Source organism: Archangium sp. Cb G35 (assembly GCF_001896145.1).
Taxonomy (GTDB): domain Bacteria; phylum Myxococcota; class Myxococcia; order Myxococcales; family Myxococcaceae; genus Archangium; species Archangium violaceum.
On record NZ_MPOI01000005.1, the window covers coordinates 1 to 113,003 of the forward strand.

Here is a 113,003-nt window from a genome sequence, read left to right on the forward strand (position 1 = left end):
GGGCGGGGTGGACCCCAAGCGCTACCTGCGAGAGGCCGCGCTGGCGGCCCTGCGCGGGGAAGCGATTCCCCTGCCCAACCAGCTCGCGCAGTCCGCTGCGGGCTGACTCGCCACGGCACTCATTCCCACCTGTCTTGAGCTGACCGGGCGCCGCGCTGGCTGTCGCACCGCGGTGAGCGCTCCCTCATGCCCCGCGCTCGTCGTCAAGCTCCTCGACCACGGGGCTCGGCGAGCATTTACCCATTGTTCACCTGCACGCTTCCGGTGACGATCTGTTGAGTGATGCCGCCCGCATCCCGGAAGGGCCAGCCACTGCGGGCGCGCCGGAAGTTGAAGGTCAGGCAGTCGTGGTGTCGCAGCTCGTCTGGCGTCTTCGGCGTGCCCTTGCGCTGGAGGTAGGCGGGAGAGGCGCAGATGACGCGGCGGCTCTGCCCGAGCTTGTGCGCGAGCAGCGCGCTATCGGGCAGGTCGCCAATGCGAATGGCAACATCGGTCTTCTGCGCGAGCAGGTCGACCACGTCATCGGTCAAGCTGAGATCGACGATGACGTCGGGGTAGCGCGCGAGGAAGGCGGGAAGGGCGGGGACGACGAACTGGGAGCCAAAAGGAAGCGACGCGTTGACGCGCAGGCGGCCTCGTACCGCGCCCGCCGCAGCCGCCTGCTCGGCGTCGTTCAACTCCTGGAGGATGCGCTGTCCCGCCCGGTAGTAGGCCTCACCTTCCTCGGTGAGGCTCAGCGCGCGGGTCGTCCGCATGAAGAGACGGGCGCCAAGCCGGGTCTCCAGCCGGGTGATGAGCTTGCTGACCGCCGAGGGAGTGAGGCCCACGCTCCTGGCCGCCGCGGAGAATCCCCCCTCCTGCACCACCCGCAGGAAGACCTCCAGCTCGCCGGAGCGCTCCATGAGGATGCGCGCCATTCGTGAATCCCGTTCACAAGTATTGCAACCATCCTGTGAATGTTCAGCCCGGCACGCAAGGGTTATTCCAACCGCACGACGGCACGGCTCACGCCGCCCCTTTCTCAACCCCGACTGGGAGCTTTCATGGATCTGCAATTGAACAAGAAGACCGCGCTGGTCACTGGCGCCACGGCCGGCATCGGCCTCGAGATCGCGCGGACGCTGGCGGTCGAGGGCGCCGAGGTCCTCATCACCGGCCGCTCGCGGGCCAAACTCGAGCAGGCGGTGGAGGACATCCGAGCCTCCGGCGGCAAGCACATCCGCGGCGTGCTGGCGGATGCGGCGGCCGCCGAGGGCGCGGCCTTGATCCAGAAGGAGGCGAGCGACATCGACATCCTCGTCAACAACCTGGGCATCTACGAGAGCAAGCCCTTCGCCGAGATCACCGATGCCGACTGGCTTTCCTACATCAACGTCAATGTGATGAGCGGCGTGCGGCTGTCGCGGGCCTACTTCCCGGGCATGCTGAAGCGCAACTGGGGACGCATCATCTTCATCTCCAGTGAGTCCGCGCTCACCATTCCTCCGGACATGATCCACTACGCGACGACCAAGACGGCGCAGCTGTCCATCTCGCGAGGGCTCGCCAACCTGACGAAGGGCACGAAGGTGACGGTCAACTCGGTGCTGCCGGGACCCACGCACTCGGAGGGCATCGTCGACTTCCTGCGCAGCGTGTCAAGTGAGCCCGAGGCCCCGGCCGACAAGATCGTCGCCGAGTTCTTCGCCAGACACCGGTCGTCCTCGCTCCTTCAGCGGATGATCGAGCCGGGGGAGATCGCCAGCCTGGTCGCCTATCTGGCCAGCCCCCTGTCCGCCGCCACGAACGGCGCGGTGCTCCGCGCCGAAGGAGGCCTCGTCACCACCATCAGCTGAGAGGGCGCGGGGAAGCTCGGCCATGCGCCCTCGCAGCAAAACCTGATGCCCTGAAGCGTGGAGCGTGCGGACGCTCGGGCATCAGGACTTCAGGAAGGTGTTGTTCTCGCCGAACCGCTGATGGTGCCAGTAGGGGTAGGCGAGGGGCGTGCTGCTCGCCGCGTCGAGCTTCGCCACCTGCTTCGGGGTGAGGTTCCAGCCGATCGCGCCCAGGTTCTGGCGCAGTTGCTCCTCGGTGCGTGCGCCGATGATGACGTTGGCGACCGTCGGCCGCTGCAGCAGCCAGTTGATGGCCACCTGCGGCACCGTCTTGCCGGTCTCCGCCGCCACCTCGTCGAGCGCATCCACGACCCGGTAGAGGTACTCCTCGGGGATCTGGGGACCACCCGCGGCCGTCTGGGTGTTTTGGAGCCGGGTGCCCTCGGGCAGGGGCTGGCCGCGGCGGATCTTGCCCGTCAACCGGCCCCAACCCAGCGGGCTCCAGGCGAGCGCGCTGACCTTCTGGTCGAGCCCCAGGGGCATCAGCTCCCACTCGTAGTCGCGCCCGACGAGCGAGTAGTACGCCTGGTGGGCCACGTAGCGCGAGAGGTTGTGGCGCTCCGCCACGCCCAGCGACTTCATGAGGTGCCAGCCCGGGAAGTTCGAGCAGCCAAGGTAGCGGACCTTCCCGGCGCGCACGAGGTCGTCGAGCGTGTTGAGTGTCTCCTCGACGGGGGTGATGGGGTCGAAGCCGTGAAGCTGGAAGAGGTCGATGTAGTCGGTGCCCAGGCGGCGCAGGCTCCCCTCGACCGCGCGGGTCAGGTGGTAGCGAGACGAACCCGCGTCGTTGGGACCGGAGCCCGCGCGAAGGGTGGCCTTGGTGGAGATGATGGCCCGATCACGGCGGCCCTTGAGCGCCTGGCCGAGGATCTCCTCGGCCATTCCGCCCGAGTACACGTCGGCCGTGTCGAACATGTTCAGCCCGGAGTCGAGGGAGATGTCGACGAGCCGGGTGGCCTCCTTCACGTCGCTGCTGCCAAAGCCCTTGAAGAACTCGTTGCTGCCTCCGAACGTCCCCGTGCCGAGACTGAGGACGGGAACCTTGAATCCTGATGCGCCGAGCTGTCTGAATTCCATGGAGTAGACCTGCTGGTTGGGGGCCCGCGTTCGTGCGGAGCGGCTCCCAAGTTACCCAAACTGAGGAAAGAGTTGCTCCTCATGGAGGCGGCGGGATTCGAAGCTGCTAACGGCGGCTCCGCCCCCACTCGGAGCCAGAGGCACACTCCCCGTTTCCCCTCTGAAAATGGGGCGCCCATCTGTCCGGGCGAGTCCAGGCGCGTCCGTTCGATTTGGTCCTTTTATGGGCCCCTTGGGCACCTCGCCGGGCAGTGGGCCTGATCCGGCTCTGTGGACGGTGGATGTGTACCCGTCCGGCGGACGACGTGCTGCGGGTGCTTGAGGGCGGACGAGGGTCGTGCTCGGCGGCGGTCGCGAGCTGGCTGGAGGCGATGAGCAGGGCGAGCCGCGAGCGCGGGAGCGCTCAATGAGGAGCCCACGGCGCGCAGTCCTTCCGGTCCACCAATGATGGGAACGTCACGCCGCGAGAGAGTGTCAAAGAACTCAAGCGACACCACGAGATACGACACGCGGAGGGAAGGAGAAGAGAGGAAAGCTCGCCGAGAGGTCCCCTCTCCTCCACCGAGCCGCCAGACCCGATGCACCCCACGGGCCAGCCGTAAGTCCTCGGAAAGAATTGGGGACCGGGAGGTTCACCCGTCCATGCCAGGTCTCCTCCCTCGTCTCGAGTCCTTTGACACCGCCTCCGGTGCTCCTCGGCTCCTCCGCACCAGCCCTCATCTTCAACCGGCCTCCCATTTTTCCTATGCTCCGCGCAAACGCCGCGCTCCGCCGGGTTGAGAACGGAGTCCTCTTCCATGCAGCCTGCTCATCGCCATCGCGGCTCGCTGGCCCGATCGACGCTCATCAAGATGGGCGTGCGTGTCGCGGTGGTCATCGCCCTGGCCACCCTCTTTAGCTACTTCCACTTTCTGCACACCCTGCAAGGTGAAGCGCTCATGGACTTGGAGCGCTACGTCACCGAGCGTAGCCAGCAGGAAGAGGCCCTCTTCGTGCTAGCGGAGGACAATCACGCCATCCTCCAGAAAGCCATGGTGGAGAGGCTCCTCGTTCTTGAACAGGAGGACGTGAGCGCACGTTTTGACAGCCTCTTCGCGTTGATGCCCGACGGTACCATCCGCAACCGCCCTGAACGCTTCGACGGCACGAGGATGCCTTCCGTCTTCGTCTCCCGCGGCAGAGCGCTCGACGCGGAGGGGCGCCGACGCCTCCTCGCCGCGTATGACGTGATCGCCCAGTACGGACCCGCCCTGCATTCGCGCTTCACGAATACTTACGCCGCCCTTCCGGAGGATGCGTCCGTGCTGTACTGGCCGGAGCACCCTACGTGGAGTCAGGAGGTCAAGAGGTCCCTTTCGTTCGCCAAGGTCTACGAGCCGAGTCCGCCCGAGAAGAATCCTGCGCGGCGTACGGTCTGGTCCGGCATCTACTCGGATCCGGTCACCCACCAATGGATGGTCTCGGTTGTCACGCCACTGGACCTGGATGGCCACCACATCGCGAGCTTCGGCCACGACGTACTGCTCAATGAACTGATGGCCCGCACCATCCGGGACAGCCTACCTGGCGCCGACAACATGATCTTCCGCGACGATGGCCAGCTCCTCGCGTATTCCAAGATGCCAATGACGGGTACAACGCGCCCCTACAACATCCTGTACGGATCCTGGCCATCATCGGAGGCCCTCCTCGAGCAGGATGGCACCGTGCAGCAGCGATACCACCTGCGCGCCATCCTCAAGCGGGTGAAAAATCGCCTGCCCGGCCAGACCGTGTTGGAACTGCCGGAGTACGGCGAGTACGTCGCCGTGGCGCGGCTGAAGGGCCCGGACTGGAACTTCGCCACGATACTACCCAGGGACGTAGTATCCCTGGCCGCCTTCCAGGCGGCACGCTACATTCTGGTATTCGGTCTGGCGTCGCTCGTGATGGAATTGCTCATCATGTCCTGGGTGCTCCGGCAGCAGCTCACCCGCCCGTTGCAAGCTTTTACCCAGGCCACCGACCAAGTGGCGACCGGAGACTTCCAGGTCGCCCTTGCGAGTTCGCGCGACGATGAGCTGGGACGGCTGGCCCATGGCTTCGAGCTGATGGCCCAGGAGGTCCAGCGGCGAGAGACGGCCCTGCGTCAGGCCAACGAGGGACTGGAGAGCCGCATCCAGGAGAGGACTCGGGAATTGCAGGAGAAGAATCTTGAGCTCAAGGGAGCGCTGGTACAGCTGAAAGAGGCGCAGGAATTGCTGGTGCAGAAGGAGAAGCTGGCCTCGCTCGGAGCACTGACGGCGGGCATTGCCCACGAAATCAAGAACCCGCTCAATTTCGTGAACAACTTCGCCCAGCTCTCGGTGGGGCTCGTGGAGGACCTGCGCGAGGCGCTGGAGGCATCGCGGACGGGATTGGACGACTCCGAACGTGAGCGGATGCTCGAGTTGCTCGAGTGGCTGGAGCAGAACGTCCGGAAGATCGATGAGCACGGAAGGCGGGCCGACGGCATCGTGCGCAACATGCAGATGCACACGCGAGCGGGTGAGCGCATGCCCATGGACCTGAACGCACTGCTGGAAGAGAACCTGGGCCATGCCACCGGGAGCACGTGCTCCACCCATCCGGGACTGGAGCTGGCCCTGCGCAAGGACCTGGACCCCTCTGTGGGAAAGGTGGACGTGGTGCCCCAGGACTTCGGGCGGGCCATCCTGAACCTGCTCGACAACAGCCTGTACGCCGTTGTGCAGAAGAAGAAATCTACGGGCGAGGGTTTCACTCCGGAACTGAGCGTGAGGAGCCGGAGCACGAGCACGCAGGTGGAGATTCGCATCCGGGACAACGGCACCGGTATCCCGCGCAAGCACCAGGAAAAACTCTTCACGCCCTTCTTCACCACCAAGCCCGCGGGCTCGGGAACAGGACTGGGGCTGTCCATCGCCTACGACATCGTAGTCCGGCAGCACCGGGGCGAGCTGCGGATCGAATCTACGGAGGGCCAGTTCACCGAGTGCCTCATCGTGCTCCCCAAGTCCCCGGTGAGCGCCTGAGCCCCCCTCTGGTCCCCGCGCAAGAGTGGCAACACCATCGGCCTCTACACCACGTTCCCGTGGGAGTCCCTCTGCGCCGAGGTGGCGAAGCTCCAGGTGCAGCGCCACGAGCGCGGCCAGCTCGTCCGGCTGCCCCTCGCGGCCTCGGCCGAAAAAGAAAGCCCCGAAGCACCTGATGGCGCCCGGGGCGTTGCTACATCCCTTGCTACAGCCTCCCGGAAAGCTGAGTCCTTTCCAGGAGATACAGAGTGGAGGCGGCGAGAATCGAAGCCGCCAAGGGCGGATGGCGTGTGGTAGACCGCCCGGCAGCGAGGAGCGGGCAATGGACAAGGTGAAGAAAGAGGAAACGGTGGCAACCGGCACGATCCATGTGCGTGGCGCGCGGGTGAACAACCTCCAGAACATCTCGCTCGACCTGCCGAAGAAGAAGATCACCGTGTTCACCGGCGTGTCGGGCTCGGGCAAGTCGTCGCTCGTGTTCGATACCCTCGCCGCCGAGTCGCAGCGGCTGCTCAACGAGACGCTGCCAACCTTCGTGCAGACCTTCCTGCCGCGGCAGCCCCAGCCCGACGTCGACGCCCTCGAGAACCTCTCGGCGGCGATCATCGTCGACCAGTCGCGGATCGGCGGAAACAGCCGCTCCACCGTCGGCACCGTCAGCGACACCGCGGGCCTGTTGCGGCTGTTGTTCTCGCGCCTCGGCAAGCCGGCCGTGCCCCGCCCGAGCGCCCTGTCGTTCAATGATCCCCTGGGCCTGTGCAAGGCCTGCGACGGCATCGGCGTCGTCTCGTCCATCGACGTGAAGGGACTGGTCGACGAGAGCAAGAGCCTCCAGGAAGGGGCTTTGTTGTTCCCCGGGTTCGCCGTCGATTCCTGGTTCTACAACATCATCAGCGGCTCGGGCTTCTTCGACCTCAAGAAGAAGATCGCCGACTACTCCTCCGAGGAGCGGCACAAGCTGCTCCACGAGCCCGAGTGCAAGGTCAAGATCAAGGTGGGCACCAAGATGATGGGCTCCACCTATGAAGGGCTGATTCCCAAGATCCGCCGCCTCTATCTGTCGAAGAACCTCGACGACCTGCAGGCCAACCTCAGGAACGCGCTCGAGCCCATCCTCACCCGGGAGCCCTGCTCGGAATGTGGTGGCACCCGCCTGAACGCCGCGGCCCTCGCCTGCCGCGTCGACGACGGCGCGGGACACGCCCTCAACATCTCCGAGGCCACGGCGTTGCCGGTCGATGAGCTGCTGGAGCTGATCAACCGGAAGAAGAGCGGCTTCGACGATGCCGCCACCGCGCCGGTACGGGATGCCCTCGCCCGGCGCCTGCAGTCCCTCGCCGACATCGGCCTCGGCTACCTCTCGCTCGATCGCGAGAGCAGCACGCTCTCGGGGGGCGAGTCGCAACGGGTGAAGATGGTCCGGGCGCTCGGTTCGAGCCTCACCGATCTGACCTACATCTTCGACGAGCCGAGCATCGGCCTGCACCCCGCCGACCTGCACCGCCTCAACACCCTGCTCGTGCAGTTGCGCGACAAGGGAAACACGGTGCTCGTCGTCGAGCACAAGCCGGGGGTCATCGCCATCGCCGACCACATCGTCGACATCGGCCCTGGCGCTGGTGAGCACGGCGGCCGCGTCGTCTACGAAGGCGACGTCGAAGGCCTGAAGAACTCATCGTCGGTGACGGGGCAGGCGCTGAGTCAGAAGCCGGTGACGAAGTCGCAGACGCGAACGCCCACCGGGTGGATCGAGCTCCGCGATGTGACCCTGCACAACCTGAAGAACCTGAGCGTCCGCATCCCCAAGGGCGTCTTCGTCGTCGTCACCGGTGTCGCCGGCTCGGGTAAGAGCTCGCTCATCCGCCAGACACTTCCACAGCGCATCAAGGACGTCGTGGTCATCGACCAGAGCCTGGCCCGCGGTTCGAGCCGCTCGAACCTGGCGACGTGGACGGGAATCCTCGACGCCGTCCGCAAGCTGTTCGCGACGACGAACAAGGTCTCGGAGTCATTGTTCTCCGCGAACTCCAAGGGCGCCTGCCCCGAATGCCAGGGCCTGGGCGTCGTCTACACCGACCTCGCCCACCTGGACCCCGTCGCCATGCCCTGCGAGGCCTGCGGTGGCCGCCGCTTCACCGATGCCGTCTTGAAGCACAAGGTGCGTGGCCGCTCCATCGGCGATGTCTTCGACTTCTCGGTCGAGGACGCCGCCGCCTTCTTCGTCGAGCCCGCCATCCACGGACCGCTTCAGTCCCTTGTCGACGTCGGGCTCGGCTACGTGCGCCTCGGCCAACCGTTGAACACGCTGTCCGGCGGTGAGCGCCAGCGCATGAAGCTCGCGCGCAGCCTGCACGAGCCCACGCCCCTGGCGATCCTCGACGAGCCGACGACCGGACTGCACTTGAAGGACATCGACCGGCTGGTGGCGATGATCGATCGTCTCGTCGACACGGGCACGTCGGTCATCGTCATCGAGCACCATCCCCGGGTCATCCGCCGCGCCGACTGGATCATCGACATGGGACCGGGTGCCGGCCACGACGGCGGCCGCATCGTCTTCGAAGGACCCCCCGAGGGCCTGCTGAAGCACCCGGCCTCGTTGACCGGGAAGTGGTTGTCCCAGGAAGGCTGACCGCGTCCAGCCGCGACTCAGGCATCCCGCCCAGAAGGGCCTCCTCGCCACGCTTCTCCAGGTCCCGGGCAGGGGGGCTGATGGCGCACTCGTCGTCATCTCCTGCCATTCCTAACTTGAGACTGGGTCTGGTGCGCTCGCGCGGACGAGGCCCGGGGGGACATCAATGGGGTGCGCGAATCCCATGTGCGGCTTCTTCAGGGCCAGGGGAAGAAGCTTCAGGGGGCCGGCGAGCTGAGCGAGGGGTCGCTTCCCCTCGTGTTCGCCTTCCAGAGCGAAGGCCCCTTCCTGCTCCTCCAAGGAGGGTGACGGGATGGCTTTCGACAAATGGCTGGAGATCGTTCTCGAGCGCAACGAGGACGGGATGCGCGCCCTTGCCGTGGGCGGACGAGGAGAGCAACCCACCCCCGTCCTCCTCGGTCCCGGCTTCTCTCCCGAGTCGCTGAAACAGTTCTCGCAAGCGGTGAGGATCGCGGCCAGCAAGGGCCAGCAACTCGACGACGCATGGCGCGAGCGGGCCCAGGTGCTCCACCATGACCTCTTCCGGGAGGACATCCAGACGGTGTGGGCGCGGCTCCAGGAGGCGGCGGATGGTGGCCCGGTCCTGCTGCGGCTGATGCTCCACGCGGGGGAGCTCCAGTCCGTTCCCTGGGAGGCGCTGCGCGAGTCCGGGTCGGCCACGGGTTTCCTGGGGAGCTCGGCAGACGTGCTCCTGGCGCGGGGCGTGCGCTCGAATGAACCCTGGAGTCCCCGCCTGGTCTCTGGCGCGGTCCGGGTCCTCCCCGTTTCCCCCACGGACACGCAGGCCCTCCTGGTGCTCAAAGGCGCGCTCGCCGAGGGCATCGCGGCCGGCGAGATCGAATGGCTCGAGCCGCTCACGGGCCCGCACGCGAGCTGGGACTTCCTGTCCAACCGCCTGGGGCAGGAGCCCTTTCCCCATGTCATCCATTTCATCGGCCATGGCTGTGTCGACCAGGGCACGCCCAGGCTCTGCCTGGTGGACCTCGATGGGGAGCCCTCCTGGATAGACGTGGAGCTGCTGGGACAGCAAATCCAGGAGCGGTTGCGCAAGTTCCTGCGGTTGATCGTCCTCGACGCATGCGAGGGCGCCAATCCCGGGGCCCTGGCTTGTGCGGCGGAGTTGCTCGCGAGGGATGGAGCGGATGCCGTCGTTGCCCACCTCTGGCCCGTCCGGGCGGATGTGGCCCGGAAGTCCTCGGCGGCCTTCTACCGGAGTCTCACCGGCAAGGCCGTGCAGCGGGGCGACGTGGCGCGTGCCCTCAACCATGCCCGGAGGGCCGTGCTCTCCGGCTTCGATTGCAGCGCCGAGGCCTTTTCACCGGTGCTCTACCTGCGTGGACACGACCCCGTCCTGTTCGAGTTCCAGGGCCGGATGCTCTCTCCTCCTCGGCCCGTCTCCTCGAACGAGGGCGTGGGCCAGCCGCCTCCGGTCCTGCGGCAGCTGATGAAGGGGCCCTTCACCCTGCTGTTGGGGGACCAGTGGAGGGACGAGCGCCTCCTGCTGGAGGGCTTTCACGAGCGGTTGTGTGAGGAGCTCGCGAAGGATGACAGCGCCGAGCTCTCCAACCTGCCGTTGAGCGCCCTTTCCGAGCGGTATGAGCTGCGGTTCGGGGAGAGCAACCTGAATGACGAGCTCGAGCGGGTGTTCGAGAGCGCCGGGACCGCGTCGCCCTTCATCGCGAACCTGGCGCGGCGGCTCGAGCCCGGAGTCCACATCACGCTGCTGCGGCTCCCCGTGCTGGAGCTCGCCCTGGCCGAGCAGCGGCCGGAGCTCACGCTCTATGCCATCCAGCCACCGGAGCGGGGAGAGCGGGGGCCGAGCACGATGATGCGGCGCGAGGCCGGCGCGTCTGGCTGGGAGCGGCTCCTCAAACCCCCCCGGGTGTCCGAGCTGGAGCAGGGGCTCGTGGTGCTCCGGCTCTACCGGGGCTACCTGCCGACGAAGCGCTTCAAGCGGCCCCTCATCACCGAGGACGACTACCTCCTGGGCATCCAGGCGCTGAAGGATCTGCCGCCGATCGAGCTCTACGACTTCATCGCGGGCAACCTGCACACCCGGCCCGTCCTCCTGCTGGGAATGTCGATGCTGTCATGGCACCACCGCATGCTGCTCTACCGGCTCTTCGAGATGAGGCCCCTGCCGCGCGGAAGCATGGCGCTCCTCGAGCCGGAGGCGGGAAAGAAGGAGCGGACCCTGTGGGAGGACGGTCAGTGCCTGCCGGGAAAGGTCGGCGTGCAGGTCATTGAAGCGAGTGTCTCGGAGCAGGCGGTGCCACTCGACATGTTCGCGGAGGGGGGAGCGCCATGACGGGAGAAGAGCGGGTCAATCCCTTTCCGGGACCGAGGCCCTACCGGGCTCGGGAGCGGGAGCGTTTCCTGGGGCGGGAGGAAGCCACCCTGTTGCTGGCCAACAGAATCCTGGCCCACGCGTGTGTGATGCTCTTCGGCCCCTCGGGGTCGGGCAAGTCGTCGCTGATGCAGGCCGGAGTGGTGCCCATGCTGGAGAAGCGCCATGGCATCCGCACGGTGTCGGTGGATGCGTGGCTGACTGGAGAGGCGCCGCACGAGAGGCTGGTGCGGACGATGTACACCCGCTTCGCGCTGGGAGAGGTGCCGGAGGGAATGGGCATGTCCGAGGCGCTCGATGAGGCCATCCGGCTGGCGGAGCGTTATTCGGAGCAGCCCATCCTCATCTATCTGGATCAACTGGAGCAGTTGTTGCTGCCGCACAGGGCGCCGGGGGCGGTGGGCGAGCTGCTGGAGAGCCTGGAGGTCCTGGCGCGCAAGCCCATCCAGGGACTGCATCTGGTGCTGGTGCTGAGGGAGGACTACCTGGGGCGGTTCCGGGACAGGGCTCGCGAGCGGCGGGTGCTGTGGGATCAGGGCTTCCGGCTGGGACCGCTCACGGTGGGAGAGGCGGTGGAGGTGGCGTGTCAGCTGGCGGGAATGGGCGTGCCGGCACAGCAGTGGGACGAGAAGGAGAGCCGCAAGCTGATGCTGCAGGTGAGGGCGAGCGGACAGGCGGAGACGGACGAGGCGGAGGTGGAGGCGGCGTTCGCCCAGATTGTCTGCCGGGCGTTGTGGGAGGAGCGGGCGGAGAAGGGAGCGGTGGTGGGGGAAGTGGACGCGGAGCCCATCCTGCACAGGTACCTGGATGCGACGCTGGATGGGTTGGGGCCGCTGAATGCGGATGCCAGGATGCTACTGGAGGAGCACCTGGTGGCGAGCGACGGCACGCGGCGGCTGCTGATGGAGCAGGAGGCGCGGGATGCGCTGCCGCGGGGAGCAGCGGACAAGATCCTGACGAGCCTGGAGAAGGCGGCGGTGCTCCGGGCGGAGGAGCACCGGGGGAGCCGCTACTTCGAGCTGGGGCACGACTGGCTGGCCAGGAAGGTGCTGGAGCTCCGGCAGGAGCGGCTGACGGCGGAGCAGGAGCGGCTGAAGCGGGAAGAGGAGGAGCGGAGGCAACAACGGGAGCGGGCCAGCCGGCGCAGGCTGAAGCGCATCGCGGCGGTGTCCCTGGCGGTGGCGCTGCTGATGGGGGGCTTGTTGCTCTGGACGTTGCGCGCCAGGCGTCAGGCCGTGGTGCAAGCCGTGATGGCGACCGCTCAGCGGCAGATGGCGCGTGAGCAGCCCGATGTCTCGCTCGGGCTGCTCTCGGAGGTCCGGCATCCGGAGAAGGTGCGTGGGTGGGTGGAGCTGTCGCATCGGTCGCTGGCTTCGACCCGTCTGGTGGCGGAGCTCCCTGCGTCGGGCCGGATCTCAGCCGCCGCGTTCAGCCCGGATGGGACGCTCGTGGTGATGGCCTCCGATGACGGGACGGCGTGGGTGTGGCGGGCGGACGGGACGGGCGAGCCGGTGGTGTTGCTGGGACACACGGAGCCGCTCAGGAGCGCCGCGTTCAGCCCGGACGGTGAGCGGGTGGTGACGGCCTCCCGGGACGGGACGGCGCGGGTGTGGCGCGTGGACGGCACGGGCGAGCCGGTGGTGTTGCGCGGCCACGCGAAGCCGCTCACGGCCGCCACGTTCAGCCCGGACGGGAAGTGGGTGGTGACGGCCTCACGGGATGGGACGGCGCGGGTGTGGCGAGCGGACGGGACGGGATGGCCAGGGGTGTTGTCGGGGCACGAGGAGGAGCTCTCCTCGGCCACGTTCAGCCCGGACGGGAAGTGGGTGGTGACGACTTCCCTGGATGGGACGGCACGGGTGTGGCGAGCGGACGGGACGGGCGAGCCGGTGGTGCTGCGGGAGAACATGATGAGGATGCCCGAGTCCGCCGCGTTCAGCCCGGACGGGAAGTGGGTGGTGACGGCCTCCCGGGATGGGACGGCGCGGGTGTGGCGAGCGGACGGGAAGGGCGAGCCCGTGCTGTTGATCGGACACAAGGAGCCGCTCACGTCCGCCGCGTTCAGCCCGGACGGTGAGCGGGTGGTGACGGCCTCCCGGGACGGGACGGCGCGGGTGTGGCGAGCGGACGGGAAGGGCGAACCGGTGGTGGTGGAAAGGCACACGAAGCCGCTCACGTCCGCCGCGTTCAGCCCGGACGGCCAATGGGTGGTGACGGCTTCCGAGGACGGGACGGCGCGGGTGTGGCGAGCGGACGGAAATGGCCTGCTGGCGGTGCTTCGGGGACACAAGAATCCGCTCACGACCGCCTCGTTCAGCCCGGGTGGTGGGCGGGTGGTGACGGCCTCCAAGGACGGGACGGTGCGGGTGTGGCACGTGGCCGGGACGCGCGGGCCGGTGGTGTTGCAGGAGGACAAGAAGCCGCTCACGTCCGCCGCGTTCAGCCCGGATGGGAAGTGGGCGGTGACGGTTTCCCGGGACGGGACGGCGCGGGTGTGGCGAGCGGACGGGACGGGCGAGCCCGTGCCGCTGCAAGAGGACGGGGAGCGGGTCACGTCCGCCGCGTTCAGCCCGGATGGGAAGCGGGTGGTGACGGTTTCCCGGGACGGGACGGCGCGGGTATGGCGAGCGGACGGGACGGGCGAGCCCGTGGTGCTCAAGGGGCACACGGAGCCGCTCACGTCCGCCGCGTCCAGCCCGGAAGGGGAGCGGGTGGTGACGGCTTCCGAGGACGGGACGGCGCGGGTGTGGCGAGCGGACGGGATGGGCGCACCCGTGCCGCTGCGAGAGGACGGGGAGTGGGTCACGTCCGCCGCGTTCAGCCCGGATGGGAAGCGGGTGGTGACGGTTTCCCAGGACGGGACGGCGCGGGTATGGCGAGCGGACGGGACGGGTGCGCCGGTGGTGCTGCGGGAGGACGAGGAGCCGCTCACGTCCGCCGCGTTCAGCCCGGATGGGAAGCGGGTGGTGACGGTTTCCCAGGACGGGACGGTACGGGTATGGCGAGCGGACGGGACGGGCGCGCCGGTGGTGCTGAAGGGGCACGCGGGGTCGGTCACCTCCGCCACGTTCAGCCCGGATGGGAAGTGGGTGGTGACGGCGTCCCTGGACGGGACGGCGCGGGTATGGCGAGCGGATGGGACGGGCGAGCCGGTGGTGCTGCGGGAGGATGAGAAGCCGCTCACGACCGCTGCGTTCAGCCCGAAGGGGGATCGGGTGGTGACGGTTTCCATCGAGGGAGTCGCGAGAATCTGGCCCGTTTCCGTTGAAGCCATCAGGGAGTTGCTCGGGGAGTCCAGCACCCTCTGTCTCTCCCCCGATCAGCGCCGGACCTATCTCGAGGAGAGCAAGAGAGAGGCTTGGAAGAGATACGAGGCGTGCGAACGCTTTTTCGGCCGTACCCCGAGGCGTGCCACATCCAGCTGATCATCAAAGGAGAGCTCCATGCGAAAAGCCCATGTCTCGCTGATTGTCACGCTGAGCCTGCTCGCCGTCTCCGCCATGGCCGAGGAGTACACCCATCAGGAGAGTGGTCTGACATTCAATCTGCCCCGTGGGTGGCAGACCGGACAGGATGGCGACGTCCTCACCGTCATCAGTCCGGACCAGACGGTCGCCATGCTCTTCATGGTGACCGATATCGATAGGTCCGATGATCTGGTGGAGGCCGTCACCACGGAGGTCGAGAGCCTCCAGGATGTACAGCTGACCAGCGAGCCCGTCATCCAGCGAGTCAACGGCCTGATCCAGGTCCATGCCGAGGGCATCGGTACCTGCGAGAGTGGGGAGATATGTAATTGGGATCTCACCCTCGTGACAGGCGCCAGCAAGAACCTCCTTGTGGTGGCCCTGGGTGATATCGAAGGCCACCAGACAGCCATCAACCGCGTGTACACCTCCATCACGGCCGATTAGTGGAGCAAACGGGGCAACTCTGGCCGTTGGAATGCCGCCGCTTCATCGCCGGCCCGGTGGATGAGGCGGCCCGCTGCTGAGCCAATGGGGTTGTCGCGAGAAGCCGGTGGGAATCATCGCATTCTTGGAAAACGGCTCGCCCCGATTCGCAACGGACACGCTATTGAAATGCCGTTGCTGATGCATTGACGTTCCCTTCGGGAATGAAGGAACCTCTGGAACTCAACTGGAGGAACGCAATGCTGCGAGACATGTTGCTCAAGAGCCTGGGGTTCGTTGCGGTCATCGCGCTGGCGGGATGTGGCGCCTCGGTGGACAAGGCCACGGAGTCCCATCTGACCAGCCAGGAGCAGGAACTGCTGCCCATGTGCAAGGTGGATGATCCCAAGCCCTGTCCGGATGGGTACTACTGTGACGGCAAGACGTGCCGTCCGAGCCTCTGAGCTGAACCTACGGAGAGGAGGCGGCGGGAGTCGAACCCGCGGAGGCGCATCCCGCGGGTTCCTGGAGTCACCGTCCGTCAGGGCTTCAGGTACGGACCATCCGAGCCCACCTTGCCGGGAGCCGGGTTGCCGGGCAGGTCGAGCACATACACACGCAGGTTGCCCTTGCCCGAGACACTGGCCGTCAGCGAGCCGTTGCTCACGGTCTTCACATCACCGGTGATGGCGTCCTTGTAGGTTCCATTGGGGATGCCGCTGAAGGTGGCACCGCCGGAGATGGTGACGAGCACGAAGCTGTCCACGCCCTTGGACGCGTCGGTGAAACGCCGCTTGAAGGCCATGCCGCCCGTGACGCCCTCGGTCGAGTACTGGCCCTTCTGGAGCGCGGGAATCCCGCGGCGCAGCTGATTGAGTCGTTGCAGATGCTTGACCAGCGGCTTGTTGAGCGTCTCCGAGACCTTGCCGGAAGCGCTGCCCACCACACCGAATCCGGAGGCCGTGACGCTGCCCTCGAGGTTGTCGCCGTAGTACGCACGGCCGGTGGTGGCCAGCGCGCAGGTGGGGCCACAGTCGATCTGCCTGCCCGCCTGGAACTCGATCTCCGAGCCGTAATACAGCGTGGGGATGCCGCGGAAGGTCCACATCAGGCTCATGTTCTCGGCCCAGGCGTCGGTGCCTCCGGCGTAGCGGGTGCTGGACTTGTTGGGGCCGTAGTCGTGTGAATCCACGTACACCACGTTGTAGGTGGCGTCGTTGTAGCTGTCGTCCGAGTCCTTGCCGTTCCACCAGGCATTGCTGGCCTCGCCGAAGTTCATGTGCATGCGCATGTCGATGACGCTCATGCCGGAGAACTGGCTGTGATCCGGGGCGTGGTACAGGTTGCCCTGGAGGAAGGCATTGGTGGACGTGGGCTGGTTGGACGTGCCCTGGGTCTGCTCGTAGTTGTACTGCTCGAGCGCGGCCGCGGTGTCATCCGCGCTATAGGTCTTGCGCTCCTTCCACGTGAAGAACTGCGCCGAGTGGTTGGGCGAGCCACGGTTCCACTTGTCGTTCACGAACGAGCCGACCTCGCCGAACATGAAGAAGTCCCGGCCCTTGGCGCCGAACTTCTCCTCGGCGTGCTGGTGGGCCGCTGGCAGCAGGCGCCGGTTCCAGGTGACGCGCGGAATGTGGACCGCCGTGTCGATGCGGAAGCCGTCCACGCCCATGTCGATGTACTTGTTGTAGACGCCCACCAGGAACTGCTGCACCGGCGTGCTCTCGGTGTTGAAGTCCGCCAGGTCCTCGTGAATCCAGCAGCTGCGCGAGTCCTCGCCCTCCCAGTTCCCGATCCAGCACTGGTGGAAGTACTGCGAGGGGAACATGCCCGAGGTGGGGTTGGGCCACTGGCAGTTGTAGACCTTGTAGCCCTCGGCGCTGTAGCCCCCCGTGTGCACGCCCCAGTTGCGGCACGTGTTGCCCGCGGGCTCGGACGTCGACCACAGGTCCCCGTTGTAATAGGACTTTCCGCTGGTGGGCTCGACGGTGAGCCCGTCATAGGTGAAGCCGGAGACGGGCGCGTCGTAGTACCAGCTCCACTGGCTGTCGCGCACCCCGTAGACCTTGGCGTTCCACAGTCCCTTGGCGCCCCAGCGGCTGGAGTGGTTGTAGACCACGTCCTGGATGATCTTGATGCCCTTGGTGTGGGCCGCGTTGATGAGATCCTGGTAGGTGGCACCCGGAGACTCCAGGCGCGGATCCACCTTGTGGAAATCCCAGCCGTGATAGCCGTGGTAGTCGTAGTCCGAGCGGTTGAGCACCACGGGGGTGATCCAGATGGCGGAGAAGCCCAGGGCCTTGATGTAGTCGAGCTTCTGGATGAGGCCCTTGAAGTCACCGCGGAACATGGGGTCGTTGTTGGCGGCGTTGCCCGACTTGACGTGCATGCTGCCACCGCGGTTGTTGGACGAGTCGCCATCGTAGAAGCGCGCGGTGAGCACGAAGTAGATGGAGTCCTCGCGGATGTCTCCGCCCAGGGGTTCTCCCGGGGGAGGTGGAGGCGGCGCGCTGCCGGTGGTGGCCGACACGGAAGCGCTGGCGGAGGACTTGTTGCCGGCCGCGTCGAAGGCCTTCACGGTGTAGCTGTAGGCGGTCTGGGCCGTCAGGCCGGTGTCGCTGTAGCTGGTGAGTGACGTGGTCCAGGTCCTCGTGCCCTGGGTCCCCCCGGTGCGCACGAGCTCGTATCCCGTGACGCCCCGGTCATCGGTCGAGGCACTCCAGGAGAGGTTGATCTGCGTCCCCGAGGCCGTGGCGATGACGCCCGAGGGAATGGACGGCGCGGAGGTATCCGGGGGCAGCGTCACGCACGGAGTGGATGCGTTGGCGGTGACGACGCCATCCCTGACGGTGATCAACCCCGTGCCCAGGGAGTAGTCCGAGCCGTTGTTGTTGTCCCAGGTGGTGCCGTTGTTGAACGCCGCCTTCATGCCGGTGGCCGAGCCCAGGTCCACGGTCTTCTTCACCCAGCCGGTGCAGGCGGTCTCGTTCATGGCGGCGCCGGGCACGGCCGTCCACGAGCCGCCGGCCGGCGCGTAGTGGATGTTGGCGGAGGTCCAGGCGCGGGTGCGCGTGTAGTAATAGACCTCGGCCCTGTTGCCCGCGGGGGTGGTGATGGACAGGGCAGGGCTGGCGGCGGACACGTTGCCCGCCGCATCCACGGCCCTCACGGTATAGCTGTAGGCCGTGGAGGCGGTGCGTCCGGTATCGGTGTAGCTCGTGCTGGTGGCCGAGCCGATGAGCGTGCCCGCGCGGTAGACGTCGTAACGGACCACGCCCACGTTGTCGGTGGAGGCGCTCCACGAGAAGGCGATGGACGTGGACGTCACCGTGCCCGCCGTCAGCGCGCCAGGCGCGGTGGGGGCCTGGGTGTCGGCGGCACACGGCGAGCCCGCGTTGGCCAGGAGCTGGCCGTTCTTGACCTGGTGGGTGCCCGCCGTGGGGATGACGTAGTTGGCGCCCGACTGGTTGTTGAGGTTGTCCCAGCGGTTCTGGCCGTCGGTGAAGACCGCCTGGAAGGTGGTGGCCGTGCCCGTGGTGATGGTCTTCGTCACCCAGTTCGTGCAGGCCGCGCTCATCGCGTCGCCCGGCACGGCCGTCCAGGTGCCAGTGGCGTTGTGATGGATGGAGGCGGACGTCCAGGCCTTATAGGGCGTGTAGTAGTAGACCGTTGCCGTGCCGGCGAGCGCGGGCGCGCTCGAGAGCGCCAGGATCAACGCGCACAGCGCTGACCCTCTCGAGGGAAGCTTCATGGGATTCTTTCCTTGCGTATCGGGGGAAAACGCGGACAGCCCGGAAAGGTTGACCGAGCTCTGACCACTTGGAAAGCGGGAAGCAGACCACTTGGAAAGTGGGAAGCGGACCCCTGATCCAAGGAGGGCGTCACCGGCCCACCTGGGGGGTGCTTGACGGATTCGGTATTGCGAATTATTCTCAATTGCAACTTGGGGCCACGTGGTGTGGCCCTTCGTCGTGTGAGCCTCGAATGATCGTCTGCCTCTGCCATGTCGTCTCGGACCGAACCATCCGCGCCCGCATCTCGGAGGGTGCCCGGAGCGTGGAGGCCATTGGGGAGACCTGTGGGGCGGGGACGGGGTGCGGGGGTTGCCAGGAGCAGATCGCGGATCTGATCAAGGAGTGTCGTCAGGGAGCCAACGGACGTTCTGCCTGTCGGGACAGTTGTGCGGTCCCCGCGCTGCAACTAGCGTCCACGGCCCTATGAAAGGCCACCCCCAGATCATCGACCTTCTCAACGACATCCTCACCACCGAACTGACGGCCATCAACGAGTACTTTCTTCACGCGCGTATCGCGGAGAACTGGGGGTACGAGCGGCTGCAGAAGAAGATCTACGAGGAGTCCATCGGCGAGATGAAGCACGCCGACCGGCTCGTGCGGCGCATCCTCTTCCTGGGCGGTCTGCCCAACCTCCAGCGCCTGGGCAAGGTGAACGTGGGGGAGACGGTCCCCGAGATGCTCCGCCTGGACCTGGACCTGGAGCTCGGCTCGCAGAAGCGCCTCAACGAGGGCATCGAGCTGTGCCGCACGCTGGGGGATAACGGCAGCCGGGAGCTGCTGGACAGCATCCTCGAGGACACCGAGGAGCACATCGACTGGATCGAGGCCCAGCTCGAGCTGATGAAACAAGTGGGAGAGGCGCACTACCTCGCCCAGCAGATCAAGAAGGAGAGCTGAGCGCTCCCGGGATGCTCTCGTGTTGTGACGGAGTGGCACGGGGCGCTCGTGGAGAAGCCCCATGCACGCCGCAGAACGAACGAGCGAACGAACGTCCCGAAGAGGTCCCTTTCCCATCAAGGTCCGCGTCCTGGAGGTCCTCCGCACCCAACGGCTGTCGCCGGACATGGTGCGGGTGACGCTCGGGGGGCCGGAGCTGGAGGGTTTCCGGAGCGAGGGGGCGGACGATCACGTCCGTCTGTTCTTCGCCGCTCCGGGAGAGCGCAGGCCCGTGGTGCCCACGGGCATGGGGCCGCGAGGCCTCGAGTTCCCCCCGGACAAGCCCCGGCCCGCGCTGCGCGACTACACCCCCCGGCGGTTTGACGCGGCGGCGGGTGAGCTGGACATCGACTTCGTCATCCACGGCTCGGGGCCCGGCTCCACGTGGGCCTCCCAGGCCAGGCCGGGAGACCTGCTGGGCCTGGCGGGTCCTCGCGGCTCGCTGCTCGTCACCTACGACTTCGACGCCTACGTGCTCTTCGGGGACGAGACCGCGCTGCCGGCCCTCACCCGCAGGCTCGAGGAGCTGCCCGAGGGCGCGCGTGCCCTGGTCTTCGCCGAGGTGGCCAACGCCGAGGCGCGGGTGCCCGTGAGCACCCGGGCGAACCTGGAGTTGCACTGGCTCCACCGCGACGGGGCGCCTCCCGGCACGGCGAGCTTCCTGGAGCCGGCCATTCGCGGCCTCACGCTTCCTCCGGGCGACGTCTACGTCTGGGGCGCGGGCGAGTCCACCCTCATGCGCACCCTGCGCCTGCACCTGCTCAACGAGCGGGGTCTGCGCAAGGAGTGGGTGAACCTCACCGGCTACTGGAAGCGCGGTGTCGAGGATCACGACCACGACGAGGAGTGAGTTCCCGCCTGGGGGGGGCGGCGCGGTCCGCGTGCCTTCTAGTTGAGAACGATTCGCATTGTCATTTTCACCAAATCACGGTAGAGGGGGCGCAGATCCCCATGGAGAACCCCATGAGCAAGCACCCGTCACTGCCCCGTCCCAACGCGGGCGAATTGAAGCTCGAGAACTCCCAACGTCTGTTGGCCGAAGCCAGGCGGCTGGTGCCCGGCGTGACCATGACCATGATGAAGCGGCCGGAGATGTTCGCCCCGGGCGCCTTCCCGGTCTTCCTCGCGCGAGGGCAGGGGGCCCTGGTGGAGGACGTGGATGGGCAGCAGTACATCGACTACGTCTGTGGCCTGGGCGCCAACTCGCTGGGCCACAACCACCCCGCGGTCCTGGCGGCGATCCGCGAGCACCTGGAGGAGGGCCTGCTGCACTCGCTGCCCACCGCCGTGGAGGTGACGGCCTCGCGCGCCCTGGTGGAGGCCACCCCCGGCGCGGAGATGGTGCGCTTCTTCAAGACGGGCGCGGATGCGACCTCGGCCGCGGTGCGGCTGGCGCGCTTCATCACCCGCAAGGATCGCATCATCACGGTGGGCTACAACGGCTGGCACGACCACTTCATGTATGACACGCCGGGCGTCCCCTCCGCCGTGGCCGAGTACACGCGCCGCCTGCCGCTCTTCGAGGAGCCGGAGGAGGCCGCGCTGCTGGCCCGGGTGGAGCAGGACGCGGGGCAGCTGGCCGCGGTGCTGCTGTCCGTGCCCTTCAACCGCCCCCTGAACCGCGACTTCCTGCACCAGCTGCGCGCCGCGTGCACGAAGCACGGCGTGATGATGATCCTCGACGAGGTCATCACCGGCCTGCGGCTGGCGCGGGGCGGTGCCCAGGAGTTCTTCGACGTGAAGGCCGACTTCGTCTGTTTGTCCAAGGCCATCGCCGCGGGCATGCCCCTGTCGGCCGTGGCCGGCCCGGCCCAGTACCTCTCCAAGCTCTCCGAGCTCCAGGTGTCCACCACCTTCGGCGGTGAGATGCTGTCGCTGGCCGTCTGCGAGGCCGTCCTCCGCGAGTACCGCGAGAACGATCACATCACGCACATGATGTCCATGGGACGGCGGCTGCGCGAGGGCATCAACGCCCGGGCCGAGCGGCTCGGCTCGCAGCTGCGGGTGCTGGGTTACGACGGCATTCCGCTCTTCCGTTTCTCCAAGGACCTCGCCGAGAACGCGAAGCTCACGCAGCCCTTCCAGGCCGGCATGGCCCGCCGGGGCGTGCTGCTGCGCCGCGACCTCAACTTCCTCAGCCCGGCGCACACCGTGGAGCAGATCGACTACACCGTCGACATGGTGGAAGAGACGCTGCGCGAGAACGCCCAGCGCGCCGCCGGGGCGAACGCGGCCTGAGTCTCCCTCCCGCTCCCTTCCCCTCCACCGGTGGAGGGGAGGGGCGTCATTGTGAAGTTGCAAATCAAAATCAATATGTCATGCTGCCTCCATGGCATCGATCCACTCGGTCGAGGAACTGGAGCGCACGGTCGGCTCTCGTCCTGTCGGCGTCATGATGAAGTCGCTGGACGCCCTGGATGAGCACTGCGTCCGGCTGCTCGGCCTGTCGTCGTTCGCCGCCATCGGTTTCATCGACGGGGAGGGGAGGGCGCGGGTCACGACGGCAGGGGGCGCGCCGGGCTTTGCCCGGGTGGAGGACGCCACGCATGTGCGGCTCGAACTGCCCGGCCCCATCCCGCTCGATCCCTCGGTGGGATGCGGGCTCCTGTTCTTCATCCCCGGGCTCGGAGAGACGCTCCGGTTGAATGGGCGCGCGACGCTGGAGGGGCACTCCCTCCGCGTTACCGTGGAAGAAACGTTCGTGCACTGCGCGAAGGCGCTCCTGCGCTCGGCGTTCTGGAAGCCTCCGGTAGCGGTGGCTCCGGCTCAGTCCGGCAACGAGGCGCCGGGGCCCTGGAGCGATCCGGCCGTGCGGGACTGGCTCTCATGGACGCCCTTCGTCGTCGTGGCCTCGTGGGACGCTCAGGGCCACGCGGACATGAGCCCGAAGGGTGACCCCGCCGGTTTCCTGCGGCTCGACGGAACGCGGCTGGCGGTCGCGGATCGGCCCGGCAATCGCCGCACGGACACGTTCCACAATGTCCTCGAGCAGCCACGGGCCGCGCTGCTCGCGCTGATTCCCGGCGAGCCGCGCGAACTGGAAGTTTCCGGCGCCGCCTCGCTCACCACCGAGCCCTCGCTTCTGGCGTCGATGGCGGTCGCGGACAAGGTGCCGAAGCTGGCCTTGCTGCTCGAACCCCACGAGGTGCGCCTCCGCGCCAGCCCGGCCATCGTCGGCGCGGGGCTGTGGGACGGCACGCGCCATGTTCCCGCGGAGCAGCTGCCGAAGATGGCCGACGTGTTCATCGACCACGTCAGGCGCAACCCCCAGCGCGGCGTCGCCGCGGCGGCCGTGCGCGCCCTGGCTTCGAAACGGGTAATGGACTGGGCCCTGACCCAGGACTACAAGAAGAACCTTTATTAGAGATTCCGGATTAGGGATTCCGATGAAACATCCAGCCTACTTGTTGCTGCTCATGAGCGCCGTCATCGCGAGCCCCCTCGCCCAGGCGGCGCTGATCAAGGGAGTCGACGGACAGAGCGTCGACATCGCCCCGCCCAAGCGGGTGGTCGCGGTCAACTCCTCGCTGGTGGAGATCCTGTTCGGACTCGGGAAGGGTGAGACCATCGTCGGTACCGACATCGGTGGGACCTGGCCTCCCGAGCAGGCGAAGATCACCAAGGTCGGCCACCCCTACCATCCCAGCCTCGAGGGCATCATCAGCCTGAAGCCGGAGCTCGTCCTGGCGACGGAGGAGAACCTCACCCCCGCCACCGCCGGGCAGCTTCGCAGTGCCGGGATTCCCGTCCTGGTTCTCGAGAACTCCTCCAAGGATGGGATCGACGGCCTCAAGCGGCGCATCGGCATCGTCGCGCGGCTCCTCAACGTCCAGGACGCCGGGAAGCGGATGATCCAGGAGCTCGACAAGCAGCGCTCGGAGCTGGACAAGAAGATCGCGGCGCTCGGGAAGAAGCCCCGGATCCTCTTCCTCTATGCCCATGGGCCTGGAGAAGCCTTCGTCTACGGCAAGGACACGGGCGTCCACGTGCTCATCGAGCTGGCGGGAGGCCAGAACGCCGCGGACTTCACCTCGGGAACCAAGACGCTGACGGCGGAGGGGCTGGTGTTGGCCTCCCCCGATGCGATCCTCATGATGAACCGCGGCCTCGAGGCCGTGGGTGGAGTCGACGGAGCGTTGAAGCTCCCAGGCGTGGCGCTGACGCCCGCGGGCAAGAACAGGAAGATCATCACCGTGGACGACACCATCCGCTGGGTCGGTCCCCGCTTCCCCCAGTTCGCGGACACGATCTTCAAGGCCATCCATGCAAAGCCTTCCCGGTGAGCGCGCCTGGCCGGTGGGGGAGTACGTCCCGAAGGTCCAGAGCAAGAGGACCCAGGGCCTGCTCCTCCTCGTGCCGTTCCTGCTCATGTGCGCGGTGGCCTCGCTGGGGGCCGGGGCCGTGTCCATCAGCCCGCTCCAGGTGATCTCCATCCTCCTGTCCCACGTCGGACTGCCACCGCTCGCCGAGTTCTCGGAACAGCAGGCGGCCGTCCTCACCGTCATCCGCCTCCCGCGCGTCCTCCTGGGCGTCCTGGTCGGTGCCGCGCTCTCCGTTGCTGGCGTGGCCCTTCAGGGGCTCTTCCGCAATCCCCTCGCGGATCCCGGGCTCCTCGGCGTGTCGAGCGGCGCCTCGCTCGCCGTGTCCGCGGTCACGGTGCTCAAGATCCAGCTCTTCGGGTTCTACACCTTCCCACTGGCGGCGTTCGCCGGGAGCCTCGGGGCGATCCTCCTCATCTCCTCGCTCGCCCAGGAGAACGGGAAGACCCATGTGACGATGATGTTGCTGTGCGGAGTCGCCATCAACGCCCTCTGCATGGCCGGAACCGGCCTCTTCACCTATCTCTCGACCGACGACCAGTTGAGGACCCTCACCTTCTGGCAGCTCGGCTCGCTGGCGGGAGCGACGTGGCCGCTGGTCTCCACCATCGCGCCCCTGGTCATCCTGTGCTCCGTGGGAATGGTGTCCCTGGCGAACCCGCTCAATGCGCTCCTCCTGGGTGAGGCGAACGCGGGCCACCTGGGCATCTCGGTGGAGCGGACGAAGTGGATGCTCGTGGCGTTCGTCGCCCTGGGTGTGGGGGCCTCGGTGGCCGTGTCCGGAATGATTGGCTTCCTCGGGCTCGTCGTCCCCCACCTCGTCCGGCTCTGGCTGGGCCCCAACCACCGTGTCCTGCTGCCCCTGTCCGCGCTCCTGGGTGCGTCGCTGCTGTGCCTCGCGGATCTGACCGCCCGCACCGTCGTGATCCCCTCCGAGCTTCCCATCGGCATCGTGACCGCGCTCGCCGGCGCGCCCTTCTTCCTGTACCTGCTGCTGCGGCAGCGGAGGACCCACGCGTTATGACCGTGGCACTCGAAGTCCGGGACCTCCATTGCCGTCTCGGCGAGACGCAGCTGCTGTCCGGCATCCACCTGACCCTGAATCCTGGCGAGCTCACGGTGGTCATCGGCCGCAATGGCGCGGGAAAGAGCACGTTCTTCAAGCACCTGGCGGGAGAGCTGCCGTGCCAGCGTGGAGAGATCCGCGTCTTCGGCGCTCCCATCGGCAGCGGCTCGAAGCCCGAGCTCGCCCGGAGGAAGGCGGTACTGCCCCAGACCACGAACCTCCAGTTCGCCTACGAGGCCCTGGAGGTCGTGATGTTGGGGCGGCTCCCCCACCAGCAGAATCGCCCGGAGTCCCGGGAGGACGTGCGGATCGCCCGGGCCTGCCTGGAGCGGGTGGGGCTCGAGGGGTATGAAGGGCGCAACTACCTGACGCTCTCGGGAGGGGAGCAGCAGCGCGTCCACCTCGCGCGGGCGCTCGCGCAGATCCACGAGAACACCGGAAGCCGGCTGCTCCTGCTGGATGAGCCCACGAGCAGCCTGGACGTGGCCCATCAGCACAAGACCTTGCGGATCGTGAAGGAGCTGACCCGGGAAGGCGTCGCGGCGCTCCTCATCCTCCATGACCTGAACCTGGTCGCCCAGTACGCGGACAAGGTCCTGGTCCTCGCCGAGCGTCAGGCCATTGCCTGCGGCTCGCCGCACGAGGTCATGACGTCGGACATCCTGAGCCGGGCGTTCGGCTTCCCGATGACGACCGTGCCTCATCCCTGGCTGGACTGCCCGATGATCGTCTCGGGAGCGCGGCCGCGCGAGGCGCCCCTCGAGCAGCACCCCTCTTGATGTGCCGCCAGTTCGTGCTACTTACGCGTCCAGCCATTCGACGCTCCGATGGCGGTGCGACGGAAACGTCGTTGCCGTAGGGCGTCCTCGGATGGCGTTCCAGCTGTGTCGTCGTCCGAGTCTTGACCCCCTGACTGGAGGCAGACCGTGTCCGATGCCCAGCTCCCCGTCCTCGATTTCGTTCTCACGAACTACAAGAACTTCAATGCGCGCGCGACCCGCGACGCGCTCCTGTCCTACTGGCGCCACATCTCCTCGGGGGGCCGGATGTTCTGGGCCGTCGCTGGAGCCATGTCCTCCGCCCAGCTCGGGATCACGCTCGCCCCCGCCATCCGCGCGGGCCTGATCCACGGCCTGTCCGTCACCGGCGCCAACCTCGAGGAGTCCCTCTTCCGGCTCGTGGCCCACCACGGCTACAAGGACTTCCCCAACTACCGCTATCTCACCAAGAGCGACGACACGAAGATCCTCGCTGACCGGATGCGCCGGGTCACCGACACGAGCATTCCCGAGGACGAGGCGTTCCGTGCGGTCGAGAAGATCATCGTGCCCATGTGGCAGCGGGCCACGGCGAACGGCGAGCGCCGCTTCTGGCACGAGTACTTCTACGAGGTCATCCAGGCCATCGATCCGAAGGCGTACGAGGGGGATCCCGAGGCCTGCTGGCTTCTGGCGGCGGCGCGCGCGAAGCTGCCCATCGTCGTGCCGGGCTACGAGGACTCCACCTTCGGCAACATCTTCGCCTCGTACGTCAAGACGGGGGAGTGCGACGCCCGCATCGTGAAGTCCGGCATCGAGTACATGGCGGACTTCTACGGCCGGTACCAGGAGCTCTCGGCGGGCGAGGGCATCGGGTTCTTCCAGATTGGCGGCGGCATCGCCGGGGACTTCCCCATCTGTGTCGTGCCGTCGATCAAGTATGACCTCGCCCAGCCCGTGAAGCCGTGGGCGTACTTCTGTCAGATCAGCGACTCGACGACCTCGTACGGTTCGTACTCCGGCGCGACCCCCAACGAGAAGATCACCTGGGACAAGCTCACGGAGACGACGCCCATGTTCGTCATCGAGTCCGATGCGACCATCGTCGCGCCGCTCGTGCTCCGCGCGCTGCTCGAGTGCAAGCATCATCCCGCGGAGGCGGAAGCCCTCATCGCCCGGCACGGGATGTAGTTCCCCGCCCGGGTGTGAGCGCACCCGCGAGAGGGCCCGTCCACTCGGAGGACGGGCCCTCCTGGGAGCTCAGAACCCCTGCCAGATGAAGTCCAGCGTCGGCAGGAAGTCGTTGCTCCGGACGCGGACGCGCTCGCTGAAGCCATCGGCGCCCTCGACCAGACGCGTGGCACCCTGGTCCGCGTTGGCCCACAGGACGCCGGCGGTGATGCGGCTGTGCGCGGAGACGGCGATGTCCACGCCCATGTGGGCCGTGAGCACCAGCGGAGACACGGAGGCGATGGCCCCCACGTCCCGGCCCGAGACGATGAGGTTGCCCTGCGAGCCGGTGACATAGAGGTTCACCTCTCCGCGCAGGCGCAGACGATCGTTGAAGGCGTGGTCATAGGCGCCACCCACCCGCGAGCGGAAGCCCGTGAGCGGTGCCGCGAGCACGAGGTCCAACGGCGTGAGGAAGAAGTTGAGGGGCGTGGCGCTGTTGGGGCCGAGCGGAACCCGGAAGGTCGCATCCGCCCGGAGCGTCCACACGTCGTGCTCGAGCACGTTCCCCGAGAGCAACAGCCCCGCCCGGGGAATCAGCATCCAACCGATGTCGTTCTGGCTCGTGCCCCAACTGGGGAAGAGGTAGCCCTTCACCAGCCGCATGGCGAGCGTGGGCATGGACAGCCCGGCCTCGGCCGTCAGCCGCAGGGGCGAGCGCAGCAGCGCGACGCGGGCATCCACGTTGGGCGCCACGAAGAAGAGGAGCGGGTGGGTCTGGAGCTCGATGCTGTCGTGGACCGCGATGCGCAGCGGGTTGAACACGCCCACGCTCCAGGAGCCCCGGGGTCCCACGTCCGCGGTGTCCCAGGCCGGCAGCGGTTGAGCCGAGGCCGGGGTGCTGCTCATCAGGGCGCCGCTCAACAACACGGCCATCAACAGGGCTCTCATGGCAGCCTCCAGGTACCCACGACGGGGGCATGATCGGACAGACGGCTGGCATCGCTCTGGACCTCGAGACGCCCGGGTCCCTGGATGACGTCCGTGTCCGTCCACACCTCGCCCTTGCGGATGAAGAGATAGTCCAGCGTGCGGCTCCAGGCGCCAGGCAGGCCCTGGTCATTCATGCTGTCCGGTCCGAGCACCGAGTGCGTGAAGTAGCGCCGCTGGTTCTCATCGCCCACGCCGTAGCGGGCCAGGGAGATGGAGGGCTCGAAGTCGTCATAGAAGCGCTTCATCACGCTGGGCGTGTAGGGCGGCTGCTCGAACTCGGTGCCCTGGCTGCTCTCTCGCTCGTCCAGGAAGCCCGAGAGCCGCAGCTTGCCCTCACAGGACTCGGGGGTCCCCGCCGCCGCGCGCTCGTCGCAGACGGGCGGCAGCTCGTTGAAGTCTCCTCCAATCACCCAGGGCAGCGTCTCCGCCCGGAGGACTTCATGGATTTGTTGGATCTGCTTCTGCTTGGTCCCGTCCTGGTCATACGCCTCGGTGTGCACCACGTACGCGGCGATGGTCCGGCCGTTGCCCACGTCCACCTCGGCCCGGCCAATGGCCCGCTTGATGTAGAACGTCGACGTCAGCGGATCCTGATCCGTGCGGTCCTCCTGCCGGATGCGCTCGGCCTTGGTGATGGGGTAGCGCGAGAGGATGGCATTGCCCAGGTTGATGCGGCCCACGCCCTCGGACGGCACGAAGCGCGAGTTCCAGGTGGACATGTAGGCCGCGTAGCGGAGGTTCGTGTTCTCCAGCAGGAAGCGCACCTGGTCGATGTAGGCGCTGCGCTTGGAGTCGACCTCGATCTCCTCCGTCATGAGGATGTCCGGGTCATACTCGCGGATGAGCGCCGCCACCCGGGTGAGACAATCCGTCACCTCGGACTCGGACATCTGGACGCGGTCTCCCCAGAAGTCGAACCAGAAGTCGATGCGGCAGGCACCGTACTTCACGTTCCACGCCATCACCTTGAGCGAGGTGGGATTCGCTGCCGGTGCGGGATGCTCGGCCCGGGCCTTGAACCGGGGAACTTCTTCCCGGGTGAAGGAGAGCGGGTCGGCCACCCATTCGCAACTGGCCAGCAACAACGGGAGGAGGAGCAAGGGGAGGGTTCGTCTCATGCGAGGTGCGAGGGTACTCCGCATAAGATGGGGACCCAAGGAGTCGCTTCCATGCGTCCACCGCCTCGCCGCCCAGCCGGGCCCGGCCCACTGTCATGGCTACTCATCCTCGGGGTGCTCGGGGTGGCACTGGTGTTGCCACTTCTGGGCTCCTGGGTGGCATCCACGTTGGTGAGCCATCATGGCGCCTCCCCAGGTTGGGCGGCGGCCGCGGGCCTGGGATTGAGCCTGGGGCTCCCTCTGCTCTGGGAGCTCCTGAGCCTGCCCCGGCGGCAGGCCCGAGGGGTTCCTCCGAAGCGGTGGCTGCGGTTGCGAACCCGCCTGCTGCTGCGCATGTGGACGGTGAACCTGGTGTTCCTCGTGGGCGCGCTGTTTTTCTCGCCCCGAGGGGTCTTCACGGCGCTCTCCACCCGGGGGGACTGGATGCTGCCAGCCGCCGGACCTCCGCATGTGGAGACCGCCCGGCGGCTCGTCTTCGCCGCGGCGGATGGTGTCGAGTGGGCCTACGTCCTCGCCACGGACAACCCCTACCGCGATCAACTCATCGCCATCGCACCGCCCACGCCGGGCCAGCAGCTCCCTCCGCCTCGGGAGCCGCCCCCACCTCCGGTGCAGCCCACCGCCGAACCGCCTGTCACCGAGCAGCCTCCTCCCTCCGTCACGGAAGAGCCGCAAGAGCCCGAGGACGACAGCGAGTCGGACGTCTTCATTTCCTGGAAGCCGGAGCCTCGCCCTCCCGAACCCAAGCCCGAGCCCGAGCCCGTCCGGGCCGAACCGGTGGTGCTCGAGAAGAAGGTGCCGGACGCGCCGAGGGAGCGGGCGGACCGCCTGTCGTCAACGCCGCTCAATGCGGGTGGAACGGTCTTCTATCCACTCCCCGAGCAGCTCCATCCCCGGGTCGTCTCCATCCCCCGTAACCAGGAGACGGACCTGATCACCGTCGCGAAGTACCTCGTGCGCGACGAGAGGGATCCCTTCCAGCGCATCAAGGCGCTCCACGACTATGTGGCCAATCGCGTGGAATACGACGTGGCGGCGTACCGCTCGAGGAACTTCCCGCCGCAGACGCCCGAAGCCGTGTTCCAGAATCGCAGGGGGGTGTGCGCGGGCTATGCGAACCTCTTCGCCGCGATGGGGCAGGCCGCCGGAGAGGAGATCGTCACCCTCTCGGGTGATGTCCCCACGCCCGGCGAGAACTGGGAGTTCGAGGGCCACGCGTGGAACGCGGTACGCATCGAGGGCTCGTGGTACCTCGTGGATGTCACCTGGAACGCCGGTTACGTGAACGGGGACGTGTTCACGCGGAAGTACAGGACGGAATACCTCTTCATGCCGCCCCGGGAGTTCCTCCAGCGTCACCTGCCGGAAGAGCCCGCATGGCAGTTGCTGGAGAAGCCGCTCGATCGCGGCGAGGCCATGCGCCAGGCCCGCGCCCATATCCAGGAGCAATATGCCCACCTCCGCGATCCCCAGAAGCCTCGGACCGAGCGGCCGACGGGGGAGAAGCCCGTATGGGAGGGCATTCGCATTCTCGCGCCGTCGCGGCCGGGCACGGAGGTCCGGGGGCGCTTCACCGTCGAGATCGACAATCCCAAGGGGCTTCCGGCGGAGGTCTCCATCGTCAACCTCCAGGATTCCAGTCAGGAGTCCTGTCCCCCGGAGTACCGGGGCAGGAGGTACGCCTGCACGGTGCTGAGCCGGGGCGCTTTCCGCATCCAGGTCTTCTCCGATGACCAGCCGTCGTCCCAGCTCATGGCGCAGCTCGAGGTCACGGGGACCTGATTGTCGCGCCGCCTGCCCCCGGGCCAGGGACAGGCGGGCGCGTGGTGAGGCTCAGTACGTGAACGAGATACGCGTGCCCGTCCGGCTGTTGTTGTCCTCGATGAGCTCGGGGATGCCGTTCGGGAAGTCCGCGATGGCTCCCAGGTAGTAATCACCTGGTTCCGCCGGCCAGGTGTCCACCTCGACGGAGCTCGTCTGGCATTGGCCGGGGGCCAGGTTGTCGATGAAGGTCAGACCCGCGGGTCGGTCGGAAGGCACGCCTGGCGCCGTAGGGGGGGTGATGACCGTATCCTGGGACAGGAACAGCTCCACCATGGTGCTTCCAGGCTGCGTACCCTGGTTGCACACCTCGAGCGTGGCGGTGATGAATGCTCCCGGCCTGGCGCTCGTGGGGCCCGTCACCGACGCCACCACGAAATCCGGCCGGTTCCCCACGCCCAGCCTGCTGCCGGTATGGACGTTGTTGTCCTCGAAGAACTCGGGGAGGTGATTGGCCACGTCCACCGCGGCGCCCAGGTAGTTCGCCCCTTCCATGACGCCGTAGGTGGAGCCCTCGATGGAGAGCGTCTGGCACTCGTCCGGCGCGAGGATGTTCGTGAGTGCGTGATTCACGAACACGTCGGAGGAGGCCTGGGGCGGCACCTGGGGCGTGATGATGGCGTCCGAGGACACGTACAGGTCGACGTACGCTCGATCCGCCAGCGTCCCCCGATTGCAGACCTCGATGTTGGCGGACAGCGGCTGGTCCGGCTGGATGCTCGCAGGACCCGTCACCGACGTGATGACGAAGTCCGGCCGCCAGCCCACACCGACGTGGTTGCCCGTGCCGGCGTTGTTGTCCTCGACGAGCTCCGCCACGGCCAAGGCCGGGTCCACGCGGGCGCCGAGCGTGTACGTCCCTTCGTAGAGAGGGGGAGGCGACATGCCAGTGATGGAGGTGGTCTGACACGCATTCGGGGCCAGCCCATTCACGCTCGCCGTGCCCATGGGGATGCGGGTGGCCAGGGGGGAGACCAGGAACAGCTCCACCCCCGTGGCACCCGCCGAAGCGGTTCCCTGGTTGCAGATCCGCACGGCGGCGGTGAGTGGAGCTTCCGGCGCGACGCCCGTGGGGCCGCTGACGGACGACACGATGAGGTCTGGCCCCGTGCCGATCCCGAACCGGGGGCTCAGCTTCGTGTTGTTGTCCAGGATGAGTTCGCTGGGTTCGCGGAACGGGTTGACGATGGCGCCCAGCGCGTACGCACCTGCGGCGACACCCGCCGGTGTACCCGTGAAGGACAGTGTCCGGCACGAGCCGGGTTCGAGCTGGCCCGAGCTCTGCTCTCCCAGCAACACATCCGTGAGGGGATTGGGAGGCACGCGAGGCGTGACGATGTCATCCGCGGTCAGGTACAGATGTACCGGGGCGGCTCCCGGCTGTGTTCCCTGGTTGCACACCTGGACGCTGGCGGTGAGTGGCTGCCCGGGCAGCACGCTCGCGGGGCCCGTTACCGACGTCACCACGAAGTCCGGAGCGGCGCCCACGCCGATGCGGGTCGCCGCCAGCGTGTTGTTGTCCTCGATGAGCTCGGACACGTTGCGAGCCGGGTCCACGATGGCGCTCAGGTAATACGCGCCGTCACGGAGGACGGAGGCCGACACGTTCAGGGTCTCCGTCTGGCATTGGCCCGGCTCGAGCGTGTTCATCGAGCGTGTTCCCAGCAGGCGGTCCGAGGCGGGGGTGAGCGGCGAGGCCGGTGTGACGACCGTATCCGCCGACAGGTACAGCTCCACGTTGGGCGCGCCCGGCGCTGTCCCGGGGTTGCACACCGTCACGGTGGCGGGGAACGACTGGCCGTTCATGGCGCTCGTGGGGCCCGACACCGACGCCACCACGAAGTCCGGCCGGTTTCCGATCCCCATGGCGTTGCCTGTCTTCACATTGTTGGCCGTGTTGGGATCGAAGGAACCAGGCTCCGCGATGGCTCCCAGGAAGTACGTTCCTTGAATGGTCACGGAGGCTCGTCCGTTCACCGTCTCCGTCTTGCATTGGCCAGGCGCGAGCCCCGGCAGGTAGACCTGCTCCAGGCGGAGGTCCGACGCTGGTGTCAGAGGCTCGTCCGAGGTGATGACCGGGTCCGCCGATAAGAAGAGGCTCACGGCTGTATTACCTGGCGCATCGCCTTGATTGCAGACCGTCACGGCGGCGTTGAACCACTCACCTTCACGGACGCTCGCGGGGCCCGTGACCGAGGTTACGGCGAAGTCGGCCTCCGGGTACCCGGATTGCTGCAAAGTTTGCTCACGACTGTTTTCCCCGGCAGGGAGATGGGCGGCGCCGCCTGGATTGGGATTGTTGTTGTTTGAGAATTCGCTACACGCCGTGACCGTCAGCAACGTCGCGATTCCCGTGGCACATCGGATACGTCTCCTGCGTGCGTTCATGTTTGTCTCCACGCGAGGACCGCCGGCCTGGTCCATCCGAGACCCGACTGACGTGGAGATGTATTTGGAATTCAAATCGGCTTTGCTTCGAACAGGGACATGAGGCGGGCGGTGACCCGTTCTGCCTGCACGAGGGTGACGTCGTGCCCCGCTCCGGCAATCAACTCCGCCTCGATGCCGGGGGCCACGCGGCGCAAGCGCTCGAGCGCCGCCGGGGCGGAGAAGATGCGCTCGTTCTCTCCCACCAGGAAGAGCGTGGGTGAAGGCAGCGCGCGCAACTGCTCGTCACTCAGGACGGAGGGTTCGACCAGCCGGCGTGCCTTGTAGCTGCGAAGCGCGAGGTAGCCCTGTTCGACGCGCTCCTCGAGCAGCAACCGGCTCGCTTCATCTTTCTTCGCCGCCAGATCGTTGGCGAGCCAGGACATGAAGCGGCGGGTGAACCAGGGCGAAGGCAGCGCGCACGACACCGCCCGCAGCATGAAGCCCAGGCCCAGGGGCATCACCGTCCCGGCGGGGGCGATGAGTGCCAGGGCGGAGAGCCGCTCGGGATGCGCCAGCGCGTACTGGGCCGAGATCCACGCTCCATAGGAGACGCCCGCGAGGCCAAAGGGACGCCCGGGCGACAGCACCGTGGTGAGCTCGTCCAGCCAGGTCACGAAGTCCCGGGCCGTGAGCACCGGGCGAGTGGGCTCGCTGCGGCCGTAATCCGCGATGCTGTCCACCGCCCAGACGCGGTGATGAACGGCGAGCGCGGCGGCATTGGGGGCCCACATGAGCGAGGTGGCCCCGGCGCCCGGCAGCAGCACGAGGGGGGGCGCGCCCACCGGGCCCGAGCCCCGCACGAACGTCGCGCCGTAGGACGTCTGCACGAGTTGCGTGTCCGACGGCCCGGGCCACTTCTGGCTCCACCCGTCATAGGCGGCCAGATACCTGCTCCGAGCGGCTTCACTGCGAAAGGGGGAGGGGATCGACATTCCCCCCATGATGGTCCCAGAGGGAGGCGGGAGACAGGGTTCTCTTTGCTTCGCCATGCTCGCGCCCGCTGGGAGGAAGGCGATTTCTAGCGGTGCACGCCGGAGGCCTCGTGCACATTCCGATGACTCCGGTCCGCCCGCTCGCGGGCCTCGCGCTCCCGGCGCTCGCGCTCGGCCCGTTCCCGGCGCTCGTGCTCGGCCCGCTCCCGGCGCTCGCGCTCGGCCCGTTCCCGGCGCTCACGCTCTTCACGCTCCCGGCGCTCACGCTCGGCCCTCTCCCTGCGCTCGCGCTCGGCCCGTTCCCGGCGCTCGCGCTCGGCCCGCTCCCGCTCCTCGCGTTCCCGGCGCTCGCGGGCGTCGCGCTCATGGCGGTCCCGCTGGTGCACGGCGCTGGCGTCGTGGCTGGGCGAAGTGGTGCGGAAATCCTGCGCCAGCGCCGGAGTGCTCGAATACACAACGGCGGCAATCGACATCCACGTGAACAGGCGCTTCATGGCAGTGCTCCCTCGGTCAACGACCCGGTGAAGCGAGGCCCTTCTCGAACTTCGTGAAGAGGTCTCGCGTCGTGTTGTGCCAGGTCAGACCGCGAGAGCCAGGGCGCTATTTACGGCTTCTCGATTTCCAAATATTTCCGCCCAGGTTCCTGCCGCCCCCATCCATCCATGCGATGAGCGCCGTTATTCTGTACAATACGGTTCTGTCACGCTTTCCCATTCTAAAGGAGCCTTGACAATGAACCGATTTCCGAACCGATCCCTGCTCATTTCCCTCCTGTCGGGACTGCTGCTGGCGGGCTGTGGCGGCGGACTCGAGCCTGTCCCCATCGGGTCCGCGGAGCCCCTGGGCGTCCAGGAGTCCGAGCTGTGCTCCTCGCTGAGCGTCACGAGCCTGACCCTGACGGGCGCGAGCATCTTCGAGGGCGAGCTGGCCGGAAGTGGAAGCTGGACGGTGTCCACCTCCTCCAACGCGGTGCTGCTGGAGTACTACGTGGACAACGTCAAGGTCGCCTACGAGGAGCGGCCCGGCGCCTCCGGCACCTGGTACTTCAGCAACGGAGCAGTCAGTTGCGGCGTCGATCACACCTTCATGGTGAAGGCCTGGCCCATGGTCATCGACAGCTCTGGTGTCCGCACCACCTGCTTGAACGGCTCCAAGTCGGTCTCCAAGATCGTCGGCGAGCTCTGCGCCAGCTGCCTGGTGTGCCACAGCGGCTTCGCGCCTCCGCGGGACAACAAGGCGCGGTCCGCATATGCCGAGCCCTGCCCCCGGAGCACCATCGGCGGTGAGGAGCTGAAGCTGTTCGAGCGCATCCAGCACTGAGCTGGATGGCAGGTGGGCCCGGGATTGTCCCCGGGCCCGGTGTCCGGCGCGGGCTTCCTACTTCTTCGGGAAGCTCGGATCGGCCACTACCTCTTCAATCTGCGCGACGTGCCGTTTGGCATGCGCGGCCATGAAGAGCATCCACTGGTAGGCGTCCAGATCGCCGATGGGCGACGGACCGCTGACGTGGCTGCGCAGCTCGCTCTCCGGCGTCGTCTTGGCCAGGGCGATATTCGCGTCACGCCGGTCCTTGAATGCCTTGGCTGCGTCCTGGGCGGAAGCGAACTTGCTCGCGGGCTGGAGCTTCTCGGGCGCCTTGTGCTTGGTGGTCCGATCCGGAATGCCCTGGAGGATCTTGTCCTCCAGTCCCTGCGTTTTGGCCTTCTGCTCGGCGGTCGCGGCGGGCGTCTTGAGGACCTTGCCCGAGATGTTCTCGCCGAACATCTCCTCGGACAGGATGATGTGCTCGGCCACCTCCGCGACCGACCAGCGCTCGGGAGTGGGCTTGAACTTCCACTGCGCCTCCGAGAGCCCGTCGATGGACTTGAGGAAATCCTTCTGCGTCTGGGAGAGGTAGTCGACGAGGAACTTCGAGTCCTTGGGCTCGGACTTCGCGGGGGCGCTCTTCGAGTCCTTGGGCGCGGCCTTCGCGGGGGCATTCGCCTCGGCGGCGAGACCGAGGGTGGGGAGCAGCACGGCGAGGGCAAGCACGGTACGCTTCATGGTGTGATTCCTCCAAAGGGGAGGCTGCGGCATATAGCGCGGGGCTCTGACACGGCGTTGGGCGCCGGGCCTACCGCTCCGAGGGCGAGGGCACGGGCATCAGGTCGCCGGAGAAGGAGAATCCGAGGGCCAGGTACGGGAAGAACGCGGAGGAGTCCGCGCCCGTGCGGTAGCGGTGGGCGAGCCACCAGTTGACCATCAGCAGCACGGTGGGCGAGTTGAATTGCGCGCCGTCCCGCTCCGCGAAGGTGTAGGCCACCACGGGGCCCACGCGGTGGGTCGTGTTGGGATTCGACTGGAGCTCGCCGGGAGAGAAGTGGCTCGGACCGTAGAAGGCGTGCGAGGACGCCCACCGAAGCCCGATCGTGAGGCCACGCCCCGTCTGGTACAGCACGTCGGCGTCGTTGACGAAATACCAACCCTGATTGGGGGCGAGCACGTCGTAGTAGATGTCATAGAAGACGCGGTTCCCGTCGCGCAGGGACATGTCGGGGCGGACCATCCGGAAGAGACTGCGCGCCACCACCGGACCCACCTTGAACTGGAGCGTCGCGCCGAGCGTGACTTGCGAGCCCATGTTGGAATAGGGCCTCCGGGTGTCTCCTGAAGGGAGCCGGTCCAGGCCATCCAGCTCCGTGTCGCTGAAGTTCGAGAGCGCCGAGGGAAAGGATTGCAGCTGCCGGAAGGTGCCGAAGTTGCCAATGAACTCATACATGCCCCAGAGCTGGAGGATGCTGAGTGGCTGGAGCTCCACCACGATCCCGAGCCGTCCGAAGGCGGGGCTGAGCGCGGGCGCGAGGCCGACACTCACGAAGTTGTCGCGCAGCGCGGGTGACTCACTGCGGTAGAGCCGGTAGCGATAGTTGATCCGCGCTTCGTCCAGCAGGCCCAGGGGGTTGAGGCGGGCCACCATCAGGTTGCGGTACACGAGCCGGTGCTGCGGCGGTGGCCCTTCCTGGAGGGCTTGTGCCGAGGCGTTTGACGTTGCGAGGAAGGCCAACGCCGTGAGCACGGCGAGGCAGTGGGGGTGACGCGGCATCGATATCTCCGGGGGAAGGAGGACGACGATAACAGTTTATCGTGTCTGCTCATGCCCCCGGCGCATGGCCAGTTGCGTCATTCAGCGCGCACGTTCAGCGCTTGCCCTGGCCGCCCAGGTTGATGGGCCCGCCCCGCTGGATGGCACGCTGATAGGCGGGCCGGGCGTGCAACCGCTCGAGATAGGCGATGAGATTGGGAAAGGACTCCAGGGCGCCCGAGGACCGCGCCGCTTCCAGCACGAAGCTCATCTGGATGTCGGCGCCGCTGAAGCTGTTGCCCACCAGGTAGTCCCGCTGCCCGAGCGCTCCCGAGATGTAGCCGAGGTGGTTCCGTACCTCGCTGGAGATGCGCGGCTCGAGCGGCGCGCCCGCCTCGCCCAGACGTCCCATGTACACCCCGAGAATGAGGGGCAGCATGGCCGAGCCCTCGGCGTAGTGCAGCCAATGCACGTAGGTGTCGTACTCGGCCGAGTCCGGCGGGGGCGCGAGCCGGCCCTTGCCATGGCGGCGCAAGACGGTGTCGATGATGGCTCCGGACTCGGCGAGCACCCGCCCGTCGTCCTCGAGCAATGGGGACTTGCCGAGTGGATGGATGGCCTTGAGCTCGGGCGGCGCGAAGTTCGTCTTCGGGTCGCGCGGGTAGATGACGACCTCGTAGTCGAGCCCCAATTCCTCCAGAAGCCAGAGGATGCGCTGCGAACGGGAGCTCGCGAGGTGGTGCAGCTTGAGCACGGGGTGACTCCTTGACTGCAAGGCTGGAAAACGCAGTCAGGCTCAGGAGGGCAGGGTGAAGCGGTAGACGACCTCCTGGTCGCCCCGGCTGAAGCCCTTGAGCACCTCGTGTGAAACCTCCTTGCCGCTCAGGTAGCTGAGCCCGCCAGATGCGAAGCCCATCACCGACAGCTCGAAGTAGATGTGCGGCTGGGGCACGCCCGTGATGCGCAGCTCCGCCACGTCACCCTGGACTTGTGCCGCCAGCTCGCCCTGGGTGAAGTAACCCTTCCAGATGCCCGGGGTGTACAGCGCGAAGCGCCGGTGCTCCCCCTTGCTGAAGATGGGCTTGAGCTGGCCCTGGCCCAGTGCGTACTCCGCGGACTTGAGGCCGTATTTCCAGTAGGCCTGAGGATCCCCCGCGTAGAACAGCTGGGTCAGGGCGTCGTTGAGCCGCAAGAAGGCGTCCGCCGGGATGCGCGTTACCGGCATCACCGGCTGGGTGAAGATGGGGTCTCTCTTCGCCTGTTCGGAGAGGAAGGCGCGCCACCTCTCCGTGCCGAAGGTCTGCTCCGCATGGGCCTGCCGGGCCAGGAACGCAACGCCTTTGACTTCCATTCGTGTGCCTCCACGCCCGCCCGGCTGCCCCTGGTTTCAACGGACACGGACGGTTCACCTGTTATTCTGCGCGGGTTCGTGCCCGTGTGCGATACGCATCGCGACAATTCGGCCCTTTCTCGAGGCGTCGCCCGTGCAATCGCCGCGGTGCGGGTCCGTATCCCACGGACCTGTGAGGAGGACGAGATGCGTTGGATGAATGGGCGTGCCGTGAGCGCGCTGGTGGCCCTGGTGCTGGTGGCTCCGCTCGCGGAGGCGGCGCCGCGGAAGCAGGAGGTGGACCAATATGTCACCCGGTTCCATCAGTTACGCATGTTCAACGGGACGATTCTCGTGGCCGACGAGAAAGGCATCATCCTCAAGAAGGCCTACGGCTCCGCGAACTTCGAATGGAACGTGCCGAATACGCCCGACACGAAGTTCCGCATCGGCTCCATCACGAAGTCCTTCACGGCCATGGCCATCCTGCAGCTCGCCGCCGAGGGGAAGCTCGGGCTGGATGACCCTCTCTCCAAGCACCTGCCGGACTACCGGAAGGACACCGGAGACCGCGTCACCATCACCCACCTGCTGAACCACACTTCCGGCATCCCCAGCTTCACGTCGGCCAGGTCCTTCAAGGACGATGCACGCGACCCCTACGGCGTGCCGGAGTTCGTGCAGAAGGCCTGCAGCGGTGACCTGGAGTTCGAGCCCGGGACGAAGTACTCCTACAACAACTCCGGCTACTTCCTGCTGGGCGCCATCATCGAGCGGCTCACGGGGCAGACGTATGCGCAGGCCTTGCAGCAGCGCATCTTCGGGCCGCTGGGAATGAAGGACTCCGGCTTCGACGTGAGCGCGACGGTGCTTCCCAAGCGGGCCAGCGGCTACGAGCCCGTTCCGGGTGGATACGCCAACGCGCCCTACATCGACATGTCCCTGCCCTATGCCGCCGGCTCACTGTATTCGACGGTCGAGGACCTCTACCGCTGGGACCGGGCGCTCTACCTCGACACCCTGCTGCCCGCGCCGCTCAAGGAGAAGATGTTCACACCGGGCCTGGATCATTATGGCTTCGGCTGGTCCATCCACCCGCTCCGCCTGCATGACGGCAAGACGGTGACCCCGGGCATCTTCCATAGCGGTGGCATCAATGGGTTCAACACGCTCCTCGTCCGCGCGCCCGAGCGGAAGGAAGTCGTCATCCTCCTCGACAACACGTCGCGGGGCGGCAGCCTCCAGGAGATCGCGGGCGGCGTGCTGAGCATCCTCCATGGCGTGGCCCCCCGGCAGGCCCGGGCGCCCATCAGCGAGGTGGTGATGGAGACGCTCGAGAAGCGCTCCGCCGCCGAGGCCATCGCCACGTACCGCACGCTGAAGAAGACGAAGGAGGCCCAGTACGACTTCTCCGAAACGGAGCTGAACCGGGTGGGCTACAGGCTCATGCGCTCCGGGCGCGTTCCGGAGGCCATCGAGTTCTTCAAGCTCAACGTGGAGATGTTCCCCGCCGCCGCCAACTGCTACGACAGTCTCGGCGAGGCCTACGCGGCCAGGGGTGACAAGGAGCTGGCCATCCAGAACTACCGCCGCTCCCTGGAGCTGAACCCCAAGAACGAGAACGCGGTGACTGTCCTCAAGCGGCTCGAGGAAACCTCCGCCGCACGCTGAGCCGTGGAGGCAATGCTGGCGCCGGGCCCGTCGAGGCCACGGCGCCAGCGAACGGCACCCTTGCTACTGATGGAAGTAGAGGTTGTCGATGTACATCGTGCCGCCGTTGGGCGCGACCAGGACCATCTGGGCCAGGTGGCGCATGTTCGCCAGGCCCGTGAAGTCGCTGGCCAGCGTCAGCTCATAGGACAGCCAGGCCCCGTTGGCGAGCGGCGGCGTGGACTCGGCCGTGAGGGTGGCGGTTCCCTCGGTGTCGTCGCCGCCGCCATAGGCGCCGTCGGCTCCGAAGTCGACCAGCTTCACCTGGAAGTTGGTGGTGTTGTCCGGGGTCCACAGATCCAGGTGAAGTTTGGTGAGCCCCCGGCCCGCGGCGTCGATCTGGTTGGCACCGGTGAACTCGATGCCGATGAAGGTCGCCGAGTTGGTGAAGACGTACTTGCGGGGGGCGGCGCTGCCCGCGCTGGTGGTGATGGTGAACGGTTCGCCACCAGACCCGGCGCTCCAGTCCGTCCGCCACGTGTTGACCTTGGCGCTCTGGTCGGAGGCCGTGCCCGAGTAGCCGCCCGGCACCGAGCTGTAGAGCGAGTACACGGAGTCTCCAGCCGTATGGGTGGGCGCGGGAGGCAGGGTGGCCGGCAGGCCCAGCTCGCCGGTGACGGTGATGGCGAAGGAGCCGGTGGCCGCCACGCCACCCAACGTGGCGGAGATGGTCACAGGACCGCCAACGGCCACGCCGGTGATGACGCCGCTGCTGCTGACCGAGGCGACCGACGCGTTGGACGAGGTGAAGTCGAAGAAGGTGTTGGCCACCGGCTTCACGGTGACGGGGCTGCCCGGGTCGCCAGCGACGGTGAAGGTGACCTGGTTCTGGTCCGCGGGGATGTTGAAGGTTCCGGCCGTTGCCACCGACCCCGTGTTGGCGTTGCCGTTGCCGATGGAGGCCGTGCCCGCGCCGAGGGTCCCGCTGCCGAGGTTCTCGTAGATGATGTCGGCGAGATAGAGGGTGTAGTTGTCGGGTCCATCGGCGACGTGGAAGAGGCCTCCCACGTTCTTGTATTTGGCCGGGTTGGGGATGGGGATGGTGAACTTCTGCCACTCCGTGGTGAGCGCGAGCGCGGCCCGCTCGCTGCCGAAGCCGGTACCGGAGGTGGCGCCCGCGTCGTTGCCAATGCCCGTCACGTTGATCGTGTCGGCCTTGCTCGCCTTCGCCCAGAAGGTCAGCGCGTTGTAGGCGGAGAGGTCGCGGGGCGCCGAGGTGACCCAGGCGCCACCGGAGTACGAACCACTGCCAGTGACCTGGAAGTTGATGACCTTGCGGTCATTGAAGGTCTCGGTGGCGTCGACGGTGACGTTGTTGGCGGCGCCGCCGAAGTCCGCGAAGCTCACGTCCGCGCCATTGCCATCGTAGAAGACGATCTGGTTCGCGCCGGGCGGGGCCGGCGGCGCGGTGACCGACACCTCCAGCGTCGTGGTGAGATTTCCCGTCGAGGCGGTGATGGTGGCGCTGCCGATCGAAACGCCGGTGACGACACCGGAGGTGTTCACGGTGGCGGTGCCCTCCGCGGCGGAGCGAAAGGTCACGCCCGTGGTCAGCGGCCGGGTGGAGTTGTCGCTGTAGGTTCCCGTCACGGTGAGCTGGAGCGTGTTTCCCTGGGCCACCGAGGCCGGGTTCGGGCCGAGCGCGATGGACGAGAGCGTCGCCGACGAGGAACCGACTGTCACGCTGGTGGAAGCGCTCTTGCCGGAGACCGTGGCGGTAATCCGGGCCGTTCCGGCGGCGACGGCGGTGACCAGGCCTCCCGGGGTGCTCACCGTGGCGGTGGCGGGGGTATCGGAGGTGAAGGCCGCGTTCGTCGTGAGGCTCTTCGTCGAGCCATCGCTATAGGTACCGGTGACGGTGAGCTGCTGGGTGCCGCCGGTGGCGAGGGTGATGTTGGCCGGGGTCACGCTCACACCCGTCAGTGTGGCGGCGGCCGGGTCACAAGCCGTTTGTACGAGGACCGTTAGAAGCAACAGCGAGGACACGACCAGGCGATTCCGTGGGGTCATCACGTAATTCACGCTCCGGTGAGGGTGGGGTGCGGCGGAAGTTGCTGCGACGGGACGGGCTCCTTGTTCGGTGCTCCCAACGTCCCTCGAGCAACTTTGTTTTCTTCTCGAACAAAGTAACAACCAAAAAATCACCATGTCAAACATGTGCTTCTTCCTCGCGGCACGCGGGGCTCGACGCGGTTCGTCATGACGCGGAGCAGAAAGCGGCCTCTCCAGAATCGCTGGAAAGACGCCGCGCATTCGCGCGCGGAGTTAGGGTGCCACCGCCATGCACCACCCACTTCTCTCGCGGATGTCCCTGCTCACGCTCCTGCTCTTCGCCCTTTCTTGCGGCACGAACGCCTGCAAGAGCGCGGCGACCGTACGTCCGGAGCCTCGAGCTGCGTCGACTCCCGTGGAGCCCTGGCGTTACGCGCGGATGGACGTACGGGACAGCGAAGTCCCCGCCCGTTTCCAGGCACCCCTGCCGGATCTCAGCCGGGGAGAGGAGAACGCCTGGACATCGGAGCATCCCCCTCTCTCGTTCGTGACGGATGCACTGTGCGCGGGGGACCCCGACATGGGCGAGCGGTTGGTCGCATCAGTGGATCGCGCAGTGGCCTCGGGCACCAGCGCCTCGGAGGTCGTCAGGGCCTACGCGAACCTCTTCTACGATTGCGGTATGGGGCGCTGCGCGTGGGCGCGGGGCGTCGTGCTCGATGCGAAGCGCTCCGCCACCGCGCGCGAGGTGGTGTGGTTCGGGCTCGCCCGGTGCCAGGAGCCGGAGGTGGAGGCCCTCTTCGAGGAGCAGGAGGCCCCCGCCTTCGCCTATGTTTCCTACCTGGACAGACGGCGCTGGCGTGACTTCCGCTCCTCCACCCCCGTGCCGTTCTCGCCCAGGCTGGAGCGCGCGGCGTCCGAGGTGGTGCGCCGGGAGAAGGAGGCCCCGTTCCTCATCAACGCCCGGATGGCCGCCATGTTGCTCGGTGAGACGGATTCTCCGCGCGCGGCGGAAGCGCTCCTGAAGCTCCATGCCGGGGCGGCCGAGGCCTCGCTCCGAGACGACCTCGCGGCGGCGATGTACCGGCAGAGCCACCCCAAGGCACGCGCCCTCTTCCAGTCCCTGTGTGCCCAGGGTCGTGAGCCCCTGTGCGAACGCGGCGAGCTCTCGCGTCCGGAGGTCCCCACCGACCCGCGCGAGCAGTTTCGACAGGAACTGCTCTCTCCCGGCGAATTCGCACCGCGGGAGGATGTTCCGCGCGCCGAGCGCATCGAGTTGCTCGCCAGCCGCGCCAGCGCGCTCTCTGGAAAGGACTGGCACGCGGTCCGCTGCCTCGAAGCCCTCGCGACACTGTCGCGCGAGAAGGCCGTGGAAGTGGCGAAGGCGTGGGACTCCCGGACGTTGCCGGAGGAGATGCGGGACACGGTGCGCGCGCTCACGCGTTTTCCCGCCTCCGGGGCACTCGGGGCCTATCTGGATGGGCTCGGCCTGAGGGCTGTTCCGGGCAGGCTCATCGCCGAGGAGTCCGCTCTCACCGCCGAGGAGGTGCTCCTCTATCGAGGACGGGCCCTCGTCTTCGACGTGGAGACGGGCCAGTTCCCCAACGAGCACGACTCCCTGCTGCGAGAGCTGGCCGCGCTCGCTCCCGGCGCACTGTCGGGCGTCCTCTTCGAGGAGGTGCCTCCCATGTTCGAGGAGGAACAGGCTGGCACGGGCTCCTATCGGCTCATCGCCTGGGGCGGTGGCAAGCGCTACGAGGTCAAGGCTCAGTCGTACGGGGACTGGTACGACCTGGAGGCGGTGCTCACCTTCCTCAATGCCCTGGCACGGGCGCGGGGCAGTGACGTGCGTTGGATTTCATTGGCCACGACCGACCAGGTCGCGCATGTGGTGGCCGGGCCCTCCCAGGCACTCTCCAGTCTGCTGGATTCGGGCCTGGTGCGTACCGGCGACTCCGACGAAGCCCGGGGCGAGGGGCGCGAGTTCGAGGAAAAGGTCCTCCAACAGCTCCAGCAAGAGGGCGCCACGCTCGCCGAGTAACCGGGCGGGCGAGGGCTGGCCGGGCGGGCCATGCCTCCCCGGGCGTTGGGAGCTTCCCCACCCTCAGAAGGCGGAGGGATGGAATGGAAATGGACCCGGCGCCCGGTGTGCTCCCGTCAGAGGAACCCACACGACGCGAAACGCCTCACGAGGCGAAGGTCGAGCGGATTGCCCGGCAGTTGCGGCGGCGGACGAGCACGCGGCCCGTGTCCTTCAAGAAGAAGACGCCGCCGCATCAGGTGCCCAAGCGCTACGACCAGCGCCGTGGCGACGAGAAGATCGACCTGAGCGACCTCGACCAGATTCTCGAGATCGATCCCGTGGCGATGACGTGCACGGCCGAGCCCGCGGTCACCTTCGAGGAGGTGGTCCGCGCGACGTGGCGCCACGGACTCGTGCCCATCATCGTCCCCGAGCACAAGACCATCACCCTTGGCGGCGCCGTCGCGGGGTGCTCCATCGAGTCCATGTCCTTCCGCGAGGGGGGCTTCCACGACACGTGTCTGGAGTACGAGATCATCACCGCGAAGGGAGACGTGCTGCGCTGCTCTCCGCAGGAGAACCCGCTCGTCTTCCAGATGATCCACGGCTCGTTCGGGACGCTCGGCGTGCTCTCGAAGCTGAAGTTCAAGCTCATCCGCGCCGCGCCCTACGTGCACGTGACGTACGAGACGTACGCCACGCTCGAGGCCTTCCAGCAGGCCATCTGGCGCCACTTCACCGCCCAGGAGGTGGATTACCTCGACGGGCAGATCTTCTCTCCGGCCCAGCACGTGTTGTGCGTGGGCCGCTTCGCGGAGCGTGCCCCGTACGTGAGCCGCTATGACTGGCTCAAGGCGTATTGCGAGAGCATCCCTCGCCGGGCGGAGGATTACCTCACGCTCTACGACTACCTCTACCGCTACGACCGGGGCGTCACCCACGTTTCGCCCAGGAGCCTCGTGGGCCGGGCGTTGTTCGGCAAGCTGGTGCACTCGGACAGCGTGCTGAGGGCCGCGGAGCGCTTCCACCGCTTCCTGCCGAAGAAGAACCCGCCGGTCATCGTGGACGTGTTCATTCCATTCTCGCGCACGGCCGAGTTCATGGACTGGTACCACCGCGAGATGCACTTCTACCCGGTGTGGTGCGTGCCCTACCGGCGCATGCGGGACTACGAATGGCAGACGCCCCGCTGGTGGGCCGGTGTGAAGGATCCCCTGTTCCTGGACCTCGCGGTCTACGGGCTCGAGCAGCAGCCGGGCCGCAATGTCTACAAGGAATTCGAGGACGAGCTGCAGCGGGTCAACGGCACCAAGACGCTCATCTCCTACAACTACTACGACGAGCAGACCTTCTGGAGCATCTGGAACAAGGAGACCTGGCAGGCCGTGAAGCAACTGACGGACCCGGACAACATCTTCCGCGATCTCTACACGAAGACGTGCCGGGCGGCGCTCGGACCGCGGGAGCGGACGCCCGGCGCCGGGGCCTCGGTGCACTGAGGGACCCCGGCGAGCAGCTATCTGCCCACGACGAGCTGCTGAACGAGCTCCAGCCGCTGGTCGGCCGCCTCAAGCGTGGCCTTGACCGCGTCGCGCGGGCCATGGATGACGACGACCATCCGCTCCCTGGCGAGATCGGCGGCGGCCACCGCGGCGACCACATCCGGCGTCGTCACCGTGATCTCCGAGACCTGGGCGTCGAAGAATGACAGCGGCAGTGACATGGACACGGTTGCCTCGAGCTCATTGGCGAGGACGGTGGCCCCGGCGGAGTCAGCGAGCGCCCGTCCGAGCGCGCGACGCCGGGCGCGCACGAAGTCCTCGGTGAGCGTGCTGGCCCGTGTCTGCACGGCCACCAGTTCGTTGACGAGCGCGACCAGGGCCTTACCGGAGCGATCCCGCTCGAGGTCACTGGTGACGAGCAGTGCGCCACCGCCGATGCCGCCGATGTAGTCGACCGAGACGTTGTAGGTAGCGCCGAGCCCCTCGCGGACGACGCGCACGCGGTCCTCGAGTATCGCGCGGAGCACCTGGCGCGCGGCGACGTCGCGAATCGGATCCGAGGTGGTGGAGAACCCGATCTTGACGCTCACCTGGGTCGCGTCCTCGTCGAGGACAGCCACCCAGCCCGGTCCCTTCTCTGGCGCGCCCGGTGGCACCGTCACGGGCGGGGGCGGTGCCTCTCCGTCCCACGAACCAAAGAGCTCCTCGATCGTCCGCTTCATCACGGCGACGTCGAAGCCGCCCGAGACGATCAGCGTGGCACCGTTGGCGCGGTAGTAGCTCTCGCGGAACGCCTCGAGCTCGGGGATGGAGATACTCAACAGCTCCGCGGTGCCGGGAGCGCGTTGGGCGTACGGGTGGCCAGCGCCGAAGAGGCGAGCCCGGAGTGCCTCGTCGCCACGCGCATCCGCGTCTTCTTCCTCCTTGCCGTGGGATTCGCGGAGGCTCTTGTGGAACGCGGCGACCACGTCGTCCGGGAAGATGCCGGCATCGAGGAGCCAGAACAGGCGCCAGAGGTGCCAGTCGGCGAACGTCGCGACGCCGCGCGCCGTGAATACCGTGGCCCGCTCTCCGACGCCGGTGTCGAGCTGCGTGCCGAGCTCTCGCGCGAAGTCGATCCGCTCGGCGTCGACCCGCCGGTAGAGGCGGGCGGTATCATTCGCGAGCAGGTGCGCGGTCAGCTTCGCGAGTCCCCGCCGATCGACGGGCTCCGCCGCCGAGCCGTAGGGGAATACCACCCGGGCGTCGACGAGCGGGCTGTGGGGATCGTGCGCGAGCAGCACGCGCATCCCGTTGCGCAGCATCATCTCCTCCACCTTGTTGGCGACACGCGACACGCGCGTATCGAGCGGGCGGCTCGCCTCGGAGGGATCGACCGGTGTGCGCCAGGGCTGGAGGTCGTGCTCGCGGCGGCGCGTGGGGACCTCGGCGCGGGTCGTGAGCGCCTGCTTCCCGCTCGGCCGGACCAACGCGACGTGGCTGTGCGTGCGATCCAGCGTCGCGTTCGCATACATGGCGACCTCGACGAGCGTCGTGCGGTCCAGCGCCGCGAGCTCCTCGACGAAGAACCCATCATGGCTGCTGTACTGGGGAAAGTCGGCGATCCAGGAGCCGGCCCCCATGAATGCGTCGTAGGTGCTGACGAGGCGCGTGCGGAGCCGGGCCCGGGCGGGCTCGCTGACCTCCTTGCTCTCGTTGACGAGCGTCGCCGCGGCGGCGAACACCTTCTCCACCGCTTCGTTGAGCCGCGCCGGCTCCGACACCGAGACGACCGCGGTCAGCAGCGGCGCGCGCACCCCGCCGAATTGCATGACACCCGCGTCGGTGATCCACTCCTCACGTTCGTCCAGGGTGTACAGCTCGGTGCGGAGCATCGCCGAGAGGAGCTCGTGCTGCATCCACTGGCTCGTTCCCCACGACGGGGCGTTGAAGAAGATGAACGCGGTCGCCTCGTCGATGTCGGCGCTGTGCGTCGAGGTCTCGCCAATGAGAACCGCTGGCTCGACCGGAGTGCGCCCAGCGGTGGAGCGCCGCATGAGCTTGCCGAACGCCGCGGTCACCGCCTTCATCGCCGCCTCGGTGCGGAAGTTGCCGGTGATGACGAGGATGGACCGGTCGGGAGCGTAATGCGAGGCGATGAAGGCGCAGGCCTCCTCGCGCGTCGCCTGGGCGATCTCCTTCGAGCTCACCCGGTGCCCATAGGGGTGCTTCCTGCCCCACAGCGTGGCGATGAGCTCATCGTGCAGGGTCTCGTGACTCGTGTGGCGCCAGGTGTCCTCCGCGAGCACGACATCACGCTCACGTTCGAACGTCGCCGCGTCGATCTGGTCGCACGTCACCTGCATCCGGCGCGCTTCGATGGAGACGAGCTTCGCGAGCTGATCCTCGAACCCCATCGCCGTGTAGTGCGTTTCGTCGGAATTGGTCCACGCGTTGTGGGAGAGCGCGGTGTCGGAGAGCTCGTCCGAGATGGTCGGGCCACCGGGCTCGGCTCTCGCGGTGAACAGGAGGTGCTCGACGAGGTGGGCCATCCCGGTGCGCCCCGGTGGGTCCTCGGCGGCGCCGACGAGGTAGCGGACATCGACGCCGACGAGGTTGGTGCGCGTGTCCTGCATCAGCGCGATCCGCATCCCGTTCTTCGCGCGCATCAGCGCGATGCCGTGGTCGATCCCGTAGTCGCGCTTCCCCTGCTCCAAGGAGCCGAAGCGGGGCGACCGCACGGACCGCATGCCGGTGCACGAGGTAGCGAGACTGAGGACCACGGCCATCCAGACACATCGACTGAACGGGACACGCATCATGTGCGTGACTGTACGGCAGCGATGGCCGGGGGGCCAAATTCAGCTGGCGGGGTGTCCGGGGTGTTGTTGCTCGGAGACGAACACCCCGCCGGGTGTGTGCTCAGCCCTTCTTGGCCGGGCTCACGGGCACGGAGACCTGCGTGTTCTCCCAAGAGATGTTCAGCGCGCTGCCCTTCTCGTCGAAGGCGATGGTGAGGGCCTCGTGGGTGTCCGCGCTCTTGGTCACCGGCACGTCCACGCGCAGGACGTCATTGTCCTTGTTGTACTTGTAGGCGCCCCACTGGCCGACGTCCTTGTTGACGATGAGCGTCCACTTGTCCGCCTGGGGAATGGTGAAGAGCGAGTAGGTGCCCGCCGGCAGCTTCTTGCCCGCGAGCTCGATGTCGCTCGTCGCGGTCAGCTCCGTGGCGGCGTTCGCGCCCAGACGCCACACCTCGCCATAGGGCACCAGCTTGCCGAAGATGGCCCGCTTCTGGCCCGTCTTCGGATCCTGGATGCGGGGCGAGTGGTACGTCACCTTCACGTACGTGGTGTCATCCAGCTTCTTCGCCGCCATCTGCATGGGGCTGACGGGAGCCTTCGCGGGCGGAATGCTCTTCTGCGCCAGCGCGGGGGTCGCGGCCAGGAAGACGAGCGCGGCCAGGGTCGGGAGCGTGAGTCGGTTGTTCATCATGGGTGATGCCCTCTTGGGTGAAGAGACAGCGGAGAAAGCGCCCCCGGAACGCCGGACCGGGCCGCTCATTCCCTGGAACTACCGTGCGTCGTCACGCAGGCCCAGCACGACGACGGCCCACTCGTCCGTGGCGTCCCGGTAGGTCTTGATGGACTCGAAACCCGCGCGGAGGTGGGCTCGCATCGAGCGCGTGTTGCGCGTGGCCACCTCCGTCACCGTGCAGTCGAAGCGTGCCCCGTAGCTCGCGCGGTGCTCGCGGTAGAGCGCGTCGAACACGCCCTGGCCCCGGTATGCCTCGGACACGCACACCTGGCCCATGACGTAGTAGCGGTACTCGCGCAGCGGCCGTCCGCGCCAGCTCAGCGTCTCCAGGAGCTGGAACATGGGCTCCAGGATGGGGACGAAGGCGCGTGCTTCCACCGGCATCACCAGCGCATAGCCCACGAGCTTCTCGCCATCCTTCGCGATGACGCTCGGCGCGAGCGCGTGCATCCGCTCCAGCACGTCCAGCGTATGGGCCACGGTGAGGAAGCCCTGGCTCACGGCCTGCTCGGGTGAGACGTGGTCGCGCATGTTGACGGCCTGGAGTTGGAGGATCTGCTCCAGCTCCTCGCGGCGCGTGACGAGGCAGGTTCGTGGCGCGGTCGACGGCGTCATGGGGCCCGGTCTTTAATGCCGGAGTCCTCCCCATGTCACGCCCCGCGTGCGTGAAACCGTGAAAGGGAATTCATGTATCGGACCCTCCGCCAGAATCCGCTCCTGCTCGCCGCCCTCGCCGCCGCCTCGTCCGTGTTGCTCCCGGGATGTGGTCTCCTCGACGGCCTTCCCTCACGCGATGCGCGGTGTGAAATGCGGCCGGAGACGGCGCAGTGCACGGACCTGCGCGGCTTCAAGGGTCCGTCCTTCATCACCTTCGAGAACGTCTGCGACACCCTCGCGGCGGTCAACCAGGGCGGCGTCTTCGAGGAGGACGCACGGTGTGACGTGACCGGCTCCGTGGGGGGTTGTCAGGCCCTCCATGGTGACGGCTCCGAGCAGACCAACTGGTATTTCCCGCCGAAGTACACCTCCGAGGCCGACGTCAAGGAGGAGTGCGCGGGGGGGCAGAGCTTCGTGCCGCCCACGCCCTGAGCGTGCCTCTACCCGTCGAACGGGTTGCTCAGCCTCGGATCATTCACGAAGTCCATGTCCGTGAGGCTCTCCAGGAAGGCGATGAGGTCGGCGCGCTCCTGGGCGTCCAGCTCGAAGGGGCGCACCAGCGGGTTCTTCAGCGGGTTCGTCCGGCCATCGCCCACGTGCGGTCCGCTCGTCACCTCGCGGCCGCCGGCCATGTAGAAGTCCAGCACCTCCTCGAGGGTGGCGATGCTGCCGTCGTGCATGTAGGGCGCCGTCAGGGTCACGTTGCGCAACGGCGGTACCCGGAAGCGCCCCATGTCCTTGGGGTTGTTGGTGAACTCGAAGAGGCCGGTGTTGTTCACCGGGTAGGCGCCCAGGCCATCCACGTTGTAGAGGCCCGTGTTCTGGAAGTCCCGCTCGGACAGCTTCGTGTCCTTGGAGCGGAACGAGTTCGTCTGGTGGGGCCCGCTGTGGCAGTGGTAGCACTCGGCGCGCTCGCCGAAGAACAGCTCCATGCCCCGCTTGGCCGCCGCCGACAGGGCCGTGGAATCTCCCTGGAGGTACCGGTCGTAGGGCGAGTTGCCCGAGATCATCGTGCGCTGGAAGGACGCGAGCGCCTTCACGACGTTGTCCTCGTGGATGGGGTCCTTGTCTTCCGGGAAGGCCGCCAGGAACAGCTCCTTGTAACGAGCGTCCTCGCGGAGCCGTTGCAGCACCTCGTCCAGGCGCGTGCCCATGCCCAGCTCCAGGGGCGTCTCGGCGAAGAGCGGCACCAGCGCCTGCTTCTCCAGGGTGTCCAGCACGGGGTTGGCCCACGTGTACGTGGCGAGGTAGGCCACGTTGGCCAGTCCGGGCGAGTTGCGCGGGACGGCATGCCCCGTGGAGCCGCTGGGCGTCGCCTTGGCGTCACTGAAGGCCCGCTGCTGCTCGTGGCAGCCCGCGCAGGACATGGTGCCGTTGCCGGACAGGCGCTCGTCGTAGAAGAGGTGGCGGCCCAGCTCCACCTTCTCCTCGGACATGGGGTTGTCCGCGGGCACGAAGGGCTCGGGGAAGCCCGGTGGCAGCTGCCACGCATAGGGCTTCTTCTCCTCTTCACACGCGGTGAGCAACAGCACCGACAACACCGCGGTGCTCCACGACAACAGGGCTCGTGAGGTCATCCTGGAGGAACTCCTTTCACTCGAGGAACACGGGCAGGCGTCCCACGTGACACATGTTGCAGGCGCCCGAGGCCGTGGAGAAGGGCATGAAATTATAGGCCTCGGAGGTGGCGTTCATCACCTTCGGAAAGAGGGGCGTGTCCGGCAACGGTACCGGCTCCGTGGTGTAGAAGTTGCCGTTCGTGTCGGCCTCCAGCGTGAGCACGACGGTGCCTCCACCGTTGCGCTCCGTGGTCATGAGCAGGGTGGTGTTGGGGTTGGGCCGGCGTTCGCCCGTGACGGCCGTACCCGCCACGGTGAAGCGGCCCGGCCCCAGGCCGTTGGGCCCATGGCACGCCATGCAGTTCTCGCCCGCCCGGTGGCTGGTGCCGTTGCGCTGGCTCTTCATCGGGACGTCCAGGGAGGCCGGGCGCTCCACGGGGGCCGGTGGAGTGGGCGGATCGTCCCCGGGGTCACAGGCGGGCGTCAGGGCCGCCAGCGCGAGAAGGGATAGGGCGCTGGCGAGGGGACGGAGTGGGGCGTGCATGGCGTGCCTTCTCGCGGCTCAGCGGACGCGGATGAAGGAGGCGGGCACCTCCCGCGGCGAGCCATCCGCCGTCAGGCCCACCTGGGAGAAGAGCGCGGCGCACTCGGGATCGGAGAGGCTCGACATGCAGCCGGCGATGTTGTCCGTCTTGAAGTCCACGGAGTGGTCGAGGTCGGAGTCGGCGTAGAGGGCCGCGAGGTCGAGCACCACCTGATTGGCCTCGGGGTCGAAGCCGCTCAGGGCCACGGTCGACTGGTTGGTGGAGGCGCAGGTGTAGCCCTCGGCCGTGCTGCCGGTGCAGCCGGACGCGCCCAGGTGGAAGAACCAGGTGGCGTTCTTCGTGCTGCGCACCTCCAGGCGCACGAACTTGTAGCCGCCCTTCCAGCTCCACCACATGCCCGGGGCATTGAGTGGTGCGGGAGCGGTGGCGCCGTCCAGGTGGTTCTGCTCCTCGGGGAGCCCCACCTTGAACTCGAGGCCGGTGTAGTCATCGAAGTCCGGTGCGCGGCCCACCACTTCGAGGCGCGTCTCGGGGCTGCCGGTGTCACAGGTGCCGGTGCCGTCCTCGAAGTCGAGCAGGGCGATGGCGTCGCGCTGCCACGTGCCGTCCTGGTCCAGCTTCAGCGCGTGCTTCTCCCCGTTGGCGCGCACGAGCGTGACGTCCCGCACGTACATCTTGAACTCGAGCAGCTCGATGGTGGTGCCCGTCTTGCCGATGTTGGGGTAGCTGGCCGCGCAGCTCAGGGGCTGGGAGCCCACCTGGGGGCTGAAGCGCACGGAGAACTTCTTCTCCGCGGAGCCGTCGCCTCCACACGCCTGGAGGAAGGGGAGCGCGGACAGGAGGAACAGCGCCGGGAGGGGCCTCTTCAGGAGCTTCATCTTCCACCTCGGAATGCGCTGGGCGTGGCCAGCGGAGCAGGTGATGCCAGCCATAGCAGGGGCGGATCCACCCGCTCGTGCGGCATTGTGTCGCATCGTCCCATGGGGCCACCGCTCCCGAGGAGGGACTCCCGGAGTTGTTCACCTTCTTAAAGCCCGAGAGGCAGGGCTCGCTTCACGGAGGCACGGTGCTTGTGCGGGGTAGTACCTTGGAACCTCCTCCCCGACCGGGCCGGCGGGCCCTCGATTGTCCTGGAGCTTCGCTGTGCCTGCGTACCCACGCAGGAACAACCTCATGAGCACTGATTCATCGAGCGCATCCGGGAAGTTCGACCTGCGGACCACGCTCAGCGCGCTCGGAAGATTGGCGAAAGAAGAGGCTCGTACGTCCGAGGACCTCGCGGCCATCAAGTCCGCCGCGGCGGGGCTCCAATTCATTCAACTGAATGGAAGGTTGGATGACTTCCTGGATTATCTCCAGGACGTCGAGAAGGCCGCTGAACGCGTGACGAGCGTCGAGGCCTCCTTTGGAGACATGTCCGAGGCCATGAAGTGGCTATGTGCTCAGGCGGAGCCCCGTTTCGGGGCTCGTGTGGAGGTCGCTGGTAAGCCCCATCTCGTCGTTCGTCAGCGCAAGGAGATGTGGTTCCTGATTCCCGCGCCCCCGCTCCCATCCTTCGAGGAACTGACGGGGGAGTAACCCCCGCTTACGGGTAGCGGACGGGCGCGGGCTCCTCGGGCAGTGGGATGAACTCCGTCTCCTGGGGGACCCGGGCGAAGCGTCCGGCCTTCCAGTCCGCCTTCGCCTCCTCCAGCCGCTCCTTCGAGCTCGAGACGAAGTTCCAGAAGATGTAGCGCGGACCGTCCATCGGCTCACCTCCGAGGAAGGCCATCCGCACCGGCGAGGAAGCCCTCACCGCGATCTCACTCCCAGGACGGAACACGAGCAGCTCGCCCGCGTTGAACTCCGTCCCGTCGAGCTCCACCGTGCCCTCGGCGAGGTAGATGGCTCGCTCCTCATGCTCGGCCGGGAGCACCAGGCCCGCGCCTTCCTGCAGCGCCAGATCCGCGTAGAACATGTCCGAGAGCGTCTTCACCGGCGAGCGCTTGCCGTAGAGCGATCCCGCGATCAGGTGCATCCTCACACCCTCGCCCTCGTGGAAGGGCATCGTGTCGGCGGCGTGGTGGATGAAGGCGGGCTCCGTCTCCTCGTACTTCTTCGGGAGCGCCACCCACGCCTGCAGGCCGAAGAGCTTCCCTCCCGCGGCCCGCGTCTCGGGGCCCGTGCGCTCGGAGTGGACGATGCCTCGTCCCGCCGTCATCCAGTTCACCTCGCCGGGCCGGATGGGCTGCACCACCCCGAGACTGTCCCGGTGGAGGATCTCCCCATCGAAGAGATAGGTGACGGTGGCCAGGCCGATGTGCGGATGCGGCCTCACGTCCAACCCATGGCCCGAGCGGAACATCGCCGGCCCCATCTGGTCGAGGAAGATGAAGGGCCCCACCATCCGGCGCTGCGCCGAGGGCAGCGCCCGCCGCACCTCGAACCCGTCGCCCAGGTCCCGCGTGCGGGTGACGATGAGCGTCTCCAGCTCGGGGTGCTGCCTCGTGTCGCTCGTGTCTTCCCTGCTCATGTGTTGCTCCTCCTGACGACACCCATCCTGTGGCCATCGCCCGTTCCGCGTTAGCCGTCAATCATGGGACACATTGTTCCATGGGTGGAATCGGGGGCGCCGCCGTCACGGTGTTCCCGCCTGGTTCTCGGGCCAGCGCTCGCGCAGGAAGTCCACGAAGGCCATCACCTTGGGCGAGTGGTGCCGGGTGCTCGGATAGACGGCGTGCACCGGAGCGCCAGAGGAGCTCCAGTCCGGCAGCAGGCGGCGCAAGCGTCCCTGGGTGAGGTCCGCGTCGGAAGGTTGGGTGGGCAGGAGCGCGATCCCCGCGCCCGCCACCGCCACCGCGCGCAACATGTCCGGCTCGTTCACCACGAGTCGCGCCCGGACGGACACCTGGACCGACTTGTTCCCCGCGTGCAGGGTCCAGGTGTTCCCCTCCATCCCCGCGCCGAAGACGAGGCAGTCGTGCCGCTCGAGGTCCTTGGGGCTCTTGGGCACTCCCCGCTCCTGGAGGTAGCCCGGGGCCGCCACCACGACGCGCTCGACGTTTCCGAGCTTGCGGGCGATGAGCGAGGAGTCGGCCAGCCGTCCCGCGCGAACCGCCAGGTCGAATCCCTCCTGCACCAGGTCCACCGAGCGGTCCGTGCACACCAGCTCGACCTGCACCTCGGGGTAGCGCTTCAGGAACTCCGCGACGATCGGCCCCAGGAAGCTGAAGGTGAGCGGCGCCGTTACCCGGAGCAGTCCGTGCGGCGCGGACTGCATGCGCGTGACGGCCAGCTCGGCCTGCTCCGCCTCGGCCACGATGCGCGCGCAGTGCTCGTAGTAGGCCTGCCCCACGTCCGTGAGCCGCAGCTTGCGGGTCGTGCGCTGCAGCAGCTGCGCGCCTACCCGCTCCTCGAGCTCGGACACCTTCCGGCTGACGGTGGACTTGGGCATCCGCAGCCCACGCGCCGCCACCGTGAAGCTGCCGGCCTGCACCACCTTGGCGAAGACGAGGAGCTCGTTGAGGTCCATGTCGGGTCCCGTTCCCGTGTTTGTTCCATCGGTGGAACAGTTCTTCCAGTCCGCCCCATCTAATCAAGGCCACTGGCCACCGCTACCTTCTCCTCATCAATCAACGCCTCACCGGGAAGGAACACGAACATGGCCAACGCGACCTGGAACATCGACACCACCCACTCCGGCATCCACTTCTCCGTCCGCCACATGGTCATCTCCAAGGTGCGCGGCAGCTTCCGGAAGTTCAGCGGCACCGTGTCGCTGGACGAGCAGGACCCCACCGCCTCCTCGGTCTCCGTCCGCATCGACACGGCCAGCATCGACACCGGTGTCCAGCAGCGCGATGACCACCTGCGCTCGCCGGACTTCTTCGATGTGGAGAAGTTCCCCGTCATCTCCTTCGAGGGCACGAAGGTGGAGAAGTCCTCGGACAGCGGCCTCCGGGTGACCGGCAAGCTGACCATCCGGGACATCACCCGCGAGGTGGTGCTCGAGGCCGAGCAGCTCGGCGTCGGCAAGGATCCCTGGGGCAACATCAAGGCCGCCTTCGAGGCGAAGACCTCCATCGATCGCAGGGACTTCGGCCTGAAGTGGAACCAGGCGCTCGAGACCGGCGGCGTCCTCGTCGGCGAGAAGATCGAGATCGCCCTCGAGATCCAGGCGGTCAAGGCCCAGATCGCCGAGAAGGCGGCCTGAGCCGGCGTTAAGGTCCCGGAGCGCCAACCCTCATCAGGAGAAGGAGACACCATGTCCATCGATAGCCAGACCGAGCAGAGCGGCGCGTTTCGTCAGGTCATCCGCGTCGGCGAGCACACCTTCCACGCCGACGTCGCTCCCTCGCTCGGGGGCCAGGGCTCCGCTCCGGGACCCCATGACTACTTCGACGCCTCGCTCGCGGCCTGCAAGGCGCTGACGGCCCACTGGTACGCGAAGAAGCATGGGATCGCCCTGGAGCGCGTCGAGACCCACATCGAGCGCGACGACTCGAAGGAGCGGCAGGGCACCTACGTGCTCAAGGTGAAGCTCGCGTTCCATGGCGCGCTGTCCCAGCAGGACAAGCAGCGGCTTCATGTCGCGGTCGCCCAGTGCCCCGTCCACAAGCTCATGACCACGACCACCGTCGAGGTCGTGACGGAGCCCCTCGAGTCGTAGCCAGCTCCGAGCACGCCCACGTTGGCCTACATGTGGGGCTCCCTTCGCCCGGACCCGGCGGTGCGTGGGGGCTTCCGGGCGGGGGGAGTGGCCTGCCTCCGCCCGGAAAGGCCTTGTGTTCAAGCGGGGTTGGGTGTGCTGGGGCTGGCGGTCTACTAAGATGCCGGGCCGAATGGCCCCGTCCAACCGCCGTCCTTCCTCCAGGCCCCCCTCCGATCAGCCGATGCCGGCTGAGGACAGCACCCGCATCAAGTCCGCCAGCGCGGTGCGCCGCAATGCTCCCCGAGAGGAGGAGTACGGCGCCGCCGAGGACGAGGCGTACCCGCCCGACGATGACACGGGCGATCAGGGCTACGACGACGAGGGCACCCCGGCGCCCGGCGTGGAAGATGACGACAACCCGGACTCCACGCGCGCCGGCCCGCCCCTGACGCTGGAGATCCTCGAGGGTCCGGACCAGGGCCGGAAGAAGCGCTTCCGGAGCGTCCGCATGGTCATCGGACGGGGTCAGGACTGCGACCTCATGCTCCTGGACCAGTCCGTATCGCGCCGCCATGTGGAGCTGGTGTACGGCGGCGAGAGCGGCGTGATGCTGCGCGACCTGGTCAGCGGCAACGGCACCCGGGTGAACGACACGCGGGTGGACGAGTGCAAGCTCAAGCACCACGACGTCATCTCCATTGGCCGCACGAAGATCCGCCTCGTCGACGAGCAGGAGGCCATCCGGCAGATGCGCCTCGCCGCCGAGGAGGCCGAGCGCAAGGAGAAGGAAGAGGCCGAGCGCCAGGCGAAGGAAGAGGAGGAGGCCGCCAAGAAGGCCGCCGCGGCCGCGGCTGCGGGCGCCGCCGCTGATGCCGGTGCCACTCCCGAGGGAGGCGCGAATCCCGACCCCGAGCGGGACAAGGGGACGCAGATACGCGACATCCGGGACATCCCGCGCCGCAACCCGCCCCCGCGCAGCACCAACCTGGGGCTCCTGGCGGCCGCCGCGCTGGTGCTGCTGATCGCCCTCATCGGGGGTGGCGTGCTCTTCATCAAGCGGGGCCCGCCGCCCCCGCCGCCGCCCAACCCCAAGGAGGAACTGGCCCGCACGCAGATGCAGGAGGCGCGCGCCGCCTTCCGCAACGGCGACTACGCCCAGGCGGTGAAGCTGGCCGAGGAGGCCGAGGCCCTCTTCCCGGGGCTGCCCACGGACGGCTTCCTGCAGACGGCGCGCGCGGAGCTGGCCATCGTGCAGGCCTTCGAGCAGGTGCGCCAGCTGGCCGGCGAGAACAAGTTCGAGGAGGCGCGTGAGCTGCTCTCCAAGACGCCGCACGGCACCGTGAAGACAGAGGAGATGCGGGAGAAGCTCGACGCCGAGCTGGCCTCGGCGGAGGTCTCCTGGTGGGTGAAGCAGGTGGAGATGGCGCTGGATGCCCGGGACGTGGAAGGGGCCCGCTCGCTCATCCGGCAGCTTCCCCTCGAGCGCCAGCCGCTCTACCTGAGCAGGCTGGCGGAGCTGGAGGCGGAAATCGATCAGGAGGACCGGGACGCGGCCTCCCAGGATCGCGCCGCCCGGGCCGCCGCGGCCCGCAGGGCCAAGGAGCAGCGCGAGGCGTTCGTCGCCGCCGCCTTCTCCCCGGTGGAGCAGCGCTTCAACGCGGGGGATTACTCGCGCGCGGCGCTCGAGTGCGACCGGGTCATCGACGCCCACTCGGATGACAAGGAAATCCGCGACCGGGCGAAGCTGCTCAAGAAGCTCCTGCCCCAGTTCGCGCGCGTCTACCAGGACGCCCAGCGCAAGGTGCAGTCCAACGCCCTGGAGTCCGCGGCCCGCCCGCTGCGCTCGGCGGCCGAGCTGTACCGGCAGATCGGCTTCAAGGGAGGGCCCGTGGGCGACACGCTCAACAGCCAGCTCGCGGCCTCGGCCGTGGTCGCGGGCAAGGCCGCCCTGGCGCGCGGTGACCTGGTCAACGCCACCAGTTTCTTCAACGACGCCCTGCGCATGAGCCCGGAGGACGAGAAGGCCCAGGCGGGCCTGGCGTCCATCCAGGGCAAGCTGAACGATCTGTACAGGCAGGCCTACCTCATCAAGGACCGGGAGCCCGAGGAGGCCACGGAGAAGTTCCGGGTGGTCCTCCAACTCGCGGCCGAGGGCTCCGAGCTGAAGACGAAGGCGGAGACACAACTCCTGGCACTCGAACAGTAGGGATGGGGTAGGGTCGGCACCCATGGTTCGCGGAGAAGAAGGATGAACGAGTCATCATTGCGGGAACTGGGTCTGGACCTGCTGGAGGACCGCCAGTTCGAGCGGGCACTCGCGGTGTTCGCGGAGGCAGTGCGCCGGCTTCCGGCGGATCACCGCTCGCGGATGCTGGCGGCGCGGTGTCTGGCGGAACTGGGAGAGCGTGAGCGGGCCGTCACCGTCTACCACGCCTGCGCCGAGGGGCTGCTGCGGCGTGACTACCTGCTGTCGGCGATGGCCGCATGCAAGCTGGGGTTGGAGATGGCGCCCCAGGAGCGGCGGCTGAAGGACACGCTGGTGCGGCTGCACGCGCGCGCGGCACGCAATGTGACCGGACGCGCCTCGGTGCCCCCGCCGCTGCCGCCGGAGACGCTCTATGACGGCAAGGTGGACACCGACCTGATGGCGTTGTCCGGCGAGGAGCTGAGCGACCGGGCCATTGAGGTGCTCGCCGCGCCGGATCCGGGTGGCTCGGCCAACCCGAACGATCGGCCGCCCCTGCCGCTCTTCGCGGACCTGGAGCGTGACGCGTTCATCGACCTGGTGGGCCGCATGGGCTACCGCTCCATCAAGCCCGAGGAGGTGGTGAGCCGCGAGGGCGAGGCCACGGACCGGTTGCACGTCATCGTGGCCGGCAAGGCCGAGGTGACGCGGCGGGCCGAGGGCGAGGATCGGACGCTGGGCTTCCTCGGGGGCGGCTCCATCTTCGGAGAGCTGTCGCTGCTCACCGGCGCGCTGACCACGGCCAGCATCACCGCGGTGTCGGACATCGAGGTGTTCGAGATCCGCCGTGAGCACCTGAACGCGGTGGCCAAGAGCTTCCCGTCGATGCCTCAGGTGCTGGCCACCTTCGCGCAGAAGCGCATGGAGCGGAACCTGATGGCGACCTCGCCTCTGTTCCAGCCCATGCCCGAGTCCGATCGTGCCGCGCTCCTGCAGCGCTTCGCCTTCCGGGCCCTGCAACCCGGCGAGAAGGTGCTGGTGGAGGGCGAGCACTCGCCGGGCCTCTTCCTGGTGCTCGCGGGCGAGCTGGTGGTGCAGAAGGAGGATCCCGCCGGTGGCACGGTGCGCCTGGGCGTGCTGCGCGAGGGTGAAGTGGCGGGGGAGATCTCCCTGCTCACGGGCCTGCGCGCGACGGCCACGGTGGTGTCGGCGCGCAAGACGGCGACGTTCTTCCTCGAGCGCGCGGCCTTCCACGAGCTGGTGAAGGCCTATCCGCACATCAAGAAGTACCTGGAGCAGCTCTCGGATCGCCGGCTGAAGCAGATCGGCGAGGCGTTGCGGCCCGCGGAGATCATCGACGCGGATGAGCTGCTGACGGAGAGCGGCGGCGCATGATGACCCTGTCGCGAGGGCAGGTGCTGGGGGTGCTGCTGGCGCTGCTGGCGGCGGGCGCGGTGCTGGTCTTCTGGCCCCGGGAGGAGCCCGGGGTGAAGGAGGCCATCACGCGCAAGGTGGTGCAGATGACCGACGCCGCCGAGCGCAAGGACATGGCCGAGCTGATGGAGGGCGTGGCCGAGAACTTCCAGACGGGCGAGGGGTGGGACAAGCGTCAGGTGAAGGGCGTTCTGCTGAGCCAGGTGCTCCGGGGCAACTGGGTCCGCATCTTCGTGAAGGATTTGAACGTCACCGAGGTGAATCCGAGCCAGGGTGACGTGCAGATGAAGATCATCTTCGGCCGCTCGCAGACGGATCAGCTCGAGACGCTGGCGGAGGAGAGCGTGCTGAGCGCCTACCTGATCGAGGGCACGTTCGAGAAGCAGGAAGACGGAGAGTGGCGCATCGTGCAGGCGAAGCACCGCTCCCTGAGCCCCACCGAGCTGTTCTGACTACCCCATTCACTACCCGGTCCATGCAACGCGCGAATTGCTACCTGGCCCTGGGATCAGTGGTCCTCTTGGGGGTGCTCGTATCGGGCTGTGCATCCAGGCCGGACCACCAGGGTCCGGCCGACGATGCGAGCACGCACGAGTCCGTGGGGATGAGCCACGGCACTCTTTCTCCGGCCGTCGAAGAACTCGGCCAGTATGTGCTGGTCATCCAGGAGACCCCCAGCGGTCGCGTTACGCACAGTTGGCGCCCCGTCGAGGAGGTTGACCTCGCGCAATTCAGGCTCCAGTCCCGAGCCGGGAGCACCTACGGGCGTATCGTGCTCACTGCCGCCGCCAGCCGTCGAGACTGCGACGAAGAGAACCGTCAATGCATCAGTGAGTGCCTGAGCACCCCTCTCCCTCGTGGGTATGGGCACATAACGACTCCGGGGCGGAAGAAGGGTGGGAAGCATGAGTACTGTGAGCGCCGATGCATGCGTCCCTATATCGATTGCAAGAACGCGCAGGGCGAGCGGGTTCTGGAGTTTTCAGCCGCTGGCATGGCGGTCGATTGGTTGAAGCAATACCGGCAGGAGGTCCTGGTGGGGGGGATTGTAGTCATCGCGGGGGTTGCCTTTGTCTCGGTTGCCTCCGGTGGCGGCGCACTGGTCCTCGTTCCGGCTTTGTTGATGGCGGCATCGTGAGCACCGGGCGGGATACACATTTGGGCGGTGCGACCATGGCAATCGGAGATCAGATCAACGACGCGGTGGATCTCCTCGGACGTATCCACGAGAAGACCCAATCGCCGGAGGAGCAAGCGCTGCTTCATGCAGCCGCCGACGCGCTCAGATTTGTTTGGGCGATGGGTCTGACCTACGAGTTCGTGGACTATCGAGAGAGTCTCGAAGCCGAGTCGCCGGCCCCGGTGGTGGCTGCGTTCAAGACGCGTGAAGAGGCGGACTCCTGGCTGGTGAACAACGCCAGGCCACCGGCCATGGCCTATGTCCTGATCGCGGGCGAGTACCATGTGGTGGCGTATCGTCGCGAGAGCGATTGGCGCACCTTCCTCCCGCATCCGACGCTCGAGTTCTACCTTGAGGAGATGCTGAGGGAGGGCCTGCCTCCGGTAGTTGCCACCTTCAACACCCGTGACGAGGCAGAGGCCTGGTTCGACAGCCAGGCCCAACCCCCCGCTCAGTCCGTCATGGAGATTGGCGGCGAGCACTACCTGGCGGTGTATTACCGGAACATCCACCACCGCGCCCTGTTCCCTTTCTCTCTCGCCAAGAAGCTCCAGGAGCGGCGAAAGAGGAAGGAGTTGGACGAATCGGGAGCATAGACGCGGCTACGAGATGCGCTTGTCGCGGGGTTCAAGGGCGTGTCAAAGGTCCACGCGGACGAGTCCCTCGTTCCTACTGCAGCAGCGCGTCCGCCTCGGTCTTCCAGGCCTTGGCCATGGCGGGCTGACCCTCGGAGGCCAGGCGCTTCTCCACATCGGTGGCCTTGGTCTTCAGCGTCTCGACGGGCGTCCCGTTCAACTGGGCGCGGCTCAACCCGAAGAAGTAGTGCTGGCAGCCCTTGGCGAACTCTCCCTTGGCGAAGAGCAGCTCGCCCATGGCCTCATAGGCCTCGGGCATGGCGCCCATGCCGTTCTCCGGGGCCACCTCGGTGAGTAGCGGCCTGGCGGCGTCGTAGTCCTTGCGTGCCATCAGCAGCACGGCCTTGGCGTACTGCGCACGCGCCATGCCCACGCCCTTCACCGCCAGGGCCCGGTCGTACGCCGCCATCGCGTCATCCGAGCGCGCCAGCGCCTCCATCACATGGCCCCGCGCCAGCCAGTACCGCTCGTCCCGCTCCAGGGCACCCACCGTCTTCCCCTCGGGGGCAGGCACCTGCACGTCGCGGAAGACGGCCTCGTAACCGTCCAGCAGCGCCAGGGCGCCCTCGCCATCCCCCGCCTGCTGCAGCGCCTTCGCGCCATCCAGGTAGAGCAGGGTGGCCGTGCGCCGCTTCGTCACCGCCTCCTGGAAGGCCGGGCGCGCGCCCGCGTCCTTCTTCAGCGCCAGCGCCCGCGCGCGGATGAACAGCGCATGGTGCTCGTCCGGAGACGCGGCGAGTGCCTCCCCGGCCTCCTTCAGCGCCTCGTCCGTGTTCCCTTCCGCCAGCGCCAGCGCGGCCCTCACCGTCAGGGCCCGGGCCTTCAACGCCGGGGTGATTTCGGCCTCGCGCGCCAGCACGTCCGATACCGTCTTCGCAGCCTCCTCCCGCCCCACGCCCTGGTACAGCCGGGCGAGCGCCAGCGAGAGCCGCGCGCGCAGGTGCTCCGCGTTGGCGGCCGTGGCCTTCTTCAGCGCCTCGGCGGCCTGGCCGTACATGCCCTCGTCCAGCAACGCCTCTCCGTGGGCCACCGGGTAGCGCGGCTCGCGCCACGCCCCCTCACTGGCCTGGGCGAAGGCCTGCCGCGCGTCCGACAACCGCCCTCGTGCCAGCAGCGCCTGCGCCTCGGCCAGCGCCAGCTTGGGGCTCTTGGCGCCCTGCGTCTTCAAATCCTCCAGGTACTTCTCCGCCTCCGCCGCCTTGCCATCGGCCAGCAACACCATCGCCCGCGTGCCGTGGCGCTCGCCGGAGCGCGAGTCCAACGCCTCGGCGCGCGCCAGTTGCTCGCGGGCCTTCGCCTCGGCCTCCGGCTGGCGGTGCTCCAGCCACAGCCGCAGGTTCACGTCCGCCGCCAGCGCCCGGGCATCCTTCGCGTCCGCGTCCAGTTGGAACAGGGCGTCCAGCTCCTCCAGCGCCTTGCGCAGGTCCGCCGGGTTGTCTCGCTGGGCCTGCGTCCGCGCCGCCTTCATCCGCGCGTCCACCTGCTGGCGCACCTGTCCCCGGTGCACCACGTACGTCACCGCTCCCGCCAGCAGCACCGCCACCACGCCTAGCTGGATCAACGCGCTCGGCAGGCTCTCCCGCCTCCGCCCGTCCCGTTGTCCGTCGTGGCTTCCATTCGCCGGGGTCATGGGGGTGCCTCCCAACTGAAATTTGAATGGTTTCAGACGTTTATGGATGAGACGATGGGGTCGGCCGTAGATAGGCACGGCACCCCGAAGCGTCAACGCGGGGCACCCATCCGGGGCGGCGCGTGTGCCGCGGGGAGGACATCATGGCGCTCTACACCAACATCGACGCGGCGGCCTTCGACCGGCTGGCGGACGCCTACGGGCTGGGCCCGGTGCGTGAGTTCACCGGCATCCCCCAGGGCTCCATCAACTCCAACTACCGGCTGGTGACTGCCTCGGGCCGCTACTTCGTGCGGCACACCACGGTGCGCTCGGCGGAGGTGCTGCGCTTCGAGGCGGATCTGCTCGCGCTGCTCCACGAGTCTCACTGCCCCGCGCCGCGGCTCCTCCTCACGCGCGAGGGTGTCCCCTGCCTGGAGATGGAGGGCGGACGGGTGAGTGTCTTCGCGTGGCTGGCGGGCGAGGAGCTCACCCGCGCCCAGCTCACCCCGGAGCACCTGGAGTCCCTGGGCCTGGAACTGGGCAAGCTGCACCGTGTCACGCTGTCCTTCAGCGGCTCGCGCCCCAACCCCTACGGCCCGGAGGTGGTGGGCGGCTGGCTGGAAGAGCTCGCGCGCCACCCGGACGCGGAGCTGTCCTCCATCGCCGGAGAGCTTCAGGGCTGCCTGGCCCGGGCCGAGTCGGCGCGTGGAGGCCTGGAGCCGCGCGGCATCATCCACGCGGACCTCTTCATGGACAACGTGAAGTGGCTGGGGGACCGGGTGAGCGCCTTCTTCGACTTCGAGATGGCGTGCCGGGACTTCTACGCGCTGGACGTGGCCATCACCCTCAACGCGTGGTGCTTCGACAACGGCGCCTACCGGCCAGAGCTGTGCCGGGCGCTGCTGCGCGGCTACCAGGTGGAGCGCTCGCTGGTGCCGGTGGAGCGCGAGAGCCTCTTCGGCCACGCCCTCTTTGGAGCGGTGCGTTACACCGCCAGCCGCATCCGGGATTTCCACCTGTCCGGGCTGCCGCCTGACAAATTGTCACCCAAGGACTTCCGCACCTACCTGGCCCGGTCCCGGGCGCTGGCGCACATGGGGCCCGAGGGCCTGCGCGCGCTCGTGGGTGTCTGAGCGCGCGGGCCGGGTCTACCGGCTCAGAAGCCGGCGACGATGCGCCACTGCCCGTCCTCCTTCTGGAGGACCATCTGCTCCAGCTCGGCGTCGCGCTGGGGCTTGTCCAGCAGCCCCGGCGCCCGCCACGTGGCGTTCCAGTAGTAGATGACGGTGGCCACGCCGTTGTTCCTCACGTCCACCTTGCGGATGTCCATGGTGACGCGGGGCGAGTCGATGCGCGAGAAGAGGGCGGGGAGCGCCTCGGGAATGTTGTCGTAGGTGAGATCGTCCGCCGGGTCGTCGGTGCCAGCATTGTCCCGGAAGGACTTGGAGATGAGCCCCTGGAGGGCCTTGGCATCGCGGGCCTCGAGGGCGGCACGGTATTGCTCCATCACCTTGAGGATGGCGCGGGAGTCGTTGGTGTCGGCAATCTGCGTGCCCGGGATGTTGCGGGGGCCGCAGGCCGCGAGCACCAGGAGGGCACAGACAAACAAGGGACGGACGTTCATGGTCGTGGAGTCTCCGTGAGGGGCAACCGCGCACGGGAAGATGCATTCCCCGTGCCGGGAGCGGGGGATTCAACCCGGGTGGCTGGCGCGTCTATCGGAAAGCGTCGCGGGGCACCAGGGGGCCCCCGAAGTGGCGGTCCTCGAAGTCACACCGCTCGGCCCATTCGGAGGTGACGGCGCGGAAGGCGGGGCCGTAGTCGGGAAGGGCGCCCACCTCGTGGCGGACCGTGCCGCAGTCCCCCGCCAGGTAGGCCGCCTGCACCCGGAGTCGCAGGGCCTCGCGGCGCAGGGCGTCGGGCAGCTCGCCCTCCAGGGCCCGGGAGAGGTGGGGCAGGGCGTCGGCGGGGGCGTCCACCTGGAACAGGCGCCGGCCGAGCAGGTAGTTGAGGTAGGGGTCCTTGGGGGTGCCCTCCAGGGCGGTGGCGAGCCGCAACAGGCGCAGCTCCTCGTGCTTCTCCTGGAAGTAGGACTGGATGGGGCCGGCGCGGGCCTCGGACTCGAGCGCGGCGAGCTTCACCTGGGCGGTGCGCGTCACCTCCGGGCTGGGGGCGAGCGCGAGCACCCGCTCGAGGAAGGCGCGTGCCTGCTCCTTGTTCCCCCGCCGGGCCGCCGAGTCCGCCTGGGACAGGGCCACGTCCGCCTCCAACGAGGGCTGGCCCTTCACCTGCTCGGCGAGGGCGGCCAGTACCCGGGTGGCCTCGTCCGGCCGCTCCAGCCTGTCCAGCGCGGAGGCCTGGCCCAGCTGGAAGGCGGGCTCCTGGGGCTGGAGGCGGGAGGCGCGCTGGTAGAGCTCGAGGGCCTGCTGTGGCTCGCTGGCGAGGAAGTCCCGGGCCTCCTCCTGGAGCAGGGCCACCTCGCGGGCGCAGGCGCGGGAGAAGAGGCTGCCGGTGCGGAAGCGCTGGAAGGCGCGGCTCACCGTGGCCTCGTCCAGGGGCAGCGAGTCCAGGAATGTCTCCCACTCGGTGGCGAGCGCGTCCAGGGGGCGGCCGTAGGCGGCCTGGAAGTCGGCGTGGGCGTAGAGGGCGCGCAGCTTGTCCGGGCCGTAGGTGTCGGCGAGGTGGCGCAGGAAGGAACCCACCAGCGTGTACGCGCGGGCGGGGGCGGACTGGTAGAAGCCCTCGGGCCCCACCAGCTTGCGGATGTCCGGGGCCAGCTTCTGCCGGCGCATGCCCGCGGCCCACTGGTGCAGGGTGAGGTCTCCCTGGACGGCGTTGTCCGCGCCCACCGCCAGGCCCTCGATGACGCCCATGAGGGGCCACACGCCCAGCCGGGTGGTGACGCGGAAGGGCGCGCTGCCCGCAGGCGCCGCCATCACGTGCGCCAGCTCGTGCTTGAGGACGGAGTGGGGGAACTCGCGGCCGTTGATGTGCAGCTCCAGGAGCCAGGGCTTGGCGAACTGGGTGCGGCCGGCGCCCACCAGGGCCTGTTTCTCCTCGTCCGTGCGGTACAGCCACACGCGGATGCGGCCCTCGGGGACGGCGCCGAGGAAGCGCGCGAGCTGGGCGTAGCGGAACTCGAGGTCCCTCGCCATCCGCTCCACCTTTTCGCGGGGCAGGCCGCGGGGGTAGACGAGCTGGAAGTGCTCCGTGTCACGCACCCCGCCGAGCCGTGCCAGCAGGGCCTCGTCCGTCATCCGCAGGCCCAGGTCCGTGCCATGCGCCTCCAGGAGGAGGATGGGGACGAGCACCAGGCCGAGCAGGACGAGCGCTCCGGCGCGCACGCGGGGGCGGCGCAGGCGGGCCTCGGGCACGTCCAGGCACAGCACTGTGAGCGAGAGGACGGCGAGGGCGATGAGCAGCGTCTCCAGCCGGAACCAGAGGAGGGCGGAGGAGATGGAGAGCGCCTCGTCATAGAGGGGCCCCGGCATGTGCCCGAGGAAGTGGTTGAAGGCGTAGACCTGGGGCCCGAAGACGAGCGGCCAGGCGGTGGGCACCGCCGAGACGAGGAAGCACCCCAGGTAGAGCAGGACGGCGCGGCCCCAGCGGCGGGTGGCGAAGCCGCAGAAGACGCCCACGACGGCGGACAGCACCGCCGAGGGGAGGGTGAGCAGGGGGTAGAAACCCACCAGGGAGAAGGGGTCGCACCGGGTGCCGACCAGGGCGTACAGGGTGGCCGCGAGGAAGGGGGGCACCAGGACGGCCAGGTTCAGGAGGAGCGCGGGGGCCAGGGCCCTCCAGGCCATGCGGCCCGGGCTGTCCTCGCGAGGGGCTTCTGGAGCCTGCCCGGGAGCCTGTCCGGCGAGCAGGCGGCGCTCCTGGTGCACCGCGGCGATGCCCACTCCGCCCCCGAGCAGGCCCACGGCGATGGAGAGGGTGAGACCCAGCTCGAAACCGGGCACCCCGAAGAGGGGGAGGAAGACGAGCGCCGAGCCGCCAGCCGCCAGGGCCCCGGCGAGCACCAGCACCGGGGGGCGCCGGAGGAGCTCTTTGGCACGGAAGAGGACTTGCCGCATGGCCTTCTCCTATACTCCCCCCAGCATGGCCGAACAGAAGACAAGCGCCGAAATCCGCCAACATACTCGAGCGCCCATCGAGTTGAAGGTGGACTACAAGAAGCTCAACTCGTTCTTCGCGGACTACACGAAGAACATCTCGAAGGGTGGCACCTTCATCAAGACGAAGAAGCCGCTGCCCATCGGGACGCGCTTCCTCTTCAAGCTCACCGTGCCCCAGCGCGAGGCCCCCTTCGAGCTGCTCGGCGAGGTCGTCTGGTCCAAGGGCGACGTCGAGGAGCCCGGCATGGGCATCCGCTTCATCTACAACGACGACCGCCAGCGCGGCGAGTTCGAGGGCGTGGTGGAGCGGTTGATGGCGGACAGCCTCGGCACGCAGCTCACGGAGAAGCTGCTCAACAAGCAGCTCCACCCGGGTTGAGCCGGCGCTGGCCGCGCGGGCTGTGCGCCGTGCTGCTGCTGATGGCCTGGGAGGCTCCCGAGGCCAGGGACAAGCCATCCCCGCCAGTGGGTAGGGGCCGGAAGGTGATGGACGTGGATGCGAAGGAATACGTAGGAACCACGTTGCCGAGGGCGCGGGTGCTGCTCGAGGACGCCTCGGGCGGTGTGCACCGGGTGGACGTGGAGGTGGCCGCCACGCCGGAGGCGCGCACGCGCGGGCTGATGTGGCGCCAGGAGCTGCCCGCCGGCCAGGGCATGCTCTTCATCTTCCCGGAGGAAGAGGTGCAGAGCTTCTGGATGCGCAACACGCTCATCCCGCTGGACATGCTCTTCATCGACTCGGCGGGGAAGATCGTCGGCATCGTCGAGAACGCCCAGCCGCGCACGCTCACCTCGCGCTCGGTGGGATTGCCTGGACGTTACGTGCTGGAGGTTCCCGGCGGTTGGTCCAGGGCTACAGGCATCGCGCGCGGCGGCACCGTGCGCTTCCAGGGCCTGGAGGGCATTCCGGTCGTGCCGTGATGAAGATGTGACCACCTTCTCAATGGAACGCCATACGGCGCTCGCAGGATGCGCGCGCCCGTGCCCGAACCGCGGGCGTTTCCACGACTCCGAGGAAGGTTTCACTCATGTCTTCTCGTTTTCTGGGGCTCGCCACGAGCGCGCTCCTGCTGGGGAGTGCCCTGGCTGGGGTTGGCTGCCAGGGGGTGCAGGGCCCGCCGGGCGCCGATGGCAAGGATGGAGTCAACGGCTCCAACGGTAGGGATGGCACCGACGGCGCTCCGGGTGCGAACGGCGCGGATGGTGCGCCGGGCACTCCAGGAGCGGACGGTGCGCCGGGCACTCCGGGTGCGGATGGTGCGCCGGGCTCCCAGGGTCCCACGGGTCCCGACGGGCGTACGCCGTTGGATCCCACCACGCCGCTGTCGTCCATGGTGGCCGTCAACTTCGCGGGTGCGGATGGCGCGGCCAATCTGGTGGACCTGGTGAAGCGCCGCGTGGCCCTGCAGGCCCGAGGGACGCCCACGGAGGGCTTCCCGCTGACGGCCGCCGCCACGGATACCGTGCGCACCGTGCAGGGGCTGAGCTCCAACGTGGTGGTGCGCTGGCTGGAACCCCTCTCCTTCAAGAGTTACGACGCGAAGACGTCGCCGCGCTTCGGAGCCAACGCGGACTACATCGCCTACTTCGGTGACGGCTGGCAGGAGGCGGGCGCGCCCCAGTTCAACGGCAGCGGTGGTGCGGGCTGGGTGTGGGTGAACCACGAGTACATCTCCAACAGCCGCCCCACGCTGAGCACCGGCGCGTCGGGCCAGCACCACGTCCTGGCGCGCTTCATGCGCTACGTGGGCGTGTTCAACAACGACGTCAACGCCTCCAGGTGGCCGGACGCGGACCTGCAGTCCTACACGCACCAGTACAAGCGCCAGGTGGGCGGCTCCTGGTTCCGGATCGTGAAGGACTACGCCACCAATCAGTGGTTGGTGGACCGGGGCGCGGCGGCGAAGCGCTTCGACGCCACGAGCGGCACGCTGCTCAAGGTGGTGGGCCAGCCGCTGTCCAGCCTGGACCACAAGGACGACGGCACCGAGCTGCCGGAGGGCGTGGTCACGGGAACCCAGGCCAACTGCTCCGGTGGCCAGACGCCGTGGGGCACCGTCTTCACCGCCGAGGAGAACGTCCAGGACTACTACGGTGACCTGGAGTCGGGCTGGAGCGGCCAGAACTTCCGGCCCCGGACGACGGATCCGGTGACCACCAACCCCTTCGCGGCGGGCGCCAACGTGTCGCCTCTCTTCGCCGCGGAGAAGTCGGGCCAGTTCAGCCCGACTCCCAACGAGGACACGGCCTCGAAGAACGCGCGCCACGCACGTGACATGTACGGCTACCTGGCGGAGATCGATCCCGAGGCGGCCCCGGACGAGTATTACGGGAAGAGCACGGCGGGCGTGGGTCACCGCAAGCTGGGCGGCATGGGCCGAGCGCACTGGGAGAACGCCGCCTTCGTGGTGGGCGCGGACTGGAAGCTGCTCCCCGGCGAGCCCATCGTCGTCTACGGCGGCGATGACCGGCGCAGCGGCGGCATCTACAAGTTCGTCACCAAGGGCGTCTACACCGTGGGCATGACGCGCGCGGAGATCCGCCAGTTGCTGGATGAGGGCACGCTCTACGTGGCCCACTTCGCCAACCTGGACAACGTGAGTGGCATCGACACCGTGGGCGGCGCGCCGGGCGAGGGCAGGTGGATCCGCCTGTCGGTGGACAACGACGAGGACAAGGCGCCCAACGCCGGCCAGGCGATGCCGTACGCGGGCAACGCGGAGGAGTTCACCCTGCCGGACCTGACGGTGGGCCAGGCGCTGCGCGACGTGAGCTACAACGGCATCGGAGGCTTCCCCTCGGACGTGGACGTCCGGCGCGCGCTCTTCACCGCCACCGTGAAGCTTGGCGTGATGGAGCTCAACCGGCCCGAGGACCTCGACTGGAACCCGAAGGACCCGAGCGGCACGCCGACGCTCTACGTGGCCTTCACGCAGCACGGCCAGCAGACGGCGCTGCGTCAGAACGGCACCCTCCTCACGGCCGCGCTGGACAAGGCCACCAACACGTGGGTGGCGCGTGCTCGCACCACGTACAAGGGCGTGGACGAGGCCAGGTCGCGCACGGACACCACGGGCGCCATCTTCGCCATCCGCGAGGGAGACGTGGCCCACCCGGGCGCCTCGAAGACGTTCAGCTTCGAGCGTGTGTGGAAGGGCTCGAAGGTGACGCCGGGCATGGACCAGACGTACGTGGCCGCCAACCCGGACAACCTCGCCATCGACCGCGAGGGCGGCGTGTGGTTCGGCACGGACGGCAACTACGGCTCCAGCGGCAACAGCTCCGCGGACGCGCTCTACTACCTGGACCTGGATCCGGCCCACAAGGCGGGCGTCGACGGCGTCGTCGCTCCGACCTTCGGCAAGGCCTTCCGCGTGGTGGCGACGCCCAGTGACGCCGAGGCCACGGGCCCCGCGTTCAGCTCGGACATGAAGACGCTGTTCTTCAGCGTCCAGCACCCGGGCGAGGACACCTTCAGCAGCTGGCCGGCGAAGTAGGGCGTTGACGCAGTCACGCAGCAGGGAGCTCGCTTCGGATGGTCCGTCTTTTCGTGAAGAGAGGCGCGCGAGGGGCCGTCATCGCCCTCGCGCTTCTGGCGGTGCTGGCGGCCGTGGCCCTCGTGTGGCGGAGGCCGGCGTACGATCCGCTCGCCCAGGCGCGGGCGGCGGGGATGCGCATCGAGAACCGGGAGGCTCCGATTCCCTCGATGTGCTACACGAAGACGGACGGCGTGGCGAACCCCTGCTGGACGTGTCACACGGGCGGCGTCGGCCTCAACGGCATGGACGATGCCGCCCTGCAGTCCGAGTACGCTTTCTCGGACGTGGGGATGACGAACCACTGGACGAACCTCTTCGCCGGCCGCTCGGCGGCGGTGGCGCGCATCTCGGACGAGGAGGTGCTCGCGTACATCCGCGAGGACAACTACACGCCGCTGCGCGAGGCGTTGGAGGGGTTGGAGGGCTACCCCGGCTACACGCCGGACCTGGATTTCGCGAAGGGCTTCGACGAGGACGGCTTCGCCCGCGATGGCAGCGGCTGGCGGGCGTTGCGTTACAAGCCCTTCCTGGGCACCTTCTGGCCCACCAACGGCAGCACCGATGACGTCTTCATCCGCCTGCCACCGGCCTTCCAGCGGGACGCGGCGGGCAAGCCGTCGCGGGATGTGTACCGCATCAACCTGTCCATCCTCGAGGCGGCGATGACGGCCGAGCCCACCGAGTCGCGGCCGGAGAAGCTGCGCCGCACGGTGGAGCCGCTGGACGAGCGCCTGGCCGGAGTGGACCTGAACCGGGACCGGCAGCTCTCCGAGGGAGTGACGGAGCTGCTCGGCCTGCCGGCGACGTACGTGGGAGGCGCGAGGGCGGAACCGGTGGCCACCAACGTGTACCCGGGCGGCACCGAGTTCCTCCACTCGGTGCGCTACGTGGATCCGGACGAGCCCACGCTGCTGGCCACGCGCATGAAGGAGCTGCGCTACATGCGGAAGGTGCAGGGCTCGGACACCTGGCGCACGCTGAACGTGTACGAGCAGGAGAAGGACAAGAAGATGCGCGGCCTGCTGCCGGTGTATGCGGGCACGCCGGACGTGGGGCTGCTCAATGACTTCGGCTGGCAGCTCCAGGGCTTCATCGAGGACGCCGAGGGCCGGTTGCGCCTGCAGACGATGGAGGAGCACCTGCACTGCATGGGCTGCCACGGCAACCTGGGGGTGACGGTGGACCAGACGTTCGCCTTCGTGCGCAAGGTGCCGGGCCGGGAGGGCTGGAGGTATCAGGACCTGCGCGGGATGAAGGACGTGCCGCAGCGGGGCCACTCGAACCCCGAGGTGCTGACGTACTTCCAGCGCGTGAAGGGCGGCGACGAGTTCCGCGCCAACGAGGAGATCCTCACGCGCTTCTTCCCGGGCGGGGTGCTGGACGAGGCCACGGTGCGGCGGGCGGCGAAGGGAGGAGACAAGGACCTGGCCTTCCTGGTGAGCCCCTCGCGCGAGCGGACGTTGGCGTTGGACAAGGCGTACCTCGCGCTGGTGCGGGAGCAGTCCTTCATCAAGGGCAGGGACACGCTGCTGGCGCCCCCGAGGAACGTGCACCAGACGCTGGAGAACGGCTCCACCGGCCTGGAGGACGCGGGCCGCATCTACACGGACGGGCGGCTGCACCTGGACTGGTAGAGTGGACGCCGTCATGAAGACGGTCATCTTCGCCTGTGTCCACAACGCCGGCCGCTCGCAGATGGCGGCGGCCTTCTTCAACGCGCTGGCTGATCCCCAGAAGGCCCGAGGCGTGTCCGCTGGCACTCAGCCTGGCGAGCGTGTGCACCCGGAGGTCCAGGCTGCCATGGCCGAGCTGGGCATCGACCTGTCGGGAGCGAAGCCCCAGCGGCTCACGGACGGGCTGGCCCGGGATGCGCAGTGGCTCATCACCATGGGTTGCGGCGAGGCCTGCCCGCACGTACCCGGGTTGAAGCGCGATGACTGGCCACTGGAGGATCCCAAGGGCAAGCCAGTGGAGCGGGTGCGCCAGATTCGCGACGAGGTGCGTGCGCGTGTGTCTGCCTTCCTGGCCCGGGAGGGTTGGCTCGGGCAGGGCTGACGGCTACCACGTCCTTTCAATTGAACCCTTTCCGGGTTTTGCCAGAATCCGCTGATGGACCTGGATCCACGCTACCTGGAGGTCTTCTTCACCGTCTGCAGGGAGGGCGGCTTTGGCCGTGCCGCGGCGGCGATGCATCGGACACAGCCCGCCATCAGCTACCAGATCCGGATGCTGGAGCGGCAATTGGAGACGCAGCTCGTCGAGCGAGGCCAGCGCCGGCTCCTGCTGACGCCGGAGGGGAAGCGGCTGCGCGAGTTCTGTGAGCGCTTCTTCGGGGAGTTCGGCAGGCTGGCCACGTCGTTCGCGGAGGGCGTCCCCACGAGCGAGGAGCCGCTCCACATCGCGGCCGTGAGTGGTTTCGGCCGCTACGTCCTGTTCCCGCTCCTGAGCGAGCCACGGTTCTCGAGGATGCGTTACTCGCTGCGTTTCCCGACGGTCGAGGAGGTCTTCCAGTCCCTGGAGACGGGCAGGTGTGACCTGGGTGTGGTCTACGTCCCCCGCGTCTCGCGGCTGCTGCGCGTGGAGCCCCTGCGGCGGGAGGAACTGGTGCTCATCGTCCCGCCCGGGTTCGATACCGCGGCGCACGCGCTGCAGTCGGTGAAGGCCTATGAGTCACTGCCCTTCGTCACATATGACGAGTGCGAATACGTCTTCGGCAAGTGGTTCGACGTGATGTTCGGGAAGCAGCCTGCAACGCTGCGCGACGTGTGTCACTTCGAGGAGCTGGAAGAGGTCCTGAGCACGGTCGCGCTTGGGCGCGGCGTGTCGGTGGTTCCGGACCATGTAGCGGACCAGGTGGTCCAGCAGGGCCGTGTGAAGGTGCTGCGCCCCACGTCGCGCAGGGTCAGCAACGCCATCTATGGGGTGATGCGAGCCGGTGCTGCTCAACACCCGGGAGCGGAGCAGATCATTGAAGCGCTCCGGGAGCGGCGTGCCCCCGCGCGCGCCGTCCGGACCCGGCGTTCATGATGAGCGCGGCAGGCCGTCTGGTCTGCGTCCGAGGACAGCGAGCGCTGCTCGAATAAATGGGTCGGTAGCCCGCTGTGGGCTCGACCGGCGCGCGGTGTCACCTGTCGTGAAGGTGCACATCGTCGCGACATGCGAGCTCTTACCTATGAAGGACCGTATCGAGTCTCCGTACGCAACAAACCCGAGCCGAAGATCGAGCATCCCCAGGACGGCATCGTCCGGGTGACGAGCGCGGCCATCTGCGGCTCCGATCTCCACCTGCTGCACGGGCTCGTTCCGGACACCCGCATCGGGTTCACGTTCGGCCACGAGTTCACGGGCATCGTGGAGGAGGTGGGCCCGGGGGCCCAGGGCATCAAGAAGGGCGACCGGGTGATGTTGCCGTTCCAGATCTTCTGTGGCGGCTGTTACTACTGCACCCGCGGGCTAACGGCGTGCTGCGAGAACACCAACCCGGCCACCGACGCGGGCACCGGTATCTACGGCTACTCGCACACCATGGGCGGCTACGACGGTGGCCAGGCCGAGTATGTCCGCGTGCCCTTCATCGGCGTGGACGCCGAGAAGATCCCCGAGGAAGTCGAGGATCTGGACGCCCTGCCCATCACGGACGCGTTCACCACCGGCTATCAGGCCGCCGAGATGTGCGATCTCAAGGGCGGTGAGACGGTCCTGGTGCTCGGGTGCGGCCCGGTGGGCCTGTTCGCGATGTGGTCGGCCTGGGCCATGGGCGCGGGCCGGGTCATCGCCGTCGACCATGTCGACTACCGCCTCGAGTTCGCCCGGAGCTGGCTGGGGGTCGAGACGCTCAACTTCAAGGACCTCGACCTCGTCACCACGGTGAAGGGGATGACGGAAGGCCGCGGGGCGGATGCCACCATCGACGCGGTGGGCTGCGAGGCGGCGGGCGGGCCGATGCATCGCGCGCTGGGCATCTACATGAAGCTGGAAGCGGGTTCGCCGCAGGCCATCAATTTCGCCATCCACGCGACGCGCAAGGGTGGAGTCATCTCCCTCATCGGTGCGTACGGCCCTCCGTCGCTGGGCGTGGACATCGGCACCTTCATGAACAAGGCGCAGACGATGCGCACCGGCCAGGCCAGCGTGAAGCGCTACATGCCGCACCTGCTCGAGCACGTCCGGGCCGGGCGGATCAAGCCGAGCAAGGTCTTCACGCACCGGCTGCCGCTCGAACAGGCGTCGCACGGCTACCACACGTTCGCCCAGAAGCGGGACGGGTGCATCAAGGTGGCGCTCTTCCCCAACGGAACCATTCACTAGGACGGAGACCCCATGGATCCCACGCCAGAGCTATCGACCCCGGAGACCATCCAGCAGCGCTCCGGGTACCAATCCCTGCAGCCCGTGAAACGGCCCGAGTACTGGGGCGTCGACCTCGACCCCTCGCGCCGGCCGGGTGTCCCGATGGAGCGCGAGCCCCAACCGTTCCCCAACACGCGCTACCCACCAGAACGCCAGCCCGGGAAGCCGGCGGTCCCGATGCACGGCCGCTCCAACAAGGAGATGCCTCCGGTCTTCGGCACCGCCACCCCACTGAAGGGGCTTTCCGGGATGATCCGCAGGTACGCCTACCAGTTGCCGGACCACTACCCGAGCCACTGGCTCCTGAAGATGCTCGGAGACCGGGTCGACTCCTGGAGCTACCACACCCGCCGCGCGCTGCCGGTGTTGATACCGGCCGTGGTGATTGGCTACCTCGGCGCCCGCGGACGCCACTGAGCCACTCTCCCACCTCCTCCCTCTCCCTCTGGGAGAGGGCCGGGGTGAGGGTCTACGCCTGGGAGGAGCGGCCCGCTCAGAAGTCCTGGTTCGCGATGCTGGCCAGGGTCTCGATGAGCGTCTCCATCTCCCAATCGACCGCGAGCGAGACCGCCTGCACACGCGCGGGGGCTGGCTTGTCGCTGGCGAGCAGGCTCTTCGCGCGGCGAAGGGCCGCCGCGAGCGCATCGGCGTCGAGCAACCGGATGGTCCCCTCGAGCTCCTGACACAGGTGCTCGAGCTTGCTGGCAGCACCCTCCACGATCGCGGACCGGAGCTCCGGCCTGATTTGCTCGAGCTCATGGAGCGTGAGGCGGGCCAGTGCCACGCGGACTTGCGGATCGCCAGCCGCTCGTTGCTCCAGCCTGACGAGGCTGAAGTCGGGTGGCGGGGCGGCGGAGGTCGCGAGCGGCTCAGGGGGCTGGTGGGCTGGCTCTTGTTCCAGGTGCTCGGGCGGATTCGGCGGAGTGCGCGACGTATGCAGCGCCATCATGCGAAACAGCACATCCGTGTCGAAGGGTTTGCTGATGAAGTCGGTGAAGCCGGATGTCTTGACGCTGCTCTGCTGCCAGATTTGGACGGATGCAGAGATGGCGATGATGGGAAGCTGTCGAAGCCGCTCGTCTGGCAGTTGCCGGATGAGCCGCACTGCCTCGTATCCGTTGAGCTCCGGCATGTGCAGGTCCATGAGCACGAGGTCGTAGCCGCCCTCGCGAACCCGCTCCACCGCCAGCCGCCCGTTCTGGACCGTGTCGAACGCAATGCCCCAACGTTCGAGCCAGCGGGTGAGGACATAGGTATTGACCTCGCTATCGTCGGCGAGGAGCACGCGCAGCCCTCGCAGCGTCTGCTCGGGGGCCGCGCTCCTGGGCTCGTCGAGGGGGATGTTCTCCCCGGTCTTCAAGCGCAGCTCGAAGGAGAAGCTGGAGCCCTTTCCCTCCACGCTCTCGACGGACATCTTGCTGCCATGCAGCTCGAGCAGCTTGCGGCTGATGGAGAGGCCAAGGCCCGTGCCTCCGTACTTCATCCCGATGTCGTAGCTCGCCTGGGTGTACTCCTCGAAGATGGCGGATATCTGGTCCGGAGCGATTCCGATCCCGGTATCGCTCACCCGGAAGTCCACGATGCACTCGTCGGCGTTCTGTGCGCGGACGGCCAACGTGAGGGTGACCGAGCCGCGCTCCGTGAACTTGAGCGCGTTGCTCGCGAGGTTGGTGAGGATCTGACCGAGCTTGACCGGGTCGCCCAGAAGATGGCCCGGCAGCCGATCGTCGAGGTGGGCGCGGAGCAGGAGCTTCTTCTCCTCGGCTCGGGCAGCCAGACCGTTCACGATGCCGCTGAGCAGCTCACGCGGATCGAACGGACGCTGTTCCAGTGAGAGCTTGCCCGCTTCGATCTTGCTCCAATCGAGGATGTCGTTGACCAGTTCGAGCAGGCTGCTCGAGGACGTCACGAGGACTCGAAGGTACTGCTCCTGCTTCGGGGAGAGTGCTGTCATCCCCAGCAGCCGGGTGGCGGCGGTGAGCGCGTTGAGGGGATTGCGGATCTCGTGGCTGATCGTCGCCAGGAGGGTGGCCTTGCTCTGGGCCAACTGCTCGGCCTTCCTGCGCGCCAGCAGCAGCTCACGCTCATAGCGCTTGCGATCCGTCGCGTTGAAGATCGTCGTCCGGTGATAGAGGGCCGTGCCCGCGGCATCCTTCTTCTGCACGGTGTTGAGCAGAATGGGGAGCGTCCGGCGGTCGGCACACACCAGCTCGAGCGAGATCTCCCGGACGAAGCCCTGCATCAGCAGGAGCGGTGCGTAGTGCGTCTCGTGGTAGATGCGTCCGGCCATCGTGAGCAGCTCGTAGAACCGCTTGCGGCCGAGCAGCTCCTCGCGCTGATAACCGGTCCAGGTCAGGAAGGTCTGGTTGACCTTGACGATCAGTCCGTCCGGACGCGTCGAGATGTATCCACACGGAGCATGTTCGTAGAGCTCCTCCGCGGACTCCTCGAGCTGCCCCTCATCGAGGGCGGTGCCCTCCTCGTCAGCTCGCGACACGGTTTGCCCGGTCTCCCAGGAACGTCTTCATCGCGGCGATGGTCTCCGCGGGGGCGCTCAGGTTCGGGCAGTGCCCGGTCGCCTTCATGAGCACCAGCTCGCTGCCAGCCAGGTGGCGGTGCACGTATTCACCCACCGCCTGGGCCGCGATGGGATCGTTCGAGCACTGGAGCACCAGGGAAGGCGTCCTGACCTTTGGCAGGTCGGCCCGGTTGTCGGAGAGGAAGGTGACGCGTGCGAAGTGCTTCGCGATCTCGGGATGCGTACGGCAGAAGCTGTTGGTGAGCTCCGCTCCGAGCTCGGGCTGGTCCGGATTGCCCATGATCACGGGCGCCATCGTGCTGGACCAGCCCAGATAGTTGTCGTCGAGCGACTCCAGCATCTGCTCGATGTCCATGTGGGAAAAGCCACCGGGATATTCCCCATCGTTGATGTAACAGGGCGACGGTCCAACGAGCACGAGCCTGGCGAAACGTTCCGGCTCCTGGATCGCCGCCAGCACTCCGATCATCGCACTCACGGAATGGCCGACGAAAACCACCTGCTCGAGGGACAGCTCGCGGCAGATCTCCAGGACGTCGTCGGCGTAACCCTGGAGCGTCCCGTACTTCTTGCGGTCGTATGCGGAAAGCTCCGAACCGCCAGCACCCACGTGATCGAACAGGACGTTGCGGTAGTCGTTCGCGAAGGCGGGCACGATGAAGCGCCACATGTTCTGATCGCAACCGAAGCCGTGCGCGAAGAGCATGGGCTGAGCGTCCTGGCCCAGCACCTTGACATTGTTCCTGGTGAGGACACCCATTCGTTGCTCCGTCGATGAGGTGGGGCGGACAGCAGTGTCTGAGGATGGCACGCCGGCCGTTCGCTCTCGAAGGAGAACCAGGAACACGAGCCATTGCTCGACAGTGCGAGGTTACTCTCATGGCAAGTTTCCAGCACGGCGCTGTGGGCTGCTCGAGGGGTGTGGCTGCTACCCCTGGGGCTTGTCGCGCGAGATGGGCCCCACCTTGCCCTTGGTGACGCGCAGATAATCCGCGGGAGCGAGCACGAGCTGCGTGCCCCGCACGCCCGCGGACACGGCGATGACATCGAAGAGCTCGAGCGTTTCATCCACGAACACGGGGTAGTCCTTCTTGCCCCCAATGGCCGTGCAGCCGCCACGGATGTACCCGGTGAGCGGCTGGAGCTCCTTGAGCGGCACGGTGTCCACCTTGCGGTCCCCACTCAGCCGCGCGAGCGCCTTGAGGTCCAGCTCGCCATTGCCCGGCACCACGGCCATGAGCACGCCGGTGCGGTCTCCGCGGGCCACGAGCGTCTTGAAGACCTGCTCCGGAGGCATGCCCACCTTGGCGGCCACGGTCTCGGCGGAAAGGTCCTCCGGGTCCACGTCGTAGTCGCGCAGCTCGTAGCGGATGCCGAGCGAGTCCAGCAGCCGTGCCGCGTTCGTCTTCACGGTGTCACGCTCCCAGCGCCTGGCGGGCGGCCTTGATGCGGGCGAGCGCTTCCTCGGGCGTGGTGCCCACGGCGGACAGGTGCCCCATCTTCCGGCCCTTGCGTGCCTCGCGCTTGCCATACAGGTGCAGGCGCACGCCCGGCATGGCCAGCACGGACTCGAAACGGGGCCCACCCTCGCGCAGCCACAGGTCGCCCAGCAGGTTGACGATGGCCGCGTGCCGCACCACCTCCACGGAGCCCAGCGGCAGGTTGCACACCGCGCGCACCGCCTGCTCGAACTGGCTGGTGAGGCAGGCCACCTCCGTGGCGTGGAAGCTGTTGTGCGGGCGGGGCGCCAGCTCGTTCACCAGCAGCCGGCCGTCCTTCAGGAGGAACATCTCCACCACCAGCAGGCCCTCGACCTCGAGCGCAGTAGCCATGGCCCGGGCGATCTCCGTGGCCTGGGTGCTCACCTGGGGCGGCACCTGTCCCGGCAGCAGGGACCAGTCGAGGATGCGCTCCTCGTGGTGGTTGTAGGCCGGCGGGTACACCACCACCTCGCCGTTGGGCGAGCGCGCCACCAGCACGGACAGCTCGGCCTCCAGGTCCAGCGCGGCCTCCACCACCACCGGGCGCTGGCCCAGCTCGCGCCAGGCCTCGGGGGCCTCGGCGGCGGACTTCACCTGGTACTGGCCCCGGCCGTCATAGCCGCCCTCGCAGGACTTCACGAAGCAGCGCCCACCCAGCTCGGTGGCCGCCGTGGCCAGGGACTCCTGCAGGTCCGCCTGCTTCCACGGGCCCTGGGGGAAGCCGTGCTTCGCCAGCCAGGCCCGCTGCCGCCCGCGGTTCTGCACCACGTCCAGCACCCCGGGGCCCGGCCTCATCGGCGCGTGCTGGGCCACGGCGCGCAGGGTGTCCATGGGGATCTTCTCGATCTCCAGCGTCACCACGTCGCACGCGCGGGCCATCCGGGTGGCGTCCCCCACGTTGGAGAAGTCGGCCGTGTAGCACTGGTCCACCACGAAGCGCGCCGAGCACGCCGGGTCCGGATCCAACGACTGCACCTGATAGCCGAGGGTGCGCGCGGACAGCGCCATCATCCGGCCCAGCTGCCCACCCCCGAGGATGCCGAGCGTGCCGCCCGGCAGAATGGTCCTCTTGTTCATGAGATCTCCCTGTCCCGGAGCACCTCGTCGGTGCGGGCCTGCCGCCAGGCGGCGAGCTTCGCACGGAGCTCCGGGTACTTGAGCGACAGGATGGAGGCGGCGTACAGCGCGGCGTTGATGGCGCCCGGCTTGCCAATGGCCATGGTCCCCACCGGCACGCCCTTGGGCATCTGCACGATGGACATCAACGCGTCGAAGCCGTTGAGCACGGTGGCGGGGATGGGCACGCCGAGCACGGGCAGCAGCGTCTTGCTCGCCACCATGCCCGGCAGGTGGGCCGCGCCTCCGGCCGCCGCGATGATGACGGACAGGCCGCGGCTCTCGGCCGTCTCCGAGTACTGAATCATCCAGTCCGGCGTGCGGTGGGCCGACACCACCCGCACCTCATGCGGGATGCCCAGCTCCTTCAGCACGTCGATGCCGGGACGCAGATGCTCCAGGTCGCTCTTGCCCCCCATGATGACGCCCACCCACGGTGTGTCCGCGCTCACGCTCTCGCCTCCGGTGCGCCCTCCTGGTGATGCCCAGGAGGTGCGGGGAACGCGGAGATAGGGTGGGGCGATTCCGCAGGTCAACCGGAAGCGTATGGCCGGACGGTGAAATCCGGGGGGGAGGGGGGCTCAGTAGGTGGAGCCGAGCTTGCCGAAGCTCTTCATCGCCTTGGACTTCGTGCGCTTGACCGCCGCCCCCACGGACTCATCGTCGGACGCCTGCTCGTACTCCTGGAGTACCGCCCGCTGCTCCGCCAGGTCCGCCGCCACCGCCGCCGGGCTCGCCACCGCCCCGGCCTCGTTGAAGAGCGCCTCGTTCTGCATCACGTAGCCCTTCGCCTCCTCCTTGCGCCCTTCCCTCAGGGCCTGCGCCGCCATCTTCAGGTTCTTCGCGCTCAGGGCCCGCGTCGCGAACACCGTGGCGTCCTTGTCCTGGCGTGCGAGCACCTCTTCCCGCCGCTCCGTCACCATCGCGGACAGGCTCGCCGCGCTCTCCACCCCCGCGCTCTTCAGCAGATCCGTGTACGCCAGCTTCAGCCCGGTGACGTCCACCGCGCTTCCCGCCCGCGTGCCCACCACCGTCACCCTCGCCACCACGCGCTCCACCTGGCCCGAGGAGAAGTCCGGCAGCGGCACCCGCACCGTGCGCCCCTCCTGGTACGAGCGGTAACCCAGCACTTCACCCAGGTTCACCCCCTCGGGCAGCTGGAAGCGCAGTTCCACGCCTCGCGCCACGCTCGTGGACGCCTGCTGCAAGTCCTTCTGGAAGAGCGAGGCCAGCTGCCCCGCGTCCTCCAGGAATCCGTACGCGCCCGCCCCGTACTCGGCGAAGCCCTGCATCAGGTCCTCGTTGAAGTCCGTGCCCACGCCGATGGAGCTCACCGTCACCCCCTGGGCGCGGATGCTCTTCACGATCTCCGTCAGGCTCGCGTCGTCGGTGATGCCCTCGGTGGCCTGGCCATCGCTCAGCAGGATGATGCGGTTGACGGTGTAGTCGCCCCGGAGGGCCGCCACGTGCGATTGGCCCGCGTGCAACCCCGCGCCGATGTTGGTGCCTCCGTCGTCCCAGATGCCCTCGATGTACTGGAGCATCCGCTCGCGGTTGGCGGGCGTGGCCGGCAGGCTCGGCAGGCTCTTCACGTCCGAGCCGTAGTGCACGATGGCCAGCCGGTCCGCCGGGCCCAGCAGCCCCACGAGGTGCCGCGCGGCCTGCTTGGCCTGTTGCAGCTTGTAGCCGCTCATGGAGCCCGAGCGGTCGATGACCACCGCCAGGTTCACCGGCGTGCGCTTGGAGCCCGGTACCTCCACGCCGGTGATGTCCACCGTGACGAAGAGGTCCGCGCTTCCCGGGGTGATGTAGGGGTGGGACAGGCGGCTCGTCATGGTCAACGAGCCGTTGGAGGCGGTAGCGGGCCGGGGCGGCTCCACCGGGGTGGCCGGGTGGGGCGGCGCCACGTGGGGCAGCCCCAGCACCAGGGCGGTGAGGGCGAGTCCGGCGGCCAGGGAGACGAAGGCGACCGTCTTGTTCATGACAGAGGGCTCCTTACGGCGAGGGCCCCGCTGTCCACGTACCGCGCGCGGAAAAGTTCTACGCCGTTTTCACGGCGTGATGGGATTGCCCGCGCAGAAGTAGGGCGAGTTGTTGTCGCCGAACGTGTTGCTGTACGTCTCCGGGTCGTTCTGGCGCAGGTCGTCCAGCGCCTGCTGATCCAGCAGCAGGGCGCGGCAGCTCATGCGGTCCTTCACCGACTCGAGCGCCTCCGGGTCGGTGACGCCGCACGGGTCCACCAGCTCGTTCTGCACGCAGGCCTTGCTGCAGTAGCCGAAGACCTGCCCGTTGTCGGCCAGCTCGATGGGCATGTCCGCGTCCTTCACGCAGATCAGATCCTCACAATCCAGCGAACCGAAGGAGATGAAGTCCTGGCCCGCGGACAGGTCGGACTCCACGACGGGGTCCGATTCCCGGCTCGGGTCCGTGCTCTTCTTCACCAACAGGCACCGCTTCCCAATATCGGAATTGACCTTGCACCCGCCGCACAGCAGCACGGCGCTCACCAGCAGGGCCAGACGCGAAGACATCGACGTGCACCTCATGAGGCTCATGTGGGCCACCACCGTAGCACAGTGCCTCCCCATGCCAATCGCACCTTGGTCGCATGGATGCTCCCTCTGCGAGGGCACCGGACACTCCCCCTGCAACAATACCGAGTGGATACACAAAGCGGCCTGGGGGTGTTACCCGGGCGCATACAGGGGGAGCAGGCGAGCGGAGTTCGGTTGATGGGTTGTGAGCGTGACGGATAGGATGCCTCTGCCTCAGCCTCCGATTTCGAAGGTGTATCGGCGGGTGGACGCCCCCATGACACGGAGCTCCCGGAAGTGAATCGCCTCCAGGCCATCGTGCTCGCGCTGTGCATCGCGCCAGCCTCAGCAGTTGCCCAGAACCAGGAAGACACGGGGCTCGGACTCGATCTGAGCAGCGGTGAGCAGAAGCCCCAGGAAGAAACCGACACCAGCGCCGAGACGCCCACGGAGGAGCCGCCACCGCTGCCCTCCACCGTGGCCGAGGCGCCCCCGGCCGAGCCGCTCTCGCCGGCGGAGCGCGATGTCACGCTCGACGACCGCGTCAAGAGCGTGCAGCGCAAGGTGTACCTGAAGAAGGGCCGCTTCGAGCTGGCGCCCTCCGTCACCTTGTCGGTGAACGATCCGTACTACACCAAGTTCGGCGCGGCGCTGCGCGGGGCCTACTACCTGGCGGATACGCTGGCCGTGGCCGGGCGCTTCTCCGCGATGCAGGTGCTGCCCGAGGATGACGTGCGCATCGCCAAGCGCACCTTCGACAGCCGCATCTTCTACTCGGTGCCCCAGTGGTCGGCCATGGCCGACGTGGAGTGGAGCCCGCTCTACGGCAAGGTGGCCTTCCTCAACGACATCCTCCACTTCGATGCCTACCTCCTGGGCGGCCTCGGCGTGGTGAACACCGAGACCTCCACCGTGCTGATGACCACCGGAGCTCCCCGCGGCCCCAGCTTCGCCGCGGACCTCGGCCTGGGTCTGCGCTTCGTGGCCCGTGACTACCTCGCGGTGAACGTGGCGCTCATCAACACGTCCTATGTGGATCAGCCCCTCAACACGAGCAAGGGCGCCACCCAGAACCTCATGACCCTCAATGCCGGCATCTCCTTCTTCTTCCCGATGAAGTCGACCGGTCGGGAGTCCGAATGAAGACCGCTACCCGTCTGCTGATCGCGCTCTGTCTGGCGCCCGTGCCCGCCCTGGCCCAGGACGCGGCACCCGCGCCCGCTGCTCCGGCGCCCGCCGCCCCGGCCAGGCCCGCCCCGTCCTCGTCCGCCTCCTCCGAGCAGGAAGCCGGCGACGTGTCCGAGGTGGACAAGGATCGTCTCGGCCCCCTGCGCGAGCGCGTCCGTCCCGTCTCCGGCCACCTCTTCCTCAAGAAGGGCCGTTTCGAGTTCAGCCCCTCGGCCACGCTGTCCATCAAGGATGCCTTCTTCTCGAAGTACATCCTGGGCGGCACGCTCACCTACCACCCCACCGAGACGCTGGGGTTGAGCCTGCGCGCCGGCTACTCCATCAACACGGTGGCCAGCGCGGCGCAGATCTGCACCTTTGGTGCGGACGGCACCCGCGGCTGCCGCCAGCCCACCTACGCGGATCTGGATGGCGAGGCTCCCGGGCAGATGACCCTGATGGGCGGCGTGGACGTCCAGTGGGCCCCCATCTACGGGAAGATCTCCCTGCTGGCCGAGCAGTTCCTCCACTTCGACCTGTACGGCGTGGCGGGTGCCACCGCGGTGCAGTACCGCGGGCCCGCCAAGACGGCGGAGCTCACCGGTGGCGGCAACATCGGCGTCGGCATGCGCTTCTTCCTCAACCGCTGGGTGACGGTGCGCACCGAGTTCCGTGACCTGATCTACGTCGAGAAGGCCCTCAACCCGGCCACCACGCTGCGCAACCAGCTGCTCTTCGAGCTGGGTGTGTCCCTCTTCTTCCCCTCCGCCCATCCCGAGTCATGAAACGTCTGCTCCGGCCCCTCTGTCTCGCTACCCTCGGGCTCTCGCTGGCGTGGGCGACGCCCTCGCCCGCCCAGAGCTTCGAGGGATTGGATCTCTCCCAGCCGTCCAAGAAGAAGAAGAAGACCCGCAAGCCGCCGCGGGGCAAGAAGCCCGCGGCCACCCAGGCCTCGGAGGACGACTCGGACTCGGATTCGGACGCGTCCGACACCTCGGCGGCCACCACCACCCCGGCCGACACGGGCACGGCGACGTCCGCTCCCGCGGCTCCCGCGGCGCAGGACTCCTCCGCCAACCAGGGCGGCATGGGGTTGGACCTGACGGCGGAGACGCCCAGCCAGCCCAAGGCCGCGCCCACCATGTCCTTCGACGCGGTGGACGTGTCCGGCAAGAGCGGTGACCGTCAGCGCCTGGACGTGGCCATCGCGCTCTTCAAGAACGAGGAGTACGAGAAGGCGGCGATGAGCTCCTTCGAGATGCTCCAGGACGCCAAGCTCGCCGGCCTCCACATGGAGGCGCGCTACGTGATGGCCAAGGCCCTCTACCGCATGGGCCTGTACCACTCGTCGCTGGGCGAGTTCTCGAAGATCCTCGCCGTCGGTCCCGAGACGAAGTTCTTCCGCACCAGCCTGGAGTGGCTCTTCTTCATCAGCCGCAAGACGAAGAACGAGACCGTCATCCTGGATGAGATCGCCAAGTACGCCAACCAGGAGTTCCCCGAGCGCTTCCGCACCGAGTTCCACTACCTGCTGGCCCGCTACCACTTCGTTCGTGGCCGGGCGTTGGATCAGGTGGGCCGTGCCGAGGACGCGGACAAGAGCTTCAACGAGGTGAAGCGGCTCACGCTGCTCATCCCCAAGACGGACGCCTTCTACCCGCGCGCCAAGTACCTCGAGGGCCTGGCCTTCTTCCGCTTCGGCAACCGGGCCACCAGCGCGGCCGCCAAGCGCACGGACATCAACACCGTGGGCGCCATCGAGGCCATGAAGGAGATCATCCGCGTCACCCGCTCCAGCGCCGGCCTGGACGCGGAGCAGGCCGCGGCCAACCAGAAGCTGCGCGAGCTGGCCTTCATGCAGCTGGGCCGTACCCACTACGGCATGCAGCAGAACCGCTACGCCCTCTTCTATTTCAACAAGGTGGAGCGCGGCACGTCGCAGTGGCTCGAGTCCATGTTCGAGTCCAGCTGGGCCAACTACCGCGTGGGCCAGTACGAGCAGGCCCTCGGTAACCTCATCACCCTGTCCTCGCCCTTCTTCCGCGAGGAGTACTTCCCCGAGGCGATGATCCTCAAGGCGGTCATCTATTACGAGAACTGCCGCTACCGGGAATCCAGCCTCATCCTCCAGGACTTCGAGCGCACCTACCTGCCGGTGCATGATCAGCTGGAGCTGATCACCAAGAAGCAGCTGGAGGCCAGCGAGTACTACGGCGTGCTCTCCGACGTGCAGAAGAAGAACAAGGAGGGGCTGGAGAAGGGTGAGACGGACGCCATCCTCGAGCGCATCCTCCGGCTGGCCCTCACGGACCAGGATCTGAAGAAGACGAACGAGTCCATCCTCGAGCTGGAGACGGAGATGGACACCTTCGGCGAGAAGGGCGACACCTTCCGCTACTCCGAGCTGTCCAAGCAGCTGCTCGAGGGCCTGAAGACGCAGCGCACCAGCCTCATCGAGAAGGCCGGCATCATGGCCAAGGGCAAGCTGGAGACGGAGCTGGTGGCGCTCAAGCAGCTGCTGGCCAACGGTCTGCGCATCAAGTTCGAGACCGTCACCAAGGAGAAGGAGTTCCTGGAGGAGCAGCTCAAGGCCGGTGGCAAGACGGCCATCGTCAAGAAGTACAGGTACTCGGTGGCAGTGGCGGACGACCAGCTCTACTGGCCGTACGAGGGCGAGTACTGGCGCGACGAGCTGGGCACCTTCCAGTACACCATGACGAAGGGCTGCATCCAGCGCGACACCGCCAACCGGACCATCCAGGCCAGCGAGAGCAACTGAGCCCGGACTCCCAGTAACTCAGGGGCTGGATCCGAGTGGATCCGGCCCCTTTTCGTTTGCCACGAACGTGTAAGATGGCGCCGTCATGGCCACCAAGCTCATCACCATTGCGTTCGACGTGATGGGGAGCGACCACGGCCCCGCGGAGGTAGTCAGGGGCGCCGCGCAGCTCTCGCTGGAGTCACCACACATCCACGCCTTGTTGGTGGGGGACCGCGCCCTCATCGACGACGCGCTCGCCGAGACCCGGCACAGTGGCGAGCGCATCTCGGTGCAGCACGCCTCCGAGCACATCGGCATGGACGAGAAGCCCGGCGAGGCGCTGGCGCGCAAGCCGGACGCGTCCGTGTCCGTGGCGGCGCGGCTGGTGGCCGAGGGCGAGGCGGATGCGCTCGTGTCCGCCGGCAACACGGGGGCTTGCGTGCTCTCGTGCGCCCGTCACTTCCAGCTGCTGCCCGGGGTGCGGCGCGCGGCGCTGGCGGCCGTGTACCCCACCCGCGACAGGCGCGGCGAGAAGGAGGATCCGTTCTCGCTCATCCTGGACGTGGGAGCCACGGTGGAAGCCACCGCCGAGGACCTGGTGACGTTCGCGGTGATGGGGGCGGCGTACGCTCGCATCATCTCACGCAACGAGAATCCTAGGGTGGCCCTGCTGTCCAACGGCACCGAGCCCAACAAGGGCCCGCGCCAGGTGGTGGAGGCGCACGCGGCGCTCTCGGCCATGGCGGGGCTGAAGTTCATCGGGAACGTGGAGGGCGTGGACATCCCCAAGGGCACCGCGGACGTGGTGGTGACGGACGGCTTCGTGGGCAACGTGTGCCTGAAGATGCTCGAGGGCGTGCACGATACGGTGGTGGAACTGGCCCAATACGCCTACAAGGAGAGCCTGCGCTGGCGTGCGGGCCTGGCCATGCTGTCCGGGGGCATCCAGCGCATCAAGGACATCACCGACTGGGAACAGTACGGGGGCGCACCGGTGCTCGGGTTCGATCGCATCTTCATCAAGGCGCACGGCCGTTCGAAGGCCCGGGCCATCTCCAACGCCGGCAAGGTGGCCGCCAAGGCGGTGGCCCATGAGCTGGGCAAGGCCATCCAGCAGGGTCTGGCGCGGTGAGCCTTCCGGACCGTATCGATCCCAGGCCTCCGCGGCGCATCTACCGCTGGGACCTGGACAAGACGTACCTGCAGACGGAGTTCGACTCGCTCCGGGATCTGCTGCGCACCGCCTTCCAGAAGGCTCACGAGAAGCAGGCCGTGCCGGGTGCGTCCGCGCTCATCCGCGAGCTGGCCTCCAACGGGGACTCGCGGCTGTGCATCGTCTCCGGAAGCCCCAAGCAGCTGCGCTCGGTGCTGGAGGAGAAGCTCAAGCTGGACGGGGTGGTGTGGGACGAGTTCATCCTCAAGGACAACGTGGGCAACCTGATGCGCGGGCGCTTCCGGGCCCTGCGCGGGCAGGTGGGCTACAAGCTGCCCGCCATCCTGGAGAGCCGCGCCAACGCGCCCGTGGAGGCCGAGGAGGTGCTCTTCGGCGATGACGCCGAGGCGGATGCCTTCATCTACTCGCTCTACGCGGACATGATCGCCGGGCGCGTGGACGAGCGGGTGCTGCAGCAGATTCTCGAGGCGGCCGCGGTGTACCCGGACGAGGCGAAGCGGGTGCTCACCGCGTGGAAGAAGACGCCGGTGGCGGACCCCGTGCGGCGCATCTTCATCCACCTGGACCGGCTGACGCCGCCCGCGCACTTCGCCAACTACGGCCCGCGCGTGGTGCCCGTCTTCAACTACTTCCAGGCCGCGCTCGTGCTGCTGGCGGACGGGCACCTGACGGCCCCGCAGGTCATCAAGATCGCCGTGGAGATGGTGCAGTCGGCGGGGCACAACATCATCACCCTGTCCAACTCGTTCCAGGATCTGCTGCGCCGGGGCCTGCCGTTGCAGCAGGCGGCGGCGGCGCTGGTGCAGGCGCTGGAGGGGCCCAACGCGCTCATCCAGGCGCTGCGGCCGATGCCGGACATCATCTCCGCCTTCAGCAAGCGGCTGGCCGCGCTGGGCACGCCGCCCCCGCCGCCCCCGGCCCAGGCGGTGGACTACCTGGAGCTCATCCACCACGCGCTGCCGCGGACGCACAAGGGGCGCAAGACGCAATGAGGGCCCTCGTCACGGGTGCCAATGGCACCGTCGGCTCACGGCTGTGCGAGGACCTGCGGCGCCACGGTGTCGAGGTGTTCGGCTGGGACCGGGACAGCGTCCCGGTGGACGACTACTGGGCCATGGAGCGCTACGTGCGCTCGGTGGCGCCGGACGTGCTCTTCCACCTGGCCACGGCCTCGCGGCTCACGGGACGGGCCAACGAGTCGTGGCTCATCAACTACGAGTGGACGAGCGAGCTGGCGTGGCTCACCCGGCAGCTCGGCGTGCGCTTCGTGTTCTCCAGCACGGCGATGGTGTTCTCGGACCACGCGCGCGGGCCCTTCACGGTGGACTCGGAGCCGGAGGCCCCCGAGGGCTACGGGTACGAGAAGCGGCGCGCCGAGACGCGGGCCTTCGAGCAGAACCCCGAGGCCCGGGTGGTGCGGCTGGGGTGGCAGATCGACGAGCGGCCCTCGGGCAACAACATGGTGGCCTCGCTGGAGGCGCAGATGCGCGAGCGGGGCAGGGTGGAGGCGAGCACGCGGTGGTTTCCCGCATGCTCCTTCCTGGATGACACCGTGAGGGCGCTCCAGGCGCTCGCGTGGGCCGAGCCGGGGCTCTACCTGCTCGACGCGAACGAGCGGTGGACGTACCACGAGATCGTCCTCGCGCTGAACGAGCGGCTCGGAGGCCGGTGGCGGGTGGAGCCCACCGGGCACTTCGTCTTCGACCAGCGGATGATGGACGACCGGGTGGTACTGCCCTCGCTCAAGTCCCGGCTGCCGGGCCTGCGCTGAGGCCCGGCCTTCCTGATGTGACGAGCGTGACCGGGGAGCTCGTGGCTCAGGTCCCGGTGTGGGGCAGGGAGGCGATGTTGGAGGCGCGGCTGAGCTGCGGCTGGGGCCGGCCCTGGGCCTCCATCATCAGATGCTTGACGATGTTGCAGACGCGGCGGCCCTCCTGCTCGTTGATGTTCTGGCCCTCGATGACCGAGCGCTTGAACTCGATGCCACTGAGCACGCCGGAATTCTCGATGATGCCGAGGCTGAGCGTCTTGTTCAGGAAGTAGTAGAGCAGACCGAGAACGATGCCCAGGCCGAAGAACCCGCCGAGCGCCACGCCGATCGCCACCGCGACCTGCCACGGCTTGGCGTAGCCGAAGTACGCGGAGCTCAGGTTGGCCAGCGGAATCACCCGCTGCTGGAAGCCCGCCAGCGAGCCCGCCTCGAAATAGACCGTGTCACGATCGACCCGCAGCGTCGTGGTCGCGTCGATGCCCAGTACCGACAGCAGCCAGGAGAAGAAGCCCTCCTGCCGCCCCACGATGGAAACGTAGATGCCATCCGCGCCCGGCGTCTCGGTCGCGGTCCACGACTTGATTACAAGTGCCATGAAGTCCCCCTCACCGCTCACGTGGAACGTGAACGTGGGCCCTCCCATAGCCGCCCGGTTCTCCGCGTGTCAAATCCCCAACGGGTTTCTCACGCCGGCAGCGCGTTCCCCGGCCCGGGAGTGCCCGAGGAGGCTCGCGGGATGGGCAGGGTGATGCGGAAAGTACTGCCCCGTCCCACTTCGCTCTCCACCGTGATGTCGCCCCCCATGCCCGTCACGATGCCATGGCAGATGGAGAGCCCCAGCCCCGTTCCCGTCCCCACCGGCTTGGTGGTGAAGAAGGGATCGAAGATGCGGTCGCGGAGCTCGGGGGCGATGCCACACCCGGTGTCCTGGACCTCGATGACGACCCGCCCGGCGATGGCGCGCAGCCGCACGCGCACCTCGTTCTCGCCGGGCAGCCCGTCGGGGACCGCCTGGGCGGCGTTGATGAGCAGGTTGAGCAGCACCTGCCCCAGCCGCCCCTCGCTCGCGCGCACCAGCGGCACCGGCTCGAAGTCCTTCACCAGGCGCGCGCGGTGGCGCAGCTCGTTGCGCACCAGCCCCAGGCTCGATTCGATCACCGCTCGCACGTCCACGTCGGAGAGCTGCTCGCCCTCGTCGCGTGAGAGCGTCCGCAGGTCGCGCACGATGTGCCGCACCCGCTCCGCTCCCTGCTTCGTCTCGCGCAGCACGTCCTCCAGCTCCGCCAGCCGATCCTCCGGGAGCAGATCCCCGAGCAGCTGGCACTCCTCCTCGAGGAAGCCGAGGTTGGAGAGCACGAAGGCGAGCGGGTTGTTGATTTCATGCGCCACGCCCGCGGCCAGGGTGCCCACGCTCGCCAGCCGGTCCGCGAGCAGCAGGCGCGCCTGCATCTGCTTGCGCTCGGTGATGTTGCGCGCGCTCACCACCGTGGCGGGCTCGCCGTCGAAGAGCAGCCGCATGGCACTCAGCTCCGCCGTCATCACCTGGCCGCCCGTCCGGAGGAAGCGCACCTCGCGAATGGTCGCGGGTCCCTGCTCGAGCGAGCCCTCGAGCACGTTGGCCGCCGCGCCCCGGTCATCCGGGTGGATGAGCTCCAGCAGGGACCGCCCGGAGAGCTCCTCCAGCGAGCGCTGATCCAGGAAGGAGAGCCCCGCGGGGTTGATGTAGAGCAGGTTGCCCTCGCGGTGCGCGAAGATGGCCTCGGGCAGTCCCTCGATGAGCGCGCGGAAGCTCTCCTCGGAGCGGCGCAGCGCCTTCTCGGCATGCTTGCGCGCGGTGATGTCGATGGACACGCCCCCCACCAGCCGGCGGCCGTTCGCATCGCGCAGGGTGAATTTGTGGCTGAGCCAGTGGTACTGCGTCCCATCCGGCGAGGGCACCACCTGCTCGGACTGGAGGGGCTGCCCGCTGGTGAGCACGGTCTGGTCCTCCCGCTTCAGCCGCGCGGCCGCCGTGGGAGGCAGCAGCTCGGAGTCCTCCATTCCCCGCATCGACTCCGCGTCGCGTTGGTAGAAGCGGGCACAGGGCTCGTTCACCCACACCCGCCGGCCCTCCTCGTCCTTCATGTAGGCCAGCACCGGGCTGTGGTTCATGAAGGAGTGGAAGAGATCCTGGCTCTGCTGGAGCGCGGCGAGCGTGGCGGCGAGCTCGTCCACCAGGGACTGCTTGGCCTCGAACTCGGCGGCGTTGCTCATCGCGGCGCCCAGCAGCCGGCCCATCATCTCGAGCGTCCGGACGTCGAGGTCATCGTAGGCGTTGGGCTCGGGGTAGCTGACGTTGATGGCTCCCACGGTGCTGCCCACCCGGCGCAGCGGGACGATGATCATCGAGCGGATGCCCGTGGTGCGCGTGGCGGACACGTTCACCCGGGGGTCGTTCTCGGTGTCCCGGGTGTGGAGCACCTCGCCGCGCAGGATGCTCATCCCCGTGATGCTCTGGGCGAGCTTCAGCCGGAAGCCTCGATGCGGCATCGAGTTGCCGTGCGTCACCTGGTAGACGAGCTCGTCGCCCTCGGCCAGGGCCACCGCCGTTCCGGACGCGCCACACAGCCGCATGGCGCGCTCGGCGATGAGCGACATCACCTTCTCCAGCTCGAGGCCGGCGTTCGCGATCTCGGTCTGCGTCTGGATGATGGCCGAGAGCCGGTCGTGCACGTCCCGGGAGTGGGGATCCTCCAGGGGGGCCTGCATTCCGATCCGCCTGCGCCGGGCGAGCCACTCGAGCCGGGTCTGGAGCTGGGCGGGCTCGAAGGGCATGAGCAGGAAGTCATCCACCGCCGCGGCGAGCAGCGCGTCCAGCGGCACCTGCTCCGCCGAGGCGGTGACGAGTGCCAGGAGGAAGGGCCGGGGCCGCATCTCCGAGGTGCGCAGGCGGGCCATCTCCTCGGCCAATGCGAGGCCCGTGCCCACCACCAGCACCCCTTCCACGCCCTGGAGCCGCGGGTCCGCCTGCTCGACCGACGTGGCATGGCGCACCCCGTATCCCCAGTCCGAGAGGAGCTGGCCCACGGAGCACCCGGGGTGCGGACTGACGAGGAGCAATTCCATGTGCTCGCGATGGGCAGGCATCCAAGCAGTCCAGGTCCGCGAAGGCGGGCGGTGCCAGGCGGGTATCATTCTAGCTCCTGGGCCCCAGGAGGAATAGGGCTTCCCTCGAGACCCGCGAGGGCGGGCATGCGAGCAACCGGCCCGTTCGCTTACGCCGCCTGCTGGGCGTTCTTGCGGTGCTCCTCCATGGTCTTGTGGCGTCCCAGGTAGTGCCCGAACGCCTGGAGCATCCCGTCCCCGTCCTGCAGCTTGCTCAGGCAGATGGAGCGCTTGCCCTTGAACACGCCTCCTCCCTCGAGCTGCAGGTCCAGGTACTTCTTGAACAGGCGCTCCTCGGTGGTGGCGGACTTCACCTGCTCGAGGCGGACGGGCTCCTCCCACTCCGTGCAGCTCACCTGCGCGTAGTCCAGGCGGACCTCCAGCCCGGCTTCTTTTCCTTGGAAGGTGAGGGGAGGGAAGTGCTTCTCCACATGCTGCCGCTCCTCCTCGGTGGACGGCACGTACCGGTAGGCGAGCACCATGTCGTGCGCCTTGGAGAAGCGCTCCTCGTACGCGCCCCACAGCCGGGCCTCGATGGCCTCCGCCTCCAGGATGGCGCTCACCCAGGAAACGCTGGTGGGCTCGAGCAGCACCTTCACCACGTCGTCCTGGGAGAGCGTCTCCCCCACGTTCTCCAGGCGCGCGGCGAGCGGAGGGTGGGAGTCGAAGGGGTGCGGCGTCACCGAGCCGTGCAGATCGCCGTGCACGGACTCGGAGCTGGCGTACTGCGCGAAGCCGTGCGCGACCCGCTGCGCGATGGCCACGGTGTGCTGCTGCTCGCCGCGGGCGAAGAGGTCCGTCTCCACGCGGTCACGGAAGCTCGCGTACGCGCCCACCTTCACGAGCGAACGCGCGATGTCCCGGCCCGACGTGACACCCGCGGCGAGCCGGTCCGCGGCCAGCTCGCTCGCGCGCCGGCTGCGTCCGAGCGACAGCTCGAAGAGCCCGCGGTAGGCCACCATGAAGTGGAAGATGGGCCGCGTGAGCAGGCCCTCGTGCAGCGCCTGGAGGTAGTTGCCGAAGCGCCCGAGCATGGGCGCGAGCCGCTTGCTGTGGCCCGTGTCCCCTCCGAGCAGGTGCCCCATTTCGTGCGCCAGCACCGCGTCCGCCTCGGACTTCTCGAGCAGGCGCAGCAGGGACAGGCTCACGTAGAGCGTCCGGCCGGTGAGCTTCCGCTCTCCGGCCTGCACCTCGCTCTCGGTGACGAAGAAGTTGGTGTCGATGCCGGCGAGGATGTGGTCCGGCGGCTGCGTCTTCAGCTTCTCGCACAGCTGGCGCACGTGGGCCCAGAGCTCCGGCGCGTGCGACGGCTCGATCACCTCCGCCTCCACCTCGAAGTCCATGGCGGGGCGGCGGAAGATGGCGGCCACCACCTGGAAGAGGGCGAAGGCCGCCAGCAGGCCGATGATGCCGATGAGCTTCGGGTAGTAGCGGTTGAACCACACCGCCGTCACCCAATAGGACAGCCACACGGCCAGGGCTCCCTGGGCGAGCGCCTGCAAGGCTCCGGTGACCCGGAGCACGTTCCAGCCCACCACGAAGCTGCCGTACTGGAAGGGCCGCGAGATGAACGCCGCCAGGGCGCACAGCAGGGCGAGCACCCCGGAGGCGAGTCCCAGCAACGCCGAGCCCAGTGCCAGGAGGCCCATCAAATCGAACTGCTCCAGGTCCGAACACACCTCACCGAGGCTGTCACGGAACCCCGCCAGCTCCTCCGCCGTGGAGAGGCAGGCCACCGAGGCCGGGACGGTGCGGAAGAACTCCAGCAGCTCCTGGCGCCGCGCTTCGTCGAGCGTGGCGTCCTGGGAGATTTGTCCCTCGATGCCGGTGAGGATCGTCTGGTCGAAGCTCGAGGTGGCGTGGCCGGAGAACCAGAGACCGAAGAGAGGGAGCGCGAAGAGCCAGAGGGCGGGCAGCGCGTAGACGCGGAGGAAGCCGGGAAGGTTCATGGCGGGGCGCGAGGCGGGCGGAGGACTGGAAGAATCTCCGACCCTACCGCGTGGACTGGCGCCCTGGGGAGCCCCCCTGCCTCCGGCCTACTTGTGCTCGGGCTCTGGATCGGACCCGGAGCCTGGCTCGGACATCAGCCGGTGCATCTGGACCTTGGCGGGATCCGGAAGCACCCGGGCCACGGCGGCCTGGAGCCGCGTCTTGACCGAGCCGGCGAAGACCTTCTGCTCGCCAGCCATCATCGCCTTGAAGCCCTGGCGCGCGACCTGGGCCGGATCGTCCTTCTTCTGCTGGCCGACCCGGGTGTCATCCATGCCCGCGCGGTGGAAGAAGTTTGTCTCCGTGGGGCCCGGCAGGAGCGCGGTGACACTGACGCCCGCGTCGGCGAGCTCGTTGCGCAACGCTTCCGAGAACGACAGCAGGAAGGCCTTGGAAGCGCCGTACACCGCCTCGAAGGGCGCGGGCATGATGGCCGCGATGGACGAGGTGAAGAGGATCCGGCCGCTGCCTCGCTTCACCATGTCCCGGGCCACCCGCTTGGCCAGGTGGACCGCCGAGGTGACGTTCAACTGGATGAGGTTGAGCTCGTCCTCCAGCTTCGTCTCCGTGAACTCGCCGCCCACGCCAACGCCCGCGTTGATGGCGATGGCATCCACGGGGCGGCCGAGCGACTGGATCTTCGCGTAGAGCCGCTCGACACCGTCGTAGGTCGCGAGGTCGGCCTTCAGGCTCTCGATGTGGGCGCCATTCGCGAGGCTCCGCGCGGCCTCCGTGATGCCGTCGTCCTCGGCGGCGATCAGCACGTCGAAGCCGTTCTGGGCGAACTGTCTGGCCAGCTCGTAGCCGATGCCGCTGGATGCTCCGGTCACGACGGCGAACTGTCTGGGGTTTCCCTGTGTCGACGAAGCCATCAGCCCTCTCCGGGTGTGGAGGCAAAGACGCTTCGCTCAATGTTCGGCGGGCCCCTCCAGCTGGCCACGTCCGGCCGTGCCCGCCACGCTGGTGGGCGGACAGACGAACGAGGGGTTCCCTGTCAGTGTGTCTCGTCTCGCCGCTCAGGGACGGTGGCGCGAGAGCGTGATGGTGAAGGTGTAGTCCACATCGAGCGGCTGCCCCTGCCAGGTGATGGGGGTGTAGCGCTGCTCGTAGAGGGCACTGAGGATGACCGCATCCATGTGACGCCAGACGGCGGGCTGATAGCGCTGCTCTTCCTGTGCGCGGGTGGCGGCCGGCTCCGCTTGCGCGAGGGGTTTGACGACGCAGCAACCCTCCGTCTCTCCCTCGCGGGTGATGATGCACCGGGCGATGAACGTTCCCTCGACACGCTGCTGGAGCGCTTCCTGGGTGTACCGGGGGATGGGCCCCGAGAGCAGCCGGGGCTTTTCCATGAGGCCCTCCTGGAAGAGCACGACGTCCCCGGGCCGGTCCATGGCCTGTAGAAGACCGGCGTCCTGGCCTGGGGAACTGGAGTCGACAGCCGCGCAGCGGGGCAGCTCGAGGCCGGCCGTACCGGTCGTGCTGGCGGTGGCCAGGGCACATGCGGGGAGTGCCGCGAGAGACAACATCGGAAGCCAGGGGAGGTGACGGCTCATGGCGCCGCCCATAGCACACCCGGCGACGGGCTCGTCCCTGGCTTCCGGGACCGGCTGAGGTCCCCCGGATGTGCCCACGGGTTCAGCGTTCCACCACCGAGTCGATGAGCCCGTAGGCGATCGCGCCCTCGGGTGTGAACTCGCGCCCGTGTGTCAGGTTCTCCCGTACTGTCTCCCGTGTCTGTCCGGTGCGCTCGGCGAACAGCTCGATGATGCTGTTGATGGTATGGCGGGTCCGGGAGTCATCCTCCATGCCCGCTTTCACCTCGAAGGGAACGAGGCGGATACGTCCCTGGGGCAGGGAGAAACGCTGGCCCCGGGTTCCGCAGGCCAGCAGCAGCGCGGCCGTGCCATGGCACTGACTCACGCAAATCGTGGTGATGGGCAGCTGCACGTACTCCATCGTGTCGCGGATGGCGAGCGACGCGGGGACGGAGCCCCCTGGCGAGTTGATGTACAGGGAGATGCCCGCCTTGGAATCCTCGCTCTGGAGGAAGAGGAGCTGCGCGACGACGACGTTGGCCACATCGTCGTTGATGGGTGTGCCGATCATGATGATGCGATCGCGCAACAGCCGCTCGGCTTCCTTGCTGTGAGCCCAGCCCGGAAGGGAGGCGACCTCCAGCTCCTGGGATGTTCTGGGAGGCCGCGGAGTCTGGGGGCGGTCCGGTGGCTTCACTGGCTCCGGGGGCTTCTGGGGCTTCGGTTCCTGGCCCCACAGGCGTTGCCACCAGCGTGTCGGGCTCATGGTCGAGGCCTTTCTCCAGCGGGACTTCCAGCGAGGATAGCCCGGCTCAGGGGTCCACGCAGGTGAAGCTCTCCGCGCGTGTCTCGTCTCCAGAGCCGTTGTAGCGCGGATAGCGCGGGTACTTGCACACGGGCCGTGACAGGACGGATTCCCCCGTGGCGCTCCGCTTGTGGGCCACCAGCTTCGCCTGGGAGGGAGGCACTCCACGCTCCACCCAGCCCTCCAGCGCGGAGAGGAGATCCACCTGGGACGGTCCGGCGCCTCCGCTGCAGTGATTGACGCCCGGGGCGGGGAAGTACTCGACGAAGGTGTCCGCGGCTTCCTGTCCTCCCGCCGCGCGGACCAGTGCCTCGTAGTACGCGGCCGTGCCCCGCCAGGTGATGATTCCGTCCGAGCCGCCATGCCGGAGGATGAGCTTGCCGCCGCGCGCCCGGAAACGGCTCAAGTCCGTGTCGTTGGCGGAGACCCGTGCCGTCACCGCGTCGATGCGGGCACGCCACTCGGAGGGCTTGAAGGTCAGCGCGTCGAAGGACGCATCCTGGGTGAGGAAGTAGCGGATCATGTCCTGGGAGAAGCGGTGGCCCGCGGAGCGCTCGAGGTTCCAGTCCGCGGAGAGCCAGGGGGCCCAGCCGCCGGGGTCCACCGCGTCGCCCGGGCCCCAGCCCAGGTGCAGTGTCTTGCCGTCGACCACGTAGGGCGCGGCGAGCGCGCGGGCCGAGGCCACCTGGGCGGGCGTGAGGCAGTTGTCGCCGCTGGCGCCCTGGCACTGGAGGACGGCCGGATCGAACTGGCAGGCGGACGGGTGGGAGATGACGCCGTCGGCGAGGCCATCCTTCGCGTCACACGCCGCGAGCAGCGCCCGGCCCAGGGTCGCGAGCTGTGCGCGCGAGGGCATGGCGCCGGGCTGGACGAGCCGCTGGGTGTGGTGGTTGAAAGCGAGCATCATTTCCACGAAGTCGTAGGCCGGGGCGTGGACGATGATTCCGTCGAAGTCCTCGGGCCAGCGCTGCGCGGCGATCAGCCCCTCGCGTCCTCCATTGGAGCAGCCCTCGAACCACGTTTTCGTGGCGTCGCGGCCGTAGTGCTCGCGGATGAGCGCCCGGGCCACGGGCAGCACGCGGTGGACGGACAGGAAGGCGAAGTCGTCGAGTCTGGCGGGGTCCACCGCGAACGAGCCATCCAACGCGCCTCCGGTATGGCCCCCATCCGAGGCGACAGAGGCATAGCCCCTGGCGATGTACTCATCTCCGGGGATGATGAAGCCGTCATAGCCACCACCCCCGTTGTAGACCGTGCGGCCATTCCACGCGGTGGGCAGCCGCACCTCGAAGTGGAGCGAGGGCGGCAGCATGCCCTTCACCTCGCAATACTCCGGCAAGGCACTGGTCGCGGCCTTGAGGGTGGCGCCGGTGAGCGTTGCCCCCTCCACGGTCCTGACACGAAGGCCCTCGCAAAGCGGCCGCTGGGACACCGCGGGAGGAGGCGGATGCGTGCACGTGGCCGCGCTCAGCAGGAGGAGGACGAGTGCGGGCGGGAGGGTCCGGGGGCTCTGTCGCATGCCCCGAGCCTACGCCTGGGGCGAGCGTCAATAGAATGGGCTGGCGCGCTGGTACTCCTCGGCGCTCCGCAAGTACTCTCGCTTGTCCGCCAGCCGCAAGAGGTCTCCCATCCGTCTGATTCGTGTCCCTTGTTTCAAGAGCATGCTCCTGACCGTCTGGGCATTGGGTTGCGCCGGAAGTCAGGCCGTGCCCGTTGCTGCCCCTGCTCCTGCTGCTGCCCCTGCTCCCGTTGCTGCCCCATCCCCTGCCGCTCCTGTTCCACGTCGGCACTACAATTCCAGCGAACTGAGCGCCGAAGCAGGCGAGGCGATCCTGATGACCGTGGACTCCGATGGGGATGGCATCAAGAACTTTTCGGACAATTGTACCGGGGTCGCCAATCCGGACCAGATTGACACGGATGGGAATGGCTTTGGAGATGCGTGCGAAGGCCCCTTGATCTACGTGGACCTCGTGACGACGCTCTCCTTCTCCGCGAATCCGGCTCGAGTCAATCGGGCGATGACACTGCGGGTGAGTGTCAGCAACAAGGGCGAGACCGCCTCGGGCCCCACGACCCTGGATTTCCTAATCCCCGAAGAGGTGCGATTGCTGGCGGTGGTCTCCAGCGGCCCATGGACGTGTGCGGTCGAATCCGAGGGCAACACGAGGGTTGACTGCACTGTCGACAATCTGGAACCAGGCGCCACGAAGACCGTCTTGCTGCGTGTGAAACCCTTGCAGGTGGGGACCTTTGGCTTCTGGGCCCGGGCCGATTCGGAGCACATCGAGTACGAGGATGAACCCGAGAACAATGAAGTGATTTTGGAGCTGGCCGTCGTTTTGTAACGGCTGGAGGGCGGAACGCCGCGGTCATCCTGGCTGCTCTTGAATGACTTTCAGGAAGGAGCGCACGGCTGGAGCCTTCTCGTTGCGGCGGTACGCGACGGACATCTCCATCAACCCGGTCACGCCGGTGAGGGGGCGGTAGACGACGTTGCCCCCGATGTTGAGTGACACGATGGACGAGGGGACAATCGCCACGCCGAGGCCCGCGGCCACCAGGCTGATGACCGCCATGATGTTGGTGCTCTGGTAGCGGATTCGGGGAACGAAGCCCCCAATCCGTTGCATGGCGGGAAGTCCTTGCTCCCCCTTCGAGCCGGTGTAGTCGACGAAAGACTCCTCCACCAGCAGGTCGACCGGGACGCGGGTTCGTGCGCACAGTGGGTGGCCGGAGGGCAGGGCCACCATCAACGGCCAGGCCCCCACCTGCACTGTCACCAGCTCGGGAGGAATCGGGAGGGAGGGGGCCGTGAGGAAGCCGAGCTGGATGCGTCCCTCCATCAGCGCCTCGAGCTGGTCGAATGGGTGCAACTCGTGGAGCAGCAGCTCGATGTCCGGCGCACGTTGGCGGAAGGCCTTGAGTGTTCTGGCCAGCACGCCCGAGTAGGCGGCATTGATGGAGTACCCGATCCCGAGCCGCCCCAGCTCTCCCTGGCCCGCCCGTTTCGCGACCTGAGCCGCCCGCTCCGCTTGCTCCAGGGTCCGGCGTGCCTCTTCCAGGAAGAGCCTGCCCGCCTCGGTGAGCTCGACATGGCGCCGGGTGCGTTCCAGGAGCCGAGTCCCCAGCTCCTCCTCGAGTGACTTGATCTGCATGCTCAGGGCGGGCTGCACGATGCTCAGCCTTTTGGCCGCGCGAGCGAAGTGCAGCTCCTCGGCCACGGCGACGAAGTAGCGGAGATGGCGCAGCTCCATTCATCACTCCCGATGATTAAAAGCCGATTTTCAATCTATTGGATTTCTCAAGCCATCCCAAACATCTTCATCCGCGAACGCAAAGGCGGAATCGAATGAGACACGCATCGACGAAGAGGATGGCCGCGCTGGGTGCGGCACTGGGGATGTTCGTTCTTGGCTCGGGCCAGGGCGCCCTGGCGCAGGAACTGCCAAAGGCAGACAACGGCATCGACATCCAGAAGGTCACCCCGGAAGGCAAGCTGCCAGGCAGGGCCGTGCCCTATTACATCCGGAATGGCGAGGGCGAGCGGTACCTCGTGGGAGGGTTCGTCGCGGACCTGGTCGCGAGAGGAGAAGACACCCAGGAGTTGTTCGAGACCGCCGTGCTGACAGGAGGCCGGGACGCGAACCTTCCGCTGCACACCCACGCGCGTTCGCACGAGGCCTTCCTCGTCCTCGAGGGGGAGGTCGAACTCTGGCTCGGGAAGGAGCACTACCTGCTGATCCGGGGCGATTTCGCGAGCATTCCGGAAGGGACCCCGCATGCCTTGAAGATGCGGAGCCACCGGACCCAGTTGCTTTCGTGGTCCACGGGCAAGGAGATCAGCCCGATCTACAAGGCGCTCGGCCAGCCGTACGCGGGCCATGTGCAGCCGCCGGAGGTCAACCCCGAACTCTCAGCGGAGCTGCTGAAGAAGGCGGAAGCCAGCGCCGATGTCCGTTTCGAGCGCAAGACCCCGGGCAGGAGCGCGCTCCAGCGGGTGAGCAATGGAAAGCTCCCCGGCACGAAGGTTCCCTACGTCCTCGCCTCCGGTGAAGGCGAGCGGCTGGTCGCGGGTGAGCAGCTCTTCTCCTTCCTCGCGGATCAACAGACCACGGGTGGCGAATTTCTCATCGTCATGAACGAGGGCCCCGCGGGAGAGATGATCCCGGCCCACTTCCACGAGAAGCACACGGAGACCTTCTTCTGCCTCGATGGCTCCATGAACATGCGGGTCAATGGCGAGCTGTTGACGCTGTCTCCGGGAGATTTCGTCCACGCGCCGGCACGGACGATTCACGCCTACCAGCTCAAGAGCCATTACACGCGCATGGTCGGCTTGCTGACCCCGGGGCTCTTCGAGCCGTTCTTCCGCTCCCTGGGAGACCCCTACGCCGGGTACGTGTATCCCCAGACACCTCCGCCCTTCAGGTTCGATCGGGTCCTCTCGAAGCTGAACGAGCTGGATTTGAAGCTCGTTGGAGCGCCCCCCGCGAAATGAACGAGCCTGCCCCCGGTGTGGAGGGCAGGCTCGGGGTTGCGCCGCGGGAGGGAATTACTTGCTGCAGCCGCACCAGTCCGAGGACTGCTGCCGGGCGGCCTGCTCACCCCAGTACGCCGCGCTGTAGCGGGCAACGGAGAAGCCGCTCAACAGGCTCTGGCGCTCCTGCTCCGTCAGTCCCTTGTCCTCCAACGTCTTCGCCTCGAAGGACTTCGTGGTCTCGATCATCTTGTCGGTGTCGAGCGGCGCGACGGCGTTGAAGTAGCTGATGAGCCGCTCACCCACGGGCGGCGTCAGCATTCCGCTCTTCACGCCATTCGCGATGGCGACCTCGATCTCCTCCGTCTGCTCGACGGAGGCGACGAAGTCGAGCGACTTGTTCCAGGCCGCCTCGAGCTCGGGCGCCTTCATGAGCTCCGGCGGGGCGTTCAGCGTCCTGAGGGAGAAATCCCAGATGGGGCCCTTGGTGCGATCACGCGGGAAGGGGAACGGGAAGGGGTTGGGGATGCAGCCCCCCGGGCCGATGATGCCCACCTGGCCGTCCAGCACCTCGTTGTGGTGCCGCCCGATGTGATCGAACGAGTTGCGGGCGTTGGACGGATCGACCGACGACCTGCTGCCCGCGATCACGCCCGAGGTGGTGGTCTGCCGGGTGGCGGCTTCGGCGGAGGCCTGGGCTCCAGAGATGACTCCACCCACGATCCCTCCGATGACAGCGCCCTCGGAACCGAGGATGCGCTCGCCAATCTCGGCGCCCTGCTTCGCTCCCGACACGGCACCTACCACGTCGGCGGCGACGATCCGGATCCACCTCGGCCATCGAATGGACTGGGTATGGGTTCCCTGGGGCGACGGGGTCTGGGGCGCCTCCGCGCTGGGGCCACAACCCGACGCGAGGACGCAGGCGAGAAGAAGGGAGGGACGGAACAAGGTGCGAAGCATGGGGGGTCCTCTCTTGCTGGGGGGACCGTGAAGCCGGAGCGTCACGGTGGCTCCGCGAGCTATCGGAGCGTGTCCCTCCCCAAGAGCAGGAACCGGGCCAGACATGCTTTCCTCTGGGAAGAGTGGAGACCGGCCTTCCCTTGTTGCCGTAGGCGCTACAAGTGGATGGCGGGGATGTTGTTTTCCGATTCACGGGTGGGGTGGGGCGCGGCGTGCGAGGCCGCGAGCTGGCCGCTCAGCACGGGCAGCGCCACCTTCACCGCCACGGTCAGCACCATCAGCCCGAAGGCCCAGATGCCGGCGGTGATCTTCCACTCGGTAAGGGTAGGTACGTACTCCACCACCTCGTGCAGGGTGCTGGGGACGAAGCCGGGGATGATGAGGCCCATGCCCTTTTCAATCCACACACCCGCGAAGGCCAGCGCACACGCCAGGTTGAGCAGCCCCACGTGCCTCCGCGTGGCGGGCAGGTGCACCAGCACCGCCGAGGCGATGTTGAGCGCCACCGCCGTCCAGATCCACGGCACCAGCGCGTGGTGCCCGTGCGATCCGAAGAACAGGTAGCGCACCGCCGTGGCGTGCGAGCCGCCCGTGTAGAAGGCGGTGAACAGCTCCGAGCCCAGCATGAACAGGTTGAGGAGCACCGTCACCCGCATCACCGATGTCAGCGTGCGCAGCGGGCCCTCGCCGATGGGCAGTCCCGTGAAGCGGCGGATGACCTGGAGCAGCACGATGACGAACGCCGGGCCGGTGATGAACGCGGACGCGATGAACCGTGGCGCCAGCAGCGCCGAGTTCCAGAACGGCCGCCCCCCGAGCCCGCTGTAGAGGAACGCCGTCACGCTGTGGATGCTGATGGCCCAGAAGATGGAGAGGAAGACGAAGGGCAGGTACCACTGTTTGCGCGGCTTGCGGCCGAGGAAGCGCATGTAGAGCAGATAGCCGCAGATGTGCAGGTTGATGAGCAGGTAGCCGTTGAGCACCACCACGTCCCAGGTGAGCATGGACACCGGCCAGTTGAACCGGCCAATCCCTGGCAACAGGTGCCACGCCCGTTCCGGGTGCCCCATGTCCACCACGATGAACAGCAGACAGATGGCGATCGCCGCGATCGCGAGCAGCTCGCCAATCAGCGTGACGTCGTGCATCTCGTGGTCGTGGTACAGGTACGCGGGGATGACCATCATCACCGCGCCCGCCGCCAGTCCCACCCCGAAGGTGAAGTTGGCGATGTACAGGCCCCACGAGACATGGTCACTCATCCCCGTGAGGGCCATGCCCTCGGCCAGTTGGTGCGCCCAGGCATTGGCACCCACCAGCGCGATGGCCGTGAGCACCGTCATCCACGTGTAGAAACGCCAGCTCCCGTCCGTGCTCATCCACAGGAGCCGGCCCAGGAACCGCGGGTAGTCGAGCAGGTGACGGGTCGCGCTCATGGCTCACTTGTCGAAGAAGTAGAAGAAGCGGGGGCGCGTCCCGAGCTCTTCCTTGAGCACGAAGACGCGCTTGTTCTCGAGCACCCAGCGGATGGGGCTCTTCGGGTCCAACAGGTTGCCGAACACCCGTGCCCCCGTGGGACACGCCTCCAGGCACGCCGGCAGCCGGCCCGCCCGCGTGCGGTGCAGGCAGAAGGTGCATTTCTCCACCACACCCTGCGGACGCACGCGGTTGGAGAGGTAGCCCTGGTCCGGGTTGATCTCCTCGGGCGGAATCTCCGGCTTCGTCCAGTTGAAGCGCCGCGCGTGGTAGGGGCACGCCGCCTCGCAGTACCGGCAGCCGATGCACCAGTTGTAGTCCACCACCACGATGCCGTCCGGCTCCTTCCACGTCGCCTGCACCGGGCACACCTTCACGCACGGAGCGTTGTCGCACTGGTGGCACTGCACCGGCAGGTAGTACTTCCCCTCGGCTGGCACCGGGTGGTCGTAGTTCGCGTTGCCGTGCTCCAGGTCCAGGCTGCCCTGCTGCATTTCCAGCACCTGGATGTACGAGTTGCCCGTGCGCCTGTCGTGGTTGTTCTCCTGGTGGCACGCCTCGGCGCACCGGCGGCAGCCGATGCACACGCTCAGGTTCAGCGCGTAGCCGAACGACACGCCCTCCTGTGGTGGCAGGTCCCGGATGTCCACGTCCCGGCCGTACTTCTGTTTCGCCTCGGCCTTCAGGTGGACGAGGATCCGGGCCATCTCGTCGCGCGTCAGCTCCTTGTAGTGCTTCTGGAGGAACTCATCGACGGTCAGGTCCTTCGACCACTCGGTGATCGGCGCCATCGCGTGCGCGAAGGCCGCGGCCCCGAGCGTGGCCCCGGCGCCCTTCATCACGGTACGGCGGGAGAGGATGTCACTCATGGTGCTGGGCCTCCTTCGTGTCAGGCCCGCCCTGGGTGGACGGGTGGCGAGGAGGCATCACCGGATGCCCACCCACGTACTTTGGCGAGTGCGGATCGTGGCAGCTCACGCAGTGGTTCCGCGTGCGGTCTCCCCGCGACAGGTCCCAGTAGCCCGTCATGCCGCCGTGCGCCCCCGCCTTGAAGTCCCGGTACTGCGGCCCGTGGCACTGCGCGCACAGCGTCAGCGCCTCCGTCATCGGCAGCGGCTCGCCCGTGGCCAGGTGCAGCGAGCGCGGCTGGTTGGCCTGGTGGCACGAGGTGCAGGCGAGCTCACCATGGCGGAACTGGAGGCCCTGGTGGAACTCCTTCAGCTCCTCGGGCCGCGAGGGCATGGGCTTCGTCTCACGCAGCGAGTGGCAGCTCTCGCATGACACGCGAAGCGGCCGGCCCAGCGCGTCCTTCTGGCCGCTCTCCACCGAGGTGAGCTTCGCCGGCTGGTGGAGTGTCTCCTCGCCGGTGGGCGCCCCCGGAGGCGGTTGGAATCGAGCGGGCTGATCCTTCCCGCAGCCGCCGAGCGCGAGCAGTCCGGCGACGAGCGCCGGGCGCATCCATCTGTCGAGAGGGGTCTCCACGGGCATTTGCGTAAAGCAGCGTCCGTGCCAGCACGGCCCGTCCCCATGGGCCCGCCTCGAAGAGGTCCCGGTCCGCTCGCCTGCCCGCGAAAACCCTGCATCGTTGAAGCAGCTTTGGGCGCAGGCTTTGCGTCACCTCCGCCGTCTTCTCTCTCGGGCCGGGGTGGTCCGCCTCTTGCTCATGGAGCCTGTATGCCCATCAGCAGCCTGGTGCTCACCCTCGATGACTCTCCCGAACTGAGGGCGAGCGCGCTTCGTGAAGTCGCTCGCGACCCGCGCATCACCCTGGGGCCGCCCCTGGAGGAGCGCTGGCTGCCGGTGGTGACGGAGACCGGCAGCCTTCCGGAGGGGGAGGCGCTCGCCGAGTCACTGAGGGACGTACCCGGAGTGAGCTTCGTGGACGTCGTGATGGTGGATTTCTCCGAGGAGGAGCGCTGACCATGGATCGCCGGGACTTTCTCAAGGGCACGGCCATGACGGCGGCGACGCTGGCCGCGAGCCGCCTCGCCTATGGCCAGGACAGGGCCGCCGGGACTCCGCCAGCCGCTGCACCGGGTGGCCAGGGCGTGCAGTGGAACAAGGCGCCCTGCCGCTTCTGCGGCACCGGCTGTCACGTGCAGGTGGGCGTGCAGAACGGCAAGGTGGTGGCCATCGCGGGTGATCAACAGGCGCCGGTGAACAAGGGCCTGCTGTGCGTGAAGGGCTACCACGTGGGGCTCGCCCTCTATGGGAGCGACCGGCTCACCACGCCGCTCCTCAAGAAGGGCGACAAGCACGTGCCCATCAGTTGGGAGGAGGCGATCGACATCGTCGCCCGCCGTGTGCTGAAGGATCCCAAGGGCTTCGGCGTCTACGGCAGCGGCCAATGGACCATCCCCGAGGGCTATGCCGCCTCGAAGTTCGTCAAGGGAGGCCTGGGCTCCAACCAATTGGATGCCAACGCGCGGCTGTGCATGTCCTCGGCGGTGACGGGCTTCCTCGCCACCTACGGCGTGGACGAGCCCGCGGGCTGCTACGACGATCTCGATGCCTGCGACGTGCTCATCATGTGGGGCAACAACCCCGCGGAGATGCACCCGGTCCTCTTCTCGCGCGTCATCGACCGCCGCTCTCGCGGGGAGAAGGTGACGCTCATCGACATCGGCACGCGCAAGACGCGCACCAGTGGGTTCTGCGACCACTCGATGCGCTTCAAGCCGAACACGGACCTGGCCATCGCGTGCGGCATCGCCCACCTGCTGGTGGAGAATGGCACCTACGACAAGGCCTTCGTCGAGGCGAACTGCGCCTTCCGCGCTCCCAACGAGCCCGCCACGCTCGAGGGCAAGGCCATCACCTTCGAGGAATACCGTGAGCTGCTGAAGCCCTACACCCCGGAGAAGGTGGAGGAGATTTCGGGCGTCCCGGCGAAGGACCTGCGGATGCTCGCGGACCTGTTCGGCCGGCGCGACGTGCGCATCACCAGCCTGTGGTGCATGGGGATGAACCAGCACACCCGGGGCACGGCCATCAACAACCTGGTCCACGGGCTCCACCTGCTCAGCGGGCACTTCGGCAAGCCGGGAGATGCGCCCACGAGCCTCACCGGCCAGCCCTCCGCGTGCGGCACCGTGCGCGAGGTGGGAACGCTCGCCCATGCGCTCCCCGGTGGCCGCGTGGTGGCCAAGGCCGAGCACCGCGCGCAGATGGAGGAGATCTGGAACGTCCCCAAGGGCCGTCTCCACGACAAGCCCGGCTACCACACGCTGGAGATGTGGAAGCGTTTCTCCACGCCCACCGAGCAGGGCGGGGACATCCACACCATCTGGGTCCAGGTCACCAACCCCGCGCAGACGCTGCCCAACACGCACAAGCTGGTGGATCCCAGCCGCAAGCTCGCCGACAAGTTCCTCATCGTCTCGGATGTCTATCCCTCGGCCACCGCGCGCATCGCGGACCTCATCCTCCCCTCGGCGATGTGGGTGGAGAAGAACGGCATGACGGGCAACTCCGAGCGGCGCACCCAGCAGTGGTTCAAGATGGTGCGGCCTCCCGGCCAGGCCCGTGACGACGCCTGGCAGCTCATCGCCGTGGCCCACCGGCTCCTCGAGCTCGGCTTCGAGGGCATGAAGGACAAGGACGGCCGCTTCCTCTTCGAGGTGAAGGGCAAGGATGGCAAGCCCGTGCCCCTCTGGGACTTCGCCCACTACTACGACGTCAACGTGGACGAGCACCTCTTCGAGGAGTACCGGAAGACGACCCGCATCAAGCACAAGGACCTGGCGCCCTATCAGGAGTACGTGAAGGCGCGCGGCCTGCGCTGGCCCGTGGTGCAGCAGCCGGATGGCAGCTGGCGCGAGACACGCTTCCGCTTCTCGGGCTTCGATGACCCCTATGTGAAGAAGGGGCGGGACATCCAGTTCTACCACTCGACCACGCACGACGACCGGGCGCAGATCTGGTTCAGCCCCTACGAGCCTCCTCCCGAGTCCCCCGACACCGAGTTCCCCTTCTGGCTGTGCACCGGCCGCGTCATCGAGCACTGGCACTCGGGCACGATGACCATGCGGATTCCACAGCTCCAGCGCGCCATGCCCCAGGCCTATGTGGAGATGAATCGCGCGGATGCGCGGCGGCTCGGGGTGGGTAATGGGGACCAGGTGACGGTGGAGACACGGCGCGGGAAGTTGGACCTGCCCGTGTGGATCGGCGGCCGCGGAGAGCCGCCCGAGGGCTCGCTCTTCGTCCCGTTCTTCGACGAGCGGTTGCTCATCAACTGGCTCACCCTCGACGCGCATGATCCGTTCTCCAAGCAGCCCGACTACAAGAAGTGCGCGGCGCGTGTGCGGCGGCGTGAGCCCGTCGCGGAGAAACAGGGATGAGCCCCGAGGGTGGACAGGGCAGTGGGCTCGGGGCGCGCTGGATCCACGTGGGCGCCGCCGTGGCGGTGGCGTTCGCGGCCACGGGTTTCTTCGCCGGCCTCCGAGCGCCAGAGATGCCGGAGCGTCCGGTGGCTTCGGATCCCCATGCACAACGGGCCGAGCGTGCTCCGAGCTACGGCGAGCTGCGCGAGCAGCGGCGGGGAGACAACGCGCGCATGTACGAGGGCGCCATCGAGTCGCTGTCGGAAGAGCCGTTTCCGGTGAAGCCCCTGCCCGTGGCCACCCCCGAGCAGCGTGCTCAGGCCGTGGCTCAGCGTCAGGGTCACCGTGCTTATGACGGGGCGCCGCCTACCATCCCCCATGAGATAGACCAGCGTGAGGTCCCCGGCTGTCTGGCCTGCCACGGAAAGGGGATGAAGCTGGGCAACCGGGTGGCTCCGAAGATCAGCCATCCGCCGTACCAGAGCTGCACCCAGTGCCATGTGGTGGGGGACTCACCGCGCCCGCTGGCCCCGTACAAGGACATTCCGGGGAATGGTTTCGTGGGGCTGGCCTCGGCGGGGAAGGGCGAGCGGGCATGGCCAGGGGCTCCGCCGGCCATGCCCCATCCGACGCTCATGCGGGACGATTGCGCGAGCTGCCACGGCCCTCGCGGTCTCCCCGGGCTGCGGACCTCACACCCCGAGCGGCTGAACTGCCAGCAGTGCCATGGGTCCTCGGCGCGGCTCGACCAGCGCGGTGGGGCAGGGGGGCCTGGGCTGGTCATGGAGGCGCGGCCATGAGTTCCCGTGTCACGCTCAGCCGCCGTGCGTTCCTCGGCTTCCGCCGGCGCGAGGATGAGCCCAGGCCTCCCATGGCGCCGGCCCCCGTGTCCGCTCCTGCCGCTTCCGAGCCCGGCTTCTCGCTCGAGGCGTTCTATGCCTCCCGTGCACGCTCGGGCGAGGTGACGGGCCATGCGCTGCCGGTGTTTTCCTTGCGCGAGGGGCTCGCCGTTCCGCAGGAGAACATCCGCCGGATGGAAGTGCCGGTGGCTGGGATGAGCGTGCGGGTGCGTCCCCAGCTCTGCCTCGCATGGCAGGGCTCGTTCTGCGGCACCTGCTCCGAGCGCTGCCCCGTCGAGGGCGCCATCGTCATCGAGTCGGGCCGTCCGAGCGTCGTGGAGGCGCGGTGCAACGGCTGCGGCCTCTGCGTGCGGGCGTGCCCGGCTCCGCTCAACGCCCTTGAGTTCCTTCCTCCCCGCCAGCAGGTCCCAGCACCATGACGACAGGTATCCGCCTCGCGAATGTGTCTCCCGAGAACGCCGCGCTTCCCCAGTTGCAGGACGCGCTCCTCGACCCGGAGACCCTGTCGCAGTTGTTCCGGGACATCCAACGCTGTGCCGTGGTGCACGAGGTGCTGCTCAAGGGGAGCGCCTCGTTGATGGCCTCCGAGAAGTCCGTCCCGCTCGATGAGGCCGAGCTGGCGCTCCAGGAGAAGCGGGTCGTCGGCGTGCAAATCCGTTACTGGTACGAAGGCACGAACTGGTGGGACACGCTGATGCACACCCCCCGAGGGATCCGGTTGATCCGCATCGAGCACCGGCTCGGGGGGTAGGGCGCCTCACCCTCTACCGGCTGGAAATCACGGCGCGCAGCCAGGACTCGCTCAGACCCAGCGTGTCCGTGGTGCCAGGCAGGATGGAGCAGCGAGCCACCGGCACGTAGCGGCCAGGCTCCAGGTCCGCCCAGGCGTGGAGGCTGATCGTCCCGTCGGTCCTCATGTCCACGTCACCTGACACCGCCTCCTCGTTCATCATGAAGACGCTCGCCTCGTGGGTGTGGATGCTCACCTGGGTGACCTCGTCGTCCGCGAGGAGCTCCATCGTGCAGGCCACTCCGACAGTGCCGACGTACTTCCTGAAACCCATGCTCGCGTCCAGGAGGACCCAGCTCCGCCTGGTGACGGTGATGCTTTCGCTCGTGAAGCCGCTAAAGGGGATTCGCAGCTCCTCGGAGCCCTCAAGGGCCAGGTTCCCAGAGAAGCGGGCGGTCTGCACGTCCGTGACGGAGGAAGTCCCGGCCGGTCCCTGCGCGCCCGGCGCTCCGTCGGCCCCCTGCGGTCCCCGTAGATCCTCGACTCCACCACAACCCACCACTGCCACCAATCCCATCGCCAGAGCCAGCTTGCAGACGCTTTTCATTACGCGGTGCTCCTTGTCTTGAAAGGGTATGCGCTCGAAACGCGCAATTCCTATAGAGCACCGAAGCAGGAAGCGTGAGTGCAGAGTGCTGCACACACCCTCCTCGCATTGCGAGAAAACGCGTTGAAGTGCGCTTCGAAGAGATTTGTCTCAATTCGATGCGTATCAGGAATGAAGCCATGTAAAACGCCAAAGAACCATCTTCCTGGGAGGCACTGATGCTTCGACCTGGTGTACTGACCGTACTGTTTCTTGGCCTGCTGACGGCTTGTGGACCCGCGGAACCGAATGAGCCGGGGGAGGGCTCGTCCAGCTCTGACGTGGTCATCTCCATCCCCGGGTCGACGCGAGGACTCGCCGCGGAGGTGAGCTCGACGAGTCTCGCGTTCGGGCAGCAGCGCGTGGGCACCAGTTCCACCAGGACGATCGCGTTGAAGAACAACGGGCCAACCACCCTCAGTGTCCCCTCCGTGGCCATCTCCGGGTCTGGGGGGGCAGCCTTCTCCGTGACCCCCTCATCCTTCACACTGGCTCCATGGGCCAGCCAGACCCTGCTCGTGGCCTTCAGCCCGACCGCTCAGGGCAATTTCGAGGGCACGCTCACGTTCACGACCAGCGACCCCACCACTCCGACCCTCTCCATCCCGCTCTCGGGGACCGGTGTGAGGCCCATTCTCGTCGTGGAACCGGCCCCGCTTCATTTCGGTGAGCAACGCGTGGGCACCAGCAGCGCTCCCCTGATCGCGATGGTCAGGAATGCCGGCACGGGGCCGCTCACCCTCTTGTCCTTGTCCATCTCCGGGGGGACGGCCTTCTCGGTGGCTTCGCCAACGATGCCGTACACGCTCGCGCCTGGCATGTCCATGGGGCTGCCGGTCCACTTCCATCCCACAGCCGAAGGCCTGTTCTCGGGCACCCTCTCCCTCGCGACGAGCGATCCCGAGTATTCGTCCATCTCCGTGCCGCTCATGGGCATTGGCGTGATGCCTCGCCTCGTCGTGGAACCCGCTCCGCTCGACTTCGGTGGGCAGAACGTGGGCACCACTGCCCTCAGGAGCGTGCGGCTCAGGAACATCGGCTCGGGATCCCTCGTCATCTCCTCGGCGGCTCTTTCGGGCGGGCCCTTCTTCTTGACCGCTCCGCCGATCATGCCCCTCACGCTGCCCGCGGGCGCGAGCCAGGAATTCATGGTGGGCTTCAGCCCGACGCACGTGGGCACCGTTACGGGAGTGCTCTCCCTCGCGACCAACGATGTGGCCAACCCCATGTTCGCCATCCCCCTGACGGGGGTGGGTGTTGGCTCGGAGGCCGGTCTCGTCTTCGAGCCGTCTTCGCTCGACTTCGGTACGCAAAGCGTGGGGACCAGCAGCACCCGCGTGGTGACCGTCACCAATGTCAGCTTCGGCCCCCTGTTCCTCACGTCGCAGGCACTCACCGCGAGCGTCTATCCGTCCTTCTCCTCGACGACGCTGCCGGCCATCCCGTTCTACCTGTCCCCCGGCTCCAGCCTGAACTTCCTGGTGACCTTCAACCCGGGTGACGTGGGCTCGGTGACGGGCACGCTCCAGCTCACCACCAACGAGCCGCTCGTCTCTGGCGCCACGCTCCCGCTCTCGGGCAGTGGAGTGAGCACCTTGCTCGGCGGGTTGTAGTCGTGCCGGCCCCTCCGCGGCTCACGGGCGGAGGGGCCAGACGCGTGGAGGAGGGGACCTCCGTGTCACAGCGAGATTTCCCACTCCTCCGCTACCGCGC

General features: G+C 67.8%; 98 protein-coding genes (1 of these 98 running past the window's edge). 53 read left to right on the forward strand and 45 right to left on the reverse strand.

Features of this window, described 5'->3' with window-relative positions; all coding sequences use genetic code 11:
• Nucleotides 1-236 precede the first annotated feature (236 nt).
• Nucleotides 237-917, reverse strand: coding sequence for a LysR family transcriptional regulator (locus tag BO221_RS16280; RefSeq protein WP_083681091.1), 681 nt, complete (start codon nt 915-917; stop codon nt 237-239).
• A 126-nt stretch (nt 918-1,043) separates the two neighbouring features.
• Here BO221_RS16280 and BO221_RS16285 point away from each other — a divergent pair, with 126 nt between their 5' ends.
• Entirely contained in the window at nt 1,044-1,835 is a 792-nt protein-coding gene (locus tag BO221_RS16285) for an SDR family NAD(P)-dependent oxidoreductase (RefSeq protein ID WP_073561399.1), read from the forward strand.
• Nucleotides 1,836-1,916: 81 nt separating this feature from the next.
• On the opposite strand, the gene BO221_RS16290 is transcribed toward BO221_RS16285, so the two are convergent.
• The gene (locus BO221_RS16290) at nt 1,917-2,951 is read right to left on the reverse strand and encodes an aldo/keto reductase (protein WP_073561400.1); all 1,035 of its coding nucleotides are present in this window, start codon (nt 2,949-2,951) and stop codon (nt 1,917-1,919) included.
• A 797-nt stretch (nt 2,952-3,748) separates the two neighbouring features.
• On the opposite strand from BO221_RS16290, the gene BO221_RS16295 reads away from it, so the two are divergent.
• The 6 genes from BO221_RS16295 to BO221_RS16320 all read left to right on the forward strand — a co-directional run bounded on the left by BO221_RS16295 (nt 3,749) and on the right by BO221_RS16320 (nt 15,340).
• A complete protein-coding gene (locus BO221_RS16295) occupies nt 3,749-5,983 on the forward strand; it encodes a sensor histidine kinase (RefSeq protein ID WP_073561401.1) in 2,235 nt (744 codons plus the stop codon).
• A gap of 322 nt (nt 5,984-6,305) precedes the next feature.
• Nucleotides 6,306-8,615: an excinuclease ABC subunit UvrA gene (locus BO221_RS16300; RefSeq protein ID WP_073561402.1), complete on the forward strand. Its 2,310-nt coding sequence runs from the start codon at nt 6,306-6,308 to the stop codon at nt 8,613-8,615.
• Between the two features lie 313 nt (nt 8,616-8,928).
• Entirely contained in the window at nt 8,929-10,944 is a 2,016-nt protein-coding gene (locus BO221_RS16305) for a CHAT domain-containing protein (RefSeq protein WP_073561403.1), read from the forward strand.
• Nucleotides 10,941-14,408: an LpqB family beta-propeller domain-containing protein gene (locus BO221_RS16310; protein WP_073561404.1), complete on the forward strand. Its 3,468-nt coding sequence runs from the start codon at nt 10,941-10,943 to the stop codon at nt 14,406-14,408. The genes BO221_RS16305 and BO221_RS16310 overlap by 4 nt, the downstream gene beginning before the upstream one ends.
• Nucleotides 14,409-14,426: 18 nt before the next feature.
• On the forward strand, nt 14,427-14,897 hold the full coding sequence (locus BO221_RS16315; RefSeq protein WP_073561405.1) for a hypothetical protein: 471 nt from the start codon (nt 14,427-14,429) through the stop codon (nt 14,895-14,897).
• Nucleotides 14,898-15,136: 239 nt separating this feature from the next.
• The gene (locus BO221_RS16320; protein WP_073561406.1) at nt 15,137-15,340 is read left to right on the forward strand and encodes a hypothetical protein; all 204 of its coding nucleotides are present in this window, start codon (nt 15,137-15,139) and stop codon (nt 15,338-15,340) included.
• Between the two features lie 77 nt (nt 15,341-15,417).
• Here BO221_RS16320 and BO221_RS16325 read toward each other — a convergent pair whose 3' ends face one another.
• Entirely contained in the window at nt 15,418-18,627 is a 3,210-nt protein-coding gene (locus BO221_RS16325) for a carbohydrate binding domain-containing protein (RefSeq protein ID WP_083681092.1), read from the reverse strand.
• Nucleotides 18,628-18,860: 233 nt separating this feature from the next.
• Between BO221_RS16325 and BO221_RS57620 the strand changes: the two genes are divergently transcribed.
• From BO221_RS57620 to BO221_RS16370, 9 genes are all read left to right on the forward strand, one after another.
• Entirely contained in the window at nt 18,861-19,097 is a 237-nt protein-coding gene (locus BO221_RS57620; RefSeq protein ID WP_073561407.1) for a (2Fe-2S)-binding protein, read from the forward strand.
• Nucleotides 19,094-19,570 (forward strand): bacterioferritin, encoded by a 477-nt coding sequence (gene bfr / locus BO221_RS16335; protein ID WP_073561408.1) that lies wholly within the window; start codon nt 19,094-19,096, stop codon nt 19,568-19,570. Before BO221_RS57620 ends, bfr begins: the two co-directional genes overlap by 4 nt.
• Nucleotides 19,571-19,631: 61 nt before the next feature.
• Nucleotides 19,632-20,459, forward strand: a complete 828-nt coding sequence (locus BO221_RS16340) for a siderophore-interacting protein (protein WP_073561409.1) — start codon at nt 19,632-19,634, stop codon at nt 20,457-20,459.
• 113 nt (nt 20,460-20,572) lie between these two features.
• The gene (gene mxcL, locus BO221_RS16345; RefSeq protein WP_304528713.1) at nt 20,573-21,847 is read left to right on the forward strand and encodes a myxochelin B biosynthesis transaminase MxcL; all 1,275 of its coding nucleotides are present in this window, start codon (nt 20,573-20,575) and stop codon (nt 21,845-21,847) included.
• Nucleotides 21,848-21,938: 91 nt separating this feature from the next.
• Nucleotides 21,939-22,973: a pyridoxamine 5'-phosphate oxidase family protein gene (locus tag BO221_RS16350; RefSeq protein WP_073561411.1), complete on the forward strand. Its 1,035-nt coding sequence runs from the start codon at nt 21,939-21,941 to the stop codon at nt 22,971-22,973.
• A 22-nt stretch (nt 22,974-22,995) separates the two neighbouring features.
• Nucleotides 22,996-23,892, forward strand: coding sequence for a hemin ABC transporter substrate-binding protein (locus BO221_RS16355; RefSeq protein WP_073561412.1), 897 nt, complete (start codon nt 22,996-22,998; stop codon nt 23,890-23,892).
• Entirely contained in the window at nt 23,873-24,952 is a 1,080-nt protein-coding gene (locus tag BO221_RS16360) for an iron ABC transporter permease (RefSeq protein ID WP_073561413.1), read from the forward strand. The genes BO221_RS16355 and BO221_RS16360 overlap by 20 nt, the downstream gene beginning before the upstream one ends.
• Nucleotides 24,949-25,773, forward strand: a complete 825-nt coding sequence (locus BO221_RS16365) for a heme ABC transporter ATP-binding protein (protein ID WP_073561414.1) — start codon at nt 24,949-24,951, stop codon at nt 25,771-25,773. Before BO221_RS16360 ends, BO221_RS16365 begins: the two co-directional genes overlap by 4 nt.
• Before the next feature lie 147 nt (nt 25,774-25,920).
• A complete protein-coding gene (locus BO221_RS16370) occupies nt 25,921-26,943 on the forward strand; it encodes a deoxyhypusine synthase family protein (RefSeq protein WP_073561415.1) in 1,023 nt (340 codons plus the stop codon).
• 69 nt (nt 26,944-27,012) lie between these two features.
• Here the strand turns inward: BO221_RS16370 and BO221_RS16375 are convergent, their stop codons facing one another.
• Nucleotides 27,013-27,873, reverse strand: coding sequence for a hypothetical protein (locus BO221_RS16375; RefSeq protein WP_143195487.1), 861 nt, complete (start codon nt 27,871-27,873; stop codon nt 27,013-27,015).
• Nucleotides 27,870-29,033 (reverse strand): endonuclease/exonuclease/phosphatase family protein, encoded by a 1,164-nt coding sequence (locus BO221_RS16380; protein ID WP_158079854.1) that lies wholly within the window; start codon nt 29,031-29,033, stop codon nt 27,870-27,872. Before BO221_RS16380 ends, BO221_RS16375 begins: the two co-directional genes overlap by 4 nt.
• 51 nt (nt 29,034-29,084) lie before the next feature.
• On the opposite strand from BO221_RS16380, the gene BO221_RS16385 reads away from it, so the two are divergent.
• Nucleotides 29,085-30,815 (forward strand): transglutaminase domain-containing protein, encoded by a 1,731-nt coding sequence (locus BO221_RS16385; protein ID WP_143195488.1) that lies wholly within the window; start codon nt 29,085-29,087, stop codon nt 30,813-30,815.
• Between the two features lie 51 nt (nt 30,816-30,866).
• Here BO221_RS16385 and BO221_RS52570 read toward each other — a convergent pair whose 3' ends face one another.
• The 3 genes from BO221_RS52570 to BO221_RS16425 form a co-directional block, all read right to left on the reverse strand.
• Nucleotides 30,867-32,957, reverse strand: a complete 2,091-nt coding sequence (locus tag BO221_RS52570; protein ID WP_158079855.1) for a CARDB domain-containing protein — start codon at nt 32,955-32,957, stop codon at nt 30,867-30,869.
• 356 nt (nt 32,958-33,313) lie between these two features.
• Nucleotides 33,314-34,216, reverse strand: a complete 903-nt coding sequence (locus BO221_RS16420) for an alpha/beta fold hydrolase (protein WP_073561826.1) — start codon at nt 34,214-34,216, stop codon at nt 33,314-33,316.
• Between the two features lie 86 nt (nt 34,217-34,302).
• Entirely contained in the window at nt 34,303-34,710 is a 408-nt protein-coding gene (locus BO221_RS16425) for a hypothetical protein (RefSeq protein WP_073561419.1), read from the reverse strand.
• A gap of 238 nt (nt 34,711-34,948) precedes the next feature.
• Here BO221_RS16425 and BO221_RS16430 point away from each other — a divergent pair, with 238 nt between their 5' ends.
• The gene (locus tag BO221_RS16430) at nt 34,949-35,536 is read left to right on the forward strand and encodes a hypothetical protein (RefSeq protein WP_073561420.1); all 588 of its coding nucleotides are present in this window, start codon (nt 34,949-34,951) and stop codon (nt 35,534-35,536) included.
• A 57-nt stretch (nt 35,537-35,593) separates the two neighbouring features.
• Here the strand turns inward: BO221_RS16430 and BO221_RS16435 are convergent, their stop codons facing one another.
• From BO221_RS16435 to BO221_RS16450, 4 genes are all read right to left on the reverse strand, one after another.
• Nucleotides 35,594-36,259, reverse strand: coding sequence for a DinB family protein (locus tag BO221_RS16435; RefSeq protein WP_073561421.1), 666 nt, complete (start codon nt 36,257-36,259; stop codon nt 35,594-35,596).
• 70 nt (nt 36,260-36,329) lie between these two features.
• The gene (locus BO221_RS16440; protein WP_143195489.1) at nt 36,330-37,298 is read right to left on the reverse strand and encodes a hypothetical protein; all 969 of its coding nucleotides are present in this window, start codon (nt 37,296-37,298) and stop codon (nt 36,330-36,332) included.
• Nucleotides 37,299-37,392: 94 nt separating this feature from the next.
• Nucleotides 37,393-38,031, reverse strand: a complete 639-nt coding sequence (locus BO221_RS16445; protein ID WP_073561423.1) for a glutathione S-transferase family protein — start codon at nt 38,029-38,031, stop codon at nt 37,393-37,395.
• Nucleotides 38,032-38,073: 42 nt separating this feature from the next.
• Nucleotides 38,074-38,628, reverse strand: coding sequence for a hypothetical protein (locus BO221_RS16450; protein WP_073561424.1), 555 nt, complete (start codon nt 38,626-38,628; stop codon nt 38,074-38,076).
• 186 nt (nt 38,629-38,814) lie between these two features.
• Here BO221_RS16450 and BO221_RS16455 point away from each other — a divergent pair, with 186 nt between their 5' ends.
• Nucleotides 38,815-40,278 carry a serine hydrolase gene (locus BO221_RS16455; RefSeq protein ID WP_073561425.1) on the forward strand — a complete coding sequence of 488 codons (1,464 nt, stop codon included), beginning with the start codon at nt 38,815-38,817 and terminating at the stop codon, nt 40,276-40,278.
• A gap of 63 nt (nt 40,279-40,341) precedes the next feature.
• Here BO221_RS16455 and BO221_RS16460 read toward each other — a convergent pair whose 3' ends face one another.
• Nucleotides 40,342-42,327, reverse strand: coding sequence for an Ig-like domain-containing protein (locus BO221_RS16460; RefSeq protein WP_158079856.1), 1,986 nt, complete (start codon nt 42,325-42,327; stop codon nt 40,342-40,344).
• Between the two features lie 271 nt (nt 42,328-42,598).
• On the opposite strand from BO221_RS16460, the gene BO221_RS16465 reads away from it, so the two are divergent.
• Both BO221_RS16465 and BO221_RS16470 read left to right on the forward strand, forming a co-directional pair.
• The gene (locus BO221_RS16465; RefSeq protein WP_143195490.1) at nt 42,599-44,350 is read left to right on the forward strand and encodes a hypothetical protein; all 1,752 of its coding nucleotides are present in this window, start codon (nt 42,599-42,601) and stop codon (nt 44,348-44,350) included.
• Nucleotides 44,351-44,433: 83 nt separating this feature from the next.
• Nucleotides 44,434-45,831 carry an FAD-binding oxidoreductase gene (locus tag BO221_RS16470; protein ID WP_073561428.1) on the forward strand — a complete coding sequence of 466 codons (1,398 nt, stop codon included), beginning with the start codon at nt 44,434-44,436 and terminating at the stop codon, nt 45,829-45,831.
• Nucleotides 45,832-45,848: 17 nt separating this feature from the next.
• On the opposite strand, the gene BO221_RS16475 is transcribed toward BO221_RS16470, so the two are convergent.
• The 3 genes from BO221_RS16475 to BO221_RS16485 all read right to left on the reverse strand — a co-directional run bounded on the left by BO221_RS16475 (nt 45,849) and on the right by BO221_RS16485 (nt 49,965).
• Nucleotides 45,849-48,563: a pitrilysin family protein gene (locus BO221_RS16475; RefSeq protein ID WP_158079857.1), complete on the reverse strand. Its 2,715-nt coding sequence runs from the start codon at nt 48,561-48,563 to the stop codon at nt 45,849-45,851.
• Between the two features lie 172 nt (nt 48,564-48,735).
• Nucleotides 48,736-49,308, reverse strand: coding sequence for a DUF2911 domain-containing protein (locus BO221_RS16480; protein WP_073561430.1), 573 nt, complete (start codon nt 49,306-49,308; stop codon nt 48,736-48,738).
• Nucleotides 49,309-49,386: 78 nt separating this feature from the next.
• Complete coding sequence (locus BO221_RS16485; protein ID WP_073561431.1) at nt 49,387-49,965, reverse strand: GNAT family N-acetyltransferase; 579 nt, start codon at nt 49,963-49,965, stop codon at nt 49,387-49,389.
• 72 nt (nt 49,966-50,037) lie between these two features.
• Here BO221_RS16485 and BO221_RS16490 point away from each other — a divergent pair, with 72 nt between their 5' ends.
• Nucleotides 50,038-50,439, forward strand: coding sequence for a hypothetical protein (locus BO221_RS16490; protein ID WP_073561432.1), 402 nt, complete (start codon nt 50,038-50,040; stop codon nt 50,437-50,439).
• 8 nt (nt 50,440-50,447) lie between these two features.
• Here the strand turns inward: BO221_RS16490 and BO221_RS16495 are convergent, their stop codons facing one another.
• Genes BO221_RS16495 through BO221_RS16505 form a run of 3 tightly spaced genes read right to left on the reverse strand, consistent with a single transcriptional unit; the run spans nt 50,448 to nt 52,989 of the window.
• Nucleotides 50,448-51,584, reverse strand: coding sequence for a methanobactin export MATE transporter MbnM (locus tag BO221_RS16495; protein ID WP_073561433.1), 1,137 nt, complete (start codon nt 51,582-51,584; stop codon nt 50,448-50,450).
• Nucleotides 51,585-51,600: 16 nt separating this feature from the next.
• Nucleotides 51,601-52,110 carry a hypothetical protein gene (locus BO221_RS16500; RefSeq protein WP_143195491.1) on the reverse strand — a complete coding sequence of 170 codons (510 nt, stop codon included), beginning with the start codon at nt 52,108-52,110 and terminating at the stop codon, nt 51,601-51,603.
• A gap of 18 nt (nt 52,111-52,128) precedes the next feature.
• Nucleotides 52,129-52,989 (reverse strand): MbnP family copper-binding protein, encoded by an 861-nt coding sequence (locus tag BO221_RS16505; protein WP_158079858.1) that lies wholly within the window; start codon nt 52,987-52,989, stop codon nt 52,129-52,131.
• Nucleotides 52,990-53,284: 295 nt separating this feature from the next.
• On the opposite strand from BO221_RS16505, the gene BO221_RS16510 reads away from it, so the two are divergent.
• The gene (locus BO221_RS16510; protein ID WP_073561435.1) at nt 53,285-53,689 is read left to right on the forward strand and encodes a hypothetical protein; all 405 of its coding nucleotides are present in this window, start codon (nt 53,285-53,287) and stop codon (nt 53,687-53,689) included.
• 7 nt (nt 53,690-53,696) lie between these two features.
• Here the strand turns inward: BO221_RS16510 and BO221_RS16515 are convergent, their stop codons facing one another.
• Nucleotides 53,697-54,623 carry a pirin family protein gene (locus tag BO221_RS16515; RefSeq protein ID WP_073561436.1) on the reverse strand — a complete coding sequence of 309 codons (927 nt, stop codon included), beginning with the start codon at nt 54,621-54,623 and terminating at the stop codon, nt 53,697-53,699.
• Nucleotides 54,624-54,728: 105 nt separating this feature from the next.
• Nucleotides 54,729-55,622 carry a LysR family transcriptional regulator gene (locus tag BO221_RS16520; RefSeq protein ID WP_073561437.1) on the reverse strand — a complete coding sequence of 298 codons (894 nt, stop codon included), beginning with the start codon at nt 55,620-55,622 and terminating at the stop codon, nt 54,729-54,731.
• A gap of 129 nt (nt 55,623-55,751) precedes the next feature.
• Here BO221_RS16520 and BO221_RS16525 point away from each other — a divergent pair, with 129 nt between their 5' ends.
• The 7 genes from BO221_RS16525 (at nt 55,752) to BO221_RS16555 (ending at nt 62,136) form a co-directional block, all read left to right on the forward strand.
• Nucleotides 55,752-56,303 (forward strand): YceI family protein, encoded by a 552-nt coding sequence (locus tag BO221_RS16525; protein WP_073561438.1) that lies wholly within the window; start codon nt 55,752-55,754, stop codon nt 56,301-56,303.
• Between the two features lie 51 nt (nt 56,304-56,354).
• Entirely contained in the window at nt 56,355-56,759 is a 405-nt protein-coding gene (locus BO221_RS16530) for an OsmC family protein (protein WP_073561439.1), read from the forward strand.
• Between the two features lie 223 nt (nt 56,760-56,982).
• Nucleotides 56,983-58,947 carry an FHA domain-containing protein gene (locus BO221_RS16535; RefSeq protein ID WP_158079859.1) on the forward strand — a complete coding sequence of 655 codons (1,965 nt, stop codon included), beginning with the start codon at nt 56,983-56,985 and terminating at the stop codon, nt 58,945-58,947.
• A gap of 42 nt (nt 58,948-58,989) precedes the next feature.
• Entirely contained in the window at nt 58,990-60,321 is a 1,332-nt protein-coding gene (locus BO221_RS16540) for a cyclic nucleotide-binding domain-containing protein (RefSeq protein ID WP_073561441.1), read from the forward strand.
• On the forward strand, nt 60,318-60,812 hold the full coding sequence (locus tag BO221_RS16545; RefSeq protein WP_073561442.1) for a hypothetical protein: 495 nt from the start codon (nt 60,318-60,320) through the stop codon (nt 60,810-60,812). Before BO221_RS16540 ends, BO221_RS16545 begins: the two co-directional genes overlap by 4 nt.
• A gap of 476 nt (nt 60,813-61,288) precedes the next feature.
• On the forward strand, nt 61,289-61,498 hold the full coding sequence (locus tag BO221_RS53760; protein WP_143195492.1) for a hypothetical protein: 210 nt from the start codon (nt 61,289-61,291) through the stop codon (nt 61,496-61,498).
• Between the two features lie 35 nt (nt 61,499-61,533).
• Nucleotides 61,534-62,136: a head protein gene (locus BO221_RS16555; protein WP_073561828.1), complete on the forward strand. Its 603-nt coding sequence runs from the start codon at nt 61,534-61,536 to the stop codon at nt 62,134-62,136.
• Between the two features lie 73 nt (nt 62,137-62,209).
• Here BO221_RS16555 and BO221_RS16560 read toward each other — a convergent pair whose 3' ends face one another.
• Entirely contained in the window at nt 62,210-63,805 is a 1,596-nt protein-coding gene (locus tag BO221_RS16560) for a tetratricopeptide repeat protein (RefSeq protein ID WP_073561444.1), read from the reverse strand.
• Nucleotides 63,806-63,948: 143 nt separating this feature from the next.
• On the opposite strand from BO221_RS16560, the gene BO221_RS16565 reads away from it, so the two are divergent.
• Entirely contained in the window at nt 63,949-64,920 is a 972-nt protein-coding gene (locus BO221_RS16565; RefSeq protein WP_073561445.1) for a homoserine kinase, read from the forward strand.
• Between the two features lie 23 nt (nt 64,921-64,943).
• On the opposite strand, the gene BO221_RS16570 is transcribed toward BO221_RS16565, so the two are convergent.
• Together BO221_RS16570 and BO221_RS16575 are read right to left on the reverse strand one after the other, a co-directional pair.
• Nucleotides 64,944-65,411, reverse strand: coding sequence for a DUF4440 domain-containing protein (locus BO221_RS16570; protein WP_073561446.1), 468 nt, complete (start codon nt 65,409-65,411; stop codon nt 64,944-64,946).
• A gap of 91 nt (nt 65,412-65,502) precedes the next feature.
• A complete protein-coding gene (locus tag BO221_RS16575) occupies nt 65,503-67,863 on the reverse strand; it encodes a hypothetical protein (RefSeq protein WP_073561447.1) in 2,361 nt (786 codons plus the stop codon).
• Between BO221_RS16575 and BO221_RS16580 the strand changes: the two genes are divergently transcribed.
• From BO221_RS16580 to BO221_RS16615, 8 genes are all read left to right on the forward strand, one after another.
• Nucleotides 67,862-68,284 carry a TIGR02266 family protein gene (locus BO221_RS16580; protein WP_369865014.1) on the forward strand — a complete coding sequence of 141 codons (423 nt, stop codon included), beginning with the start codon at nt 67,862-67,864 and terminating at the stop codon, nt 68,282-68,284. The genes BO221_RS16575 and BO221_RS16580 overlap by 2 nt on opposite strands.
• The gene (locus BO221_RS16585) at nt 68,281-68,826 is read left to right on the forward strand and encodes a DUF192 domain-containing protein (RefSeq protein ID WP_233166051.1); all 546 of its coding nucleotides are present in this window, start codon (nt 68,281-68,283) and stop codon (nt 68,824-68,826) included. Before BO221_RS16580 ends, BO221_RS16585 begins: the two co-directional genes overlap by 4 nt.
• Nucleotides 68,827-68,933: 107 nt before the next feature.
• Complete coding sequence (locus BO221_RS16590) at nt 68,934-71,402, forward strand: alkaline phosphatase PhoX (RefSeq protein WP_073561448.1); 2,469 nt, start codon at nt 68,934-68,936, stop codon at nt 71,400-71,402.
• A 38-nt stretch (nt 71,403-71,440) separates the two neighbouring features.
• Entirely contained in the window at nt 71,441-73,078 is a 1,638-nt protein-coding gene (locus tag BO221_RS16595; protein WP_073561449.1) for a hypothetical protein, read from the forward strand.
• A 13-nt stretch (nt 73,079-73,091) separates the two neighbouring features.
• A complete protein-coding gene (locus tag BO221_RS16600; protein ID WP_073561830.1) occupies nt 73,092-73,499 on the forward strand; it encodes a low molecular weight phosphatase family protein in 408 nt (135 codons plus the stop codon).
• Nucleotides 73,500-73,553: 54 nt separating this feature from the next.
• On the forward strand, nt 73,554-74,471 hold the full coding sequence (locus tag BO221_RS16605) for a LysR family transcriptional regulator (protein ID WP_073561450.1): 918 nt from the start codon (nt 73,554-73,556) through the stop codon (nt 74,469-74,471).
• A 129-nt stretch (nt 74,472-74,600) separates the two neighbouring features.
• Nucleotides 74,601-75,752, forward strand: a complete 1,152-nt coding sequence (locus BO221_RS16610; protein ID WP_073561451.1) for a zinc-dependent alcohol dehydrogenase — start codon at nt 74,601-74,603, stop codon at nt 75,750-75,752.
• A 12-nt stretch (nt 75,753-75,764) separates the two neighbouring features.
• Nucleotides 75,765-76,211, forward strand: a complete 447-nt coding sequence (locus tag BO221_RS16615; protein ID WP_073561452.1) for a hypothetical protein — start codon at nt 75,765-75,767, stop codon at nt 76,209-76,211.
• A 76-nt stretch (nt 76,212-76,287) separates the two neighbouring features.
• Here BO221_RS16615 and BO221_RS16620 read toward each other — a convergent pair whose 3' ends face one another.
• The 7 genes from BO221_RS16620 to cglC form a co-directional block, all read right to left on the reverse strand.
• Complete coding sequence (locus BO221_RS16620) at nt 76,288-78,291, reverse strand: PAS domain-containing hybrid sensor histidine kinase/response regulator (protein ID WP_073561453.1); 2,004 nt, start codon at nt 78,289-78,291, stop codon at nt 76,288-76,290.
• Entirely contained in the window at nt 78,278-79,093 is an 816-nt protein-coding gene (locus tag BO221_RS16625) for an alpha/beta fold hydrolase (RefSeq protein ID WP_073561454.1), read from the reverse strand. The genes BO221_RS16620 and BO221_RS16625 overlap by 14 nt, the downstream gene beginning before the upstream one ends.
• Nucleotides 79,094-79,261: 168 nt before the next feature.
• Entirely contained in the window at nt 79,262-79,744 is a 483-nt protein-coding gene (gene ybaK / locus BO221_RS16630) for a Cys-tRNA(Pro) deacylase (RefSeq protein ID WP_073561455.1), read from the reverse strand.
• A gap of 4 nt (nt 79,745-79,748) precedes the next feature.
• A complete protein-coding gene (gene purK, locus BO221_RS16635; protein ID WP_073561456.1) occupies nt 79,749-80,891 on the reverse strand; it encodes a 5-(carboxyamino)imidazole ribonucleotide synthase in 1,143 nt (380 codons plus the stop codon).
• On the reverse strand, nt 80,888-81,349 hold the full coding sequence (gene purE, locus BO221_RS16640; RefSeq protein WP_073561831.1) for a 5-(carboxyamino)imidazole ribonucleotide mutase: 462 nt from the start codon (nt 81,347-81,349) through the stop codon (nt 80,888-80,890). The genes purK and purE overlap by 4 nt, the downstream gene beginning before the upstream one ends.
• 162 nt (nt 81,350-81,511) lie before the next feature.
• A complete protein-coding gene (locus tag BO221_RS16645) occupies nt 81,512-82,912 on the reverse strand; it encodes a VWA domain-containing protein (protein WP_073561457.1) in 1,401 nt (466 codons plus the stop codon).
• Nucleotides 82,913-82,981: 69 nt separating this feature from the next.
• Nucleotides 82,982-83,461 (reverse strand): adventurous gliding motility lipoprotein CglC, encoded by a 480-nt coding sequence (gene cglC, locus BO221_RS16650; RefSeq protein WP_073561458.1) that lies wholly within the window; start codon nt 83,459-83,461, stop codon nt 82,982-82,984.
• 300 nt (nt 83,462-83,761) lie between these two features.
• Between cglC and BO221_RS16655 the strand changes: the two genes are divergently transcribed.
• The 6 genes from BO221_RS16655 to BO221_RS16680 all read left to right on the forward strand — a co-directional run bounded on the left by BO221_RS16655 (nt 83,762) and on the right by BO221_RS16680 (nt 90,337).
• Nucleotides 83,762-84,607: an outer membrane beta-barrel domain-containing protein gene (locus BO221_RS16655; protein WP_073561459.1), complete on the forward strand. Its 846-nt coding sequence runs from the start codon at nt 83,762-83,764 to the stop codon at nt 84,605-84,607.
• On the forward strand, nt 84,604-85,416 hold the full coding sequence (locus BO221_RS16660) for an outer membrane beta-barrel domain-containing protein (RefSeq protein WP_073561460.1): 813 nt from the start codon (nt 84,604-84,606) through the stop codon (nt 85,414-85,416). Before BO221_RS16655 ends, BO221_RS16660 begins: the two co-directional genes overlap by 4 nt.
• A complete protein-coding gene (gltC, locus tag BO221_RS16665) occupies nt 85,413-87,410 on the forward strand; it encodes an adventurous gliding motility protein GltC (RefSeq protein WP_073561461.1) in 1,998 nt (665 codons plus the stop codon). Before BO221_RS16660 ends, gltC begins: the two co-directional genes overlap by 4 nt.
• An 85-nt stretch (nt 87,411-87,495) precedes the next feature.
• Complete coding sequence (gene plsX / locus BO221_RS16670; protein ID WP_073561462.1) at nt 87,496-88,524, forward strand: phosphate acyltransferase PlsX; 1,029 nt, start codon at nt 87,496-87,498, stop codon at nt 88,522-88,524.
• Nucleotides 88,521-89,558: a phosphatase domain-containing protein gene (locus BO221_RS16675; RefSeq protein WP_073561463.1), complete on the forward strand. Its 1,038-nt coding sequence runs from the start codon at nt 88,521-88,523 to the stop codon at nt 89,556-89,558. The genes plsX and BO221_RS16675 overlap by 4 nt, the downstream gene beginning before the upstream one ends.
• Nucleotides 89,555-90,337 carry an NAD(P)-dependent oxidoreductase gene (locus BO221_RS16680; protein ID WP_073561464.1) on the forward strand — a complete coding sequence of 261 codons (783 nt, stop codon included), beginning with the start codon at nt 89,555-89,557 and terminating at the stop codon, nt 90,335-90,337. The genes BO221_RS16675 and BO221_RS16680 overlap by 4 nt, the downstream gene beginning before the upstream one ends.
• A gap of 46 nt (nt 90,338-90,383) precedes the next feature.
• Here BO221_RS16680 and BO221_RS16685 read toward each other — a convergent pair whose 3' ends face one another.
• The 7 genes from BO221_RS16685 to BO221_RS16715 all read right to left on the reverse strand — a co-directional run bounded on the left by BO221_RS16685 (nt 90,384) and on the right by BO221_RS16715 (nt 99,329).
• A complete protein-coding gene (locus tag BO221_RS16685; protein WP_073561832.1) occupies nt 90,384-90,932 on the reverse strand; it encodes a hypothetical protein in 549 nt (182 codons plus the stop codon).
• A gap of 89 nt (nt 90,933-91,021) precedes the next feature.
• Nucleotides 91,022-93,463, reverse strand: a complete 2,442-nt coding sequence (locus BO221_RS16690) for a PAS domain-containing protein (RefSeq protein WP_143195493.1) — start codon at nt 93,461-93,463, stop codon at nt 91,022-91,024.
• A gap of 128 nt (nt 93,464-93,591) precedes the next feature.
• A complete protein-coding gene (locus BO221_RS16695; protein ID WP_073561466.1) occupies nt 93,592-95,430 on the reverse strand; it encodes a M48 family metallopeptidase in 1,839 nt (612 codons plus the stop codon).
• An 87-nt stretch (nt 95,431-95,517) separates the two neighbouring features.
• Nucleotides 95,518-96,342 (reverse strand): SDR family oxidoreductase, encoded by an 825-nt coding sequence (locus tag BO221_RS16700; RefSeq protein WP_073561467.1) that lies wholly within the window; start codon nt 96,340-96,342, stop codon nt 95,518-95,520.
• Nucleotides 96,343-96,486: 144 nt separating this feature from the next.
• Entirely contained in the window at nt 96,487-97,023 is a 537-nt protein-coding gene (locus BO221_RS16705) for an energy transducer TonB (protein WP_158079860.1), read from the reverse strand.
• An 82-nt stretch (nt 97,024-97,105) separates the two neighbouring features.
• Nucleotides 97,106-97,771, reverse strand: coding sequence for a ClpP family protease (locus BO221_RS16710; protein WP_073561469.1), 666 nt, complete (start codon nt 97,769-97,771; stop codon nt 97,106-97,108).
• Nucleotides 97,772-97,817: 46 nt separating this feature from the next.
• The gene (locus BO221_RS16715) at nt 97,818-99,329 is read right to left on the reverse strand and encodes a tannase/feruloyl esterase family alpha/beta hydrolase (RefSeq protein WP_073561470.1); all 1,512 of its coding nucleotides are present in this window, start codon (nt 99,327-99,329) and stop codon (nt 97,818-97,820) included.
• Nucleotides 99,330-99,471: 142 nt separating this feature from the next.
• Here BO221_RS16715 and BO221_RS54865 point away from each other — a divergent pair, with 142 nt between their 5' ends.
• Nucleotides 99,472-100,158, forward strand: coding sequence for a CARDB domain-containing protein (locus BO221_RS54865; protein ID WP_158079861.1), 687 nt, complete (start codon nt 99,472-99,474; stop codon nt 100,156-100,158).
• Between the two features lie 24 nt (nt 100,159-100,182).
• On the opposite strand, the gene BO221_RS16730 is transcribed toward BO221_RS54865, so the two are convergent.
• Nucleotides 100,183-101,067 carry a LysR substrate-binding domain-containing protein gene (locus BO221_RS16730; RefSeq protein WP_073561471.1) on the reverse strand — a complete coding sequence of 295 codons (885 nt, stop codon included), beginning with the start codon at nt 101,065-101,067 and terminating at the stop codon, nt 100,183-100,185.
• Between the two features lie 95 nt (nt 101,068-101,162).
• Here BO221_RS16730 and BO221_RS16735 point away from each other — a divergent pair, with 95 nt between their 5' ends.
• Nucleotides 101,163-102,311: a quercetin 2,3-dioxygenase gene (locus BO221_RS16735; RefSeq protein ID WP_083681100.1), complete on the forward strand. Its 1,149-nt coding sequence runs from the start codon at nt 101,163-101,165 to the stop codon at nt 102,309-102,311.
• A 54-nt stretch (nt 102,312-102,365) separates the two neighbouring features.
• Here the strand turns inward: BO221_RS16735 and BO221_RS16740 are convergent, their stop codons facing one another.
• From BO221_RS16740 to BO221_RS16755, 4 genes are all read right to left on the reverse strand, one after another.
• Nucleotides 102,366-103,253 (reverse strand): hypothetical protein, encoded by an 888-nt coding sequence (locus BO221_RS16740; protein WP_143195494.1) that lies wholly within the window; start codon nt 103,251-103,253, stop codon nt 102,366-102,368.
• A gap of 155 nt (nt 103,254-103,408) precedes the next feature.
• Nucleotides 103,409-104,689, reverse strand: a complete 1,281-nt coding sequence (dsrP, locus tag BO221_RS16745) for a sulfate reduction electron transfer complex DsrMKJOP subunit DsrP (RefSeq protein ID WP_073561473.1) — start codon at nt 104,687-104,689, stop codon at nt 103,409-103,411.
• A gap of 3 nt (nt 104,690-104,692) precedes the next feature.
• Nucleotides 104,693-105,598 carry a 4Fe-4S dicluster domain-containing protein gene (locus tag BO221_RS16750; RefSeq protein ID WP_073561474.1) on the reverse strand — a complete coding sequence of 302 codons (906 nt, stop codon included), beginning with the start codon at nt 105,596-105,598 and terminating at the stop codon, nt 104,693-104,695.
• The gene (locus BO221_RS16755; RefSeq protein WP_143195495.1) at nt 105,591-106,211 is read right to left on the reverse strand and encodes a hypothetical protein; all 621 of its coding nucleotides are present in this window, start codon (nt 106,209-106,211) and stop codon (nt 105,591-105,593) included. The genes BO221_RS16750 and BO221_RS16755 overlap by 8 nt, the downstream gene beginning before the upstream one ends.
• Before the next feature lie 192 nt (nt 106,212-106,403).
• Here BO221_RS16755 and BO221_RS16760 point away from each other — a divergent pair, with 192 nt between their 5' ends.
• The 5 genes from BO221_RS16760 to BO221_RS16780 are packed head-to-tail and all read left to right on the forward strand — an operon-like array spanning nt 106,404 to nt 110,665.
• Nucleotides 106,404-106,649 (forward strand): hypothetical protein, encoded by a 246-nt coding sequence (locus tag BO221_RS16760; RefSeq protein ID WP_073561476.1) that lies wholly within the window; start codon nt 106,404-106,406, stop codon nt 106,647-106,649.
• Nucleotides 106,650-106,651: 2 nt separating this feature from the next.
• Nucleotides 106,652-109,072 (forward strand): molybdopterin-dependent oxidoreductase, encoded by a 2,421-nt coding sequence (locus BO221_RS16765; protein ID WP_073561477.1) that lies wholly within the window; start codon nt 106,652-106,654, stop codon nt 109,070-109,072.
• A complete protein-coding gene (locus tag BO221_RS56195; RefSeq protein ID WP_073561478.1) occupies nt 109,069-109,854 on the forward strand; it encodes a nitrate reductase cytochrome c-type subunit in 786 nt (261 codons plus the stop codon). The genes BO221_RS16765 and BO221_RS56195 overlap by 4 nt, the downstream gene beginning before the upstream one ends.
• Nucleotides 109,851-110,333: a 4Fe-4S binding protein gene (locus BO221_RS16775; protein ID WP_073561479.1), complete on the forward strand. Its 483-nt coding sequence runs from the start codon at nt 109,851-109,853 to the stop codon at nt 110,331-110,333. Before BO221_RS56195 ends, BO221_RS16775 begins: the two co-directional genes overlap by 4 nt.
• A complete protein-coding gene (locus tag BO221_RS16780) occupies nt 110,330-110,665 on the forward strand; it encodes a hypothetical protein (protein ID WP_073561480.1) in 336 nt (111 codons plus the stop codon). The genes BO221_RS16775 and BO221_RS16780 overlap by 4 nt, the downstream gene beginning before the upstream one ends.
• 13 nt (nt 110,666-110,678) lie before the next feature.
• Here the strand turns inward: BO221_RS16780 and BO221_RS16785 are convergent, their stop codons facing one another.
• Nucleotides 110,679-111,251 carry a hypothetical protein gene (locus BO221_RS16785; protein ID WP_073561481.1) on the reverse strand — a complete coding sequence of 191 codons (573 nt, stop codon included), beginning with the start codon at nt 111,249-111,251 and terminating at the stop codon, nt 110,679-110,681.
• A gap of 365 nt (nt 111,252-111,616) precedes the next feature.
• Between BO221_RS16785 and BO221_RS16790 the strand changes: the two genes are divergently transcribed.
• Nucleotides 111,617-112,903: a choice-of-anchor D domain-containing protein gene (locus tag BO221_RS16790; protein ID WP_158079862.1), complete on the forward strand. Its 1,287-nt coding sequence runs from the start codon at nt 111,617-111,619 to the stop codon at nt 112,901-112,903.
• Between the two features lie 65 nt (nt 112,904-112,968).
• Here the strand turns inward: BO221_RS16790 and BO221_RS16795 are convergent, their stop codons facing one another.
• On the reverse strand, nt 112,969-113,003 hold the 3' end of the coding sequence (locus tag BO221_RS16795; protein WP_073561483.1) for a hypothetical protein. It continues 2,266 nt past the right edge of the window; the window shows 35 of its 2,301 coding nt (coding positions 2,267-2,301); the start codon falls outside the window, past its right edge; the stop codon is at nt 112,969-112,971.

Excerpts from the sequence above, each read along its gene's own strand:
- gltC (WP_073561461.1), top strand. The coding sequence starts at position 85,413 with ATGAAACGTCTGCTCCGGCCCCTCTGTCTCGCTACCCTCGGGCTCTCG.
- BO221_RS16500 (WP_143195491.1), bottom strand. The coding sequence starts at position 52,110 with ATGCACGCCCCACTCCGTCCCCTCGCCAGCGCCCTATCCCTTCTCGCG.
- BO221_RS16590 (WP_073561448.1), top strand. The coding sequence starts at position 68,934 with ATGTCTTCTCGTTTTCTGGGGCTCGCCACGAGCGCGCTCCTGCTGGGG.
- BO221_RS16510 (WP_073561435.1), top strand. The coding sequence starts at position 53,285 with ATGAGCACTGATTCATCGAGCGCATCCGGGAAGTTCGACCTGCGGACC.
- BO221_RS16505 (WP_158079858.1), bottom strand. The coding sequence starts at position 52,989 with ATGAAGCTCCTGAAGAGGCCCCTCCCGGCGCTGTTCCTCCTGTCCGCG.
- BO221_RS16715 (WP_073561470.1), bottom strand. The coding sequence starts at position 99,329 with ATGCGACAGAGCCCCCGGACCCTCCCGCCCGCACTCGTCCTCCTCCTG.
- BO221_RS16685 (WP_073561832.1), bottom strand. The coding sequence starts at position 90,932 with ATGGCACTTGTAATCAAGTCGTGGACCGCGACCGAGACGCCGGGCGCG.
- cglC (WP_073561458.1), bottom strand. The coding sequence starts at position 83,461 with ATGTCTTCGCGTCTGGCCCTGCTGGTGAGCGCCGTGCTGCTGTGCGGC.
- BO221_RS16325 (WP_083681092.1), bottom strand. The coding sequence starts at position 18,627 with ATGAAGCTTCCCTCGAGAGGGTCAGCGCTGTGCGCGTTGATCCTGGCG.
- BO221_RS16735 (WP_083681100.1), top strand. The coding sequence starts at position 101,163 with ATGAGACACGCATCGACGAAGAGGATGGCCGCGCTGGGTGCGGCACTG.
- BO221_RS16530 (WP_073561439.1), top strand. The coding sequence starts at position 56,355 with ATGTCCATCGATAGCCAGACCGAGCAGAGCGGCGCGTTTCGTCAGGTC.
- BO221_RS16315 (WP_073561405.1), top strand. The coding sequence starts at position 14,427 with ATGCGAAAAGCCCATGTCTCGCTGATTGTCACGCTGAGCCTGCTCGCC.
- BO221_RS16515 (WP_073561436.1), bottom strand. The coding sequence starts at position 54,623 with ATGAGCAGGGAAGACACGAGCGACACGAGGCAGCACCCCGAGCTGGAG.
- BO221_RS16305 (WP_073561403.1), top strand. The coding sequence starts at position 8,929 with ATGGCTTTCGACAAATGGCTGGAGATCGTTCTCGAGCGCAACGAGGAC.
- BO221_RS16740 (WP_143195494.1), bottom strand. The coding sequence starts at position 103,253 with ATGCTTCGCACCTTGTTCCGTCCCTCCCTTCTTCTCGCCTGCGTCCTC.
- BO221_RS16625 (WP_073561454.1), bottom strand. The coding sequence starts at position 79,093 with ATGGGTGTCCTCACCAGGAACAATGTCAAGGTGCTGGGCCAGGACGCT.
- BO221_RS16425 (WP_073561419.1), bottom strand. The coding sequence starts at position 34,710 with ATGAAGCGCCTGTTCACGTGGATGTCGATTGCCGCCGTTGTGTATTCG.
- BO221_RS16595 (WP_073561449.1), top strand. The coding sequence starts at position 71,441 with ATGGTCCGTCTTTTCGTGAAGAGAGGCGCGCGAGGGGCCGTCATCGCC.
- BO221_RS16430 (WP_073561420.1), top strand. The coding sequence starts at position 34,949 with ATGAACCGATTTCCGAACCGATCCCTGCTCATTTCCCTCCTGTCGGGA.
- BO221_RS16475 (WP_158079857.1), bottom strand. The coding sequence starts at position 48,563 with ATGCGGTCCGTGCGGTCGCCCCGCTTCGGCTCCTTGGAGCAGGGGAAG.
- BO221_RS16645 (WP_073561457.1), bottom strand. The coding sequence starts at position 82,912 with ATGAACAAGACGGTCGCCTTCGTCTCCCTGGCCGCCGGACTCGCCCTC.
- BO221_RS54865 (WP_158079861.1), top strand. The coding sequence starts at position 99,472 with ATGCTCCTGACCGTCTGGGCATTGGGTTGCGCCGGAAGTCAGGCCGTG.
- BO221_RS16295 (WP_073561401.1), top strand. The coding sequence starts at position 3,749 with ATGCAGCCTGCTCATCGCCATCGCGGCTCGCTGGCCCGATCGACGCTC.
- plsX (WP_073561462.1), top strand. The coding sequence starts at position 87,496 with ATGGCCACCAAGCTCATCACCATTGCGTTCGACGTGATGGGGAGCGAC.
- mxcL (WP_304528713.1), top strand. The coding sequence starts at position 20,573 with ATGAGCAAGCACCCGTCACTGCCCCGTCCCAACGCGGGCGAATTGAAG.
- BO221_RS57620 (WP_073561407.1), top strand. The coding sequence starts at position 18,861 with ATGATCGTCTGCCTCTGCCATGTCGTCTCGGACCGAACCATCCGCGCC.
- BO221_RS16690 (WP_143195493.1), bottom strand. The coding sequence starts at position 93,463 with ATGCCTGCCCATCGCGAGCACATGGAATTGCTCCTCGTCAGTCCGCAC.
- BO221_RS16485 (WP_073561431.1), bottom strand. The coding sequence starts at position 49,965 with ATGACGCCGTCGACCGCGCCACGAACCTGCCTCGTCACGCGCCGCGAG.
- BO221_RS16545 (WP_073561442.1), top strand. The coding sequence starts at position 60,318 with ATGATGACCCTGTCGCGAGGGCAGGTGCTGGGGGTGCTGCTGGCGCTG.
- purK (WP_073561456.1), bottom strand. The coding sequence starts at position 80,891 with ATGAACAAGAGGACCATTCTGCCGGGCGGCACGCTCGGCATCCTCGGG.
- BO221_RS16320 (WP_073561406.1), top strand. The coding sequence starts at position 15,137 with ATGCTGCGAGACATGTTGCTCAAGAGCCTGGGGTTCGTTGCGGTCATC.
- BO221_RS16280 (WP_083681091.1), bottom strand. The coding sequence starts at position 917 with ATGGCGCGCATCCTCATGGAGCGCTCCGGCGAGCTGGAGGTCTTCCTG.
- BO221_RS16480 (WP_073561430.1), bottom strand. The coding sequence starts at position 49,308 with ATGATGAACAACCGACTCACGCTCCCGACCCTGGCCGCGCTCGTCTTC.
- BO221_RS16290 (WP_073561400.1), bottom strand. The coding sequence starts at position 2,951 with ATGGAATTCAGACAGCTCGGCGCATCAGGATTCAAGGTTCCCGTCCTC.
- BO221_RS16300 (WP_073561402.1), top strand. The coding sequence starts at position 6,306 with ATGGACAAGGTGAAGAAAGAGGAAACGGTGGCAACCGGCACGATCCAT.
- BO221_RS16310 (WP_073561404.1), top strand. The coding sequence starts at position 10,941 with ATGACGGGAGAAGAGCGGGTCAATCCCTTTCCGGGACCGAGGCCCTAC.
- BO221_RS16775 (WP_073561479.1), top strand. The coding sequence starts at position 109,851 with ATGAGTTCCCGTGTCACGCTCAGCCGCCGTGCGTTCCTCGGCTTCCGC.
- BO221_RS16680 (WP_073561464.1), top strand. The coding sequence starts at position 89,555 with ATGAGGGCCCTCGTCACGGGTGCCAATGGCACCGTCGGCTCACGGCTG.
- BO221_RS16465 (WP_143195490.1), top strand. The coding sequence starts at position 42,599 with ATGCACCACCCACTTCTCTCGCGGATGTCCCTGCTCACGCTCCTGCTC.
- BO221_RS16760 (WP_073561476.1), top strand. The coding sequence starts at position 106,404 with ATGCCCATCAGCAGCCTGGTGCTCACCCTCGATGACTCTCCCGAACTG.
- BO221_RS16565 (WP_073561445.1), top strand. The coding sequence starts at position 63,949 with ATGGCGCTCTACACCAACATCGACGCGGCGGCCTTCGACCGGCTGGCG.
- BO221_RS16460 (WP_158079856.1), bottom strand. The coding sequence starts at position 42,327 with ATGACCCCACGGAATCGCCTGGTCGTGTCCTCGCTGTTGCTTCTAACG.
- BO221_RS56195 (WP_073561478.1), top strand. The coding sequence starts at position 109,069 with ATGAGCCCCGAGGGTGGACAGGGCAGTGGGCTCGGGGCGCGCTGGATC.
- BO221_RS16285 (WP_073561399.1), top strand. The coding sequence starts at position 1,044 with ATGGATCTGCAATTGAACAAGAAGACCGCGCTGGTCACTGGCGCCACG.
- BO221_RS16495 (WP_073561433.1), bottom strand. The coding sequence starts at position 51,584 with ATGACCTCACGAGCCCTGTTGTCGTGGAGCACCGCGGTGTTGTCGGTG.
- BO221_RS16750 (WP_073561474.1), bottom strand. The coding sequence starts at position 105,598 with ATGAGTGACATCCTCTCCCGCCGTACCGTGATGAAGGGCGCCGGGGCC.
- BO221_RS16570 (WP_073561446.1), bottom strand. The coding sequence starts at position 65,411 with ATGAACGTCCGTCCCTTGTTTGTCTGTGCCCTCCTGGTGCTCGCGGCC.
- BO221_RS16605 (WP_073561450.1), top strand. The coding sequence starts at position 73,554 with ATGGACCTGGATCCACGCTACCTGGAGGTCTTCTTCACCGTCTGCAGG.
- BO221_RS16660 (WP_073561460.1), top strand. The coding sequence starts at position 84,604 with ATGAAGACCGCTACCCGTCTGCTGATCGCGCTCTGTCTGGCGCCCGTG.
- BO221_RS16535 (WP_158079859.1), top strand. The coding sequence starts at position 56,983 with ATGCCGGCTGAGGACAGCACCCGCATCAAGTCCGCCAGCGCGGTGCGC.
- BO221_RS16560 (WP_073561444.1), bottom strand. The coding sequence starts at position 63,805 with ATGACCCCGGCGAATGGAAGCCACGACGGACAACGGGACGGGCGGAGG.
- BO221_RS16490 (WP_073561432.1), top strand. The coding sequence starts at position 50,038 with ATGTATCGGACCCTCCGCCAGAATCCGCTCCTGCTCGCCGCCCTCGCC.
- BO221_RS16350 (WP_073561411.1), top strand. The coding sequence starts at position 21,939 with ATGGCATCGATCCACTCGGTCGAGGAACTGGAGCGCACGGTCGGCTCT.
- BO221_RS53760 (WP_143195492.1), top strand. The coding sequence starts at position 61,289 with ATGCGTCCCTATATCGATTGCAAGAACGCGCAGGGCGAGCGGGTTCTG.
- BO221_RS16710 (WP_073561469.1), bottom strand. The coding sequence starts at position 97,771 with ATGAGCCCGACACGCTGGTGGCAACGCCTGTGGGGCCAGGAACCGAAG.
- BO221_RS16385 (WP_143195488.1), top strand. The coding sequence starts at position 29,085 with ATGCGTCCACCGCCTCGCCGCCCAGCCGGGCCCGGCCCACTGTCATGG.
- BO221_RS16450 (WP_073561424.1), bottom strand. The coding sequence starts at position 38,628 with ATGGAAGTCAAAGGCGTTGCGTTCCTGGCCCGGCAGGCCCATGCGGAG.
- BO221_RS16520 (WP_073561437.1), bottom strand. The coding sequence starts at position 55,622 with ATGGACCTCAACGAGCTCCTCGTCTTCGCCAAGGTGGTGCAGGCCGGC.
- BO221_RS16435 (WP_073561421.1), bottom strand. The coding sequence starts at position 36,259 with ATGAAGCGTACCGTGCTTGCCCTCGCCGTGCTGCTCCCCACCCTCGGT.
- BO221_RS16365 (WP_073561414.1), top strand. The coding sequence starts at position 24,949 with ATGACCGTGGCACTCGAAGTCCGGGACCTCCATTGCCGTCTCGGCGAG.
- BO221_RS16525 (WP_073561438.1), top strand. The coding sequence starts at position 55,752 with ATGGCCAACGCGACCTGGAACATCGACACCACCCACTCCGGCATCCAC.
- BO221_RS16780 (WP_073561480.1), top strand. The coding sequence starts at position 110,330 with ATGACGACAGGTATCCGCCTCGCGAATGTGTCTCCCGAGAACGCCGCG.
- BO221_RS16730 (WP_073561471.1), bottom strand. The coding sequence starts at position 101,067 with ATGGAGCTGCGCCATCTCCGCTACTTCGTCGCCGTGGCCGAGGAGCTG.
- BO221_RS16420 (WP_073561826.1), bottom strand. The coding sequence starts at position 34,216 with ATGTCGATCCCCTCCCCCTTTCGCAGTGAAGCCGCTCGGAGCAGGTAT.
- BO221_RS16700 (WP_073561467.1), bottom strand. The coding sequence starts at position 96,342 with ATGGCTTCGTCGACACAGGGAAACCCCAGACAGTTCGCCGTCGTGACC.
- purE (WP_073561831.1), bottom strand. The coding sequence starts at position 81,349 with ATGGGGGGCAAGAGCGACCTGGAGCATCTGCGTCCCGGCATCGACGTG.
- BO221_RS16440 (WP_143195489.1), bottom strand. The coding sequence starts at position 37,298 with ATGCCGCGTCACCCCCACTGCCTCGCCGTGCTCACGGCGTTGGCCTTC.
- BO221_RS16610 (WP_073561451.1), top strand. The coding sequence starts at position 74,601 with ATGCGAGCTCTTACCTATGAAGGACCGTATCGAGTCTCCGTACGCAAC.
- BO221_RS16340 (WP_073561409.1), top strand. The coding sequence starts at position 19,632 with ATGCACGCCGCAGAACGAACGAGCGAACGAACGTCCCGAAGAGGTCCC.
- BO221_RS16580 (WP_369865014.1), top strand. The coding sequence starts at position 67,862 with ATGGCCTTCTCCTATACTCCCCCCAGCATGGCCGAACAGAAGACAAGC.
- BO221_RS16705 (WP_158079860.1), bottom strand. The coding sequence starts at position 97,023 with ATGAGCCGTCACCTCCCCTGGCTTCCGATGTTGTCTCTCGCGGCACTC.
- BO221_RS16540 (WP_073561441.1), top strand. The coding sequence starts at position 58,990 with ATGAACGAGTCATCATTGCGGGAACTGGGTCTGGACCTGCTGGAGGAC.
- BO221_RS16785 (WP_073561481.1), bottom strand. The coding sequence starts at position 111,251 with ATGAAAAGCGTCTGCAAGCTGGCTCTGGCGATGGGATTGGTGGCAGTG.
- BO221_RS16455 (WP_073561425.1), top strand. The coding sequence starts at position 38,815 with ATGCGTTGGATGAATGGGCGTGCCGTGAGCGCGCTGGTGGCCCTGGTG.
- BO221_RS16470 (WP_073561428.1), top strand. The coding sequence starts at position 44,434 with ATGGAAATGGACCCGGCGCCCGGTGTGCTCCCGTCAGAGGAACCCACA.
- BO221_RS16575 (WP_073561447.1), bottom strand. The coding sequence starts at position 67,863 with ATGCGGCAAGTCCTCTTCCGTGCCAAAGAGCTCCTCCGGCGCCCCCCG.
- bfr (WP_073561408.1), top strand. The coding sequence starts at position 19,094 with ATGAAAGGCCACCCCCAGATCATCGACCTTCTCAACGACATCCTCACC.
- BO221_RS16600 (WP_073561830.1), top strand. The coding sequence starts at position 73,092 with ATGAAGACGGTCATCTTCGCCTGTGTCCACAACGCCGGCCGCTCGCAG.
- BO221_RS16355 (WP_073561412.1), top strand. The coding sequence starts at position 22,996 with ATGAAACATCCAGCCTACTTGTTGCTGCTCATGAGCGCCGTCATCGCG.
- dsrP (WP_073561473.1), bottom strand. The coding sequence starts at position 104,689 with ATGAGCGCGACCCGTCACCTGCTCGACTACCCGCGGTTCCTGGGCCGG.
- BO221_RS16380 (WP_158079854.1), bottom strand. The coding sequence starts at position 29,033 with ATGAGACGAACCCTCCCCTTGCTCCTCCTCCCGTTGTTGCTGGCCAGT.
- BO221_RS16360 (WP_073561413.1), top strand. The coding sequence starts at position 23,873 with ATGCAAAGCCTTCCCGGTGAGCGCGCCTGGCCGGTGGGGGAGTACGTC.
- BO221_RS16615 (WP_073561452.1), top strand. The coding sequence starts at position 75,765 with ATGGATCCCACGCCAGAGCTATCGACCCCGGAGACCATCCAGCAGCGC.
- BO221_RS16555 (WP_073561828.1), top strand. The coding sequence starts at position 61,534 with ATGGCAATCGGAGATCAGATCAACGACGCGGTGGATCTCCTCGGACGT.
- BO221_RS16375 (WP_143195487.1), bottom strand. The coding sequence starts at position 27,873 with ATGAGAGCCCTGTTGATGGCCGTGTTGTTGAGCGGCGCCCTGATGAGC.
- BO221_RS16695 (WP_073561466.1), bottom strand. The coding sequence starts at position 95,430 with ATGAACCTTCCCGGCTTCCTCCGCGTCTACGCGCTGCCCGCCCTCTGG.
- BO221_RS16765 (WP_073561477.1), top strand. The coding sequence starts at position 106,652 with ATGGATCGCCGGGACTTTCTCAAGGGCACGGCCATGACGGCGGCGACG.